This is a genomic window from Thermococcus sp. JdF3, assembly GCF_012027495.1.
GTDB lineage: Archaea > Methanobacteriota_B > Thermococci > Thermococcales > Thermococcaceae > Thermococcus.
In genome coordinates this window covers 1-109155 of record NZ_SNUK01000007.1, presented here as the reverse complement: position 1 = coordinate 109155, position 109155 = coordinate 1, and the positions used below count along the sequence as shown (strand labels likewise).

The 109155-nt window shown below is 57.1% G+C and carries 120 protein-coding genes, 2 tRNA genes and 2 pseudogenes (1 of these 124 only partly in view); 55 read left to right on the top strand and 69 right to left on the bottom strand.

The window, feature by feature from the left end; genetic code table 11:
* Window positions 1-520, top strand: the 3' portion of a protein-coding gene (gene fbp, locus E3E42_RS11355; protein ID WP_167904763.1) for a fructose-1,6-bisphosphate aldolase/phosphatase. It extends 608 nt beyond the left edge of the window; 520 of the gene's 1128 nt are visible here — the last part of the coding sequence; its start codon lies off the left edge, out of view; it ends in the stop codon at window positions 518-520.
* 161 nt (window positions 521-681) lie between these two features.
* Window positions 682-2640 carry a glyceraldehyde-3-phosphate:ferredoxin oxidoreductase gene (gene gor, locus E3E42_RS11350; RefSeq protein ID WP_167904762.1) on the top strand — a complete coding sequence of 653 codons (1959 nt, stop codon included), beginning with the start codon at window positions 682-684 and terminating at the stop codon, window positions 2638-2640.
* A 208-nt stretch (window positions 2641-2848) separates the two neighbouring features.
* Here the strand turns inward: gor and E3E42_RS11345 are convergent, their stop codons facing one another.
* Both E3E42_RS11345 and E3E42_RS11340 read right to left on the bottom strand, forming a co-directional pair.
* Window positions 2849-4546, bottom strand: coding sequence for a hypothetical protein (locus tag E3E42_RS11345; protein ID WP_167904760.1), 1698 nt, complete (start codon window positions 4544-4546; stop codon window positions 2849-2851).
* 451 nt (window positions 4547-4997) lie between these two features.
* Window positions 4998-5171, bottom strand: coding sequence for a hypothetical protein (locus tag E3E42_RS11340; protein ID WP_167904759.1), 174 nt, complete (start codon window positions 5169-5171; stop codon window positions 4998-5000).
* Window positions 5172-5402: 231 nt separating this feature from the next.
* On the opposite strand from E3E42_RS11340, the gene E3E42_RS11335 reads away from it, so the two are divergent.
* The 8 genes from E3E42_RS11335 to E3E42_RS11300 all read left to right on the top strand — a co-directional run bounded on the left by E3E42_RS11335 (window position 5403) and on the right by E3E42_RS11300 (window position 14219).
* Window positions 5403-6665 (top strand): NAD(P)/FAD-dependent oxidoreductase, encoded by a 1263-nt coding sequence (locus E3E42_RS11335; protein ID WP_167904819.1) that lies wholly within the window; start codon window positions 5403-5405, stop codon window positions 6663-6665.
* Window positions 6666-6812: 147 nt separating this feature from the next.
* A complete protein-coding gene (gene arcC / locus E3E42_RS11330) occupies window positions 6813-7760 on the top strand; it encodes a carbamate kinase (protein WP_167904818.1) in 948 nt (315 codons plus the stop codon).
* Between the two features lie 47 nt (window positions 7761-7807).
* Window positions 7808-8653: an ATP-dependent Clp protease proteolytic subunit gene (locus E3E42_RS11325; RefSeq protein WP_167904758.1), complete on the top strand. Its 846-nt coding sequence runs from the start codon at window positions 7808-7810 to the stop codon at window positions 8651-8653.
* Between the two features lie 138 nt (window positions 8654-8791).
* Window positions 8792-9694 carry a coiled-coil protein gene (locus tag E3E42_RS11320; protein WP_167904757.1) on the top strand — a complete coding sequence of 301 codons (903 nt, stop codon included), beginning with the start codon at window positions 8792-8794 and terminating at the stop codon, window positions 9692-9694.
* A 9-nt stretch (window positions 9695-9703) separates the two neighbouring features.
* Window positions 9704-11410 carry an archaeosine synthase subunit alpha gene (gene arcS / locus E3E42_RS11315; RefSeq protein WP_167904756.1) on the top strand — a complete coding sequence of 569 codons (1707 nt, stop codon included), beginning with the start codon at window positions 9704-9706 and terminating at the stop codon, window positions 11408-11410.
* 2 nt (window positions 11411-11412) lie between these two features.
* Entirely contained in the window at window positions 11413-12450 is a 1038-nt protein-coding gene (locus tag E3E42_RS11310; protein WP_167904755.1) for a hypothetical protein, read from the top strand.
* A gap of 36 nt (window positions 12451-12486) precedes the next feature.
* Entirely contained in the window at window positions 12487-12783 is a 297-nt protein-coding gene (locus E3E42_RS11305) for a DUF2103 domain-containing protein (protein ID WP_167904754.1), read from the top strand.
* Between the two features lie 35 nt (window positions 12784-12818).
* Window positions 12819-14219, top strand: coding sequence for a DUF2079 domain-containing protein (locus E3E42_RS11300; RefSeq protein ID WP_167904753.1), 1401 nt, complete (start codon window positions 12819-12821; stop codon window positions 14217-14219).
* Between the two features lie 26 nt (window positions 14220-14245).
* Here the strand turns inward: E3E42_RS11300 and E3E42_RS11295 are convergent, their stop codons facing one another.
* The 8 genes from E3E42_RS11295 to E3E42_RS11265 form a co-directional block, all read right to left on the bottom strand.
* Window positions 14246-14908 (bottom strand): ABC transporter ATP-binding protein, encoded by a 663-nt coding sequence (locus E3E42_RS11295; RefSeq protein WP_167904752.1) that lies wholly within the window; start codon window positions 14906-14908, stop codon window positions 14246-14248.
* Entirely contained in the window at window positions 14905-15342 is a 438-nt protein-coding gene (locus E3E42_RS11290; RefSeq protein WP_167904751.1) for a hypothetical protein, read from the bottom strand. Before E3E42_RS11290 ends, E3E42_RS11295 begins: the two co-directional genes overlap by 4 nt.
* On the bottom strand, window positions 15339-16109 hold the full coding sequence (locus E3E42_RS11285) for an ABC transporter permease (protein ID WP_167904749.1): 771 nt from the start codon (window positions 16107-16109) through the stop codon (window positions 15339-15341). Before E3E42_RS11285 ends, E3E42_RS11290 begins: the two co-directional genes overlap by 4 nt.
* Window positions 16110-16113: 4 nt before the next feature.
* Complete coding sequence (locus E3E42_RS11280; protein WP_167904748.1) at window positions 16114-17700, bottom strand: PEGA domain-containing protein; 1587 nt, start codon at window positions 17698-17700, stop codon at window positions 16114-16116.
* Complete coding sequence (locus tag E3E42_RS11275; protein ID WP_167904747.1) at window positions 17697-18731, bottom strand: hypothetical protein; 1035 nt, start codon at window positions 18729-18731, stop codon at window positions 17697-17699. The genes E3E42_RS11280 and E3E42_RS11275 overlap by 4 nt, the downstream gene beginning before the upstream one ends.
* Entirely contained in the window at window positions 18728-19738 is a 1011-nt protein-coding gene (locus E3E42_RS11270; RefSeq protein ID WP_167904746.1) for a hypothetical protein, read from the bottom strand. Before E3E42_RS11270 ends, E3E42_RS11275 begins: the two co-directional genes overlap by 4 nt.
* A complete protein-coding gene (locus E3E42_RS12115; RefSeq protein WP_255453650.1) occupies window positions 19738-19866 on the bottom strand; it encodes a hypothetical protein in 129 nt (42 codons plus the stop codon). Before E3E42_RS12115 ends, E3E42_RS11270 begins: the two co-directional genes overlap by 1 nt.
* 220 nt (window positions 19867-20086) lie before the next feature.
* Window positions 20087-20722, bottom strand: a complete 636-nt coding sequence (locus E3E42_RS11265) for a hypothetical protein (protein ID WP_167904817.1) — start codon at window positions 20720-20722, stop codon at window positions 20087-20089.
* A gap of 99 nt (window positions 20723-20821) precedes the next feature.
* Here E3E42_RS11265 and E3E42_RS11260 point away from each other — a divergent pair, with 99 nt between their 5' ends.
* On the top strand, window positions 20822-21421 hold the full coding sequence (locus E3E42_RS11260) for a class I SAM-dependent methyltransferase (RefSeq protein ID WP_167904744.1): 600 nt from the start codon (window positions 20822-20824) through the stop codon (window positions 21419-21421).
* Between the two features lie 22 nt (window positions 21422-21443).
* On the opposite strand, the gene E3E42_RS11255 is transcribed toward E3E42_RS11260, so the two are convergent.
* The 3 genes from E3E42_RS11255 to gcvT all read right to left on the bottom strand — a co-directional run bounded on the left by E3E42_RS11255 (window position 21444) and on the right by gcvT (window position 23718).
* Window positions 21444-21521, bottom strand: a tRNA-Gly gene (locus tag E3E42_RS11255).
* Window positions 21522-21561: 40 nt separating this feature from the next.
* The gene (locus tag E3E42_RS11250; RefSeq protein ID WP_167904743.1) at window positions 21562-22392 is read right to left on the bottom strand and encodes a DMT family transporter; all 831 of its coding nucleotides are present in this window, start codon (window positions 22390-22392) and stop codon (window positions 21562-21564) included.
* Between the two features lie 129 nt (window positions 22393-22521).
* Window positions 22522-23718 (bottom strand): glycine cleavage system aminomethyltransferase GcvT, encoded by a 1197-nt coding sequence (gcvT, locus tag E3E42_RS11245; RefSeq protein WP_167904815.1) that lies wholly within the window; start codon window positions 23716-23718, stop codon window positions 22522-22524.
* A 102-nt stretch (window positions 23719-23820) separates the two neighbouring features.
* On the opposite strand from gcvT, the gene E3E42_RS11240 reads away from it, so the two are divergent.
* On the top strand, window positions 23821-24657 hold the full coding sequence (locus tag E3E42_RS11240) for a universal stress protein (RefSeq protein WP_167904741.1): 837 nt from the start codon (window positions 23821-23823) through the stop codon (window positions 24655-24657).
* Between the two features lie 98 nt (window positions 24658-24755).
* On the opposite strand, the gene E3E42_RS11235 is transcribed toward E3E42_RS11240, so the two are convergent.
* Both E3E42_RS11235 and cutA read right to left on the bottom strand, forming a co-directional pair.
* Window positions 24756-25343: a DUF99 family protein gene (locus tag E3E42_RS11235; RefSeq protein ID WP_167904739.1), complete on the bottom strand. Its 588-nt coding sequence runs from the start codon at window positions 25341-25343 to the stop codon at window positions 24756-24758.
* The gene (cutA, locus tag E3E42_RS11230; protein WP_167904737.1) at window positions 25340-25651 is read right to left on the bottom strand and encodes a divalent-cation tolerance protein CutA; all 312 of its coding nucleotides are present in this window, start codon (window positions 25649-25651) and stop codon (window positions 25340-25342) included. The genes E3E42_RS11235 and cutA overlap by 4 nt, the downstream gene beginning before the upstream one ends.
* Before the next feature lie 70 nt (window positions 25652-25721).
* Between cutA and E3E42_RS11225 the strand changes: the two genes are divergently transcribed.
* Window positions 25722-25997, top strand: a complete 276-nt coding sequence (locus tag E3E42_RS11225) for an acylphosphatase (RefSeq protein WP_139681473.1) — start codon at window positions 25722-25724, stop codon at window positions 25995-25997.
* Here E3E42_RS11225 and E3E42_RS11220 read toward each other — a convergent pair.
* Window positions 25987-26580 (bottom strand): regulator of amino acid metabolism, contains ACT domain protein, encoded by a 594-nt coding sequence (locus E3E42_RS11220; protein WP_167904735.1) that lies wholly within the window; start codon window positions 26578-26580, stop codon window positions 25987-25989. The two genes, E3E42_RS11225 and E3E42_RS11220, sit on opposite strands and share 11 nt — an antisense overlap.
* 108 nt (window positions 26581-26688) lie before the next feature.
* Here E3E42_RS11220 and E3E42_RS11215 point away from each other — a divergent pair, with 108 nt between their 5' ends.
* The 4 genes from E3E42_RS11215 to E3E42_RS11200 all read left to right on the top strand — a co-directional run bounded on the left by E3E42_RS11215 (window position 26689) and on the right by E3E42_RS11200 (window position 29475).
* Window positions 26689-27579, top strand: coding sequence for an ADP-dependent ribose-1-phosphate kinase (locus E3E42_RS11215; RefSeq protein WP_167904733.1), 891 nt, complete (start codon window positions 26689-26691; stop codon window positions 27577-27579).
* A 158-nt stretch (window positions 27580-27737) separates the two neighbouring features.
* On the top strand, window positions 27738-28025 hold the full coding sequence (locus tag E3E42_RS11210) for a hypothetical protein (protein WP_167904732.1): 288 nt from the start codon (window positions 27738-27740) through the stop codon (window positions 28023-28025).
* Between the two features lie 142 nt (window positions 28026-28167).
* Complete coding sequence (gene tfe / locus E3E42_RS11205) at window positions 28168-28704, top strand: transcription factor E (protein WP_167904730.1); 537 nt, start codon at window positions 28168-28170, stop codon at window positions 28702-28704.
* Between the two features lie 36 nt (window positions 28705-28740).
* Window positions 28741-29475, top strand: a complete 735-nt coding sequence (locus E3E42_RS11200) for a DUF2110 family protein (protein ID WP_167904728.1) — start codon at window positions 28741-28743, stop codon at window positions 29473-29475.
* On the opposite strand, the gene E3E42_RS11195 is transcribed toward E3E42_RS11200, so the two are convergent.
* From E3E42_RS11195 to E3E42_RS11130, 14 genes and pseudogenes are all read right to left on the bottom strand, one after another.
* Window positions 29459-30826 carry a hypothetical protein gene (locus E3E42_RS11195; protein WP_167904726.1) on the bottom strand — a complete coding sequence of 456 codons (1368 nt, stop codon included), beginning with the start codon at window positions 30824-30826 and terminating at the stop codon, window positions 29459-29461. The two genes, E3E42_RS11200 and E3E42_RS11195, sit on opposite strands and share 17 nt — an antisense overlap.
* A gap of 84 nt (window positions 30827-30910) precedes the next feature.
* Window positions 30911-31816 (bottom strand): Mrp/NBP35 family ATP-binding protein, encoded by a 906-nt coding sequence (locus tag E3E42_RS11190; protein ID WP_167904724.1) that lies wholly within the window; start codon window positions 31814-31816, stop codon window positions 30911-30913.
* A gap of 84 nt (window positions 31817-31900) precedes the next feature.
* Entirely contained in the window at window positions 31901-32665 is a 765-nt protein-coding gene (locus tag E3E42_RS11185) for an ABC transporter ATP-binding protein (RefSeq protein ID WP_167904722.1), read from the bottom strand.
* Window positions 32662-33696, bottom strand: coding sequence for an iron ABC transporter permease (locus E3E42_RS11180; protein ID WP_167904720.1), 1035 nt, complete (start codon window positions 33694-33696; stop codon window positions 32662-32664). Before E3E42_RS11180 ends, E3E42_RS11185 begins: the two co-directional genes overlap by 4 nt.
* A 5-nt stretch (window positions 33697-33701) precedes the next feature.
* Entirely contained in the window at window positions 33702-34829 is a 1128-nt protein-coding gene (locus tag E3E42_RS11175) for an iron ABC transporter substrate-binding protein (RefSeq protein WP_167904813.1), read from the bottom strand.
* 13 nt (window positions 34830-34842) lie between these two features.
* Window positions 34843-35547 carry an FmdE family protein gene (locus tag E3E42_RS11170; protein WP_167904718.1) on the bottom strand — a complete coding sequence of 235 codons (705 nt, stop codon included), beginning with the start codon at window positions 35545-35547 and terminating at the stop codon, window positions 34843-34845.
* Between the two features lie 124 nt (window positions 35548-35671).
* A pseudogene (gene mobA, locus E3E42_RS11165) lies at window positions 35672-36251 on the bottom strand (molybdenum cofactor guanylyltransferase MobA).
* A 113-nt stretch (window positions 36252-36364) separates the two neighbouring features.
* A complete protein-coding gene (porB, locus tag E3E42_RS11160) occupies window positions 36365-37360 on the bottom strand; it encodes a pyruvate synthase subunit PorB (protein ID WP_167904811.1) in 996 nt (331 codons plus the stop codon).
* 10 nt (window positions 37361-37370) lie between these two features.
* Window positions 37371-38555, bottom strand: coding sequence for a pyruvate synthase subunit PorA (porA, locus tag E3E42_RS11155; RefSeq protein ID WP_167904716.1), 1185 nt, complete (start codon window positions 38553-38555; stop codon window positions 37371-37373).
* A gap of 11 nt (window positions 38556-38566) precedes the next feature.
* A complete protein-coding gene (gene porD / locus E3E42_RS11150) occupies window positions 38567-38884 on the bottom strand; it encodes a pyruvate synthase subunit PorD (protein WP_058939969.1) in 318 nt (105 codons plus the stop codon).
* 61 nt (window positions 38885-38945) lie between these two features.
* The gene (locus tag E3E42_RS11145) at window positions 38946-39881 is read right to left on the bottom strand and encodes a 3-methyl-2-oxobutanoate dehydrogenase subunit beta (protein WP_167904714.1); all 936 of its coding nucleotides are present in this window, start codon (window positions 39879-39881) and stop codon (window positions 38946-38948) included.
* Between the two features lie 5 nt (window positions 39882-39886).
* Window positions 39887-41074, bottom strand: coding sequence for a pyruvate ferredoxin oxidoreductase (gene porA, locus E3E42_RS11140; RefSeq protein ID WP_167904713.1), 1188 nt, complete (start codon window positions 41072-41074; stop codon window positions 39887-39889).
* Between the two features lie 10 nt (window positions 41075-41084).
* Window positions 41085-41402, bottom strand: a complete 318-nt coding sequence (locus E3E42_RS11135) for a 3-methyl-2-oxobutanoate dehydrogenase subunit delta (protein WP_058939905.1) — start codon at window positions 41400-41402, stop codon at window positions 41085-41087.
* A gap of 43 nt (window positions 41403-41445) precedes the next feature.
* Window positions 41446-42003: a pyruvate/ketoisovalerate ferredoxin oxidoreductase subunit gamma gene (locus E3E42_RS11130; protein ID WP_058939904.1), complete on the bottom strand. Its 558-nt coding sequence runs from the start codon at window positions 42001-42003 to the stop codon at window positions 41446-41448.
* A 223-nt stretch (window positions 42004-42226) separates the two neighbouring features.
* On the opposite strand from E3E42_RS11130, the gene E3E42_RS11125 reads away from it, so the two are divergent.
* Entirely contained in the window at window positions 42227-43189 is a 963-nt protein-coding gene (locus E3E42_RS11125; RefSeq protein ID WP_167904712.1) for an inorganic phosphate transporter, read from the top strand.
* Here the strand turns inward: E3E42_RS11125 and hflX are convergent.
* Entirely contained in the window at window positions 43145-44455 is a 1311-nt protein-coding gene (hflX, locus tag E3E42_RS11120) for a GTPase HflX (RefSeq protein WP_167904711.1), read from the bottom strand. The genes E3E42_RS11125 and hflX overlap by 45 nt on opposite strands.
* A gap of 162 nt (window positions 44456-44617) precedes the next feature.
* On the opposite strand from hflX, the gene E3E42_RS11115 reads away from it, so the two are divergent.
* Window positions 44618-46156, top strand: a complete 1539-nt coding sequence (locus E3E42_RS11115; protein ID WP_240913694.1) for a hypothetical protein — start codon at window positions 44618-44620, stop codon at window positions 46154-46156.
* Window positions 46157-46222: 66 nt separating this feature from the next.
* Complete coding sequence (locus E3E42_RS11110) at window positions 46223-46582, top strand: carboxymuconolactone decarboxylase family protein (RefSeq protein WP_167904807.1); 360 nt, start codon at window positions 46223-46225, stop codon at window positions 46580-46582.
* 39 nt (window positions 46583-46621) lie between these two features.
* Here the strand turns inward: E3E42_RS11110 and E3E42_RS11105 are convergent, their stop codons facing one another.
* On the bottom strand, window positions 46622-46957 hold the full coding sequence (locus E3E42_RS11105; RefSeq protein ID WP_167904805.1) for a nascent polypeptide-associated complex protein: 336 nt from the start codon (window positions 46955-46957) through the stop codon (window positions 46622-46624).
* 86 nt (window positions 46958-47043) lie between these two features.
* On the opposite strand from E3E42_RS11105, the gene E3E42_RS11100 reads away from it, so the two are divergent.
* The gene (locus tag E3E42_RS11100; RefSeq protein ID WP_167904710.1) at window positions 47044-47226 is read left to right on the top strand and encodes a hypothetical protein; all 183 of its coding nucleotides are present in this window, start codon (window positions 47044-47046) and stop codon (window positions 47224-47226) included.
* Window positions 47227-47233: 7 nt separating this feature from the next.
* Here the strand turns inward: E3E42_RS11100 and E3E42_RS11095 are convergent, their stop codons facing one another.
* Both E3E42_RS11095 and otg read right to left on the bottom strand, forming a co-directional pair.
* The gene (locus E3E42_RS11095) at window positions 47234-48262 is read right to left on the bottom strand and encodes a tetratricopeptide repeat protein (RefSeq protein ID WP_167904709.1); all 1029 of its coding nucleotides are present in this window, start codon (window positions 48260-48262) and stop codon (window positions 47234-47236) included.
* Complete coding sequence (otg, locus tag E3E42_RS11090; protein ID WP_167904708.1) at window positions 48238-48774, bottom strand: methylated-DNA--protein-cysteine methyltransferase; 537 nt, start codon at window positions 48772-48774, stop codon at window positions 48238-48240. The genes E3E42_RS11095 and otg overlap by 25 nt, the downstream gene beginning before the upstream one ends.
* Before the next feature lie 53 nt (window positions 48775-48827).
* Between otg and E3E42_RS11085 the strand changes: the two genes are divergently transcribed.
* The 4 genes from E3E42_RS11085 to E3E42_RS11070 all read left to right on the top strand — a co-directional run bounded on the left by E3E42_RS11085 (window position 48828) and on the right by E3E42_RS11070 (window position 51890).
* Window positions 48828-49742 (top strand): 2-dehydropantoate 2-reductase, encoded by a 915-nt coding sequence (locus E3E42_RS11085; RefSeq protein WP_167904707.1) that lies wholly within the window; start codon window positions 48828-48830, stop codon window positions 49740-49742.
* A gap of 16 nt (window positions 49743-49758) precedes the next feature.
* The gene (locus E3E42_RS11080) at window positions 49759-50406 is read left to right on the top strand and encodes a TIGR00153 family protein (RefSeq protein WP_167904803.1); all 648 of its coding nucleotides are present in this window, start codon (window positions 49759-49761) and stop codon (window positions 50404-50406) included.
* A gap of 13 nt (window positions 50407-50419) precedes the next feature.
* A complete protein-coding gene (locus tag E3E42_RS11075; RefSeq protein ID WP_167904801.1) occupies window positions 50420-51334 on the top strand; it encodes a hydroxyacid dehydrogenase in 915 nt (304 codons plus the stop codon).
* 160 nt (window positions 51335-51494) lie between these two features.
* Entirely contained in the window at window positions 51495-51890 is a 396-nt protein-coding gene (locus tag E3E42_RS11070; protein WP_167904706.1) for an AAA family ATPase, read from the top strand.
* A 20-nt stretch (window positions 51891-51910) separates the two neighbouring features.
* Here E3E42_RS11070 and E3E42_RS11065 read toward each other — a convergent pair whose 3' ends face one another.
* A complete protein-coding gene (locus E3E42_RS11065; RefSeq protein ID WP_167904704.1) occupies window positions 51911-53221 on the bottom strand; it encodes an RNA-guided endonuclease TnpB family protein in 1311 nt (436 codons plus the stop codon).
* 128 nt (window positions 53222-53349) lie between these two features.
* On the opposite strand from E3E42_RS11065, the pseudogene E3E42_RS12225 reads away from it, so the two are divergent.
* From E3E42_RS12225 to E3E42_RS11045, 4 genes and pseudogenes are all read left to right on the top strand, one after another.
* Window positions 53350-53430: pseudogene (locus tag E3E42_RS12225) on the top strand (hypothetical protein); the annotation flags it as partial.
* A complete protein-coding gene (locus tag E3E42_RS11055) occupies window positions 53416-54255 on the top strand; it encodes an ATP-binding protein (protein ID WP_370519664.1) in 840 nt (279 codons plus the stop codon). The pseudogene E3E42_RS12225 and the gene E3E42_RS11055, both read left to right, overlap by 15 nt.
* Before the next feature lie 15 nt (window positions 54256-54270).
* Window positions 54271-55125, top strand: a complete 855-nt coding sequence (locus tag E3E42_RS11050; RefSeq protein WP_167904700.1) for a fumarate hydratase — start codon at window positions 54271-54273, stop codon at window positions 55123-55125.
* Complete coding sequence (locus E3E42_RS11045; protein ID WP_167904698.1) at window positions 55116-55640, top strand: FumA C-terminus/TtdB family hydratase beta subunit; 525 nt, start codon at window positions 55116-55118, stop codon at window positions 55638-55640. The genes E3E42_RS11050 and E3E42_RS11045 overlap by 10 nt, the downstream gene beginning before the upstream one ends.
* Here E3E42_RS11045 and E3E42_RS11040 read toward each other — a convergent pair.
* Entirely contained in the window at window positions 55612-56898 is a 1287-nt protein-coding gene (locus E3E42_RS11040; RefSeq protein ID WP_167904696.1) for an NADP-dependent malic enzyme, read from the bottom strand. The two genes, E3E42_RS11045 and E3E42_RS11040, sit on opposite strands and share 29 nt — an antisense overlap.
* 138 nt (window positions 56899-57036) lie before the next feature.
* On the opposite strand from E3E42_RS11040, the gene E3E42_RS11035 reads away from it, so the two are divergent.
* Together E3E42_RS11035 and E3E42_RS11030 are read left to right on the top strand one after the other, a co-directional pair.
* Window positions 57037-57114 (top strand) — tRNA-Ala (locus E3E42_RS11035).
* A 275-nt stretch (window positions 57115-57389) separates the two neighbouring features.
* Window positions 57390-58496 carry a M20 family metallopeptidase gene (locus E3E42_RS11030; protein ID WP_167904695.1) on the top strand — a complete coding sequence of 369 codons (1107 nt, stop codon included), beginning with the start codon at window positions 57390-57392 and terminating at the stop codon, window positions 58494-58496.
* Between the two features lie 38 nt (window positions 58497-58534).
* On the opposite strand, the gene E3E42_RS11025 is transcribed toward E3E42_RS11030, so the two are convergent.
* Window positions 58535-60472, bottom strand: a complete 1938-nt coding sequence (locus E3E42_RS11025) for a S16 family serine protease (protein WP_167904799.1) — start codon at window positions 60470-60472, stop codon at window positions 58535-58537.
* A gap of 130 nt (window positions 60473-60602) precedes the next feature.
* Between E3E42_RS11025 and E3E42_RS11020 the strand changes: the two genes are divergently transcribed.
* The 3 genes from E3E42_RS11020 to E3E42_RS11010 are packed head-to-tail and all read left to right on the top strand — an operon-like array spanning window position 60603 to window position 62902.
* Window positions 60603-61151, top strand: a complete 549-nt coding sequence (locus E3E42_RS11020; RefSeq protein WP_167904797.1) for a universal stress protein — start codon at window positions 60603-60605, stop codon at window positions 61149-61151.
* Between the two features lie 11 nt (window positions 61152-61162).
* Complete coding sequence (locus E3E42_RS11015) at window positions 61163-62449, top strand: SLC13 family permease (protein ID WP_167904693.1); 1287 nt, start codon at window positions 61163-61165, stop codon at window positions 62447-62449.
* A gap of 3 nt (window positions 62450-62452) precedes the next feature.
* Window positions 62453-62902, top strand: a complete 450-nt coding sequence (locus E3E42_RS11010) for a universal stress protein (protein ID WP_167904691.1) — start codon at window positions 62453-62455, stop codon at window positions 62900-62902.
* Here E3E42_RS11010 and E3E42_RS11005 read toward each other — a convergent pair.
* Window positions 62899-63153 carry a hypothetical protein gene (locus E3E42_RS11005; RefSeq protein ID WP_167904689.1) on the bottom strand — a complete coding sequence of 85 codons (255 nt, stop codon included), beginning with the start codon at window positions 63151-63153 and terminating at the stop codon, window positions 62899-62901. The genes E3E42_RS11010 and E3E42_RS11005 overlap by 4 nt on opposite strands.
* Window positions 63150-63659, bottom strand: a complete 510-nt coding sequence (locus E3E42_RS11000; RefSeq protein WP_167904687.1) for a metalloregulator ArsR/SmtB family transcription factor — start codon at window positions 63657-63659, stop codon at window positions 63150-63152. Before E3E42_RS11000 ends, E3E42_RS11005 begins: the two co-directional genes overlap by 4 nt.
* Before the next feature lie 94 nt (window positions 63660-63753).
* On the opposite strand from E3E42_RS11000, the gene E3E42_RS10995 reads away from it, so the two are divergent.
* The 5 genes from E3E42_RS10995 to E3E42_RS10975 all read left to right on the top strand — a co-directional run bounded on the left by E3E42_RS10995 (window position 63754) and on the right by E3E42_RS10975 (window position 69992).
* On the top strand, window positions 63754-65115 hold the full coding sequence (locus tag E3E42_RS10995) for a TldD/PmbA family protein (protein ID WP_167904685.1): 1362 nt from the start codon (window positions 63754-63756) through the stop codon (window positions 65113-65115).
* Window positions 65116-65187: 72 nt separating this feature from the next.
* Window positions 65188-65730, top strand: coding sequence for a ferritin family protein (locus E3E42_RS10990; RefSeq protein WP_167904683.1), 543 nt, complete (start codon window positions 65188-65190; stop codon window positions 65728-65730).
* Window positions 65731-65760: 30 nt separating this feature from the next.
* Window positions 65761-67050, top strand: coding sequence for a TldD/PmbA family protein (locus tag E3E42_RS10985; protein WP_167904681.1), 1290 nt, complete (start codon window positions 65761-65763; stop codon window positions 67048-67050).
* A 64-nt stretch (window positions 67051-67114) separates the two neighbouring features.
* A complete protein-coding gene (locus E3E42_RS10980; protein WP_167904679.1) occupies window positions 67115-67777 on the top strand; it encodes a DUF257 family protein in 663 nt (220 codons plus the stop codon).
* 46 nt (window positions 67778-67823) lie between these two features.
* Window positions 67824-69992 carry an alpha-amylase family glycosyl hydrolase gene (locus E3E42_RS10975; protein ID WP_167904677.1) on the top strand — a complete coding sequence of 723 codons (2169 nt, stop codon included), beginning with the start codon at window positions 67824-67826 and terminating at the stop codon, window positions 69990-69992.
* Here E3E42_RS10975 and E3E42_RS10970 read toward each other — a convergent pair.
* Genes E3E42_RS10970 through E3E42_RS10945 form a run of 6 tightly spaced genes read right to left on the bottom strand, consistent with a single transcriptional unit; the run spans window position 69989 to window position 77863 of the window.
* Window positions 69989-70567, bottom strand: a complete 579-nt coding sequence (locus E3E42_RS10970) for a PH domain-containing protein (RefSeq protein WP_206206124.1) — start codon at window positions 70565-70567, stop codon at window positions 69989-69991. The genes E3E42_RS10975 and E3E42_RS10970 overlap by 4 nt on opposite strands.
* Window positions 70568-70572: 5 nt before the next feature.
* Window positions 70573-71439 carry a hypothetical protein gene (locus tag E3E42_RS10965; protein ID WP_167904673.1) on the bottom strand — a complete coding sequence of 289 codons (867 nt, stop codon included), beginning with the start codon at window positions 71437-71439 and terminating at the stop codon, window positions 70573-70575.
* Window positions 71436-72689, bottom strand: coding sequence for a DUF58 domain-containing protein (locus E3E42_RS10960; protein ID WP_167904671.1), 1254 nt, complete (start codon window positions 72687-72689; stop codon window positions 71436-71438). The genes E3E42_RS10965 and E3E42_RS10960 overlap by 4 nt, the downstream gene beginning before the upstream one ends.
* Window positions 72686-73660 (bottom strand): MoxR family ATPase, encoded by a 975-nt coding sequence (locus tag E3E42_RS10955; protein ID WP_167904669.1) that lies wholly within the window; start codon window positions 73658-73660, stop codon window positions 72686-72688. Before E3E42_RS10955 ends, E3E42_RS10960 begins: the two co-directional genes overlap by 4 nt.
* Complete coding sequence (locus tag E3E42_RS10950) at window positions 73657-74658, bottom strand: hypothetical protein (RefSeq protein ID WP_370519661.1); 1002 nt, start codon at window positions 74656-74658, stop codon at window positions 73657-73659. The genes E3E42_RS10955 and E3E42_RS10950 overlap by 4 nt, the downstream gene beginning before the upstream one ends.
* A complete protein-coding gene (locus E3E42_RS10945; protein WP_167904665.1) occupies window positions 74642-77863 on the bottom strand; it encodes a transglutaminase domain-containing protein in 3222 nt (1073 codons plus the stop codon). The genes E3E42_RS10950 and E3E42_RS10945 overlap by 17 nt, the downstream gene beginning before the upstream one ends.
* Window positions 77864-77977: 114 nt before the next feature.
* Here E3E42_RS10945 and E3E42_RS10940 point away from each other — a divergent pair, with 114 nt between their 5' ends.
* The 4 genes from E3E42_RS10940 to E3E42_RS10925 all read left to right on the top strand — a co-directional run bounded on the left by E3E42_RS10940 (window position 77978) and on the right by E3E42_RS10925 (window position 81548).
* Window positions 77978-78763 carry a BtpA/SgcQ family protein gene (locus E3E42_RS10940; RefSeq protein WP_167904663.1) on the top strand — a complete coding sequence of 262 codons (786 nt, stop codon included), beginning with the start codon at window positions 77978-77980 and terminating at the stop codon, window positions 78761-78763.
* Window positions 78764-78935: 172 nt separating this feature from the next.
* Complete coding sequence (locus E3E42_RS10935) at window positions 78936-80462, top strand: hypothetical protein (protein WP_167904661.1); 1527 nt, start codon at window positions 78936-78938, stop codon at window positions 80460-80462.
* On the top strand, window positions 80459-81160 hold the full coding sequence (locus tag E3E42_RS10930; RefSeq protein WP_167904659.1) for a hypothetical protein: 702 nt from the start codon (window positions 80459-80461) through the stop codon (window positions 81158-81160). The genes E3E42_RS10935 and E3E42_RS10930 overlap by 4 nt, the downstream gene beginning before the upstream one ends.
* Window positions 81161-81164: 4 nt before the next feature.
* Complete coding sequence (locus E3E42_RS10925) at window positions 81165-81548, top strand: hypothetical protein (RefSeq protein ID WP_167904657.1); 384 nt, start codon at window positions 81165-81167, stop codon at window positions 81546-81548.
* Between the two features lie 83 nt (window positions 81549-81631).
* Here E3E42_RS10925 and E3E42_RS10920 read toward each other — a convergent pair whose 3' ends face one another.
* Window positions 81632-82054: a hypothetical protein gene (locus E3E42_RS10920; RefSeq protein WP_167904656.1), complete on the bottom strand. Its 423-nt coding sequence runs from the start codon at window positions 82052-82054 to the stop codon at window positions 81632-81634.
* 52 nt (window positions 82055-82106) lie between these two features.
* Here E3E42_RS10920 and glmM point away from each other — a divergent pair, with 52 nt between their 5' ends.
* A complete protein-coding gene (gene glmM / locus E3E42_RS10915) occupies window positions 82107-83456 on the top strand; it encodes a phosphoglucosamine mutase (RefSeq protein WP_167904654.1) in 1350 nt (449 codons plus the stop codon).
* On the opposite strand, the gene E3E42_RS10910 is transcribed toward glmM, so the two are convergent.
* The 6 genes from E3E42_RS10910 to E3E42_RS10885 are packed head-to-tail and all read right to left on the bottom strand — an operon-like array spanning window position 83457 to window position 86686.
* Window positions 83457-84023 carry a metal-dependent hydrolase gene (locus tag E3E42_RS10910; protein ID WP_167904652.1) on the bottom strand — a complete coding sequence of 189 codons (567 nt, stop codon included), beginning with the start codon at window positions 84021-84023 and terminating at the stop codon, window positions 83457-83459.
* Window positions 84020-84616 carry a hypothetical protein gene (locus E3E42_RS10905; protein ID WP_167904651.1) on the bottom strand — a complete coding sequence of 199 codons (597 nt, stop codon included), beginning with the start codon at window positions 84614-84616 and terminating at the stop codon, window positions 84020-84022. The genes E3E42_RS10910 and E3E42_RS10905 overlap by 4 nt, the downstream gene beginning before the upstream one ends.
* The gene (locus E3E42_RS10900; protein WP_167904649.1) at window positions 84613-85053 is read right to left on the bottom strand and encodes a PIN domain-containing protein; all 441 of its coding nucleotides are present in this window, start codon (window positions 85051-85053) and stop codon (window positions 84613-84615) included. Before E3E42_RS10900 ends, E3E42_RS10905 begins: the two co-directional genes overlap by 4 nt.
* On the bottom strand, window positions 85053-85277 hold the full coding sequence (locus E3E42_RS10895) for a hypothetical protein (protein WP_167904648.1): 225 nt from the start codon (window positions 85275-85277) through the stop codon (window positions 85053-85055). Before E3E42_RS10895 ends, E3E42_RS10900 begins: the two co-directional genes overlap by 1 nt.
* Window positions 85278-85310: 33 nt before the next feature.
* Entirely contained in the window at window positions 85311-85889 is a 579-nt protein-coding gene (locus E3E42_RS10890) for an AAA family ATPase (protein ID WP_167904795.1), read from the bottom strand.
* Window positions 85886-86686: a hypothetical protein gene (locus E3E42_RS10885; protein ID WP_167904647.1), complete on the bottom strand. Its 801-nt coding sequence runs from the start codon at window positions 86684-86686 to the stop codon at window positions 85886-85888. Before E3E42_RS10885 ends, E3E42_RS10890 begins: the two co-directional genes overlap by 4 nt.
* A 108-nt stretch (window positions 86687-86794) precedes the next feature.
* Here E3E42_RS10885 and E3E42_RS10880 point away from each other — a divergent pair, with 108 nt between their 5' ends.
* Window positions 86795-87388: a hypothetical protein gene (locus E3E42_RS10880; protein ID WP_240913697.1), complete on the top strand. Its 594-nt coding sequence runs from the start codon at window positions 86795-86797 to the stop codon at window positions 87386-87388.
* On the opposite strand, the gene E3E42_RS10875 is transcribed toward E3E42_RS10880, so the two are convergent.
* Window positions 87359-88399: a D-glucuronyl C5-epimerase family protein gene (locus tag E3E42_RS10875; RefSeq protein ID WP_167904646.1), complete on the bottom strand. Its 1041-nt coding sequence runs from the start codon at window positions 88397-88399 to the stop codon at window positions 87359-87361. The two genes, E3E42_RS10880 and E3E42_RS10875, sit on opposite strands and share 30 nt — an antisense overlap.
* Before the next feature lie 55 nt (window positions 88400-88454).
* On the opposite strand from E3E42_RS10875, the gene E3E42_RS10870 reads away from it, so the two are divergent.
* On the top strand, window positions 88455-88604 hold the full coding sequence (locus E3E42_RS10870; RefSeq protein ID WP_167904644.1) for a hypothetical protein: 150 nt from the start codon (window positions 88455-88457) through the stop codon (window positions 88602-88604).
* Window positions 88605-88642: 38 nt separating this feature from the next.
* Here the strand turns inward: E3E42_RS10870 and pyrI are convergent, their stop codons facing one another.
* From pyrI to pyrB, 3 genes are read right to left on the bottom strand one after another with little or no spacing between them, the layout of a single operon-like run.
* Window positions 88643-89098, bottom strand: coding sequence for an aspartate carbamoyltransferase regulatory subunit (gene pyrI, locus E3E42_RS10865; protein ID WP_167904642.1), 456 nt, complete (start codon window positions 89096-89098; stop codon window positions 88643-88645).
* Complete coding sequence (locus E3E42_RS12110) at window positions 89099-89233, bottom strand: hypothetical protein (RefSeq protein WP_255453649.1); 135 nt, start codon at window positions 89231-89233, stop codon at window positions 89099-89101.
* Complete coding sequence (gene pyrB, locus E3E42_RS10860) at window positions 89234-90160, bottom strand: aspartate carbamoyltransferase (protein WP_167904640.1); 927 nt, start codon at window positions 90158-90160, stop codon at window positions 89234-89236. It lies immediately after the preceding gene.
* A gap of 119 nt (window positions 90161-90279) precedes the next feature.
* Here pyrB and E3E42_RS10855 point away from each other — a divergent pair, with 119 nt between their 5' ends.
* Genes E3E42_RS10855 through E3E42_RS10845 form a run of 3 tightly spaced genes read left to right on the top strand, consistent with a single transcriptional unit; the run spans window position 90280 to window position 91857 of the window.
* On the top strand, window positions 90280-91170 hold the full coding sequence (locus E3E42_RS10855) for a thiamine-phosphate synthase family protein (protein WP_167904638.1): 891 nt from the start codon (window positions 90280-90282) through the stop codon (window positions 91168-91170).
* The gene (locus E3E42_RS10850; RefSeq protein WP_167904636.1) at window positions 91167-91493 is read left to right on the top strand and encodes a VanZ family protein; all 327 of its coding nucleotides are present in this window, start codon (window positions 91167-91169) and stop codon (window positions 91491-91493) included. Before E3E42_RS10855 ends, E3E42_RS10850 begins: the two co-directional genes overlap by 4 nt.
* Window positions 91444-91857, top strand: coding sequence for a secondary thiamine-phosphate synthase enzyme YjbQ (locus tag E3E42_RS10845; protein ID WP_167904634.1), 414 nt, complete (start codon window positions 91444-91446; stop codon window positions 91855-91857). Before E3E42_RS10850 ends, E3E42_RS10845 begins: the two co-directional genes overlap by 50 nt.
* A 75-nt stretch (window positions 91858-91932) precedes the next feature.
* On the opposite strand, the gene E3E42_RS10840 is transcribed toward E3E42_RS10845, so the two are convergent.
* From E3E42_RS10840 to E3E42_RS10825, 4 genes are all read right to left on the bottom strand, one after another.
* Complete coding sequence (locus tag E3E42_RS10840) at window positions 91933-92859, bottom strand: hypothetical protein (protein WP_167904632.1); 927 nt, start codon at window positions 92857-92859, stop codon at window positions 91933-91935.
* Between the two features lie 578 nt (window positions 92860-93437).
* Window positions 93438-93851 carry a hypothetical protein gene (locus E3E42_RS10835; protein WP_167904630.1) on the bottom strand — a complete coding sequence of 138 codons (414 nt, stop codon included), beginning with the start codon at window positions 93849-93851 and terminating at the stop codon, window positions 93438-93440.
* Between the two features lie 200 nt (window positions 93852-94051).
* The gene (locus tag E3E42_RS10830; protein ID WP_167904628.1) at window positions 94052-94318 is read right to left on the bottom strand and encodes a PLDc N-terminal domain-containing protein; all 267 of its coding nucleotides are present in this window, start codon (window positions 94316-94318) and stop codon (window positions 94052-94054) included.
* A 149-nt stretch (window positions 94319-94467) separates the two neighbouring features.
* The gene (locus E3E42_RS10825; protein ID WP_167904626.1) at window positions 94468-95811 is read right to left on the bottom strand and encodes a cyclic 2,3-diphosphoglycerate synthase; all 1344 of its coding nucleotides are present in this window, start codon (window positions 95809-95811) and stop codon (window positions 94468-94470) included.
* Window positions 95812-96056: 245 nt separating this feature from the next.
* Between E3E42_RS10825 and E3E42_RS10820 the strand changes: the two genes are divergently transcribed.
* Window positions 96057-96512, top strand: coding sequence for an alanyl-tRNA editing protein (locus E3E42_RS10820; protein WP_167904791.1), 456 nt, complete (start codon window positions 96057-96059; stop codon window positions 96510-96512).
* Here E3E42_RS10820 and E3E42_RS10815 read toward each other — a convergent pair.
* Both E3E42_RS10815 and E3E42_RS10810 read right to left on the bottom strand, forming a co-directional pair.
* The gene (locus E3E42_RS10815) at window positions 96466-97743 is read right to left on the bottom strand and encodes an ATP-binding protein (protein ID WP_167904624.1); all 1278 of its coding nucleotides are present in this window, start codon (window positions 97741-97743) and stop codon (window positions 96466-96468) included. The two genes, E3E42_RS10820 and E3E42_RS10815, sit on opposite strands and share 47 nt — an antisense overlap.
* Window positions 97744-97814: 71 nt before the next feature.
* Window positions 97815-98603, bottom strand: a complete 789-nt coding sequence (locus E3E42_RS10810) for an extradiol dioxygenase (RefSeq protein WP_167904622.1) — start codon at window positions 98601-98603, stop codon at window positions 97815-97817.
* Between the two features lie 125 nt (window positions 98604-98728).
* On the opposite strand from E3E42_RS10810, the gene E3E42_RS10805 reads away from it, so the two are divergent.
* Window positions 98729-99010 carry a hypothetical protein gene (locus E3E42_RS10805; RefSeq protein WP_167904620.1) on the top strand — a complete coding sequence of 94 codons (282 nt, stop codon included), beginning with the start codon at window positions 98729-98731 and terminating at the stop codon, window positions 99008-99010.
* Here the strand turns inward: E3E42_RS10805 and thrC are convergent.
* The 6 genes from thrC to E3E42_RS10775 all read right to left on the bottom strand — a co-directional run bounded on the left by thrC (window position 98994) and on the right by E3E42_RS10775 (window position 105392).
* A complete protein-coding gene (gene thrC, locus E3E42_RS10800) occupies window positions 98994-100133 on the bottom strand; it encodes a threonine synthase (protein ID WP_167904618.1) in 1140 nt (379 codons plus the stop codon). The genes E3E42_RS10805 and thrC overlap by 17 nt on opposite strands.
* Window position 100134: 1 nt before the next feature.
* Complete coding sequence (locus E3E42_RS10795) at window positions 100135-101226, bottom strand: DUF4157 domain-containing protein (protein ID WP_167904616.1); 1092 nt, start codon at window positions 101224-101226, stop codon at window positions 100135-100137.
* Between the two features lie 54 nt (window positions 101227-101280).
* Entirely contained in the window at window positions 101281-101883 is a 603-nt protein-coding gene (gene psmB / locus E3E42_RS10790) for an archaeal proteasome endopeptidase complex subunit beta (protein WP_167904615.1), read from the bottom strand.
* Window positions 101884-102072: 189 nt separating this feature from the next.
* Window positions 102073-103503: a hypothetical protein gene (locus tag E3E42_RS10785; protein WP_167904613.1), complete on the bottom strand. Its 1431-nt coding sequence runs from the start codon at window positions 103501-103503 to the stop codon at window positions 102073-102075.
* Between the two features lie 153 nt (window positions 103504-103656).
* Entirely contained in the window at window positions 103657-104376 is a 720-nt protein-coding gene (locus E3E42_RS10780) for an ABC transporter ATP-binding protein (RefSeq protein WP_167904789.1), read from the bottom strand.
* A gap of 2 nt (window positions 104377-104378) precedes the next feature.
* Window positions 104379-105392: an iron ABC transporter permease gene (locus tag E3E42_RS10775; RefSeq protein ID WP_167904611.1), complete on the bottom strand. Its 1014-nt coding sequence runs from the start codon at window positions 105390-105392 to the stop codon at window positions 104379-104381.
* Between the two features lie 128 nt (window positions 105393-105520).
* Here E3E42_RS10775 and rimI point away from each other — a divergent pair, with 128 nt between their 5' ends.
* Genes rimI through E3E42_RS10760 form a run of 3 tightly spaced genes read left to right on the top strand, consistent with a single transcriptional unit; the run spans window position 105521 to window position 106969 of the window.
* Window positions 105521-106024: a ribosomal protein S18-alanine N-acetyltransferase gene (gene rimI, locus E3E42_RS10770; protein WP_167904609.1), complete on the top strand. Its 504-nt coding sequence runs from the start codon at window positions 105521-105523 to the stop codon at window positions 106022-106024.
* Window positions 106021-106536 carry a tRNA-intron lyase gene (gene endA, locus E3E42_RS10765; protein WP_167904607.1) on the top strand — a complete coding sequence of 172 codons (516 nt, stop codon included), beginning with the start codon at window positions 106021-106023 and terminating at the stop codon, window positions 106534-106536. The genes rimI and endA overlap by 4 nt, the downstream gene beginning before the upstream one ends.
* Before the next feature lie 46 nt (window positions 106537-106582).
* Complete coding sequence (locus E3E42_RS10760) at window positions 106583-106969, top strand: hypothetical protein (RefSeq protein WP_167904605.1); 387 nt, start codon at window positions 106583-106585, stop codon at window positions 106967-106969.
* Between the two features lie 55 nt (window positions 106970-107024).
* Here E3E42_RS10760 and E3E42_RS10755 read toward each other — a convergent pair whose 3' ends face one another.
* Window positions 107025-108212: a glycine C-acetyltransferase gene (locus tag E3E42_RS10755; protein ID WP_167904787.1), complete on the bottom strand. Its 1188-nt coding sequence runs from the start codon at window positions 108210-108212 to the stop codon at window positions 107025-107027.
* Between the two features lie 152 nt (window positions 108213-108364).
* Between E3E42_RS10755 and E3E42_RS10750 the strand changes: the two genes are divergently transcribed.
* The coding region (locus tag E3E42_RS10750; protein ID WP_304940797.1) for an LAGLIDADG family homing endonuclease at window positions 108365-109155 on the top strand (791 nt) is incomplete at its 3' end.

Below are 109155 nucleotides of genomic sequence, written 5' to 3'. Positions count from 1 at the left end.
CGTCATCAAGCGCGTCTTCCCGAAGGAGGGCCACAAGATAGCCAAGGACGAGCCGGTCGCTGTTGTGAGCACCGAGAAGCTCTTTGAGATAGCCGGCGAGTACATAGGGAAGGACGACCCGGTCGCCATCGTCCGCGCCCAGAGCGGACTGCCGGCCCTTGGCGAGGTTCTTGAGCCCTTCGCCTTCCCGCACCTCGTCAGCGGATGGATGAGGGGTTCCCACAACGGCCCGGTCATGCCGGTCGCGATGCACCAGGCCAACCCGACGAGGTTCGACGGCCCGCCGCGCGTCGTCGCCCTCGGCTGGCAGATAAGCCCGGAAGGAAAGCTCGTCGGCCCGGTTGACCTCTTCGACGACCCGGCCTTCGACGGTGCCAGGCAGAAGGCCGTCGAGATCGCCGAGTACATGCGCAGGCACGGCCCGTTCGAGCCCCACAGGCTCCCGATGGAGGACATGGAGTACACCACCCTCCCGGGCGTCCTCAAGAGGCTCGAGGAGCGCTTTGAGGACATCGAGTGATACCTTCCCTTTCCCCTTTGGTTTCTGCAACGTTCCCCGGCCGTCCCGATTGCTAAGGTTTTTATAACCTCCCGCCCAACTTTTTTGATAGGCCCATCGGAAGCCTTAAATATTCTTCACCCCAAAACTAACACTCGGAGTGATACACAGGGGTGGGAGTCATGAAGTTCACAGTTCTCAGGCTCAACCTGGACGAGAAGAAAGTGGAGAGTGAGGAGCTGGAGAGGGAAGGGGTATATGGCGTAATAGACTACGGTATAGAGGTTCACGAGACCCTCGAAACCTACGACATTGAGCCATACGACCCGAAGAACGTCGTTGTCATGGGAATGGGGCCCTTCTCGGGCTCAACCCTGCCTGGGGCCCACAGGCTCATGTTCTTCTTCCGTTCCCCCCTCTACGGAACCCTGTTTCCCTCCGCCATGGGTGGAGCGGCCTACGCCTTCAAGAACGTCGGCGTTGATTTCGTGACCTTCGAGGGCAAGGCCGAGAAGCCGGTGGTAGTCCTACTTTACAACGACGGTGAGAACGTAAATGTGGAGCTCCATGAGGTTGAGCTGGAGAAGGTCGTTGAAATCTGGAGGGGCTATAGGGATGAGGAGGGAGTTTATGCCCTCACCCAGTACCTCATCGATACCTTTGGCGATAAGTTTGACTTCGAGTACCGCATAGCCGTTGTAGGCCCCGCTGCTCTAAACACCAACTACGGCGCGATATTCTCCCAGGCGCTCAGGAAGGGGGAGAGGCTCGTAGGCAGCGAAGACTGGGCCGCCCGCGGAGGTTCCGGAAGCGTTCTCCTCCGTGCCCACAACGTCGTCGGAATAATCTTCGGCGGAAAGCCGAGGAAGAGGCCCTTCCCGGGTGAAGACATCGGCAACTTCAGAACGGCCAAGGGCATAGTTGAAGGCGTCCACAAGAAGCCCTACAACGAAATCATAAGTGAGAAGACCACCAAGTACCGCTTCAACCCCAAGCTCAACACCGGCGGAACCTTCGGCGGCAACTACCCGGCCGAGGGCGACTTCGTTCCGATACTCAACTGGCAGATGCCGTACATTCCAAAGGAGGAGCGCATAAGGATCCATGAGAACATCATGAAGCACTACTGGGAGCCCTTCAACGAAGAGGCCATAACGCCCAAGAACTGGACGACCTGCGGCGAGCCGTGTCCCGTCGTCTGTAAGAAGTACCGCCGCGGCCACCACGTCGAATATGAGCCCTACGAGGCCAACGGTCCGCTCAGCGGAAGCATCTCTCTGAGGGCAAGTGACATAAGCGTCCACGCGGCAGACGCGATGGGTTTCGACGCGATAGAGTTCGGCGGAACCGCCGCCTGGGTCCTTGAGCTCGTCCACCGCGGTCTGCTCAAGCCGGAGGAGGTTGGTATAAGCGGAAAGCCGGAGTTCACGAAGGAGGCGCTCCTCGGGCGCCCGGTCGAGGCGAGCGAGGTCAACGCCAAGCTTGTTGCGGAGCTGGCACACCGCGTTGCCTTTGCCGAGAACGAAATAGCCAAGATAATCGGCCTCGGCAAGAGGAAGGCGAGCGTAATCTTCGACGAGCGCTTCAAGGACAGGCTGAAGTACGGCGAGAGCTTCAAGGACTACGCCGTCTTCACTCCGCTCGGCGAGAACGGAGAGATGACGCCGACGATGTACTGGGCGATAGGCAACTACATACCGCTCCCGATTCAGGGCCGCTACTGGACCTTCTACCAGTTCGGCGTCTTCCTCGAGCCCGAGGAGCTGGCCCAGAAGATAATCGCCTCGGCCCTCTGGGAGTTCTGGTACGACAACGTCGGCTGGTGCCGCTTCCACAGGGGCTGGATGAAGCCCGTCCTTAAGGCCCTCTTCATGGACGCCTACGGCGCCAACGTGGACATGGAGGAGCACGCGAGGAAGCAGCTCAAGAGGCTCATCGAGTACGCGAGGAAAGCGGGCTACAGGCCGGTCTTCTGGGACTCGATGCGCGTTATAGACCTCGTGGCAGCGGGGAGCGAGGAGTTCGGAAACGAGAGGTGGGCCGAGAAGTTCAGGCTCGACAAAGTTGGCACGGCAAAGGAGTACCTGAGCAGGGTTCTGGAAGCATACAGCGAGGAGCTCGGAGTTGAGTGGAGGCTCTGAGGCTGTGCATGTGCTTTAATTTTTGTTCTCTAAGGAAATGGCGGGCCCTTCATTTTTACTTCTCCCGTGACTGCATAGTTAGAGCGGCTTTGCTTCTTGATCGGACCAAAAAGAGGGAGGGGTGAAGGGGTTGTAAGACGATTGTCAGCCTTTTACCCCATGTGAACGGTTTAAATCCAAAATGTTGGAAAAACAAAAACATGGGCGGCTAACGATAACCGAGAAGTCTCAGGATATCAAGCGCCAAAAACGTTGGTATAGGCCCTCCGTGCTCGGGATGCTCGCAGGGGGCGTAAGAGAAAAAGCCATAGGGGCACTTTCTTAGCTCAAGCGCCTGTACTATCTCTTCTCTCCCGTCAACCTTTGCCCCCATCGAGTTTAGGGCCAGCAAAGCGTACCGGGTTATCGGCAGGGACCACCACAGGGCGCCGTGTCTGTTGGATTTGATGAACTTAACCGTCTTTTCATTCCTATATCCATACCCAAGCTCGTTGAGGATTAGAACGGAATAAAGCGTTGTTTCGAGCCTAACGATTTTTATCTTTGATATTTTGCTGCCAAAGCCCCCATCATCGTCCTTCAAGTTCAAAACGAAAGAGGTCACTGTTTCCTTCCATTGTTCATCGATTTCAATGCCCAGTTCCCTGCTCGTTACGAGGAGATAGTATACCTCCTTTAGCAGGTAGTGATCCCGATAGACATCTGAGAGGTTCAGGTTGGCGATGAAGCTTTTCAGACGGGGTTCTACTCTCGTTTTAAGATCACTGTTGGATACACCAAGCTCCTTTAGTGCCTCATATTCCGCCCATATCCGGCTGGGTTTGCTTTCCCTCGAGATTTCAGTGAGTAGGTAGTTCCTGACTCCCGTCTCATTGGGCACCGTTGCGTTCAAAAGCTTAAGGGTCATCACGGAGAAGGCAGTACCCAGGGGATTCGGCACTATATAGTTTGGAATGTTTATGAAACCTCCCAGGGGTCCTTCAAGGGATCGCAGGTAGATTACAGTGTCTTCCCCAACGTCTCCCCCCGCATAGTTTATCGTCTCCACCGCCAAATGGGTGGTGTCAATGTATCCCTTTTTAGCACCTCCAGTGTCAGAGTATGCGCCGTTAGGGCACTTGTATTTCTGGATACTCGTTAGTATTTTTCTCCTCAGCGTTTCGTTTTTGATGTTTTCCTCCCGTATAAATCGTGCCAGGGTGTTGAGGTCGAAGAAGCCAAGGTTCTCTATTCTATGGGACGCCTCATTAAACACAGTTCTCGCAGTCTCGTTCATCACGGTGTAGTTTGGTATTTCGTCGAGGGAATATCCCGACTCCAGAAGAAGTCCCTTGAGCTGAAGGAAGTCCCACAAAAAATCCAGTGAGTGCTCCGGTCTCAGCTTGAGCCAGAGGGACATGGAGACGTTCTTTGCCAGGGTAGAATTAAGTAGAATGAGGCTTTTTGCATGTAGGAAGGTCTCGTTTGATTTCTTCATGTCCTCAAGGATGAAATTTTCGAAGGCCTCCCTGTTTCTGGGGCTCATATTGAACTCTTTAAAAAGTGCTAACAGGTAATAGGCGTCAAGAACCGAAGGATAATTCCGACCGCTGTAAAAATCCCCCTCTTCTTCCCTCAGGAACTCCATGGTTTTTTCGGGATGTGTTGGACTCAGGTTCAGGTGGGTCAGCGTCATGATACCGTGATATGTATGATACAGGCTTGGAAGTATTGTAAATGAGACGTCGCCGTTCCAGCCACCTGTAACCGGATCCTGGGAGAGGTAAAGGCGCTTTATCGTCCAGTTTGTCCATGAGGGGGTGGCTATATTGAGTGCGGTGGCGTTTTCAGTGTGCGTTTTCGTTATTGAGATAATGGCAGTGATGCTCAATAAAATCAAAAGGGTAGCTAGGATTTTTTCCCTCATCCTTCCACCTCAAAACGCGGACGAATCTATTGCCACGTACGTGCTCGCGGAGAGGCTTTTGAACTTGCCCATTTTAACCTCAAATGTTGCCATAGGCATGGAGCTTACGCTGTAAATCCGCACCTTGAAATAGTCATGGACCTTTAGTCTCCCATTGTATGAATGCGATATTGAGTCGTAGTTGTTAACGTTGTCCTCTCCAAATGAACCATCAATTGAAATCCAGGAACTTCCACCGGATACTTGAAGAGATAATCCGGGTGGAATTGAGATAGTGCCTCCTATGCTCCAACCGTTGGTGTATGTTTCTCCCCCGAAAGACAGTTTGTTGCTTAATTTGATGCTCTTACAGTCGTACTGATATGTAATGTAGGGGGATATTCCATGACTGCCGTGCTGTATGCATAGTGGTACACATCAACGTCTACAGTTTCTACCGGATCGTGGGGGTCTATCTCAAATTTAACAGAAAGTGCAGCTCCATGCCATTAACTGTAATTTTCTCATAGCCAATAATCTTTCCTGAAGCTTCAGGTGTTGGATACTTTTCTGCGTGAACTGTGGCCCCTGATGCTCCCAGCACCAGCAGTCCTGCTAAGACTGCCATCAAGCCCTTCCAATTCACAGGGTTCACCTCCGTAATGTTTTTGCGATACCTTTTATGCCATCATTCCTTATAAGCTTTTCCGTTTATCATAAGTAAAAATCCTTTCTTTTTTTCTCGAGTGTAAATTTTTTTGGAGTGAGGTCTTACTCGTAGAATGAACGAAAAGAACGCAAAGTAATGGAGTTGCATAGTCATGCAATAGCTAAACCCTTATATTCTCCGCTTTCCTCAGCTTTTCAGGTGAGAAAAATGAGGGCAGTTGTAATAGGCTCCGGAATCGGCGGCCTTCTGACGGCCTCGTTCCTTGCCAAAAATGGTTACGATGTCACCGTTATCGAAAAGTCGCCCTACATCGGCGGCCGCTTCACGAATCTGGAGTACAAGGGCTTCGGCCTCTCAACGGGGGCCTTCCACATGCTCCCCCACGGCGAGGACGGGCCTCTGGCTCACCTCCTCGGGCTTCTCGGTGCTAACGTCCAAATCGTGAACTCGGATCCGAAGGGCATGATTCTCTACAACGGGAGAACCTTCCACTACCGTGAGGGCTGGAAGTACTTAAGCCTCCGCGAGAAAGCTAAGGCGATGAAGCTCCTGGCAGATATAAAGAGGAACAAACTGCCAACCGGGGAAGAGGCCGAGATGGGCGGCCGCGAGTGGATAAGGGAGAAGATAGGCAACAACGAGTTCGTTGACCTCTTCATCAAGAGCTTCCTCGGCTGGGCCGACAGCGTCTTAGACGTTCCGGCCGGGGAGCTGGCGAGGGAGATTAAGGCGGCGCTGAGGTGGGGCGGGCCGGGCCTGGTCAAGGGCGGCTGCAGGTCGATTCCCGAGGCGCTGAGTTCGATAATCCTCGGCAACGGCGGAAGGATAATCACACGGAAGAGGGCCATTGAAATCGACGCCGAGGCGAAGAGGGTCATCACGGCCGACAACGAGGAGTTCCCCTACGATGTGCTCATCTCCAACGTCGGAATAAAGGAGACCGTCGAGCTGATCGGGGGGGAGAACTTCGACCGTGAGTATCTCAGGCGCGTTGATTCGCTAAAGCCGAGCGAGGGCATAAAGTACAACGTGGCACTGAAGGATGAGCCGGGGATAGGCAACACCGTCGTCTTCACCCTCGACACGGAGAGGATAAACGGCTACAACGAGCCCTCCTCACTGAGCCCGGAGCTCGCTAAGGAAGGCTACACCTTGATAATGCTCCACCACGCGCTCCAGAGCAGGAACGTCAAGGCCGAGCAGAGGAAGGGAATAGACGACATCTACCGCATCTTCCCGAACCTCGATAAGGAGGGCGAGATTCTGCTCGTCCAGACCTACCTCGACGGGAATCCCGTGAACAGGGTGGCGAGCGGCCAGACCGTTGAGGACTTCCCGATAAGCGATGTTTACATCGTCGGCGATGCCTACAAGCCGCCCGGAGGAATAGAGGTGGAGGGCATAGCCCTCGGAGTCATGAGGACGCTTGAGAGGCTCGGACTGGGAAGCTTCTCCGACTGGTACCTCTGAGGGAGAGCCGCCCTCTTGGGCCGGCTATTCTTTACCTTTGCCAACTTATTTTTCCGCCCCCCGAACCTTTTTCCAGTGAACAGCCCTGGCTCCTAACGAACGTTTTTATCCTCCCCCGCGTATTTATCCATCCCGGAGGTGATGCTCATGAAGAGGGTTGTAATAGCCTTGGGCGGTAACGCTATTCTCCAGCGCGGTCAAAGGGGAACCTACGAGGAGCAGATGGCCAACGTCATGAAGACTGCCAGGCAGATAGTGGATATAATCCTTGATGGGGACTACGAGGTTGTAATCACCCACGGTAACGGTCCCCAGGTTGGGGCGCTCCTTCTCCACATGGACGCCGGTCAGGCCGTCCACGGCATTCCGGCCCAGCCGATGGACGTTGCCGGCGCGATGACCCAGGGGCAGATAGGGTACATGATACAGCAGGCGATAAGGAACGAGCTGAAGAGGCGCGGAATAGACAGGCCGGTGGCGACGATAGTCACCCAGACCATCGTGGACAAGAACGACCCCGCCTTCCAGCACCCGAGCAAGCCGGTTGGGCCCTTCTACGACGAAGAAACAGCTAAGAAGCTCGCGAAGGAGAAGGGCTGGGTCGTCGTGGAGGACTCCGGCAGGGGCTGGAGGCGCGTTGTGCCGAGCCCGGACCCGATAGGGCACGTCGAGGCGGAGATCATCCAGGACCTCGTTGAGAAGGGCTTCATAGTGATCACCAGCGGCGGCGGTGGAGTCCCCGTCATCGAGGAGAACGGTCAGCTCAAGGGCGTCGAGGCGGTTATAGACAAGGATCTGGCCGGGGAGAGACTCGCTGAGGAGGTAAACGCGGACATATTCATGATCCTCACGGACGTGAACGGCGCGGCAGTGAACTTCGGAAAACCCGACGAGAGATGGCTCGGGGAGGTCACCGTCGGGGAGCTCAGGAAGTACTACGAGGAGGGCCACTTCAAGAAGGGAAGCATGGGTCCGAAGGTCTTAGCCGCGATAAGGTTCGTCGAGTGGGGCGGCGAGAGGGCGGTTATAGCGGCGCTCGATAGGGCCGTTGAGGCCCTCGAAGGAAAGACCGGAACGCAGGTCATAAAGGGCTGAACCAAATTCTATAAATATCTCCTCTCCCTTCTTTCTTCGGTGATAACATGGGAGAGGCCGCTACCGGATTCTTCGGTTCGCTGCTGTGGTGGCTGTTCTTCATGTACATCCTGCTGTGGCCCCAGATGCAGTACAGGAGCCTGCAGCTGGCCAGGGCGAGACTGCTCAAGAGGCTCTCGGAAAAGCGAAAATCAACGGTAATAACCATGATCCACAGGCAGGAGAGCATAGGGCTCTTCGGAATACCATTCTACAAGTTCATAAGCGTCGAGGACAGCGAGGAGGTTCTCAGGGCCATCCGCTCGGCCCCCAAGGACAGGCCGATAGACCTGATAATCCACACCCCGGGGGGCCTCGTACTTGCCGCGACGCAGATAGCGAAAGCGCTCCACGACCATCCGGCTGAAACACGCGTCATAGTTCCCCACTACGCCATGAGCGGCGGGACGCTGATAGCCCTTGCCGCGGACAGGATAATAATGGACCCGCACGCGGTTCTCGGGCCTGTTGACCCGCAGCTTGGCCAGTATCCGGGACCGAGCATCGTCAGGGCCGTCGAGAGGAAGGGTGTCGACAAGGTGGACGACCAGACCCTCATTCTGGCGGACGTTGCTGAGAAGGCCATCAAGCAGGTTCGCGACTTCGTCTACAACCTGCTGAAGGACCGCTACGGCGAGGAGAAGGCCCGGGAGCTTGCTCGGGTGCTCACTGAGGGCAGGTGGACGCACGACTACCCGATCACATACGAGCAGGCCAGGGAGCTGGGCCTTCACGTCAGCACGGACGTTCCGGAGGAGGTTTACGCCCTGATGGAGCTCTACAAGCAGCCAACGAAGCAGAGGGGCACGGTCGAGTTCATGCCGTACACGCAGGGGGGCGAGGTCGGCAGGTGAGGTCTTTTCCCTTTTGTGTTTCCATTTTTCTCCGGTTGAGGGAATTTTGGCCAAAAAGTTTTTATTTGCTCATTCCTTTTTGAGTCCAGAAATGTTTGAGCAGGTCAGCTGTTCTAAAAAGGGAGAGGGGTAAGAGCGATGCAGACGAAAGTGGACCCAGAGGAGATTAAGAGGATCAAGAGGGAGATAGGGGCCCTTGAAAAGGAGAGAAACGAGATAAGGGCCAAACTGGATGAACTTGAAAAGGAGCTTCAAATCTGGATCCAGAAGAGGGACGAGAAGAACAACGAGGTCAAGGGGCTCCGCCAGAAGGGCAGGGAGTACAAAGCCAAGCGCGATGAAATCAACGCACAGATACAGGAGCTGAAGAAGAACCGTGAGGAGATAAACGCGAAGCTCGACCTCCTCTACCAGGAGATACTCGAGTACCGCACCAAGAGGGACGAGTACAACCAGCTCCGCAGACTTAAGATGCCGCCGGCGAAGATCCAGGAGAGGATAGAGAAGCTCGAATGGGAGCTCCAGACCAACCCGAACATCACACCCGACAGGGAGAAGCAGATCGTGGATCAGATACAGGTTCTTGCCACCGAACTTGAGATACTCCAGCAGGCCGAGCGCTTCCACAGGAAGCTTGTCGAGTCCAGGAAGAAGGTCGATCAGCTCAAGAAGGCCAGGAGGAACATAAGCCTCGAGATACAGAAGCTCGCCAACCAGAGCCAGCAGTTCCACGAGCAGATGATAGCGGCGTTCAACCAGGCCGACGAGGTCAAGAAGGAGGCCGACGAGTACCACGCCAAAGTCGTTGAGCTTCGCGACAAGATCAGGGAGGTCAGGAAGGAGCTCCGCAGCATCGAGAGGAAGATAAGGGAGTATGACGAGAAGCACAAGGAGCTCATCGCCTACAGGCTCGTTGCCAGGATGCACGCCAAGAAGGACGCCAGCTTCGAGAAGGCCGTCGAGGCCCTTGAGAAGTTCAAGAGGGGCGAGAAGCTCACCCTTGACGAACTGCTCCTCCTCCAGAGGTACAACCTTGTCTGAGGCCTGGCTATGGAAGTCATCAGGCACGAGGGGCCCGGAAGGCTGGGTCTCGTCAGGATAGGGGAGCGCTCATTCACGACCCCGGCATTGGCCGGGGTAGACTTCACGCTCTCCCCGTTCAACTCCTTCTTCCATCCCCGGGGGCCGGGGGAGTACGACTTCGACCTCGCCCCCGCGATACCCATCGGCTTCTACACGCCGGACGGGGTTATAGAGAAGGCCCTCGGAAGGCTCTGGAGCGTGAACTACGAGGGCTTCAACGCCTTCTACCTGCCCGCCCTTAGGAGGACGGAGTACCTTCCCGAGTTCTTCAAGATCATCGAGCGCTACAACTTCGATGCCGTCTATCTGGGCAACTCAAAGATTCTGGTGAGGGAGTACCGCTACTTTGTAAAGATAATCAGGGAGCTGCGCGAGAGGTTCCCCAACGTCATGATAATCGTCGACCTCGAGCCCTTCTTCTACCCTCTGGCAGTTTACCTCGGCGTCGATGCCTTCGATACCCGCTCTCTCAAGCTCTACGACTTCGAGGGGAAGGGCTTCACCGGGTACAGCCCGTTCCTCTGGAAAGACGAGCCAAACTCCCTCGACTTCGCGAAGGAAACGATACTCCTCGTCAGGAAAGCCCTGGAAGAAGGAAAGCTCCGCTACCTCGTGGAGAACTTCTTCAGCACCCAGTACCACGCGGGGATACTGAGGATAGCCGACTTGGAGCACGGGGATTACCTTGAGAAGTACACGCCGATTCAAAAGGAAACCGTCTACTTCATCAGCGACGCCTCGATAAGGAGGCCCGAAGTGAGAAGGTGGCACGAGCGCGTTGCCGGGCGCTTCGTCCCGCCGGGGAACACCGAGCTTGTGCTCCTCCTCCCGTGCTCGGCCAAAAAGCCCTACTCCTTCTCCCGCTCCCACACCCTCTACAGGAGGGCCGTCAAGGAGGCCCTCGGCTCTGGCGTTGCCAGAGTCCACGAGCTTATCCTCACCTCGCCCTTTGGCGTTGTCCCGAGGGAGTGGGAGTGGTTAGCTAAGTACGACATAGTCGTCACCGGCCACTGGAGCGAGGAGGAGATTAAACCGGCGGCAGAGCTCCTCGCGAAGACACTGGAGAAGTACCCGAAGGACGTTCCAATAATAGCTCACCTCGACGAGGCCTACGTCGAGATTGCAAAGCTCGCCGGCGAGCTGAGCGGGAGGGAGATAACCTTCACCCGCGTTGAGAACGGCACGACGAGCAGGGAGAGCCTTAAATCCCTCACCGAAATCCTGAGGGAGTTCGAGTTTGAGGGGACGAAGGAGGACAGGACCTACCGCTACTTCGAGGGCATAAGGAAGGTCTTCGACTTCTACTTCGGCCCCGGAGCCGGTGAGGCGGTTCTCCCGGATAATGGAAAGGTTAGGGGTTCAAAGATGCTCCGCCTCTTCGTTGACGGCCAGCAGACCGGAACCTTCAAAGACGGCGTAATAAGCGTCACTCCCTTCGGGATGCAGAGGATATACGACGCCGTTGGGAGCTACTGGGTGAATGTGGACTTCGAGCTCCGCGGCGACGTCTTTGCGGTGGGCGTTGATGATGCTGACCCCGTGATAAGACCGGACGACATAGTGGGCATAGTGAGGGATGGAAAGGTAACAGGCGTAGGAAAGGCGGTTCTAAGCGGGGATGAGATGGTTAGAGCCAGGAAGGGTGTTGCGGTCAAGGTCAGGAAGAGGGCGTGAGTATGGGAAGGGTTCCCGGCCTTCTACTGGTTCTTACGGTCCTCCTTTCGTTCCTTCCCGGTGCCTGTGCCGACTACCTTGGGGCCGAGAGCCTTGACTTTCACGTTTTGGCTGTGTACGGTGATTCCGCCCTCCTCTCGCTCGTCTACGTCCCCTACTCAACCTCGATGAGTGACATGCTTGTGCCCACGGGCTACTTTTACTACAGCTTCTACGTGAACTCAAGTGGGGTGTACTTCATCGGTGGATCCTGGGACACGCCGGTCGTTTACTGGTACCGGGGATTATACTATGTTTTTGTCCCGGACGAAGGGCGGGTAGATGTCTATAGAATGGGTGAGGACTGCTTCGAGAGGGTTACATCGGTGAAGACGGGCCTGGAAGGTTCGCCCAACTTCGCCGTGGCCGTGCCATACCTGGTGGTTCAGGTCTCGGAGAACGAGCTCCTTGCCATCAACGTCGCCAGAAACGCCACCGCCGGAATCCTCGATCTGAGGGAGACCGAGAGCGGTACCTACTTCAGGGGGGTAACGGTAGTCAAAGGGCAGTGGGGTGTTGAACTGGAGGGGGACGAACCGGAGAAGCCGCCGAAACCGTTGAATGTCGAGGTGGACAACGGAAGGCTTAAAATCCCGGGGAAGGGTGTGGAGCTATCCCTCCAGGCTGTTAGCGAGCATCTGTGGAATGCCAGGGAAGCGGGTCATCTCAGGGCGTACGAACTTGAGAACGCGCTCCTCCTTGTTCCACCGGACGTTACGCACTACTTCGCGCCAGATGCCAACTCCACGGGTGAACTGCTGGTCTTTGGAAACGAGAGCGTCCCTGTTCGGGGAATTTCGGAAGTTTCTCTCCTATACTACGATGGAAGCCTAAAGGTATTCCCACTCGGGGAGGCGTGGGGGAGCAGGTTTGCTGTGGGGGCCGATAACGTGACGTTCAGCCGGTGCGAGGTGCCGAGGACCTACGCCCTCGAGTTCTGGGCGGCGGTCGTTCTGCTCGCACTTATAGGCTTCACCTGGTTCTTTATGGTCCGGCGGTGAGAAAACTCTAAAAAGCCGCACTCCCCTTCTTTGACCATGCCGAGGCACTTCAAGCGGGGCGTCAAAAGGGAGCACCACTTTCTCAAGGGACTTGAGAAACCCCTTGAGAGGATAGCCGCGATACCCGGGGTCAAAAAGGTTATCCCCGGCAGGATCTACGCGAGCGATTCCAGGGGCTTCGAGATCAAGGTGACGAGAGAAACGCCGGCCGGGCTGAAGCTCGTCGCCAAGAGCAATGGAAGCGTTCAGGAGGTTTTTCTTGTCGTGGACAGGGCGGAGAGGGATAGAGTCCGGAGTGAGATAGAGCGCCTTTCCGACGGGTGGACGAAATAGTTTTAAACCTCGGCCTGTAACTATCGTTGATAGTCATGGGGAGAACTAAAACCGGGTTATGTCCTTACGATGTTACTGCGGTCTTCATTGCACTTGCCTATTCGGCTCTTTTGATGCATTTCAGCCTCGTTAAGTTCGAGTGCTTTCGCTACACCAGCCTTGACCTTGGGATCTTCACCCAGTCACTGGCCGGCTTCCTCCACGGCAGGCCCCTGTTCAACACCGTTGAATGGCAGCTCTACGGTGCGCCCAATCATCTCGCCGTTCACTTCCAGCCGTTTCTCTATCTCCTGGTCCCGATATTCGCGGTATTCCCGTCCCCAAAAACACTGCTCGTCCTCCAGACTGCTGCCCTGGGTTTCTCCGTGTTTCTGGCATACGTCCTCGCTAGGAAGCTCCTGCCCCCTCTGGAAGCGCTGGCGGCGACGGTTCTCTACGCCTTCAACTCCTCCCTCGTTGGCATAAACCTCTTCGAGTTCCACCCCGTCTCCTTCGCCGTCCCCCTCTTTATCCTTTCGGCGATTTTTCTGGTCGATCGCAGGGAACGGGCATTCTTCCTCGTTTCCGGGCTCATACTGACCATCAAGGAGGACGCCTTTCTCGGTGTTCTCTCCCTCTCCCTATGGTGGGCCTTCGGAGATGAAATCTCCCTCAAAAGCGCAAGGAAAAACCGTCCTCTGCTTCTTCTGGCGGCCCTCTCCCTGCTGTACGGGGCGGTGGTCATAAAGCTGGTGATCCCGGCCCTTGGGGGCGGCTACCTGTACGGGAGCCTCTACACCGAACCCCGGCTGGATAGGCAGAAGCTCCTCTACTTCCTCCTCTTCAACCTGAGCCTGGGCCTCCTGCCGCTCTTCAGACCCAGGAACGCCCTTCTTCTTACCCTCCCCTGGCTTGAAAACCTCCTGGCATCGAGGCCCAGCCAAACGACTTTCGGCTTCCACTACCCCTACATGACTCTTCCCCTCTCATTCATCGGTGCGGTCTTCGCGCTCAGGGAGCTCGACCTCAGGAGGATCCTTCCCGTTCTCCTGAGTGTTGGCCTTCTGGCTTCCCTGGCGACGATGCCGGTCGAGCTGAATCAGCCGGAGAAACCGCTCCCCCTCGTCTACCCCTCGGTTCTCGAACCCATACCCGGCCGAAAGGCGGTGGAACCGGTCATCGAGTTCCTCCTGGGGAGCAACCTTTCCGTCTACACCCAGCCGGCCTTTTACCCCGCCCTGGCCGTCAAGCCCGACGTTTACGTTTACCCCGCCGGGGTGGAGCCGGACGCGGTTCTCGTGAACGTGAAAACCTACCGCGGCAGGCTCTACCTTGAGAGGCTTCAAAAGATGGTGGACGGGAAGTACCGTCCCGTCTACTCCCGGGACGGCGTGATGCTGTACATCAGGGAGGGGCTGAACGTCTCGGTTTTTGGGCTGGTGCCCACAGGGTCCTAAAATAGGGGGCCTGGAAAAAGCAAATGTCATATCTCCTCGATCTCGGGCACCACCTCTTCAGGGGTTCCCGTCAGCACCACCCTCCCCGCGGCTATCACAACGATTCTGTCCGCGAACTCAACGAGGGGGCGCCAGATGTGGGAAACCACGACCATGTTGGTCCCCTTTTGGGCCAGCTCTCCTATAACCCCTGCGACTTCCTTTATCCCCTCCAGATCCAGGTTCGCCAGGGGCTCATCTAGGAGCACCAGCTCGGGCTTTCCGAGGAACGCCTGGGCCAGGCTGATCCTCTTGAGCATGCCCGCCGAGTACTCCCCCATCTTTCTGTTCAGGTACTTCTCGGCCGAGAATAGCTCCGCGGCTTTGATTACTTCCTCTCCGTCCAGCCCCTTGACCTCGGCGATGTAGGTGAGCCATTCCCTGGCCGTCCTGTGCTTTGGAAGAGCCGGCGGGTCGAAGGAGACGCCTATCCTTTTCCTTAGCCCGTCGTTGCTCCAGGGCTTCTCGCCCAGGACCCTGATTTCCCCTTTGCTCGGCCTGTACAGGCCGGCGCAGAGGTTCAGGAAGGTGCTCTTTCCGCCACCGTTGGGGCCGAGTGTCAGCGTCAGTCCCCCCTCGATTTCGAGGTTTATCGAATCCAGGGCCACCAGCCTGCCGAACCGCTTGGTGAGGTTCTTCGCGGTTATCATCTTCTCCTCCCCTCCATGAGCAGGACGGCCGCGAGTAGGAGGGCGCTCACACCTCCCAGGCCGTACCTGATGTTGAGAACGGTTACCGAGGGGTGCCTGTTGATCACCCTGACCGCCAGGGTGACCGGCGTCATCGACCCCACCGAGAAATAGTAGGGCCCCGAGTGCTCCAGCATCGCCCTGCCGCGGAAACTGCCCGTCACGTTCCTTTCGAGGATCGCCCTTCCGCTTTCGGGGTCGAAGACCCTGACGGTATAGCCGGTTCCCTCGTCGGCGCTGGCACTGAGCACTGCCATTCCCGCTGACGGCACCACCATTCCCTGCCCCACGAGGACGACCTCGGAAATCGGCTGGGTCAGGGCGTTCTTTTCTATCGGGAACACGAGGATTGTCATTATGACTATCGACAGCAGTACCGCCTTCAGGAGCCTCATGAGACGTCCCTCCACTCGCTGAGTATGAGGGCCACGCCGAGCATCACCGCCGGTAGAAGAAGCCCCACGTAGAAGGAACCGTCGAGGAACGCCGCCACCCTGTCGGAGGGGTAGAACTGGGTCGTGTAGGCTTTGAAGAACGCATCGTCGATCACCGCCGGGGGGAGGCTCCTCAGCTTGAGCACGAGGGGGGCGTAGAGGAGCGTTATGCTTCCGAGGAGGGCGGCGAAGGTGTTCGGGGAGAGCATAGCCACCAGGGCCGATAAAGATACCACGTAGAGCACCATCATGGCCCAGTAGAGGAGGTAGCCCGCTAAGAAGCCCTCCCCGAAGAGCGCCCTTCTCATCAGCTCCGGGACGTCCCCGTGAATGTATAAGAACGCCAGGAGGGCCGGCAGGATTGAGGCAAGGAAGAGCAGCACCATCGCGGAGAGCGCCTTTGAAAGGACCACCGAATGGTTTCTGACGGGCAGGCTGTAGATGCTCTTGGCAACCCTAGTGTCCCTGTCGTACCTGAGCATCAGGGAGACCAGCAGGGCCCCGGTGAGCGCGAATATCGTGTACTCCTCGGTTCCCAGCCTTGGGAGTATCAGTCCCAGGGTCTTGGCGGACTCGGAAGCAATTATCTCGTCCGGCCCGGCTATCATAAACACGGTATCGTTGCTCGTCAGGCCGGAAAAGAAGGTGATGCCGAGCATGACGAAGCCGAAGATGAAGACGAGCAGGTTGTAGGGATCCTCAAGCTCCCACCTTATCTGGGCCCTCATTGCCTCACCTCCTCAGCCTCAGGGCCAGGTAGACCGCACCCACGACCCCGGCAAGGATACCCGCCTTGACCCACAGGGAACTGTTATCCCTTCCCGGCGGGCCAGGGACGTCATCGGTGGGCGGCGCTGAGGGAACAGGAGTGTTCTCCGGAACACTGTTTTCGCGGGTCTGCGACTTTTCCCCGGCCCTGGTGTCGTCCGCTCCGCCAGAGGGCGGCGAGGTGACGATTTCCCTATCCTCCACCGCGGGCTTCTTTTCCAGGCTCACCTCGATCCTCTTCGACTCGCTCGGGGCCAGGATTACCTCCAGGCTCTTCGTGAGATAGCCGGGAGCCTTCACTGTGATGTTGTAGCGCCCAGGGCTGAGGGTGAGGTTTTTGGATTTGACCTCCTCGCCGTTAAGGAGCACCGTCGCGTTTTCCGGATAGGTTACCACAGTTAGGGCCGCGCTGGCCGGGGAGAGCCTCAGGAAAACACTCGCGCTCTCTGCCAGAACCACGGATTCTTTAGCTGAGAGGTTGCCCTTCGAGGCTACGACGGTGTAGTTCCCGGGGGGAAGAAAGAGCGTCGCGGGCGTTGTGGCGAAGACCCTCAGTACCCCGTCGGTGACCACGAGGGAAGCGTTGCCCGGCTCGGAATCGACCTTAAGGGGAACCGCTCTCACAGCCCTCCTCTCCACCGTCAGCGAGGACTTCACCTTTTCCATGTCCACGCTGATGTGGCGGGTTTCGTTGGGGGCCACCCTGACGAGGCACTGGACCAGGTAGGGGTTCTCCGCTATTCCCACCGTGTGGGTGTCGAGCTTATGGATCACCGGTATCCGTACCGTCCCGTAGTAGCTGACGGCGGTGGCGTTGTAAACGTCTCGGGGAATGGCTGGAACGTAGAGGCCCATGGGGGTGTAGAAGATGTAGCGGTTGTAGCCGCCGTTGATGTAGAACGTCAAACCCTGGGGCACGGAGTCTATCTCCAGCCGCGCCCAGGGGACGAGGTAGGTGGCGTTTCTGACGCGTTCCGAGTGAGTTGCCCCGGCGTGGGCCTCCACATAATCAATGCACGGTTCCCCGTCCGAATCCCCGAGGTGAACGAACGTCCCGTTTGGAATCAGGTAAACCTCTTCCTCCCCCCTCTCCACGAGGGCCATTGGGACCGGCCTGGAGATGTTCACGTAGAAGCTTCCGAAACCGCAGCCGGTGAACTGCCGGAGGGGATTAAAAGGCGGGTTGAGCTTCTCCCGGCTGTAGTTGGCGCTCTCGTTGAAGATTGCCCCTATCGACACGATCCCCTCCCCTGAAACCGCCTCCGCAATCTCGTCGGGATTCACGCGGAGGATTGTGGCTTCCCCAGCCTTCACCGAAACCCGGGCAACCACCGTGACGTTTCCGGTTATCCTGACTGTGTAGTTCCCCGGCTTGAGCACCAGGCCAACGGGGGTGGCGTACGAGCCCACCCCAACTATCTCGGCCACGTTTCCAGGTGCCTCGACGAACAGGTAGCCGGGCCTCTCCATCGTGCTTTCTCCGGCCGAATATGCCGGAGGAACGAGCAGACCGGCCATCAAAAACGCCAGAAAAATGAGCTTCCACCTCACCGCTTCCACCTCCTTTCCGTCCACAGAGCTGTCATGGCGAGAACGACGAGCGAGATGACGAAGAAGTACCTGACTGGGGTCGAAGGCGAGCGCCCGCTCCCGTAGTCCGGGAGCTTGACGTTCGTGTCGTAGAGGTTGAACCCCTGAGCATACCACTCCTTATCGTCCCCGCCCTCATCGATGAGCCTCTCCAGCTTCCGCGAGTTCACCCGATCCAGGGGTGATGAATCGATGACGCCAAGGCTGACGAGTTCCGGGGCGGCGTCGCAGAACAGCGTCGTTATCAAAATTCCCGTATCGATGTCGTATACCAGCTGGGTTATAGTTCCCACCCCTTCCCCTGTGCTCAGGTCGTAAACCAGGTAGCGGCTTCTCGCCTCAACGTAGAGATAAGGGGGCAGGAAATCCCTGTAATGCGTGTGGAGGACTTTGTCGTCCATCCAGGTGAATGAAACGTTCGTCACGACAACCTCGTCCCCCAGCAGGCGGTATTTCCTCATGAATTCCGGTGAAAGAACGTGTTTTCCTTTCCCCGGCGGGTGGGCGGGGTCTATGAAGAAGGTGGGTGGCCCGATGGGGGTACCATCTTCCTCGTAGTAGGTCATGTCACTCAGGTTAAGAAGGAGAACTTTCGAAAGAACCAGGCGCGGTAAGCTCTCTTCCGGTCCCACGCTCACGTCGTTCATTTCCAGGGTAACTCTGACGGAAGCAGTTTCGTTGGTAACGTTGAAAAATTCAAAAGTCAGGTACGAGTCGCCCCGCACCAGCAGGGGCACTATGGAGTTGTTATCCATTTTAACCTGGCCTGAAGCCCCCTCGTATGCCTCTTTTATTTTGACGTACGCATTCTTGGAGAGGAGCAACGGCCATACGGGGAACACGTTCACTTCGCGCTTATCCGGGTTTTCCGGCATTTTTACAGCGTATTTGACGTAGGTTCCTTCCTGGAACCAGTATGGGAGTGAGTAAATGGGGTGTGTGGTTGCTGAGAGTGTCAGGAGTGCCAGGACAATAATGGAAGTTTTCCTCATTCCCTTCTCCACCTCCAGTTAAGGAAGGCTGTGAGAACCAGGAGTGCAAGTGAAGCCGCGAAGAAGTACTTCATTCCCGTGTTGGGAGCTTTCGACGACGATGTTTCAGGGAATTTGATGTTAGTATCGTAAAGGTTAAAGCCGGGATTCCAGAGCTCATGGGGGGTTTCGCCCCTGTCCTTAAGCCTCTCATTCCTTTCGGAGGCTGAATAATCATGACTGTCGCCGTTTATTACTCCGAGGACCAGCAACTCTGGGGTCACATCAAAAAATCCTGTTATCAAAACTCCTGTATCAAAGTCATAGATGTAGTTGTTCCAGATTGTGGCCGAGTAATAACCATCACTGAGTTTCCAGTAGAAAGGAACCTGTGAGCTGGATATGTGGATATATGGGGGTTCGAAAGTGCGATAATATGTGTTTAACTTTGTATGCTCCCACGAAGAATAGGATACATTGTCCACAAGAATGTCCCCGGTTGCAGCGCCTAATTTCCCGACGCGACTCATATTTACCAGTAGACTTCCTTTGGGGGGCAGGTTCTCTGGGAAGACAAGAAAAGTTGGTCTCCCGAGTACTGAGCCGTTGTCATCTATGTATTCCATGCGTCTAAGATCCAGAGTGAGGCTTGTGGACATAACAATTTTATCTAAATAATACCTGTTGTAAATCCAGACATCGTTAAGTTCGAGGGTGGTGTTTACCAGCGCAGTCTCATTTTGTACATTCAATATCCTGAACGTCAAAAACACGTTCCCCCGAACCATCAAGGATACAAGCTCATCTGCACCAGTACAGTTTAGACGTCTTAAAATTAGATCCCTGGGCTGTTCTGGCATTTGAGACAGGTAAACCTCGAAGATGTTAACATCGTATTCTTGGGGATTGTCGGGAGCTAACAGGGCATATTTTAGGTAAACACCCTCTAAAGATGTAGGGGTGGATGACACTGGGGAGAGAGATAATACAGCAAGCTCGAGGATAATAAAAAGAGAAATATTTCTCATCAATTCACCCCCAGTAGTTGGGTAGGTATGCTATTGCAGTGGGTGGAGGCGTTGCTGCCTGCGGCGTTCACTAGACCTACAAGCAACCCTCCAATTAGAAGGACTCCGAGCAGTATCCTACGCTTCATGGTGGTACCTCCACAGGAGGCATTAGTAATGACGTGCCGGGCCTTATAAGTCTTACGTTTTAAGGTTGTGTTTAACACACCTGGTCAAGTGGATCTAAAAACAGCCAATATCTGTCGTACAGCGGTCAATCTGTGGCCGGGTAACGTGCCCGGTTCCTGAGAAGTTCCCCGTGGTCGGACTATCAACGAACCCAAAAAGGTTTAAAGCGGAGATTTGACTCTAAATCTCTCCCTTCCCCTCGAAGAATGCCTCAAGCTCCTCGTCGCTTATCCCGTCGTCCGTTTCCGTGTAGCCCAGCTCCCTCTTCTGGAGTTCTATGAGTCCGGGGGTGAGAAGGAGTTTTCCGTTCAGCTTCGGCACCGCGTAGTGGAGCGTTATCTCGCTGAACTCGTCCAGCTTTATCGTGGGGTTAAGCTCGTACTCAATCTCCCCCAGCCTCTTCCCTTCCGCGATAAGCTTCGCCACTATCGCCGAGCCGTCTATGGAAAACTGCACGCTCCCGATGTGCCTGGCCTTCGCTCCTTCGATCTTCTCGGTTATGAACTTCTTGGTTTTCCCCGTGAACTCGAAGTCGCCAAGAATTCCCCCGACGACGATTATGCTGTCTTCCTCAATGTCCTCAGGTTTCAGCTCCTCCTCAGCGAAGGGGTCGAGGATTATGAGCTTCGACCTGTCGAAGGGGAACTCTGTGACGCTCTGGCTCAAAACGCTTCCCAGCTTCGCGAGTTCTTCCCTTTCATGAGGTTCTACGTTGGTGAATATCAGCCTCTCCCCCCACCACTCGCTCGCGTGCCTGTACTCGAGCAGGACCCAGTCGCGCAGTTCCTCCAGGTGTTCTATGAGCAGGTACGGCATGAGCATCACCACGCCCGCTTTGCCCTTTGGTCTTAAAAGCCTGCCGACTCCCCAATCCTGCCCAGCAAGGGTTTTAACGGGGAAGGACGAGTTGCACCCATGGGCTTTCGGGAGAAGTACGCGAAGCTCGGCGAGAGGTACGAGAGGATAGACGGCCCGCTGGAGAGGTTCTTTGACCCGCTGAGGAGGAAGGCGGCCGGCTACGTCGCCGGCAGGGTGCTCGAGGTCGGCGTCGGCACGGGCTTCATGCTCCCCCATTACCCACGGGACATCGAGCTGCACGCGATAGATGCCGTCCCCGAGATGGTGGAGGTGGCGAAGGAGAGGGCCGAGGAAATTGGTTTGAACGCCAGATTCTACGTGATGGACGCCGAGAAGCTGGAGTTTCCGGACAGCAGCTTCGACACCGTCGTTTCCGCCTTCGTCTTCTGCACCGTCCCGGACCCGGAGAGGGCCATGGCAGAAATACACCGCGTCCTTAAGCCCGGCGGGAGGGTAATCCTGCTTGAGCACACGAGGAGCGACTGCAGGCTTCTGAACTGGCTGTTTCTCAAACCCCTCGACGTTCTCCTTGGTCTTTTGCTGGAGGACAACACGCTGAGGGAAACGCACCTTCTGGCCAGAAACTACTTCGAAATCGAGCACGAGGAGAGCCACTACCGGGGAATAGTCCGGCTCATAGTGGGCAGGAAGGGGTGAGGGAATGAGCGCGAGAAAAATGTGGTGCGGTGGCCGGGATTTGAACCCGGGTTACCGGCTTGGGAGGCCGGTGTCCTGGACCAGGCTAGACTACCACCGCCCTGGCCCGCTATAATTAAGCCGTTCTCCATTTAAAAGCTTTATCGTTCCCGCCCGAGGACTATGCCCCCAACTATCATCGCCAGTCCCGCCACGGTTGCCGGCGCTATGCTCTCCCCCACGACGATGGAAATGAGGAACAGGCTCAGGAAGGGCACGAGGTAGGCCAGGTTGGAGGCAAAGGCCATGTCTCCCTCCACCGCCCGGTACCAGAGGAGGAACGTAACTCCCATCTCGAACAGGCCGACGTAAACCGCCCCCGCGAGGCCTTCCACGGGTGGTACCGTGAGGTTGCCGGTCGCGACCGCAACGATTGAAACGTATGCGAAGCCGAAGAGGAAGTTCCAGAACATCTTCTCAACGAGCTGTCTCTCATCGCGGAGGTTGAGGAGCCAGTAGGCTGCCCAGACCACCGCGCTTCCCAGGCCGAGGGCAACGCCCAGCGGGTCGGTGAAGTTTAGCCCCCCCAGGTCACCCTTCGTCGCCACGACGAGGGCACCGAGGAATCCGAGGAAGAGACCGGCCATGGTTCTGGCACCCGGTTTCTTTCCGAGGAGCGGGATTGAGAGGAGCACGAGCATCAGGGGCCAGGTGTAGTTTAAAGCCTGCGCTTCTTGGGCCGGCAACCTGTCGTAGGCAGAGAAGAGCACGGTGTAGTAAAGCAGGGGGTTTATCAGGCCGAGGTATGCCGAGCGGAGGTTATCCCTCCTTGGGCTGAAGTCCCTCGCATAGAGAAGCCCGAAGAGTGCGAGCGAGGTCAGCGAGGCGTAGAGGAGAAGCTGGAGCGGGCTCATGTAGCGGAGCGAGAGCTTGAAGGCGGAGGCGACCGTTGACCAGAGGAGAACCGCACCGACTGCGTGTTTCCTTGACATGACCTCAGCTCATCTCTGGGAAATATAAATCCAGCGATTTTGGCCTTCCGAACAAAATTTGGTTCTGCCCCCGTTACCGGGTAACGGTACCGTTACCTAAAAGGTTTTTGGAGAAAAGAAAGGGAGGAATCACTCCTCCCTGAAGGCCCCGTACTTCTTGGGGTCGTAGAAGGGCGGAGCTACCGTTATCGCCTTCCTCGGCTTGCCCCTTATCTCTATCTCCAGCTCAACGCCCGGCTTCGCGTACTCCTCCTTCACGAAGGCTATTCCTATGCCGATTCCGAGGAGCGGTGAGCTGGTTCCGCTGGTGACCTCGCCGATGAGTTCGCCGTTCGCGAGAACTTTGTAGCCCTCCCTCGGGATTCCCTTGTCGACCATCTTGAAGTGCACCATCTTCCTGCCGAGGCCCCTCTCCCTCTGCTTGAGGAGTGCATCTTTTCCTATGAACTCCTTGTCCCAGAAGATGGCGAAGTCGAGGTTGGCCTGGAGGGGAGTAACCTCGTCTATATCGGTGCTGAGGAGCTGGAGCTCCTTGGTCTCGTTGCCGTAGAGGGTGTAGCCGGCCTCAAGCCTGAGCGTATCGCGAGCTCCAAGTCCGGCGGGCTTTATGCCGTACTTCTCTCCGGCCTCAAGGATGGTCTTCCAGACGTGAAGGGCTTTCTCCGGCTTTCCGCGCTTGCTCTCGTCCGGGTGGTAGGGGTTGGCGTCCTCGAAGTAAATCTCCCAGCCGTTCTCGCCGGTGTAGCCGCTCCTCGAGAGGAGCATCTTAATTCCGTCGAGCTCGACCTCCTTCGCCTGGAACCACCAGAGCTCGTTGATGTCAATGCCGAAGAGGTCTTTTGCGAGGTCCCTCGCCTTCGGACCCTGGATTGAGAACATGACCATGTCGTAGGTTTTGTTTTCTATCTCGAGGTCGAGGTCTCCGAACTTCTCGATTCCGCGCTTTATCGCGTTGAACCAGGCCTCGAGCTTCTCGAAGGCGTCGCTGTCGCAGACCATCATGTATGTGTCGTTTCCCATGTTGAAGACCAGGGTTTCATCCTTAACCGCTCCCCTCTCGTTGAGGACGAGGGTGTAGGTTCCGCTTATTGCCGGAGGCTTGCTTATGTCATTGGTGGTAACGTACTGGAGGAACTCCAGGGCATCTTTACCGCGGAAGATGAACTCCCCCATGTGAGAGACGTCGAAGATTGCGACGCTGTTTCTAACGGCGAGGTGTTCGTCCTTTATGCTGGAGTACCAGATGGGCATCTCCCAGCCCGCGAACTCCTCGACCTTCTTGGCGTTCTCCTTATGCCAGTCGAATATGTGGACCCTCTTGACCATAGCTATCACCGTTCAAACTTCAATCGGGGCGTTATAACCCTTTCCAATACATGGGCAACGATAATAAGCATCAACGTCCAAATTAATACTGAGGTGTTCGAGATGTTTGAGAAGGTACTGTACCCGACCGACTTTTCGGACGTGTCCATACACGCCCTGCGCACCTGCATCCCCAAGCTCGTTTCCATGGGGGTTAGGGAGCTCTACCTCATCCACGTCATCGACATAACCATAGCCGAGTTTGAAGCCTTTGAACTCGAGGACGTGTATCGCGAGAGGCTGGAGGGGCTGGCTGAGGAGCTCAGGGGGGACGGTGTAAAGGTCGAGGCGATTGTGAGAATAGGAATCCCCTCGATGGAAATAGCCGAGGCCGCCGAGGAGAAGGGAGTGGATCTGGTGGTCATCCCCAGCATGGGCGAGAACATATGGAGGACGATGTTCGTCGGAAGCACGGCCTCGAACCTTGCGAGGGCCACGAAGCGGCCGGTCCTGCTCCTCAAGTACGCCAACAGGGACGGTAAATTTGAGCTGTCCGGGGACTGTTCCGAGGTCTTCAGGCGCCCACTGGTGACTTTGGACTTCTCAAACTGCTCTATAAAGGTTCTCAAGACCGTCCGGAAGTTTGAGGAGCTGGTGGAGAGCGGGCTCCTTCTGCACTCGGTTGACTATGGCAGCATGGACGAGCTGGAGCACAACATAGAGCTGGCGAAGAAGAACCTTGAGAAGTCCATGCGGGGGCTGAGGGCGCGGTTCGAGACCGAGGTGATGGTTGGCTCGGCGAGCCAGGCGATAATAGGGACGTCGCTCGCCAAGAACTCTACCCTCATAGTCATCGGCAAGAAGGGAAGGAGCTTCATCAAAGACCTGCTCCTTGGCAGCACTGCGGAGCGTGTCATAAGGGACTCAAAAGTTCCTGTGCTGCTGGTTCCGTGTGATTGACCTCAGTCTGGAACGGCTTCCACATCAGGATTCGGTAGCTACCCTGTTGCCATCATCGGTCTTTTTCCCATTCTCTCACAGGCTTATAAACCTACCCTTCATTCCCTCCTGCTCTCACCGGTCATCACTGCGGAGGCCATCATATGGGCCAGCCGGAGGGGTTCGGGGGTTAGGCCGGTCCGGGTGGTGGCCCGGATTATCTCGACCGCGGTCTTCTCGTCCACACCTGCGGCCTGGAAATAGAGCTTTTCGGGTATCGCCTCAACCAGTGGGGGTGCCTTTTTAAGAATCCCGAGCCTCTCCTCCGCATCGGGGAAGTGTTTCCTGAGCGCGGCCTCCATCGCCCCGATGTCCGGTCTCTTCCGAACGACTACTATAACCGGCAGTCCGGTTTCCCTGTGGAGCTCCTCCAGGTCAACGACGTTGAAGCCGGCGTAGGTTATGCCCTTGAGCATTATCACCCGCAGGTCTTTGAACCTGGATGAGATGATGGCGTCTATCATGGCCTCCGTGGCGTCCTTTCCGTCGACGGTTATCCAGCGCGAGAGAACTCCAACAACCTCCTGGGAGCCCTTCATGACGACGCCTATCAGAATCGTTTTCTCCCGCTGGAGTTTGGAAGAGAAGGAGAACGTCCCATCGTCAAACCCAACGACGCGTATCTGGGGCTTGACCTTCCTTATCATGACAGCACCTTCTCGAGCCACTCCGCGTATTCATCGTTTACCTTGTCCACCTCTATCCTGGCTATCACGGGAACCTCGTAAGGGTGCATCTCTTTGATGGAGTCCCTCAGCTCCCTCCACTTCTCGACCTCTGTCTTGAGTATGGCTCCGACTTCGGTGTCCTCCTCGATCTTCCCCTGCCACCAGTAGAACGCCCTGTGCTCCCTGAGGTTGGCGCAGGCGATGAGCTTCTTCTCAAGGAGGGCTTTCACCACCTTCTCAGCGCTCTCCCAGTCAGGGAAAGTTGTGTAAACGAGTATCATCTCCATCCTCCCACCCGCCTTAAGCTCAACGGATAAGCTTAAATCGGTTGCGGGGGTAGTAGGGACGGGATGTGGTATGGAGCGGGTGAGGGCGCACCTTAGAATCCACGGGCGCGTTCAGGGGGTTGGTTTTCGCTGGAGCATGCAGAGGGAGGCGAGGAAGCTCGGCGTCAGCGGGTGGGTGAGGAACCTGCCCGACGGTACTGTTGAGGCCGTTGTGGAGGGGGACGAGGAGAGGGTCGAGGCCCTGATAGGATGGGCACACCAGGGACCGGCACTCGCCAGGGTAACCCGCGTGGAGGTAAAGTGGGAAGAGCCGGAGGGGCTTGAGGGGTTCAGGGTCACCGGGTAGCGGCTATGCGCTCCATCAGGACTCTCTTGGGGCAGTACTTGACCTCGCAGTAGTTGCAGACGTACTTCTCCTTATCCTTCTCGGGCGTGTGGAGTATGAGCTTCCTGAAGCCCTCCATCTCTTTGATCCTCACGAAGACCTCGACGGGGAGCGTTCCGTCAATGACTATGTATAGTTTCGTTGGCTCCTCGCGCAGGTTCCTGCTGAAGACCTCCATGACGGGAACCCCGTTCTGATGGAGGAGCCCGAGCACCTGTGAGAAGCCCTGGAGGTACTTCTCCTTGTCCAGCTCTATCTCGAGGACTTCCCATCCCATCAGGGGGGCGACGTCGATTAGGCTGGGTAATGGGTTGAGCTTCTCGAAGATCAGCTTGAGCGGGTAGGTCTTCTCTATGTATTCGATGGTATGGTAGACTATCTTTCTGTTGACCCCGATTATCCTGGCGAGCTCGCTTATTGGAACCTCGACGTTTCGGAGGTATATCTTACCGTTCTTTACGCTGAGGCCGTTCTCGAAAAGGAACTCGGCCACCTTTCTCCTGGCGGGGTAGTTCTTGAAGTAGGCCTCGAGTATGAGCATCATTTTTGTTCACCTCTTACCCACATATGAGTAGGAATGGATATTTAAATCTTTCCCCGCGGCGCAAGGTTATTAACGGATGCCCCGTAGCTTTACCGCAGGGGTGAGAGGATGGCGGACTTCGATGTGGTGGGAATTGGGAACCTTAACTACGACATCATAATGCTCATCGAGCGTTTTCCGGAATTTCACGAGAAGGTCAACGCGGAGGAGGCTTTCTTCGGCCTCGGTGGCGCCGCCGCGAACACCATAAGCTGGCTCGCCCACTTCGGCCTTAAAACAGGTTACGTCGGGGCCGTGGGAAGGGACGAGATTGGAAACGCGCACATGGAGTACTTCAGGAGCATTGGGGTGGACACCTGCGGAATCAGGGTCGTCGATGTTCCCTCTGGCGTGGCCATAGCGATGATACGGGGAGAGGACAAGAGGATAGTGAAGTACCCCGGTGCGAACCTCCTCAAAGACCTCGATTTCAACTACCTCTCCCGGGCGCGGCACGTTCACCTCTCCTCAAACCCTCCGGAGACGATAGTGGACGTTGTCAATTTTGCCAGCTCTCGCGGCATCACGGTCTCCCTCGACATAGGCGAGGCGGAGCTTCCTCCCGAGGTTGAGAGAAAGGTGGATTACCTGATGATGAACGAGGATGAGTACCGGAGAAAGTTCGGTTCCCTTGACCTTTCTCTTTCCAGCGCCAAAAACCTCGTTGTTACCCTGAACGGGGGAGGGGCACTGGTCAGGGACGCCTCTGGAAACGTTCATGAGATCAGGGGGCTCAGCGCGGAGGTAGTTGATTCCACCGGTGCGGGGGATTCGTTTGACGCGGGCGTTATCTACGGAGTTCTCAACGGGTGGGGGCTTGATGACGCGGCCCGGCTGGGAATGCTTCTGGCGTACCTCACCGTTCAGAAGGTTGGGGCAAGGAGCGCGGTGATGCCCCTTGAGGACGTTATAGCTGCTGCCGGGGAGGTGGGTCTCAACCTGCCCTTCGGCAGAAACTGAGCGGGCTCTTTTTCCCTCCCCGTGGGCAGGGGCCCCTTTCATAACGTTTAAATACCTGTCGATGTACTCCTTTTAAGCTTCCTGTTAAGAAACCCTTAAAAATCCGTGCCCTAAAAGTCTTAGAGGGGCCAAAAGTCCTTAGAGTGGAGGTGGCGCGCTTGGAAATCATAATCGACAACTTCAAGCCCAAGATCACCCGTCCGTTCAAGAGGAAGAACGAGTACTGGGTCAAGCTCATTCTCTCGGAGGGAGAGGAGTACATAATGAAGTTCAAGACCCCCCTGGAGGCGGAGGATGCCATATACGGTATGCTTGATGACCTTCAGGTTTACGGCGGGAAGGTCAAGCTTCAGCTCCGCGAGGGAAACGTCATAGAGCACATAGAGGTTATGGAGCTCTACAAGCCCTCGGCAAAGGAGCTCCTCAACGAGTACTTCACCGAGTGACCCCTCATCTGATGTTCTTTTCTGTTCATTGGGGTTGGAAATATGACAAAAACCTATATATAGTGCAGTCCACATAGTTTAATATTGGACAGCTTTGTGGGCGTGAAGTCAGGGGATCGAATATTCTCTGGAGGTCGTTACTGTGGCAAGGCGGAAGAACAAGGAGCTCCTCGAACTTGCAATGGACATGGGCGGCGAGGAGGCCGTTGAGGTAATTAAGGCTCTTGAGAAGAAAAAGGAAGCCACGGACGAGGAACTTGCGGAGATAACGGAGATACGCGTTAATACGGTGAGAAAGGTTCTCTACATGCTCTACGACCAGGGACTGGCGGAGTTCAAGCGCATCCGCGACAAGGAGACCGGCTGGTATTACTACTACTGGCGCCTTGAGACCAAGCGCCTCCCCGAGATAATCCGCTCCAAAAAGATGGCGGAACTCAAGAGGCTCAGGGAGATGCTGGACGAGGAGACCAGCGAGATATACTACCACTGCGGCACACCGGGTCATCCAAAGCTTACCTTCGACGAGGCCATGGAGTACGAGTTCCAGTGCCCGATATGCGGCGCGATGCTCATGCAGTACGACAACACCGAGGTCGTGGAGGAGCTTAAGAGACGCATCGAGGAGCTTGAGGTAGAACTCGGCCTCAGGAAGAAGCCCAGAAAGAGGTCCAATTGAATGGTTTTCCCTTAATGAACTTCGGGGATGGTGAGGATGGAAGAAGTGGTTATTCTGGAGAAGGTTTATGGGGACAGGAGTGGATTTCTTAAGCTCGATAAGAAGCTGAAGGCCCTTCTGGGCGATCTGGAAGTTGAGTGGAAGCTTTCCGCCGTCAAGAAGAACTGGGTGAAGGTCTCCCTTACCGGGGAGGACGAGGAGATAAGCGCGAACCTGGTGCGCGATGAGTTCGGCGAGGTTCCGTACAGGCTGAGCGCGGTTAAAGAGGGAGAGACCTACCGCGGCCGCTTCATAGACCTTGGGAAGGTTGGCTACGGCGCCTACGTTGACGTTGGAATCTTCAGCCCGAGGCCGAAAGATGCCCTCCTGCCCCTCTACTATCTGAAGGAGACCTTCGGTGAGATTCCGGTCAGGGAGATGATAGGCAGGTTCGGCTGGGTTGACAACCTCCCCGTCGAGGTGACCGTTAGGGATGTAGAGTTCGGTGCCAGGGAGGTTGAGCTGGCCTTCAGCGACTCCCAGCTGAGGCGCATGAAATCCTGGCTCAACGACGGTCACGACAAGCTCTTCATAACCGGGACGGTTAGTGAGAACGTTGAGAAAGCCCTCATCCAGACCGGCCACGGCAGGGACGTCAGGCGCGTCGAGGAGCTGGGCCTCATGGAGACGCTCCTCATACTCAAGAAGGGCACCCAGGCGCCGGGCATAATCAAGGAGATAGGGCCCCACCTGAAGGGAACCCTCATCGGCGCTATCAAGTTCGGGGAGTGAGCCCGTGGATTAGGCGGACCGCGAGGGCCGCCAGCAGGACGAAGCAGTAGGGGAACATGGCCGGCACGAAGAGCGCCACAGGGATGTAGATCAGGGTCATCAGGAGCAGAAATGCCGTTTGTCCCTTCATTCTTATGCTCTTTTCTCTTCCCGCGATCGCGTAAACTGCGGTTGCAAGTGTGAGGGAGCCGTTCAGCAGGAAGTCCCTGACGTGTGCGGGCGTGTTGGGGTCCATGTTTGATGGTATGCCTGGCGGCAGTCCGAAGGCCCCGTAGAGCAGGAAGACTCCAATGCCCGTTATGAGAAGGTACGCGTAGTTTCTGAGGTGTCTCTTGGGGAAGGCTATCACAAATATCAGCGGCATCAGGACGAGGTAGGGGTTTATCGCCACCGCCAGGAGGGTGAACAGGGAAAGCACCACCGTCTGGAGGAGCGCCTTCCACTTCTCGGGCGAGAACGTCACGTTGCTTACTATCGCGAGGGCTATCATGAATCCTGCAAGGCCCAGGGCATCCCCGCTTACCTCACAGAAGCTCTCCCTGAACATCGGGGCGACGAAGGTCAGCCCGAAGACCAGAAAGCCCAGCTCGCGGGACCTCCTCGGGGCCAGGTAGAACGCGAAAGACATTATCAGGAGTATAAGGAGCCAGTGGGCGAAGATTATGTTCTCCTCGATGGGGGGCACCATTCTGAAGACTGCTCCCATGATGGCGCTCAGGGGGGAGTCCGGGGCGCCGCCGGCCGCGAATTTCAGGGCGGACGAGAGGTATGCCAGGAATTCGTCAGTGAGTCCGGGTCTTTCCGCCGTGATGTACCAGACCAGAAAGAGGGAGGCGGCCAGCGCGTAGAACCTTCCAGCGTGGCTATCGTCGCCGCTGAGGAGGACCAGGAATACGATGATTATGGTGAACACCAGGGTCAGAAACGTGGCCACCGAGCCTCTGGGGGGGTTCCACAGCCCCTCAAATGCCCTCTCAGTGAGGTGGATGCTGTCCTCCGAGCCCGTTATGAGAACGGTGCCGTTGAGAACGACGATGGCGGGGAGAAGGGAGGCGTTTGCGGGAAGGCCCGTCCGGTTCCAGACGGACGCCATGAGCCGGTTGTTGTAAACGTTGCCGACGAGAACAAGGGTGTCGTTTCCATGACGCTTAACGGTGTAGAGCTTCTCGTCCACATAGTATGCCCAGCCCATTGCCCATGTCTCGTTGCCCGGGACGACGGTGTAGGTGGAATTTGAGCCCAGAAACGAATGGAACGCCGCAGGATTGGGATAATATGCCAGCTCGCCGGCAGAAACGAATGGAACCGCCAGCAGGAGGATGAGCGCGATTAGAACGGGAACCCTCTTCATGCTCTCCCTCCCGATGAGATACCCGGAGGTGGTTAAAAAGTTAATGCAGGGAAACCATATAAAGAATGGAAGGATTCGCGGGGGTTACTCCTCCTTGGATTCATCCGGGGCTTCCTTCCCGCCCCTCATCGCTTCGAGCTTCTCGACGAGCTTGTCAACTATCTCCATGAAGGCCTTGGCGGCAACCGTGTCCTCGTAGAGGACTATGGGCATGCCGGCGTCGCTTGCTTCCCTGGCTTTGAGGTCTATGGGTATGCCGCCGAGGAAGTCAACGCCCTCCTTCTCGGCGAGCTTCTTTCCACCGCCCTTGCCGAAGATGTCTATCTCCCCGCCGCAGTGCGGGCAGATGAGGTAGCTCATGTTCTCGACGACCGCTATGTAGGGTACCTCCATCTTCTTCATCATGTTAACCGCCTTGCCCGTGTCGAGCAAAGCGACCTCCTGCGGGGTGGTGACGATAACCGCGGCGTCGAGCTTGAGGGTCTGGGTGACGGTCAGTATCTCGTCGCCGGTTCCCGGGGGGAAGTCGATTATCATGAAGTCGAGGGAACCCCATTTGACGTCGCCGAGGAGCTGTTTGATGGCCTTGGTCACGAGGCTGCCGCGCCAGATTATCGGCTGGTCCTCGGGGACGAGGAAGCCCATGCTCATGACCTTTATCGGGGTCGTCTGGCCAAGGAAGTCGTTCATCGGCGGTATCATTTCGAACCTGCCGTCCTCGAGCTTCTCGGCCAGAACCTCCGCCCTGTCAACGCCGAGCATCTTGGCGACGTTCGGCCCGTGTATGTCCGCGTCTAGTATTCCAACGAAGTGGCCCTTCTTTGCCAGGGCCGCGGCTATGTTAACCGCCACGGTGCTCTTGCCGACGCCGCCCTTGCCGCTCAGGACGGCTATCTTGTACGTCCACTTCTCCTGCTTCTCGTTTATTCTCTGGGTGAGTGGGTCAGCGCCCAGTCCTCCTATGTTGAGTGTGGGAGCTTTGATCGTCATCTCATTCACCTCTGGCTTAGGTTGAGCTGGGGAACTTAAAAGTTTTGTCCAAAAATTTGACAGTATTACCCAGGTTTGGGTACTCTAAAGGGGGACGACGGCGGGTATGCCCCGTATCTCCCCAATCTCAACGTCCACCCCGTAAACCTCTCTGAAGAGCCCCCCGTCGAGAATCTCAAGACCCCCATCTGCCACGACCCTACCCCCCTTCATGAAGATGAACCTCCTCGCGAAGCGCAGGGCCAGGTTGACGTCGTGCATCACCACTATCGCGGTTCCTCCCTCCCTGGAGAACCCCCTGGCGAGCCTCATGACTTCCAGCTGGCTTCTTATGTCCAGGTTGTTCGTTGGCTCGTCCATGATGAGTATTCTGGGCTCCTGGGCGAGGGCCCGTGCTATCCCCACCTTCTGAAGCTCACCGCCGCTCAGTCTGTTCGTGGTTTTGGCGGCCAGGTTCTCTATCCCGAGCGTCCTCAGGGCTGTCCTGACAGCCTCGATGTCCCTCTTTGATGGCCTCAGCCCCATGTGGGGCCTCCTCCCAAGCAGCACCGTGTCGAAGACGGTCATAAACCCGGGCTCTGTTCTCTGCGGGACGTAGGCGATGAGGCGCGCGAGCTCGTCCCTTGAGTACTCGCGGAGGGGCCGTCCAAAAACTTCCACTCCCCCGCAGTTCAGTATCCCCGCCAGGCACTTCACGAGGGTGCTCTTGCCGGCACCGTTGGGCCCGAGCACCGCCACGAACTCGCCCTCCCCGACGTCCAGGTTAACCCCCCTGAGCACCTCGGAACCGTTGTATGAGAACCGCAGGTTTCTGGCACTCAGGACGTGCTTTTCGGATGACGGCTTCATCTCCTTCCCTCCATCTTCACCAGCAGGTAGATGAACGTCGGCGCGCCGAGGAAGGACGTCACTATGCCCACCGGAAGTATCATCGGCGACAGGATGAGCCTCGCGATGGTGTCGGCGGTTACAAGGAGGAGCGCCCCCGCCAGCGCCGATAGGGGAATCAGGAAGCGGTAATCTCCGCCCGCCACCAGCCTCACCGCGTGGGGGGCTATCAGGCCAACGAAGCCGATGACCCCGACGAAGGCAACGCTGACTGCGGTTATCAGGGCGGCGAGGAACGTTGAGATCAGCCTCACCCGCTCAACATCAACGCCAACGCTCTTCGCCACCTCGTCGCCCATGGCGGCGGCGTTCAGGTCCCAGCGCTTGACGATGAAGTACCCGAGGACCGGGATGAAGATGGCGGCCATTATGGCATCTTCCCGCCATGTGGCCCTGCCGAGGTCCCCAAAGCTCCAGTAAACCATGGCGGCGAGCTGTAGCTCGTCGGCGAAGTACTGGGCGAGGGTGGTCAGGGCCACGAACAGGGAGCTCATGGCGACGCCCGCCAGGATTATCGCCTCCGGGCTCAGTCCCTTCAGCTTCGCGAGGAGCAGTATTACCGCCGTGGCGCTTATCGCCCCCATGAAGGCGAAGAGGACGACCACGTAGGGGTTGTCAAGGGATATCCTGCCGGAGCTCTCGGCATAGCCGGCTCCGAGAAGTATCGCGAGGGAGGCCCCGAACATCGCGCCATGGGAAACCCCCATCGTGAAGGGCGTGGCCAGTGGGTTCCTGAGGAAGCCCTGCATGACGGCGCCGGCCATGGCCAGGGTGGCCCCCACGAGGAGACCCGCGGTTATGCGGGGAAGCCTGACTTTCCAGACGACGAGGCCCGCGCTCCCGCTCCCTCCCCCGAGGAGCGCCTCCAGAACCTCGCGGGGTGTGAGTTCATACGAACCGTGGGAGAGGGAGTACAGGCTAACCAGGGCCGTGAGGAAAAAGAGGAAAAGGCCGATTTGAAGCTTTTTGGTCGTGTACCTCTCGTAGTCCATGGTGATCACGGTGACGTTGGTAGTGAGTTCTTCACAGTTCCGTTGGAGAGGTCTATGCTCCCGAAGCCTCCGAACTGGTCCGCCATGACGGTGTAAACGGGCTTTCCGAGGAGGAACCTGTATATCTCGTCCGCCTTCTCAGCCGGGTCTATGTCTTTAAAGCGCTCGGGATAGAGGACTTTTCCTATGAAGTAGGCATCCGCCAGGGCCGTGCCTATGTTGGTAGTGTAGAAGTTGTACGGCAGTATGCCGTAAACGTTGCCCTCTTTCACGGCGCTGAGGGAGTTGTAGAAGTCGGGGTTCTTTCTGTAGTCGTCGAGGACGAGTTTTAGACCACCCTCGTCTATGAAGATGTACTCCGGCTGCCATTCAAGGAGCTTTTCCACGTCGATGGATTTGTGGCCGCGTCCCAGCTCATCGGCGACGTTCTTTGCATGAACTGCCGCAAACGGCGGGTATCCTGCCTCCGTGCTCTCTATCCCGTGGGCACCCTTGTAGCCGATGCCCCCCACGTATGCGCTCATCGGCTCGACGCCTTCTGTGCGCTTCAAGAGGTCCTCCTGCGCGGATTTGAGGAAGGCTATGACCTCCTCGGCGCGCTCCTCCCTGTTGAGAATCCTCCCGGCCAGCTCGAGCGATTTGAACAGCTCCTCATTATCGAAGGTCGCCAGCTCCCCGTAGCTGAGCACGACGACGGGTATTCCCGTCTTCTCCTGTATCTCGTCTGCGGTCTTGATATCGACGTATGTGATGAATATCACGTCCGGTTCGAGCTTTATCAGGGCCTCGAAATCCGGCAGCTTTCCAGGGCCACCAGGACCTATGCTGGGAAGCTCTTTAAGCTCGGGATGGGCTATGATGTACGGCCTTCCGAAACTGTAGCGCTTTTCGAAGTCCTCCACCCCAACGACCATGTCGCTTGCGTTGAGGTAAACAACCAGTCTGAGCGCACCCGGCCCCGCTGCAACGACCCTTTCAACGTGGGCCGGAACCTCTATTGTTCTTCCCAGGGCATCGGTGACGGTTACGGTTCCAGTCGTGGTTTCTGATCCGCTTTTCTCCGCGGCGTTTCCGATGCACCCGCTCAGGGAGACGGTCAGGAGTATGAGGAAAACCGCGAGCAGCCGTTTCATAACTTTTCCCATGTCAGCACCCCCGTGGAGCGGTTTGGTTGACCTCCACTATGCCCCTACCGACGACCCCCAGGTACGCCTCGCCGGCGCAGCGGAGGCAGAAGGGTTCGCCGTTTATATAAACCGCCTTCGACTCCATGAACAGCTCGCCACACTTTGGGCAGCGGGCGCTCTCAACTATCGGCGCCTGTTCTATGGGAGGAACCTTTACGCTCTCGATTTTGAATTCTTCTTTGGGAAGGTGGAGCATGGTTCTCGCCGCCCTCTCCCACAGTTCCCACAGGCGCTTTCTCTCCTCTTCGGTTCCCCTCCGCTCTCTGACGACCTTGTTGAACAGCTCGATGGCTTCGGGGGGATAGTGCCTCCTCAGCTTTTCCCCGTCGGCGTAAACCCTGACCCCCTCCCAGGTGGAGCGCCTGACGAGCGTCAGGGCGGTTTTTCCGAGGTCGAGGTACACCAGCGAATTGTTGCCGAGGGTGCAGCCTGTGGTGACTTGGACGCCATCGGTGAAGCAGCTGTTGATCTCGACTATCGCGAGTATGGACTCATCGACGCTGCCGGAGTAGTCGAGTCTCCCAACCCCGAGTTCCTCCATCGCTATCAGCGATGCCCTTATCCCTAGGGCGAGGTAGGGACAAACGTGGCCGTGGAACTCTCTCGCGTATTCCAGTATTCCATCGACGTTTCTCTCTGCCACTACCCTGTTGAGCTCAAGCATTGTATCACCAATTTCAGATAGAGTAGCACGATTTTTAACACTTTTTTGATATGGGTGTTATAAACAAAAGGTTGGATACCCGAGTCTCTGGCCCGGGACAGCTCCTGGAAGGGCACCGGGAGATCTAAACGTTTCTTCCCTTTAGCTTTTCAACGTCCCTGCGGGTGTTCACGTTGAAGAAGCTCTCCCGCCATTCCTCTGGCAGTTCCTCGATATCCACGTAACAGGCGTCGCTTTCCCGCACGGCCCTGTTTATAGCGTAGTTTCCCTCTTCAATCTTTTCCCTAAGAAGCGGGAGGAAATCCTGAGAATATGCCGCATGGAGCGGTTCGAGGTAGCCGTTTGCCCATCTCGGCACGCAGGCTGGCTTTTTTGCCTCCAGGAACCTATCGATGATGAAATCAATGAACTCGGGGACAATGAGCGGCATGTCCCCGGCCACCACGAAGGCATCACCGAGGCTCAGCGCGGTGTAGATGCCGCCTATTGGGCCGATCATGAGTGTATCGACGAGGACGTCGTAGCCGAGCGCTTCAATCATGTCCGCATTCTCCCTGGATGAGATTACCACTATCCCGTCGACCCCTTGCCAGTTCAACCCTCTCGATGGTGTGGAGAATGAGGGGCTTCCCGTCGATTCTGACGAGGAGCTTGTCGCCCCCGAAGCGTCTGCTCCTGCCTCCCGCTAGGACCGCCCCGATCACGCTTCACACCTCAGAACGGGTCGCTTCAAGGGTATCTCACCTAAAAGAACCGCCGGCTGACGTCACTTCTCTTTTATCAACTGCATCAAAATGAGAAACAAAAGGGGAGGAACTCACTCCTCCGGCTTCGGGAGGGTGACCTCGACGCCGATGGTCTTCCACATAGCCTTGATCTGCTCGCGCATGACGTCGATGGCCTCGGGCTGCTTGAAGAGGTGCTTGAACCTGCCCTGGAGCTTGAGGTACTCCTCGATGGGCTTCTTGAACTCGATGGCGACTACGCGACCGCCCTCGCGCTTGACCTTGGCGCCTCCTCCCGGAGCCTGTATCTTGATGTTCCAGAGGTCGCCGTTCTCGATCTCAAAGAGCGGCCAGACACCGGTCTCGATGGCGAGCCTGGCGATCTCAACGCCCTTCTCGAGCGGGCTCTTCCATCCGGTCGGGCAGGTACACTGGACCTGGACGAAGGCCGGGCCGTCCACCTTGGCGGCCTTCTTCATCTTCTTGACGAAGTCGAACGGGTTGCCTATGCTGGCGGTTGCGACGTACGGAACCTGGTGGGCGGCGGCGATGAGGGCGACCCACTTCTTGGGCTTGTCCTCACCGATGGAGTACTTGCCCGGCGGGCTGGTGGTGGTCCAGGCACCGTAGGGGGTTGAGGAGCTCCTCTGGATTCCGGTGTTCATGTAGGCCTCGTTGTCGTACATGAGGTAAACGACGTTGTGCCAGCGCTCGAGCATACCGCTGAGGGCCTGCATACCGATGTCGGCGGTACCGCCGTCACCGCCTATGGCGAGTATCTTGCCCTTCCTTCCGAGCTTCTTCCAGGCGGCCTCGACACCGCTGGCGGCCGCGGCCGCGTTCTCAAATGCGACGTGGATCCACGGGGCCTTCCAGGCGGTGTACGGGAAGACGGCTGAAACGACCTCCATACATCCGGTGGCCTGGGCTATGGCGAAGGCGTTCGGATCGCCGTACTTTTCCTCCATGGCCTCGCTGAAGGCCTTGGTGGCGAGCCTCAGAGCGGTGGCACAGCCACAGCCGGCACAGGCGGCGTGACCGGGTGCCCAGTACTCGCGAGTGGTAATCGGGGGTTTTCTAACGGCCATCTTCATCACCTCACAGAATCTCCTTCCTCAGGCCGATCCAGTTGACCTCATCAACGGCCTCTCCGTTGAGGGCCTTCTGGGCAATCGCGAGTGCCTCGTCAAGGTCCTTGAAGGTGACGTCCCTTCCTCCGAGGCCGAGGATGAAGTCAACGATCTTCGGCTTCTCGCTCTCGTTGATGAGCGCCCTGCTGAAGTCCTGGAAGAGGGCTCCGCCCACACTGAAGGTGACGTTCTTCTCGAGGAGCGCGAGAACCTTCGCCTTCTTGGCGAGCGCGCGAACCTCCTCAACCGGGAACGGTCTGTAAACGGTCATCTTGGCGGCACCGACCTTGATGCCCTGCTCGCGGAGGTGGTCAACGTACTCCTTGACGGTTCCGGCGAGTGAACCCATGGTGACGAAGATTATCTCGGCGTCCTCGGTCCTGTACTCTTCGATCTTCTGGTACTTCCTGCCGAACTTCTTCTCGAACTCCGCGAATGCCTCGTCTATGACCTTCTTGGCGTTCTCGTTGGCCTCCCAAACGGTGTACCTGGCCTCCATGTAGTGGGCCGGGAAGGCGAGGGTACCCTGGGTGACCGGCCTGGCCGGGTCGAGGTAGGCGTACTTCGGCTCGTACTCGCCGAGGAACTCGTCAACGAGCTCCTGGTCGGGTATCTCGACCGGCTCGACGGTGTGGGTCAGGATGAAGGCGTCGAAGCCGACCATCGCCGGGAGAAGGACCTTCTCGTTCTCGGCGACCTTGTAGGCGATGAGTATGAGGTCAAGGGCCTCCTGGTTGTTCTCGGCGTAGAACTGGAGCCAGCCGGTGTCGCGCTCGCTGATGGTGTCCTGCCAGTCGTTCCAGATGTTGATCGGAGCGCTCAGCGCGCGGTTTCCAACGGCGATGACTATCGGAAGCCTCATGCCGGCGGCGATGAAGAGTATCTCGTGCATGAGGGCGAGACCCTGGGAAGCGGTCGCGGTGAAGGTTCTAACACCTGCCGCCGAGGCACCGACACAGGCTGAAATCGCCGAGTGCTCGCTCTCGACCTTGATGAACTCGGCGTCGAGCTCTCCATCGGCAACGAACTCACTGATCTTCTCCGGAACGAGCGTTGACGGGGTAATCGGGAACGCCGCTATGACCTTCGGCTTGGCGAGCTTGGCCGCCCAGGCGGCAGCCTCGTTGGCCTTCATAACCTTCCTAATCGGCATCTTTCACCACCTCACTTGGTCTCCCTAACCATTATGATAGCGTCGGTCGGGCACTCGTTCGCGCAAACTCCACAGCCCTTACAGTAGTCGTAGTCGAAGACGGGATAGTTCTCCTCGTCGAGGTAGATGGCCGGCTCCGGGCAGTAGACGTAGCAGAGGTAGCAGCGGACGCACTTGTCCCGGTTGAACTCGGGCATAAAGACGCGCCAGGAACCGGTCTTGTTTATGACGCTGCTCCCCGGGATGGTGGCTATCGCTCCGGGGGTCATCTTTTCGCTATACTCCTTCTGAACCCTCTCAATGTCGGCCTTAAACGGACTCTCGGCCATGCTTATCACCTCGGGTGACTTATCAGATGGAAACTTAAACCTTGGGGTAAAGATGGAAAGCTCAGCCGAAGACCTCGGCGAGCTTCTTGAGCCTCTCCCACTCGTGGTTGACCCACTGCTGGAGGATCTCGATGTCCTCCGTGGTCATGTACTTGAACCTGCCCTGGAACTTGAGGAACTCCTCTATCGGCTTCGGCTCCTTCTTCGGTGAGGGCATGTTGATCTTGTACCTGCCGTTCTCGTACTCGAAGAGCGGGAAGTATGCGGTCTGGACCGCGAGCCTTGCGAGCTCAATGCTCTTGTCGGTCGGTGAGCGCCAGCCGGTCGGGCACGGGGCGAAGAGCTGGATGAAGCTCGGTCCCGGAGTGTCCCTGGCCTTCTTGAGCTTTCTCACGAAGTCCTCCGGATAGGCGACGCTTGCGGTGGCGGCGTAGGGTATCTCGTGGGCTATGACTATGTCGATGACCTTCTTCTTGTGCCTCTTCTCGAGGAAGTGCTTCTTTCCGCCGGGGGTGTTGGTGGTCCAGGCACCGTACGGGGTCGAACCGGACCTCTGGATTCCGGTGTTCATGTAGGCCTCGTTGTCGTACATGATGTAGAGCGCGTCGTGGCCCCTCTCGAGGAATCCGCTGAGGGCCTGCAGGCCTATGTCCGCGGTACCACCGTCGCCGGCCCAGCCGACGACCATGACACCGTCCTCGCCCTTGACCTTGTAGCCCTTGACCTTGAGGGCTGCCTCGATGCCGCTCATGACGGCACCGGTGGTCTCAAAGGCCGTGTGGAAGAGCGGGGCGTCGAGGGTTGAGTACGGCCACGCACCGGCTATGATGGTCGAACAGCACGCGGGGATCGTGAAGATGGTCTTCTTGCCGTAGGTCTTGAGCACGTAGCGAAGTCCAAGGGCAGCGCCACATCCCTGGCAGGCGGTGTGGCCTGCGTAAAAGTGCTCATCAGCTGGAATGCTCAACCTCTTCTTAACGTTCTCGGGAATCTCCATCTTTCTCACCTCTTAAGGTGGTACCAGTCCACCTCTACATCAAGCTCTCCCTTATCGATGATTGCCTTCATGTTCTCGGCTATCCTCCTGACGTCGGCGACCGTGAAGTCCCTGCCTCCGAGGCCGACGATGTAGTTCTTCATGATCGGGTGGGCGTCGGTGTTGTAGAGGACTCCCTTGGCCTCGTTGAAGAGTATGCCCTCCTGGCCGAAGGAGAAGTTCCTGTCGAGGACGGCTATACCATCAACGCTCTTTGCCAGCTCGTAGAGCTCCTCCTTCGGGAACGGCCTGAACCAGCGGACCTTGGCGGCACCTACCCTGTAGCCCTCCTCGCGGAGAACATCGACCGCCTGCTTGACGGTTCCCATGAGTGAACCCATACCCATGAAGACGAAGTCTGCGTCGTCAGTCCTGTAGAGCTCTATCATCTGGCTGTAGTCCCTTCCAAAACGCTCGCCAAACTCCCTGCCGACCTCGTGGATGACCTTCTTGGCTTCCTCCATGGCCTTCTGTATCTTGTAACGGAACTCGTAGTAGTCGGCCGGGGTTCCGAGGGCGCCCACGGATATCGGGTTGTCAAAGTCCGTGATGGTGTAGAGCGGCTTCCTCGGCGGAAGGAACTCGTCAACGAGCTCCTGCGGTATCATCTCGACGACGTCGTAGGTGTGGCTCAGTATGAAGGCGCTCTCGATCACCATCGCGGGGAGGTTAACGGTCTCGGCTATCTTAAAGGCCATGAGGACGCCGTCGTAGACCTCCTGGTTGTTCTCGGCGTAGAACTGCATCCAGCCGGTGTCGCGCTGAGCAAGGCTGTCGGTCTGGTCGTCCCAGACGCTCCACGGGGGTGCCATGGCGCGGTTGACGTCGACCATGACCACAGGAAGCCTAGCACCGCTCGCCCAGTGGAGCATCTCGTGCATGAGGGCGAGACCCTGGGCCGAGGTGGCGGTGAAGGTCCTGGCTCCAGCCGCGCTCGCTCCAATGCACGCTGCCATGGCCGAGTGCTCGCTCTCCACGGCCACGTACTCGAGGTTCTCAACCTCTCCGTTGGCTATGAACTCGGCTATCTTCTCGATGATGCTCGTCTGAGGAGTGATCGGGTAAGCCGCCACGACCTCGACGCGGGCGTGCTTGGCGGCGTAGGCGGCCGCGTAGTTGCCGCTCACAACCTTCCTAATGGGTTTGTACTCCATAACCAACACCTCACTTCTCCTCTTTCTCCATGGTTATTGCCTTGGTCGGGCACTCGTTCGCACAGATGCCGCAGCCCTTACAGTAGTCGTAATCAACTCCCACGTAGCCGTCCTCGCGGATGAATATGGCCGGCTCCGGGCAGAACTTCCAGCATATGTAGCACTTAACGCACTTCTCGTCGTCAATGACCGGGATGAAGGTCCTCCAGTCTCCCGTGAAGTTGCTGAGGGTTGTTCCCAGGCTCACAGGGGCCTCGGGATACTCGTCCACGCTCTTGAGGACGATTTTGGTGGCCCCTTCTTTCTTTTCACCGAACAGCGTGTTCAACCTCATCACCACCTTGCTTGAATTAAGGGGTAAGGAAAGAAGATCAGAGCTCGTAGATGACGGTCTTGTTGAAGGCTTCCTCTGCGGCCTTGGCGTTCTTCTCTCCGAGGGCGCCGGAGAAGACGTCCTGGATGGCCTTCTGGACGTGCTCGAGGCTGACGACACCCGTGGCCTTGGAGACCGCACCGAGGATCGAGGTGTTGGTGATCGGCAGTCCGAGGACGTCAAGGGCTATGGTGGTGGCGTCAACGAGGGCGAGCTTGGCCGGCTTCTTCTTGAGCTTCTCAAGGACCTCCTCCTTGCTCTTCTCGGTGTTGACGATGACTATTCCGCCGTCCTTGAGACCGGCGGTAACGTCGACGGTGTCGAGAAGGCTCGGGTCGAGGACGACCACTATGTCCGGCTCGTAGATCTGGGTCTTGATCCTTATCGGCTTCTCGTCGATCCTGGTGAAAGCCGTAACCGGCGCTCCACGCCTCTCAACACCGAAGAACGGGAACGCCTGGACGTACTTGCCCTCAAGGAAAGCAGCTGAGGCTAGTATGTTGGCGGCGGTAACGGCACCCTGTCCACCTCTACCGTGAAAACGAATCTCGATCATCTTCTCTGCCTCCTTAAATTTGTCAAAGTTTATTCATCCAATGCATTTATTTAAGTTTCGGTATTGGCTTAAGCTCCCTTCGGCAGCTGTCTTTGGGTAGGCGTGAACGTTGTCAGTCGTCAATGGTAAAAAGCGGTCATCGTTTCCCGAAAAAAGTTCGCCCGCTAAATTTTTAAGTCCGCAAACCCCACGCAGGTATATAGTCTATATAGTGGTGGTTAAAATGGATGGCCTGGCGGTGGCGGCTGTTGCGGTGGCTTTCTACATTGCCTGGAACATAGGCGCTAACGATTCCGCCAACTCCATGGGCACCGCGGTCGGGGCTGGAATACTGAGCTTCCGCCAGGCCACTCTCACGATAGCAATATTCGTCCTCATGGGGGCCTACCTCAGGGGATACAAGGTTATGAAGACCGTCGGGAAGGGCATAGTGCCGGAGGGCTACCTCACGATGGAGATGGCCGTCATAGCCCTCCTCGCGGCGGGAGTCTGGGTCACGATAGCGACGGTCAAGGGGCTCCCGGTCTCCACGACCCAGGCCATAGTGGGGGGCGTCATCGGAGTCGGCCTGGCCACCCACGCCCCTGTGAACTGGTACACCCTCACCAAAATCGCCGCCGCATGGGTCGTCTCCCCCGTGCTCTCGGGTCTGCTTGCGATAGTTCTGTACAGGTTCTATTCTCTGGTGGTGTCGAGGATCAGGAGCGTCTCGACCCTTGAATCCCTCTACAAGGCCCTGGCGATACTCGGCGGCTCCTACATGGCCTTCAACTTCGGAACCAACGAGGTGGCCAACGCCTCCGGACCCCTCGTCGGCGCGGGCTTCATGGAGCCGAAGGTGGCCGGGATATTCGGGGCGATAGCGCTCTCCCTCGGTGCCCTCACCTTCAGCTACGCGGTGATGCACACCGTTGGGAAGAAGATAACGGCCCTTGGCCCAATCTCAGCCTTCGCCGCCCAGTTTGGCTCCGCCATCGCCGTCAGCCTCGCCAACTTCTTCGGCCTTCCGGTAAGCTCGAGCCAGTCCATAGTCGGAGGCGTGGTGGGAGTGGGCCTCCTCGCCGGCAGGGGCGTTGAGAAATCGGTTATCAGGGATATAGTCTTCGGGTGGGTCGCGACCCCCCTCACGGCAGTGATACTCTCACTGGCCATCTTTAAGGCCTTCGCCCTTGTGGGGCTGGTTTAATCTCCGTATCCCCACGCCGAGCCTCGTCAGCTCCTTTATCATCCCCGTCTGTATGTAGGCCTCTATTCTGGTCTCCTCGCCGTATTCCACGTTTAGAACCTCGCCGATGGCGTTTATCAGGGCCATGACCTGCGGCACCTTCTCTGGCTCCGTCACGGTTATCTCAAAGGCCCCGTACTTTGGCAGGGTCAGCACGGCATCCTCGAGCGCATCGTAAAGCTCCTCAAGCTCCCCCAGCTTCGCGGAGATCGATACCACGCGGCGGAGGTTTATGCCCCTCTCCTCCGCTATCTCCCTCACCCTCTCGGCCTTGTCGCGGACGTCTTCCCTGTTGGTCAGGTCCATCTTGTTGAGTGCAACCACCATCGGTCTGTCCAGGGTTTTCAGCTCCCTCAGGACGCCCAGGGACGCCATGAATTTTCTTCTTATCTCCCCCCAGGGCTCGCTCGCATCCAGGACGAGCAGGATTATGTCCGCCTTTACTATCTCCTCGAGCGTCGAGTGGAAGGCCTCGACTATGAACGGTGGCAGGCCGTCGATGAAGCCCACAGTATCGGTGACGAGAACCCTCTTCCCGCCGAGCTTGAAGCGCCTCGTCGTCGTGTCCAGGGTGGTGAACATCTGGTTCCTCGCCTCTATATCCTCCCCGGCGAGGGCGTTGAGAAGGGTCGATTTCCCCGCGTTGGTGTAGCCGGCAAGGGCCACCAGTATGAAGCCAACCTCCTCGCGGCGCTTCCGTTTCACCTCTCTATCGGCTTTGACCCTCTCCAGCTCCCTTCTTATCCGGCCCATTCGGTAGCGGATGTGCTTGAGGTACTGCTGGGTCTGGTACTCGCCCATTCCCTTGAAACCCGCCCTGTCGCCAAGCTTTATCCTTCTGATGGCCTCCTTCACGAGCGGAACCTCGTACTGGAGGCTCGCCAGCTCCACCTGGAGCTTGGCCTCCTTTGAGTGGGCGCGTTTCTCGAAGATTTCGAGAACGAGCTGCCACCTGTCCATGATTTCAACCCTGAGCTCCTTCCAGAGGTTGTACGCCTGGCTCGGGCTGAGCTTGTTGGCGAACACGACCCTGTCCGGTTCCAGCTCCCGAACCAGCTCCCTGAGCTCCTCCAGCTTCCCCTTTCCGATGTTGTACTTCGGATGCTCCTCCCTGTTCTGCTCGAGTATCGCCACTACCTCATAGCCAGCGCTTCTCAGCAGCTCCTCGAACTCCTCGCGGCTGACCCTGTCCCGCCTGGATTTTCTTATTACGCCTATAGCCTTCATTCTGTTCCCACTTTTCTTTGGGGGTTAATAGTTTTGCGCCTCCCTGCTGTGTTTGATGTTTGATTGTGGCACCATTTACCGCACGACAGGTTCGATTTGAGTAGCGGGCGTTGAGGGAACCCTTAAATCGGAGTGTAATCTAAGTATTCCAGGGTGACGCTGATGGTGTATTGGCTGACCTTGATGGCTTTGGGCGGCGGGGAGCTTGTGGTTAACAAGGCGGGCATGCGTAAAGACCTCCTGGCCTGGCATCTGCGGGAGGTTCGTGAACTTGCATCCGAGTACGACAGCGCTTTTCAGGTTCTTCTGGAGCTGCTGTCGGACGATAACCCCCATGTGAGGGCCAACGCCCTCCAGGTTCTTCTTGACATGGTCGGGGAAGATGGACTCTCCCAGAGTCGGCTCTCCGCCGCACTGGATGGAATAATCTCCCTGACCAGAGACGGTAATGAGAGGGTTGCCCTCAAGGCGCTGGAGGTTCTGAACGCCCTTCTTGAGCGGGGTCAGCTTACCGAGGAGGAGTACGGTAGAATCACAGATGCGCTTATGGATGTCATCAAATCAGGCATTCCGATACTCAGTGAATACGCCTCAGAGGGCCTGGGTAAGGTGGGTGCAAAGTTTGCAAAGCTGGCCTATCGTTTGATAGGCTGGCTGTTCTCCCTCATAGGCTCAAGCAAAAAGCGTGAAGTCCAGGGTGCCGCGATAACTGCCCTGACCGAGATGGCCAGCAAGACTGAAGACACCAAGGTTTTAAACGAGGTATTCGATAAGATGGCGGACCTTCTTTCTCATCCAGACCCATACGTTGTCGAGAGGGCGGTTATGTCCATGGACAGACTTCTGTCTCGCTCCGACAAGCTCAGCATGAGAAATAAGTTGAAGGCCATCAACGGCATTAAACGGCTCAGGGGAGACGTTAAACTCGGTATCCGTGCGGCCCAGGTCCTCGAAAAGCTTGAGAAGTCGGCGGGTGTTGATAATGCCATAAAGGACACCGAGGACCTTACAAAGAGCATGACTGCCAGTCAGTACAGCGCGAAAGACATCGACCGGCTTCTCGATGCTGGAAAACCCGAGATCGTGGCTGAACTCGCCAAGATGGATCCGGAGGTTATGGGCCGGGTTCTCGGGATGCTGGAGGACGAGGACTACACCAGAAGAATGGACGCCCTGTGGATAGTCTCCAGACTTACCCAGTACCTGACCCCCTCCGATGCCTACAGCATACTGCCCGTCCTGGGGGAGTTTCTGAAGAGCAAAAACCCGTGGGCCAGGGAAACCGCTGCGGAGGTTCTGGCGGATATCTACACGCTTTACCCGGGAACCCAGAAGTTTTTCGCGTCCCTCCTTAACGTGCTCCTTAAATCTGCCCATCCACGAGATATAGAGGGTGCGCTGGAACTCCTCTCCAGAATCACCGATAAGGTTCAGGATGATGCCTTCCTGAGGTCAACAATGGGTGTCATGTTTCAGCTCCTTGAGCGGGACGATGCCAGGGGGGTTGTGCTTAGATTCCTCGCCAGGGAGGCCCAGCGGCTCATGGATCTGGATGAGGAGTTGCTTTTCGAGCTTAAAGACCGGCTTAAAACAGTGTACGGTATGGATGGCGGGAAGTACGATGAGATAATCGCTTCCCTCATAGACGTCATTGATGACATCCTCCGCCTCCGTCAGAGAGGTGTTGTGGTCCACACCTAGTTCTGAACCTTTCGTTTTGGAAATGCCTTTAAGATAGTCCTTTTTTAGCTTTATATGGTGAGCCCTATGGATTACGACGATGTTAACGTCAAACTTGGGGAGATAGAGGAGCTCCTCGACAGGCTGGGTAAACAGCACCCGAAGGAGATATCGGCCTTCTCGAGGTTTCTCAGGGAGACCCTCGACAACAAGGCCCTGACCACTAGGGAAAAGGAGCTCATAGCCCTCGCCCTCGGCATAGCCCAGGGCTGCGAGTGGTGCATCTATCTCCACACCCAGAAGGCCCTCGCCGCCGGTGCCAAGCCAGAGGAGCTTATCGAGGCGGGCCTCGTTGCGGTTCTCATGGCCGGTGGTCCTGCCCTGATGCACCTCATACCGCTCATGAAGGCCATAGAGACCTTCCAGAAGGAGAAGGGAGAGGAGTGAACCTCGACGTTTTCGTTTTGTTCTCTTCTTTGGTCTGACTCATTCCTCAGTCAGCTTCAGTATGGCCTCCGCCAGGTCGCCGTTTGCCTCTTCGAGGGCCTTTTTTGCTGTCTCGTAATCGACGCCGGCCTGCTCCATGACGAGCTGGACGTCCTCCTCCGAGACCCTTACGATGGCCCTGACCTCCTCACTTCCCGGGACGATCTGATAGCTCTTCTCGCCTTGCGCGGTTATTATCGTAATGACTGGCTCCTTGAGGACTATCTCCTTGTTCTCCATCCTGATTATGACTTCCTCAACCCCCTCGAGCTCCTCCATCTTGATGCCCATCTGGCGCATGAGCTTCTTCATCTGCCGCGGGTTCATCCCCATCATCGCTACCACCTGGGGAGAGTTATCCCCGGATTTTAAAAAGGTTGGCAAGGTTTTTGGGTGCCCCGCGAAATCCTTCCCGGGAGAGCATGCCGTACATCCCCCGGACCGTTCCCGCGGACTTTCAGATTGTATTTGGCTTCTTGGCAATAGCCCTGCCCATCCTCGCAGCCTGGTTCTTCTTCGACTGGATGGAGAGGTACGCGGAGAGAATGGAGAGGGAAATAGCGAAAGAACTCGAGGAATTGGAGGAAACGGGAGAGGTGTACTAGTCAGGGATTACTCCTTCTTCTCCCCCGGAAAATTCGAGGTTTCCTCGTTGGCTTTCATGATCTTCTGCCTGTACTCCTCGTACTTCTTTCTGGCCTCTTCCGCCTTCTCCTTCTCGCCCAGGTAGTCGTACGCCTCGGCGACGTGCTTCCACCACATCGGGTCTTCCTCGGCCTCCTTCAGGCAGTACTCTAGGAACTTCTCGTAGGCTTCCCTGGCGAGCTCCTCCTTCCCGAGCCTCCTGGCGATGTTACCGACGTCCTCGTAAAAGACGCCCTCCTCCCCGGCCTCCTTCTGGTAGTACTCCAGGGCCCTCTCCCATGCTTCCCTGGCCTTCTCCTCGTTGCCCAGCTCCTCGTAGAGCTTTGCCACGTCTTCCCAGAACCAGGGCTCCTCCTCGGCGTAGCGCTCGAGGGCTTTGGCGGCCCGTTCCATGTTTCCGGCCTTCTTCCAGTACTCGTGGGCCTCCTTCAGGTAGTAGGTGTCCTTTTCCTTGTCGTAGAGGGCCTCGTATATCTCCGCGGCCTTCTCGTACTTCCCGGCCTTTTCGTAGGCCCAGGCGGCGCTCTCCATCCAGCCGAGCTTCTCGTACATCTCGGCCGCCTTCAGGTAGTTCCCGGCCTTCTCGTACTTCCTTGCTGCAGCTTTGTACTTGCCCGCCCGCTCCAGCTTTTCGGCCGAACGGAAGCGGTCCGCGAGACCGAGGTCGGGTTCGCTGATGTACCAGATTCCAAAGGCGACGATCGCTATGAAGAAGACGATTATTCCGGCGACGACGTTGAGGCTCCGCCAAGTGGCGCTCAGGTAGAGGCCGTAGCCGCTCACAGCGGTGAATATCGCGAGTATCGCCCCGTACTTCCAGCTTTCGGCGTAAAGCGTGAGCCCTGTGAAGAAGAGCAGCATCAGAGTGACGCCGAGGAAGCCGAGGGTGAGTATCACCTGGAGCAGCAGCTTCCAGCCGCCGTACCAGACTATTCCAGCGGCTATCGCTACAACCGCTATCAGGAAACCGATCAGGTACGCTTTGAGCTTGTCCATTCTTCCACCCCCTCGATTTTGAGCAGGAAGACCTTTTCGTCCAGTCGTGGCGTGTAGTAGCCGATGCCGTCGTGGGCAACGACGCGATGACAGGGAACAACGATGGGGTAGGGGTTCCTCCTCATCGCCCCGCCTATGGCCCGCGGTGAAGTACCAATGGCCCTGGCAAGGCCACCATACGTTATAACACTCCCTCTTTTAACGTTTTTCGTGAGCCACTCGTAAACCCTCCTTTCAAAGGCCGTTACGCCCTCAAAGGAGAGCTCCGGTAGAATTTCGGCGTTGCCCACCCTGCCGATGATGACGTCCCTGACGAGGGTGGGGTAGTCCGACCTTCCGCGTCCGGTACTGATGTCCACACCCCTTCTCCTCAGAAAGCCCGTGAGGCGGTCGAGGTTCCTCTCGAACTGCTCCCCATCCAGAGCGAAGGTTATCCCCTGAATCCCGTCCTCAAAAAGCACAGCTATCCAGACGTCTCTGTCAGCTATCCGGAACTTCTCAACGCTCAACATAATCCCATCGGTAACGCTTTAAGGGTAGGGCTTTAAACGGTTGCGGTGGTGGGATGAAGATTTACGTGCTCGGGGCCGGAAGCATAGGCTCTCTTTTTGGCGCGCTCCTCTCGCGGGCGGGGAACGAGGTCACCCTGATTGGAAGGGAGAACCAGGTCAGGGCGATAAACGAGAACGGTCTGCACGTCTCGGGGGTTGAGGAGTTCACGGTTCATCCCCTGGCCAGCCTCACCGCCCCAGATGAGCCGCCGGACCTGCTGATTCTGGCCACGAAGTCGTACTCTACGAAGGTAGCCCTGGAGTGCGCCAGGGGATGCATAGGGCCGGATACGTGGATACTCAGCGTGCAGAACGGCCTCGGCAACGAGGAGCTGGCCCTTAAGGTGACAGGAAAGGTCATCGGCGGGGTGACCACGAACGGTGCCATGCTCGTTGAGTGGGGCCACGTGCGCTGGACCGGGCGCGGACTCACGGTTATTGGGAGGTACCCGACGGGGGCTGATCCCTTCGTGGAAAGAGTGGCCGAAGTTTTCAGAGCTGCGGGCCTTGAAACGTCCGTTACGGAGCACGTTATCGGCTGGAAGTGGGCGAAGGCCATAGTCAACTCCGTCATCAACGGTCTTGGAACTGTTCTGGGAGTGAAGAACGGTGCGCTGAAGGATGACCCCTATCTCGAAGCGGTGTCCGTGGACCTGGCGCGCGAGGGGTGCCTCGTGGCCCAGAAGCTGGGTGTGGAGTTCGAAATACACCCCCTGGAGCTCCTCTGGGATACGATAGAGCGGACGCGGGAGAACTACAACTCAACGCTCCAGGATATACGGCGCGGTAAGAGGACAGAGGTGGACTACATCCATGGAAAGATAGTGGAGTACGCACACTCCGTAGGTCTGGAGGCCCCCAGAAACGAGCTTTTGTGGGCCCTGATCAAAGCCAGGGAAAATCTAAATAAACCGGGCGGTGAAGTTTAGACTGGAGGGGTCGAAGATGCCCATATTCGGGGGTAAGGAGAGCAGCGTTTTTGAAGCCATAGACGAGCACCTTGAGGTCGTCAGCGAGTCCCTCGTTGCCTTCAGGGAGCTGGTTGATGCTTACCTCAACGGTGACTTTGACAGGGCCAGGGCCTTTGAGAGGGAGGTTGACCAGCTGGAGAGCAAGGCCGACACTCTCAGGAGGGGCATAGAGACCATGCTCTACGAGGGCGCCTTTCTGCCCGCCAACAGGGGGGACTACGTAAGGCTGAGCGAGCTCATCGACCAGGTCGCCGATGCCGCCGAGAGCGCGGCCCACACCCTCATACTGGCCAAGCCGAAGGTTCCGAAGGAGCTGAGGGCCGAGATCATGAGGCTCGTGGAGTCCGCCGTTGAGACCTACGGGGTTCTCGTTCAGGCGGTGAACGCTATGAACTCGGACGTTGACAGGGCGATAGAGCTGGCCAAGGCCGTGGAGGATGCCGAGGAGATAGCCGACGAGGTTGAGTACGACGTCAAGGGCAAGGTTTTTGAGAGCGAGACCGTTACGACCTACGCAAAGCTCGTCTGGAACCAGATACTGACGAAGATAGGAGACATAGCCGACCGCGCCGAGGACGCGTCGGATCAGGTCATGCTCATGGCGATAAAGAGAAGAGGATGAGGTGATGGAAATGGTGAAGGTTTTGGTTGCGGCACCGCTGCACGAGAAGGCGATTGAGGTTTTAAAGAATGCCGGTTTTGACGTTGTTTTTGAGGAGTATCCCGATGAGGCCCGCCTTCTGGAGCTCGTCGGGGACGTTGAGGCTATAATAGTCAGGAGCAAGCCGAAGGTGACGAGAAAGGTCATCGAGGCCGCCCCGAAGCTCAGGGTCATAGGAAGGGCGGGCGTCGGTCTGGACAACATCGATCTTGAGGCCGCCAAGGAGCGCGGAATAAAGGTCGTGAACAGTCCCGGCGCCTCGAGCAGGAGCGTCGCCGAACTCGCCGTTGCGCTTATGTTCAACGTGGCCAGGAAGGTTGCCTTTGCCGACAGGAAGATGCGCGAGGGAACCTGGGCCAAGAAGCAGGCCATGGGAATCGAGCTTGAGGGCAAGACCCTTGGGGTTGTTGGCTTTGGAAGGATAGGCTACGAGGTCGCCAAGATAGCCCGCGCCCTCGGCATGAACGTCCTGCTCTACGACCCCTATCCGAACGAAGAGAGGGCCAGGGAAGTCGGTGGAACCTTCGCCTCCCTTGAGGACCTCCTCAGGGAGAGCGACGTTGTCACCCTCCACGTTCCCCTCATCGAAGCTACCCACCACCTAATAAACGAGGAGAGGCTTAGGCTGATGAAGTCCACCGCAATACTTATCAACGCGGCTAGGGGCGCCGTCGTTGACACCGATGCACTTGTCAAAGCCCTCCAGGAGGGCTGGATCGCCGGTGCCGGCCTCGACGTCTTCGAGGAGGAGCCGCTCCCGGCCGACCACCCGCTCACCAAGCTTGACAACGTTGTCCTGACCCCCCACATCGGCGCCTCGACCGTCGAGGCCCAGATGAGGGCAGGTGTTCAGGTCGCGGAGCAGATAGTCGAGGTTCTGAAGGGCTGATGCCCTTCTTCCCTTTAGTTCATCTTCAACTTCTCGCAAACCTTTACCAGCATACTGGTAAAGTTCGCTGGAAAAGTTTACCAGTATGGTGGTACGATTTTGATGAGAAGTTTGCCAGTATAGTGGTAAACTTTATAGGGAGTTTGAACTAGTTTGTCCTATGAACGTTGAGGAACTTAAGAGGGTGCTGGCTGATCAGTGGGATACCCTGAGCAGGAAGCTTGAGCGGGAGAACATCGTCGGGAGAGAGCTGAAGGGGAGGATTCTTGCTAACTTCAGCCCAACGGCTCACATAATAACCGGGCCGAGGCGCTCCGGAAAATCTGTTCTCTCGGCGACCCTTCCCGGCAGACCACTGTACGTGAACTTTGAGGATCCTGCGATGGCGGGTTTCGCGATTGGGGACTATAGGAGGCTTATGCAGGCAGGTTACGAGCTTTTTGGTGAGTTTGATTACGTGGTTCTTGACGAGGTTCAGGAAGTCGAGGGCTGGGAGAGGATGGTTTCGGTTCTTAGGGACGACTATCCAACGGTGCTGACCTCCTCCCTGCCGTGAGGGGCGAGGGTTCCAGTGAATTAACCCCTCGCCATTGGAGGGGAGGTTTGAGGGGCTTCACTAAAGCCCAACTCAAAGCGGGCTTTCAGCCCCTCTGGCCGGGCCTCCGGCCAGTTACCCCTCCTTTGGGCGAACAAACCGCCCAGATTCGGGGTTATCGTTTTGGCAACCTTTTTCAAAATGTTGAAGGCTCCAACGAGGTCGGCGTTGAAGGTAAGCCCCGTTGCGGGACACTTAAATAATCCCCTGACGAACCTCGCCCCCTCGTGGGGCTTCCCGCAAACGGGACAGGTCTTTGAGGTGAAGGCCTCATTGACCACAACAACCTGAATACCATACTCCTCAGCCACTTCCTTCAAGCGTTTAATGACCGTGTTAAACCGCCACACGTGAGAGAGGATAAAATTCTGCTTCTTACCCTTATCAGAGTTTTGGGCTATGCCCTTGGGATAACCAACGATAATTGTGGAAACACCCAAATCATAAAGCCTCTTAACCGTCTGTCTCATGACAGTGTTGATGTAATGCTTCGCCTGGAGTTTCGCCTTCCCGTGCATTCTCCTGAATTTTCTACTCGTCTTCTGGCCACTTTTATTGAGTTTTGACTGGTAATCAGCTATTTTCTTTTGCCAGTAAAAAGCTATTGACTTCAAGGGTCTTCCGTTCACGAGGAAACTTTCTCCGCTTTCCACGTAAACGGCCATTAAATTGTTCACTCCCAAGTCAATCCCCGCTGAGAGGTTCCCCTTTGGTTTTCTTGGAAGATTAACCCACTCCTCACTCTCAAGCTTTTCCTTCACAGTGAAGCTGATGTGGGCATACCACTTCCGCCTTACCTCGTCGTAAGTTATCTCTAAGCGTCCCTGCCTGCCCTTCAAGTGTATTCTACCCTTGAACTGGATTTCCAAGCGTTTGAACTTGCCAAGGCCTTTGAGGATTAACCTGTTCCCTTCAATCCTGTACTGGTCGTTCCTGAGGATTATGAAGGGTTTCCTCTTCTCGCATTCCTTCAGGTAGTTCGGTGGCTTTGGCTTAAGCCATTCGGGGAGTTCACCATTCCGCTTCTTTCTTGCAAGGGTGAAGAAGCTTCTCCAAGCTTCCGCATTCTTTCTGCAAATTTGCTGGACTGTTGCAGAGCCGATTTCCTTCTTAAACTCCTCATAAACGGTTTTTTCCGTCGTGTTAAAGTCCACGATTTGCCCTTGGAAGAACTGTTGCCGCCTGAGGTAGTTTACCCTGTTCCAGACTTTGGCCCCAAGGTCTGTTAACTGATGGAGTTTCTCCTCTTGCTCTTTGGAGGGTTGGAGTTTGACCGTCACCGAACGCTTCATTTCAAAGTATGGTATGAATTTTAAGCTTTAAAAAAGTGTTGCTTTCCTGCTGAAGGACCGGTTGGGTTGATTATTGCATCCCCGCCGTGAACGGCGAGGCTTGAGAAGAGAAAAATGTAACGGGAAGCAATGCCCGGCTTCTTTCACGGGAGTTCGCAACGTATCTGACTGGAAGATACCTGGGCTATACACTCCTGCCGTTTTCGTTCAGGGAGTTTTTAACGTACCGGGAAATTGAGCCGGATGTTAAGATAACGAAGGACGAGGCTCTGATAAAGAGGGCCCTAACGGAGTACATCGAGCGCGGTGGCTTCCCGGAGGCTCTGCACTTCGGCAGGGAGTACCTCATAAATCTCTACAACGATATCATCACGAGGGACGTCATAGTCCGCTACGGCCTCAGAAACGTCCGTGAGCTGAAGGAGGTCGCCTTCTACCTCTTCTCGAACTTCGCCGGACGATTTACATACAGCAAGACAAAGAACGCCCTCGGAATCGGTAACATCGAGACGGTGAAGAACTACGTCGAGTACCTTGAATCTGCCTACCTGATTTTTGAGCTTCCCAAGTTCTCCTTCAAGCCCAAAGAAGTTGTGAGGAGCGATAAGAAGGTCTACGCAGTTGACACGGGAATGCTCAACGCGGTCCTGCCAAAGGTTTCGGAAAACATCGGTAGGCTCATGGAGAACGCAGTTTTCATTGAACTCCTACGGTTCAAATATTACAAGAGACACAGTGTTGAACTCTACCATTATCGGGACACTAAGGGCGAGGTGGACTTTGTTGTGAGGGATAAAGGGGAGACCGAACTCATACAGGTTACGTATGCCTCAAGTGAGGATGAAGTAGCTTCAAGGGAGGTGGAGAACCTTTTCAGGGTTATGAAACTGTTTGGTGTGAACAGGGGGACGCTGGTGACGTGGGACTACTCCGATGAAATAGTAGAGAACGGGCTGAAGGTCGAGGCGGTTCCCTTGTGGAGATGGCTTTTAAATTCCCACGTCAAACTTTTTAATCAAGACCCGAATATTTAGACAGGTGAATGCCAATTGCTTGTCGATGCCATCGTTGAGGCGATAAGGTTGGCCGTCACGAGGATCCCGGACGACGTTATTTCTGCTCTCAGAAAGGCCTACGAGTTTGAGGAGAGCGAGGTGGCGCGTTTCAACCTCGAAAACATCCTGAAGGCCGTAGAAATTGGGAGGGATGGCTCGATCCCCGTCTGCCAGGACACGGGGACGCTCACATTCTTCGTGAGGGCAGGGGTTGAGAGTCCTTACCTTCGCGGGCTGGAGGGGGCGATAGTCGAAGCGACGAGGAGGGCGACGCGGGAGGTTCCGCTCAGGCCCAACGCCGTCGATGTTCTGAACGGGAAGAACTCCGGGGACAACACCGGCCGGTTTGTTCCGGTGGTTCACTGGGAGCTTGTTGAAGGGAGCGAAATCGAGATAGCCGTCCTCCCCAAGGGGGGCGGCAGCGAGAACTGCTCCGCCCTCGCGATGCTAACCCCCGGCGAGGGATGGGAGGGGGTGAAGCGCTTCGTCCTTGAACGGGTCAGGGAATGCGGTGGCAAGCCGTGTCCGCCGGTGATACTGGGGATAGGTGTGGGCGGGGGCGCGGACCTCTCGCTGAGTCTGGCCAAGAGGGCTCTGCTCAGGAGGGTTGGGGAGAGGAATCCCGACGGTAGAATAGCAGAAATCGAGGCTGAGCTCCTGGAGGATGTCAACTCCCTCGGAATGGGCCCTATGGGCATGGGGGGCAGAACCACCGCGCTGGACGTCAAAATCGAGGTCGCCCACAGGCACCCCGCGAGCTTTCCGGTCGGTTTGATAGTCCAGTGCTGGGCCAACAGGAGGGCTTTCCTCAGGATAGAGCCGGATGGGAGGGTTGACGTGTGGCAGTGAGGCTGAGAACTCCTCTGGGTGAAGAGGACGTCCTGACTCTCAGGGCCGGCGACGTGGTTCACCTCTCCGGGACGGTTTACACCGCCAGGGATTCGGCACACAGGAAAATCCTTGAGCTGGCTGAGAAAGGAGAGCTTCCCCTCGACTTTGAGGGCGCGGTGATATATCACTGCGGGCCCGTGGTGAGAAACGGTGATGGGGGTTATGAGGTCGTCTCTGCCGGCCCCACTACCAGCGCGAGGATGAACCGCTACCTGGAGGGGATTCTCTCCCTCGGCGTCCGCGGGATAATCGGAAAGGGAGGGATGAACCCGGCGCCCTTTAAAGGCCGGGCCGTCTACTTCGCCTTCACAGGTGGAGCTGGCTCCCTCGCGGCGAAGAGCATAAAGAAAGTCAGGGGGGTGCTCTGGCTCGACGAGCTTGGCACGCCGGAGGCGGTGTGGGTTCTCGAAGTCGAGGATTTCCCGCTGCTGGTGGCGATAGACGCTAACGGTAGCTCCCTCTACGGTCGTTGAGGGGCGCTATCTCCCGCTCGTAGAACTCCCTCCAGCGCCTCAGTCTCTCCTCCACCTCTTCCCCGCGCACGCGTATCCCTGCAACGTTTTCGCGCATCGCTTCCTCGGCAACCGCCCTCGCGACCCTCGGGTGGACATCGGGGTGGAACGGGGAGGGGATTATCTCGTTCTCGTTGGGTTCGATTGTTTCCGCCATGGCCGTTGCGGCGGCGATGACCATCCCGTCCGTTATGGTTCTGGCCCTCACGTCGAGGGCTCCCCTGAAAATCGCCGGAAATCCGAGCAGGTTGTTCACCTGGTTCGGGTAGTCGCTTCTGCCGGTGGCCACTATCCTTGCGCCAGCCTTTTTGGCATCCTCTGGGAGTATCTCCGGCGTTGGATTGGCGAGCGGGAATACTATCGCGTCGTCGGCCATCCTCTCAATCCACTCTGGCTTTATGACGCCCGGCCCGGGCCTCGTGAAGGAGATTAGAACGTCCGCACCCTTCAGCGCCTCCTCCGGACCTCCCTCAACACCCTCGGCGTTGGTCTTTTCAAGAAGCCCACCGCGGTAGGGGAAAAGCTCCTCAATCGGAAGGTCCGGTGTCAGAATCCTTGGCTCCCTTTTCACAAGCTCGACAACGCGGACGTTTCCGGGGGGCACTCCGGCCTTCGTGATCAGTCTGAGGGTGGCGAACCCCGCTGCCCCCGCCCCGAAGAGCGCGACCGTGATCTCGTCGGGCTTCTTTCCGACCACCTTCAGCGAATTTATCAGTGCCGCTAAAACGACGCTCGCGGTCCCCTGCTGGTCGTCGTGGAAGACGGGAATTTCGAGCTCTTTTCTCAGCCTCTCAAGGACGTAGAAGCATTTCGGGGAGGAGATGTCCTCAAGGTTGATCCCGCCGAAAGAGGGCGAGACGGCCTTAACGACTTCTATGAAGCGCTCGGGGTCTTTTTCTGCTAAAACAAGCGGAAAGGCATCAACTCCCCCGAAGGCCTTGAAGAGCAAAGCTTTCCCCTCCATGACCGGGAGTGCCCCGAGGGGCCCTGTATCTCCGAGGCCCAGGACACGCGTTCCATCGCTCACGACGGCTATCGTGTTTCCGCGGTTGGTGTATTCAAAGACGTCCTTGGGGTTTTCTCGTATCCTTCGCGAAACCTCCGCTACGCCCGGTGTGTAAGCGAGGCTGAGGCTCTCCCCCGTGAGGGGAACCTTGGGTATTACCTCTACCTTTCCGTTCCCTATGAAGTTGTCCCTGTGAAACGTTAGGGGGTCCATCCCACCACCGGTGTTTGTTGGCATGTGTAAGTTAAAAGGGCTTTGGTGGTTTTGGGTCTTTGACATAAATATGGAAACGAAAGAAGCCGGGGGAACCAAAAGCTTTTAAACCCCGGGCCGGTTCCTAATACCGGGTGTGGGCCGGTAGCTCAGCCTGGTATGAGCGCCGCCCTCGCAAGGCGGAGGCCGCGGGTTCAAATCCCGCCCGGTCCACCAGAAAACAAACTTCCTGTTCTTTGTACATTCACCGTTTCTGGTTTCACCTGCTGCATCTACGTTTCATGAGAGAGCATATTGAACGGAGACACATCCGTTCGTGAGTGCTGTGGGCTTAGTACTCGTCTTGATAGATGTATAATCCTTTCCCGTGGAATTCAGGGATTCCTTTGGCATTTATTGAAAAAAACTGGGACCTTAGTCAAATTTTGTTCAGAGCTATTGGGGAAAATTACTTAAGTGCTTTGTCGTTTTTATCATTCGGTGAGGGTTATATGGAATTTGATCTCCTGAAGGAACTGGTGTCCATAAGCTCCCCGTTTGGGAAAGAGGAGGAGATATCCAAATTCATAGCTTCGTTTCTCGAGGAGCATGGCCTTGAGGTTGAACTCCTTCCGGTGGAGGGCTTTGGGAGCAATGTTATAGCCCATCTCCCCGGCAGGGGCCATACGGTCGTTCTTAACGGTCACATGGATACCGTCAACCTGTCCCCCGGCTGGACAAAGAACCCCTACGGAGAGCTGGAGGGCGACCGCTTCTACGGCCTGGGCAGTGCGGACATGAAGGCGGGTCTCGCGGCGCTCCTGTCCGCGTTCGTCGAGATGGCGGAGCTTCCCCGAAAGGAGCGGCCCACCGTAATCTTCACCGCGGTCGTTGATGAGGAGGGCTACTCCAGGGGTGCATGGGAGCTTATACGAAGCGGAAAGCTGGACAGGGCGGATGTTGTTCTCGTCGCCGAGCCGACGAACGAGAGGCTCATGCTCGGTGCGAGGGGACGCTTCGTTGTTCAGGTGGAGGTCTTCGGGAAGAAGGCCCACGCGGCGAGGCCGTACGAGGGACTCAACGCCATAGAGGAGCTGGGAAGGTTCGTCGGCTCCCTCTGGAAGATACGCTTCAGGAACCACCGGAAGCTCGGCGCTGGCTCATACTGCACCCTCCGCATTGAGGGCTCCGCCGATGGCCTGAGCGTCCCGGACTACGCCAGGGCGATAATAGACAGACACGTGGTTATCGGTGAGGACTGGGATAGGGTTAGCTCCGAGCTTCTCAACCTTGCGGAGAGGGTGAAGCTGAAGGGGGACATCAGGGTCTCGAAGTTTGAGAGGCCGACGCCGGATATGCTCCCCTACGCCGTCAGGGAGAACGACCGCTTTGTGAACATCTTCAAGTCCGTTCATCGAACGGTACTCGGCGGGGAGCCGGAGATAATCTACGGCAGGAGCGTGGGGGACTTCAATTACTTTGGGACCTATCTCAACAAGCCGACGCTGGTTTACGGGCCGGTCGGCGGCAACTGGCACGGAAGCGACGAATGGGTGAGCGTTGAATCCCTGAAGAGGGTGAAACGGGTCTACGTTGAATTCCTGAAGGCGCTGGTTTAAAGACATAAAAAAGTGGGGCAGAGGCGTCCTGGGCGAACTCAGAGCTTTCTTCCAACAAGGGCACCTACCATGAACGCTCCCAACGCCGCTACCGCCAGGGCCGCGGTGGGGAGTCCCTCGGACGTCCCCCCCGATTGGGCACTGGAGGAGCCCTCCGCCGGAGTGGACGTGTCTGTGGGTATGATTATCTGGGGCACGCCGGTTGAGTTGTCCTGGGGCAGCGGTGTCTGCTGGGACGGTGCACTTAGGAAGAGGCCGGCGGTTTCCCTGGCGTACTGGTAGAATATCATCGCGGTCTGCATATCGTCGATACTTCCGTTTTCCTCGGCGCTCTTCTCGTAGCTCTCTGCGAACTCGTAGTAGGCCATCGCAAGGATGGGCGTGACGCCCTGGCTCTGGGCCACCCCGATGGCGGTTTTGGCATCGGTCTTCATCGCCTTCATCTTATCCATAAGCACGCTCTGGTTGTCTATACCCAGCGTGTCGAGGAAGACCTGGGCCCTCACGCGCGCCTCCATCGCCGTGAACAGCGCCGCAGAGTACTTGCCGTCCTCGTAGTACTGCTCCGCCTGCTGGATGCTCTGACTCAGGTCACCCCCGACGGTGCCGTACATCGACTCTATGTATGTCACGATGAGGTTGGACTCGTCGATGTAGTCCCTCGCCGTGGCCTTGACGACCTCTCTGCTTATTTCGTCCCTCCCTGCGAACCTCTCTCCGAGGTGTGCCCATAGCTCCGCGGTTCTGGCCCTCTCGTAGGCGTATGCCGCATCCCCCACGGCGTCCCAGTAGTCGCCGCTGTAGTAGTACTTCCACGCCTCATCAAGCAACCCTTTGGCCTCTTCAACCCTCTCCTCTGCGGCCGCCACTGCCTGGAGCATCGTGATGCCTTTTATGGTTATTCCGGAAACTATGCTCTCCGACGCGTTTATCTGGTTACCTGTGGTCTTAAGGAGCCTCTGAACATCGTCCTGCGACTTCACGTCCAGGTACCAGTCAACGTGCCGTATCATTATCCTTGCCTGGAAGTCCTTGCTGAGTGCGGTGTAGTACATGCCATCGTCGATCGCTTCCTTTGACTGGTTGAGAACCGCGCTGGCCTGGTTCAGGGCCTCCATAAGCGTGGTGTACGTCGCGTAGCCCACGTTGCTGTCCTTGAGCTTCCGGAGGGTCTCCCTGTAGTATGCTGTGGTGTTGTCGTAATCGCTCAGGGCGTCGTCTCTGAGGAACGACGTATCGACGCTGACGTATGACGGAGCCTCGGGCCTCGGTATCCTGTGCCCGGTGAAGTAATAGACGGCGTCGTATACGTCCTTTATCTCAACAACAGTCAGGCCCCAGCGCTCTTTCGCGTAATCTACCACGTCCACCTTCTTCGTCTGGGTGTTTATCTCCACTATGCCCCCTATCTCCTTCTTCTGGGTCTCCTGGACGTACTGAACCCGCTGTCCCTCTGGGATGAGGAACACGGTGGCCCCGACGTCGTGGGCGGCGGATGCCTTCTCCAGTATTCCTCCGACCGGGCCGATGGTGCCGTCCGGGTTTATCATTCCCGTCATCATGACCTTTGGATTGACCTTCCATCCCTCAAGGGCAGCTATTATTCCGACGGTCATGGTTCCACCGGCAGATGGTCCACCGATGATCGGAGAATCGGCTTTTATCTGAATGAACACGTCGTACTTGTTCATATCCACACCGAGAACCTTGCCCGCTATCTGGGCGGCAAGCCTCGCGCTGGCCTGCATGTCTACCTCCGCGAGGGGCCAGGTCTCCACGTAGACGTGTCCCGTTCCAGGCGCGACTGTTATCACGAAGTCCGTGGCCACTCCAATGAGTTCTCCGTTGGAAGTCTTTGAGACTGCAGGTGCTTTTAAAACAACCGTGTGTCCCTCTCCTGGACACTGGGCCGCTGCAAATCCTGCGAACGGCAGAATCAGCAGGGCTATGACAAGCATTGAAATGGCTCTTTTCATCTCTCTCACCCGTTTTTTAGGTCGTTCTGACTTAATAAAGCTCTTTTGGTTCAATTTTCTTATAAACCGGCGCCGTAGTTTGAGGACAAATTTTTAAACTGTGCCTTCTACTGGTTGAGTGGTGGGTCTAATGGGCCTGTTCAGCTCGCTGATAAACCGCAAGTTCAAGAACATCGCGGGAGACAGGTACGAGGAGATTTCAAGGCGCTACCGTGAGTTTCTCCTCCTGCCGGAGGAATTCGTTCTCCCGGAGGTTAACTCTATACTGATGCCCATCGACAGGTTCTCCGGCGAGATTCCGGAGGAACTGTACGAAACGCTGAGCGCTTACCTGGGGGCCTCGGTGACTCTGGTTTACATCTCCGAGAAGCGGACTCTCTCCCTCATCGAGCAGACCCTGGGTAAGATGGAGGCCGAGAAGCTCAAGAACGCAAAGATAGAGTTCGCCGAGGGGATGCTGGCAAGGATAGCCCCGAGGCTTGAAGAGCTGGGACTTCGCGTCGAGCGGAGGTACTTCATAGGGAGCAAGGCGGACGACGTGATAGGACTTGTGGGGGAGGGCTTTGACCTTCTCGTGGTATCAAGGAGCTACGGCTCCGAGGTCACGAAAACATCTCCCGTAAGCCCCATAGTCCTTAAGATCGTTCAGCACCTTGATAAACCCGTCCTGGTTTACTGAGGGTGGTGGCGATGGAGCAGGCAGTGATGACCGGAATCGCAGTGGTTGTGTTCCTCGTAACCTACGCAATGATAATCAGCGAGAGAGTTCACAGAACGGTGGCGGCCCTGTTCGGCGCAGCGCTGGTTCTTTTGCTCGGAATAGTCCCCTGGGAGGCAGTCTCAGAGCACCTCGACCTTGGAACGCTCCTGCTTCTCATAGGGATGATGATAATCGTGAACACCGCCAAGGAAAGCGGGCTGTTCGAGTTCATAGCCATAAAAACCGCCAAGTTTGCCCGGGGGAACCCGATGAAGGTGCTCCTCCTGTTCTCCGTCGTCACGGCGGTCATAAGCTCCGTTCTTGATAATGTCACAACAGTCTTACTTCTGACCCCGATGCTCCTCTATATAACGCGCCTCATGGATATCAATCCAGTTCCATTTCTCCTGGCGGAGGTTTTCGCCTCGAACATCGGCGGAACCGCCACCCTCATAGGAGATCCCCCCAACATAATGATAGGCTCTGCCGCGGGGTTAAGCTTCAACGAGTTCCTCCTCAACATGGGGCCGATAGCACTGGTGGATCTCTTCGTCTCCCTCGGGATGATATACCTGTTCTACCGTGGGGCGATGAGGATAAGCGACTCCAAAAGGGAAAAAATCCTCTCGACCCTTGAAGAGCTGAGCGGGGAGGATGCGATAAGGGACTACTCCCTGTTCCGGAAGTCGGTCATCGTCATAGTCGGGGTTATTCTGCTCTTCTTCGTTCACGACAGGCTTGATATTCCCCCGGCAGTGGTCGCCCTGGTGGGGGCATCGGTGCTCCTCCTCTGGAGCGGAATGGACCCGGAGTCGATACTGGAAAAGATTGAGTGGACGGCGATATTCTTCTTCATGGGGCTCTTCATACTGGTGGGGGCGCTCGTTGAGACCGGCGTCATCGACGGCATCGCCCGCTGGATAACCGGCTACATAAGCAATACCTGGGAGGCGCTCGTCATAATAACCTGGTTCTCTGCAATAGCGTCCGCCGTAGTGGACAACATTCCCCTGACTGCGGCGATGATTCCCCTCATAAAGGCGATGGGGAGTACCATGGACGTCTATCCCCTCTGGTGGGCGCTCTCGCTCGGTGCCTGTCTTGGAGGGAACGGAACGGCCATAGGTGCGAGCGCCAACGTCGTTGTGCTTGGTATAGCCGCCAGGGAGGGTGTCAGAATAACCTTCATGGACTTCCTCAAGGTTGGACTGGTCATAATGCTCGTCACCGTCACCGTCGGCCTGGGATTGCTCTGGATAAGGTACATCGGGGTGTGAGTTATGAGGATACTCGTGTTGATAGACGGCTCGAAGTGGAGTCAGAAGGCGGCGCTTCATGCGATAGCGGTGGCCAAGAGGAGGCACGGCAAGGTGATACTATTCTCCGTTCTCGACAGGAGGGAGGCAAAGGCGATGGCCTTCAACCTCGGCCTCTACAGCGAGAACCTTTCCCAGGTGGAGAAGTTCGAGGCGGAGATATGGAACGACATGAAGAGGAGCATAAAGCACCTTATGACCACGCTCCTCGAACTGTGCCATGAGGAGGGGGTTAACTGCTCCTTCAGGATAGTGGAAGGCTCGGCGAAGGAGAAGATACTCGAGGAGGCCAACTCCGGCCAGTACTCCCTCGTGGTCATGGGCGCCTACGGGAGGAGCGGAAAAACGAGGATAGGGAGCCTCCTGGAGGAGGTCGTCGGCTCCATAAACCCGCCCGTTATGGTGGTCCGCTAGCGTCTCCAGAGGGAGAGCACGAGCAGGGCCAGCACGAGCACCTCGAGGGCCCCGACTATCAGCCCCACGTCCCGCGCTATCCACTCCGCGAGGCTCGCCATCTCTATCGTTTTTTTGATTGCCATCAGGAGGAAGGCTATTACCAGATACATTGCCGGACGCAGATGGCTCTTTTTGTACGCAATGAACGAGATCCCGGCCAGCGTCAGCGCAAGGATCAGCGCCATGATAGCGAGTAGGGTTTCCATCATTCTCCATCACCCACGCTCGTCAGCAGGTCTATCAGGTTGTCGGCCAGCTTCTCCCACAGGCTCGGCCGGTACTCCTTTATCAGCCTTGCTATCAGCTCGGGATCGTAGGAGAGGGTGTATATGATGCTCCTGCTTTCCTTCTCCGCTGTCACGACACCGAGCTTTATCAGTTCGTTCATGTGGTAGCTCACCGTCGGCTGGCTGAGTCCAAGGCTCCTCGCCATGTCCTTCTGGTTCTTCGGCCCCTCCATGAGGAGCAGTAGTATCCTTCTCCTGGTCTCAGTGGATATTGCTATGAGCAGCCTCTGCGCCTTCTCCTCAAAGCCCTTCGGGAACAGGTAGCGCCTCTTTCCCACCTTCCTGGAGAATATCCTGCCCTCCTTCTCGAGTTTTCGGAGATGGTACTGGAGGTCGCCTATTCCTATCCCGAGCTCCCTTGCCAGCTCCCGGAAGGTTATCCCCGGCTTGTCCGTGATAGTTTCGAGTATCTCGTTACGCCTCTCCATGGCCAACCCTTAAACCCTGTGGTTCATCCATCTATACCCGTCCTCTATGACAACCCATATAAAGGAACTCCCTTTTATGTCCATCGGTGTGCGTATGGAGGAACTGGTGAGAAAGGCCGGGGAACTGGCGGGACGTTACGGTATACCATATTATGAGATTAGGATAACCCGTGTCACTGCAGCCCATCTCGGCATGCAGAACGGCCAGCTTGAGGAGCTTTCCCTAAACACCGAGATGGGCATAGGGGTGAGGGCCTTCAACGGCGCCTGGGGTTTCTCCAGCGCGAACGACATGAGACGGGCGGAGGACGCTATAAAAACGGCAATGAAAATTGCGAGGCTCTCAAGAGGGAAATCGGAGATTTACCTCGGTGACCCCGTGACGGACAGGGCGGTGATCGGTGTTAAAAAGCCCTTCACGGAGGTCGACATCGAGGACAAGCTCGCCCTGGTGAAGGAGATCGATTCCCTTCTGAGAGGGGATGCCATCTCAAGCAGGCGCGTCCACTACGGGGACGGCCTCAAGGAGACCTTCTACTTCAACTCCCTGGGAAGCGAGATAGAGACGGTGACCCCTCGCCTTCGAATCGCCCTCTCGGTTACCGCCAGGGAGAACGGCGAGATGCAGGGCTACTGGAAGAGCTTCGGCGGGACGGCTGGCTGGGAGCTGATGGAGGGAATAGACTTCTCCCTGTGGGCGGACCGCATCAAGGAAAAGGCGGTCTCCCTCCTCCACGCCCGCTCGCCGCCCTCGGGCGAGTTCGATGTGATAATGGACCCTGAGCTTACCGGAGTCTTCATCCACGAGGCCCTCGGTCACGCCGCCGAGGCGGACGCCGTCAAGAACGGCGACAGCATACTCGCGGGCAGGCTGGGGGAGAGAATAGCCGTTGAGGAGCTCACGGTCGTTGACGACCCGACGCTGCCCGGCAGGTTTGGCTCCTACGCCTACGACGACGAGGGCATCAGGGCGAGGCGCGTCGAGATAATCCGGGACGGGGTATTGGTGAACTACCTTAACGACCGTGAGACGAGCGCGCTCCTCGGTCTCGAGCCGAACGGCCACGGGAGGGCGCAGGGCTACAACTACCAGCCCCTCGTGAGGATGAGCAACACCTACGTTGAGCCCGGCGACTGGAGCTTTGAGGAGATGGTCGAGGAGGTTAAGAACGGCCTCTACATGGTCGGCGACAAGGGCGGCGAGGTTGATACCGCCGGCGGCACCTTCACCTTCGGCGCGAGGGAGGGTTATGTAATTGAAAACGGCGAGGTGAAGGAGATGGTTCGCGATGTGGCCCTGTCCGGGAGCATACTCGACGTCCTGAAAAACATCCGCGCCATCGGGAACGACCTGAAGGTCGATTTTCCGGGCTACTGCGGCAAGGGGCAGTGGGTTCCGGTTGACGACGGCGGCCCGCACGTCCTTACGAGGGCTCTGGTGGGCGGGCTTCGCTGAAGAATGGGTTTCTGTTTTGGATTCGCGAGACTTGAAAGCAAAGCGTATATACATCAACCTTCAATTTTATGTATGGTGACGAAAATGGCGATAGATGTTGGTATTATACAAGATGTGGAGATTCTGCTGAAGAACCTGAACGGGTACGAGCTCCTCAGCTACGCCATATGCAACGAGAAGTGCGGGGCCGAGAGCTACGAGTGGCTGGCCAGGCGCGTTGAAGGAATGCTTGCCGACGAGTTCCTGCAGCTGGCGGGGGAGAAGAGGAAGCACGCGGTCCAGATGATGGGACTGTTCGAACGGCTTTATCCCGGTATGAGACCGCTGGAGTTCAACGCCCCTCCCCTGGACACCCTGCCGGTGTGTGATGAGATGATGGGGGTGGGGGACGTTGAAAACGCCCTGGCACTGGCCCTGATCTCCGAGGCGATAGGCAGGGATATATACAGAAAACTCCAGCGGATGGCGGGCGATGAGGAGGTTGCGGCGCTCTTCGGGGAACTGGCCGCAATAAAGGAAAACGCCTACGAGCGGCTTCTCCGGCTGTACGGCGAGCTTACGTCCTCCCCGCAGTGGGGGGAAATACCACTGCGGAGGTGGCAGAATACCTTTTAAATTCCTTTTCGAACTCTCCCCGGTGAACCGATGATAGATGAACTTATTGGAATCCTCGAGCGCGAGAACGTGGAGTGGGAGCTTTACTGGGAGAGGGGCAGGGGAGGCTCCTTCAGGATAGAGCGCGAGAGACTGGAGCGCTCCCAGAGAAAGTTCCATTCGGGGATAGGCCTCCGCATCGGCTACAGGGGCAAACTCGGTTTCTCCTACATCACGGGACTCGCCCACGACCGTGAAACGCTTGAAAATTTTGTGAAAAGAACGATAAAGCTCGCGAGGATAAGCGAGGTGCCCTTTGCGGGATTCCCCTCAGGGGGAAAGCCGCGCCCCGTCGGTGGACTCTACGACAGGCTCATCGACGAGATTCCCTTTGAAGACGCCCACGCCCTAGCGGGCGACTTTGCGTCCAGGATGGCGGAGCTTAAGGGCGAGGGAATTACCCTCTCCGGCTCGCTGGCTTTCGGCGTCAACACCTACGGCGTTGCGAACTCGAACGGTGTTTTCCTCGAGGAGCGCTCCACTGGAATGAGCGTTTCCGCCTACGCGGTCAGGGGCGGCGGGAGAACGGGAACCGGCTCATACTATCAGTCGTACCGCTCGCTTCAGCCATTTGAGGAGCTTGAGCGGGCTATAACCCTTGCCATCGAGGAGGCGGAGCTGAGCGGCGCCGCCGGAAAGCTTGGGGGATACTCCGGCGCGCTGGTTCTTGAGCCCGAGGCATTTGGGGCGATTCTGGGGATTCTGCTTGAGAACCTCTACGGCGACAGCGTTTACTTCGGCAGGAGCAGATTCTCGCGGCCCGGTGAGCCTGCGACCGCCGGAGGGCTTACCCTCATCGACGACCCCTCCCTCGAGGGATTCCCTGGGAGCTACTCCTTCGACGGTGAGGGGACTCCTTCCAGAAGGACGGTTCTCGTTGAGGATGGCGTGCTGAAGTCCTTCCTCCTCGACCACACGTACGCTTCGTTTCTGGGCATGGAGAGCACGGGCAACGCGGTTCGGGACTTCAGAACCATGCCCCACATAGGGACGAGCAACCTGCTGGTCAGGCCTGGAGGGGAGAGCCTCCGCGACTTCGAGGGGGTTGTGGTTAAGAAGGTTTTCGGCGAGCACACCGCCAACCCCGTCAGCGGCGACTTCTCCCTGACGGTTGAGCTGGGATACGTCGTGAGGAACGGGGAGCTTCAGCCCTTCAGGGACAACATGCTTGTAGGAAACGCCTTCGAGGTTCTGCGGTCAATCCTCGCCGTTGGGCGGGAGACGGTTCGCAGGGGATCCTTCGTCTCTCCGAGAGTCCTGACGGTGGCCAGAATAGTGTGAAACGGCGGCCGCCGCGGTAACCTTTTATACTTTGCCATTGTAAAATGTATCCGGTGATGTCACAATGGCCGCTCACGCTGTGGACTCGATTCTTTTCGGACTTAGGCCAGGTGAGACAGTCCTCATCGAGTACAGTGCGGTTTCCTCCCCCGAGCTCCTCCTTTACCTGGTCTGCCGCAGGTGCATGGCCCGGGGGACACCGCTCCTGATCGACGATATCTCCGATGCCTTCGCGGAGAGCGTCATCCGCCTGGACCTCATGGGGCTGGAGCTTGAGGGCCTCAGGAATGTCCCGGTTATAAAGATTGGAGGTAGCAGGGACATCGGAAGCGTCTTCGGGAGGGTGGAGGTGGATAAGTACTTCCTCGATTTTAGGTATTACACCGAGATCTACAAGAAGATAGTCCCCGAGGAGGTTGTTTTCAATCCTGTCCTTGGAATCCACAAGCTCTTTATCGCCCTTGATCGGCACGAGGTCATACGGCTGATCCGCAACATCTCGACCTTCGTCGGGAAGAAGAGCCGCGTGGCGCTGTACTTCCTCAACCGGGACATCGTGGAGAGGTACTCCCCGGAGCTGCTCTCGTTCTTTGAGGAGACTGCCAGCACGGTGCTCCGGTGGGATTTCGAGGGCGGCAAATACAGGCTCCGGGTCGTCAAGGCCGCGAACAGCTCTATCGTGGGCTCCACGGTCTCCCTGAGCTTCAAAGACATATCGAGACAGTAGTGTGAAGGCTTTTAAACCCCCCATCCTTATCACCTTTGGTGATATAATGAGGGCAGCCCTGGCTATGATTTTGATGCTGCTTCTGATACTGCCTCCCGCTGGGGCCCATGCGGTACCCGAGCGAGGCGTCATATACCAAGTGATGGTTGACCGCTTCTACGATGGGAACCAGAGCAACAACGAGCCCTTTTATGACCCGACCCACACCAACTACCGCCTCTACTGGGGCGGTGACCTGGAAGGCCTCACCGGGAGGCTGGACTACATAGCGAGCCTCGGCGTCTCCATGATATGGGTCTCCCCCGTGAACGACAACATCAACAAAATGGCTCATGGAAGTGCTCCGTACCACGGCTACTGGACGAGGGACTACAAGCGCATAGAGGAGCACTTTGGAACCTGGGAGGATTTCAGGAGGCTCGTGAAGGAGGCCGAAAAGAGGGATATATGCGTAATCGTCGACTACGTGCCCAACCACGCAGGCCCGGCAATGGACGGCGAATTTGGGGCCCTCTACGACAACGGCACCTTTGTAACTGACTACTACCGGGACACCAAGAACGCTACGGTAAACCCATACACCGGGATCAGAGAGAACGTCTACCACCACAACGGCAACATCTTCACATGGGAGGGGATTCCCCTCAAGTACGCCAACCTCTTTGGCTTAGCCGACTTCAACCAGCTCAATCCCTGGGTCGATTCATACCTCACCGAGGGCGCGCTCCTCTTCGTTAACTCCGGAGTCTGCGGCTTCAGGATTGATGCCGTCAAGCACATGGAACTCGGCTGGCTTGAGAGCTTCTACCTGCGTCTCTACTCCAAAGCCCCGCTCTTCATCTATGGGGAGTACTACTCACTCTCTCCCGAGAAAACCGACGACCTCTATGAGCTCTATCGCTATTCCAACGTCTCGCCGGTCCTCAACATACCCGTAAGGGAGGATATCGTGAGGACTCTCGGCTTCGTGGGAAGTCTTGAAACCCTCTCCAGAACGCTTGAGGACTATTATTCTCTCTTCGTCTACCCGAACAAGCAACTCAACTTCCTCGACAGCCACGACCTGGTTCGCTTCCTTAACGAGGCAAAGCGGGACGACGCGGTGGAGCGCTTCCACATGGCTCTGGCACTGACGATGACCCTGCCCGGGATTCCGGTGATATACTACGGTGACGAGAGCTACTTGGTGAGCGGGGACGGAAAGGGCGACCCGTACAACCGGCCGATGATGGTCTTCAACAACACCACCGAGGCGGCGAGGATAATCAGAACGCTGGCAGAGCTGAGAAAGACCAACGATGCCCTGGCCTTTGGAGACTTCAGAACGGTTTATGCCAACTACTCCGTATGGGCATTCGAGAGGACCTTTGGGAACCACAGGCTTTTCGTGGTCATGAACAAAGGCTCTCAGAGGAACCTCACGCTTCCCCTGGACTGGGAGGATGGAACCTACCGCGACGCCCTGACCGGCGCCGGGATGAGGGTCTCCGGTGGAAAAGCATTCCTGGAACTCCTGCACAACAGCTTCTATGTCTTCCACGTCGAGGGAGAGCAGAACGAACCTCTCATCGGCTCGGTAACTCCCTACACCGCAGAGCCCGGTCAGAGAATCCTCATTGGAGGTGCGGGCTTCGGCTCCTCCGGAAGGGTTCTCATCGGCGGCGTTGAGGCGAGGGTTCTCTCGTGGAATTCAACCGAGATACTCGTGGAGGTTCCGGAGGTGAAGGCTCAAAGGGCCTGGCTCGACGTCGTGGTCGAAACCGGGGAAAAGGCCAGTGAACCGGCAAAGCTGCGCTACTATTCGGGGAACGATGTTCCAGCGCTTATAGCCATCAACGCCACCAACCTCACGGGCGGCCTCTGGATTAAGGGCAGCCTCCCGGAGCTGGCGGAGCCGAGGCCCCTGCTCAGGTCCTCGACAGGCTACTACTTCACCGTCGCCCCGCTCCCCAACGGAACGGCCTTCTCTGTGGAGCTCTACAGGGGCTCTTCCTGGGGGGAGCTTGAACCGCTCAACGTGACCCTCTACGGCTTCGTGAACTCCACGGTTGTGGTTCTAAGGGATGAGCCTCCCATCGTTGAAACCGAAACGGCTCCAGCGATGCCAACAATGACGATAGTCCACGGGCCAATTGAAGAGAACCCTCTCCCCTACCTCCTCGCCGCCCTTCTCCTGCTCGGGGTGGCTCTGATAATCTGGAAGAAAAGGGGTTAAATCTGCTCGAGAAGCTTCTTTCTCTTTTCTTCGTACTCTTCGGCACTTATAACGCCCATGTCGTAGAGCTCCTTGAGCTTCTTCAGCTTCTCCAGGGGGTCATCTTTCTCAGCGGTCGCGGGATGGTGCTGGACTGTGGCTCCAGCCGAGACGACCCTGCTCACGAACTCCTTGGGTTTCTTCAGAACCCACGTCTCGTGGGTCAGGCCCTTCTTGACCTCTATCGTCACCGGTTCGACGGCTATCGCGTTCAGGGCGTCCTTTATGGCGTTTATTGTATTCCTCGCCTGCTCCTTGTTCATCCAGCCGAGCTTGAGCCTTATGTTCTCCTCGCCCTTTATGAGGAACTCGGAGGACATGACTCCCAGCTCAACGGTGACTTCCTCGAGCTTCTGATACGGTATGGCCTTTATCTCGTACCTCCCGAGTATCTTCTCGTCGAGGTAGATTATCCTCCTGTTGGTTACTATGAGCCACTTCGGCTTCTCCACGCTTATCTTCTTGCGGACGGTGAACAGAACATCCTCATTCGGCTCCAGGTGTCTCAAAACGGACTTTGGAAGGTTGTTGCCCATTACTCTCACCCTCCTATTCTTCGGCGCCGGTGTATATTAACCTTCTCTTTTTCCACCCGGTAGAGCAGGAAGAGGGTCCCCTGATCGACGCTTTCAATCAGGGGGCTTAGGGCTTCTTCTTTTTCCTCCGTTCTGAGAAGGACCCTCCTCGGTCTCTCCCCCGTTTCGGCCTCCAGTCTCACGGTCTCCCACTCGAAGCCCATGGAGCGGCTCACCGGCAGGGTCAGCGTCCTTTTTGGGGTCTGGATAACCACGCTCCCGTTGAACGGGGGGGTTTCCACTGCAACGACCACCCTCCTGTGGTTCCCGCTCTCGATGGAGGAGTATGCGACGACCAGCCCCACCGTGAGGAGAATCAGCGGCAGCAGAGAGCCAGCCGCCGAGATTCCCAGGCGGCCGCCCAGCCAGAAGACGGCCGGGGAGAGAACGAATGCTGCCAGCAGGAAGAGAAGGCTGTAGAGCAGCGTTCTCTTTCCGACTTCCTGCCCGCCCAGCTCATTAAGAACGCTTTCCCACTCCTCGGCGGTCTCCACGTAGTCCGCGGTGATTCCCAGGGCAACGAGGGCGAATATCGGGATCGCCGATGAGAAGTACGGGCTGGTCAGTATTGCCTCCCCCAGGCTCCTGTAGGCTTCGGGAAATGCCACGGGCAGGAACTGCGACGCCCCGATCGTGTACGGGACCGCGTAGAGGGTCATCGAGAGGGAGACGGCCCTGCTGGCGGAGCCGCTGGATAGAAAGACCCCCAGCAGGATCGCCGCGAGTGCGGCTGGAAGTGCGTAGCCGCTCACTCCAGCGACGCTGGAATACGCCAGCGCGGTCAGAGCCGCCGCGGGAAGAACAACCGCGAATTTTGCGGCAGTGAGGCTCATCTTATCTCCCCCAGAAGCCTGGTTACTATCCTGCCCGTTTCCTCCTCGCCGGGCAGCCAGCGGATGACGCGGGCTCCGGTTTTCTCCAGGTCTTCCATTATCGCCCTCTTCTCCATCTCCATCAGCGTCCCGGTCCCCGGGTCGAGGGTCGGATAGACCGAGATGTCTATCACCATAGGCCTCGTCCTGCCCCGCCCCATGGCCCTCACGGTGAGCATTCCCCTCCTCGTCTCGGTCCACGTTCCCTCCAGGATGTTGGAGACGTAGACCACCAGGGGAGTGTACTGGATGAGTATCCTCCTCAGCCTCTCCACCGCGTCGTCGAGCCTTTCCTCCTCAGTTTGGACCCTCTCAAAGCTCATCATGGTTCTAACGATTTCATGGAGCTGTCTGGGTCCCGTGGCGGGTGGGATGAACTTTCCCGCTCCCAGCAGATAGAGCCCCACGTGGTAATCCTTTCTCAGGAAGCGGTGGGCCATGGAGGCCACGAGGTTCATGGCGTGTTCGTAGGGGCTCTCGCTCTCCTTTCCTATCTTCATCGCCTCCCGGGCGTCCACAATGAAGAGCACGGTCTTCTTTCCTTCCCTCTCGAACTCGTTGACGAGCACCTCCCCCATCCTCGCGGTCGCCTTCCAGTTTATGAGCTTCATCGGATCCCCCGTCTGGTAGTTCCTTATCTCCTTGAAGTCCGTTGAGATGGGCCCCCTTATGGAGTAGCTCGTCTCCGGGACGCTTATTCTGGCCTTTCTCCGGGTTTCAATCACCGATACCTCTCTCAGCACCCTGGGAACGGCCCTTATCCTCAGCTCCTCCCCGTAGAGCCCCCACAGATAGCGGGTCCCGAGGGGACTCCTTGTGGTCACCTCGCTCCTGGGCAGGGTGTAAACGCCCCTGAGGACGGGCTTTATCCTGTATGTGTATTCAACCTGCAGTGGCTTGAGCCCCTTGAAGAATACCCCGACGCTGCTGCCCCCGGTCAGCGCCACGCTCCCGGGCAGGGGGTCCCTGACGACCACTATGCCCATGCCGCGTTCGACCGTGACGCGCACCCTGACCTCGACCTCCTCGCCGAGCCGCACCTCCCTCCTGGATATCCTCCTCACCACGGTTATGCCCTTCGGCGGTTCGATCAGCGTCCCGAGGGCCAGGATGGAGAGGGGCACCGTGGCCAGGCCTATCATCCCGGGGGAGAGAAAAAGCGTCCCCATGAGGAGTGCCCATAGGAGGTAGCCCGTCAGGTTCTTCCTCATCTTCCTTCCGCCCCTTTGGGAACGGGGGTCTTTTCCAGGGCTTCCATTATAACGTCCTCTCCCCTGATGCCCTCGAAGGAGTACTCCGCCCTGATGACGACCCTGTGGGCCAGGGCGTCGATGGCGAAGGCCTTGACGTCGTCGGGGAGAACGTAGTCCCTGCCCTCCAGAAGGGCGTTTGCCTTTGCCACCTTCATCAATGCGATTCCGCCCCTGGGACTCGGGCCGGCCTCCACCCTGGAATCCGCCCGGGCGTTCCTCACGAGCTCCGAGATGTACCTCACGATGTCCCTGCTGGTGAAAATTCTCTCCTCCACGAGGTCCTGGATTCTTACGAACGTCTCTCTGTCGATCATCGGTTCCATGTCCGCCGTTGGGTCGTCCTTTCTCCAGCTCAAACGCGCTTCGAGGATTGCCATCTCATCTTCCAGGCTCTTTGGATAGCCCACGCGCAGCCTGAGGAGGAACCTGTCGAGCTGGGCCTCGGGGAGGGGGTAGGTTCCCTCGAACTCTATCGGGTTCTGTGTTGCGATGACGAAGAACGGCCGCTCCAGGGGGAAGGTCTCACCCTCTATCGTGACCTGGCGCTCCTCCATTGCCTCGAGTAGAGCGGACTGGGTCTTGGGGGGAGCGCGGTTTATCTCGTCCGCCAGAAGGACGTGGGTGAAGATCGGCCCCTTTATGAGCTCGAACGTCCCGAGGTTCTGGCGCCACACCTTCGTTCCCAGTATGTCCGCGGGGAGCAGGTCCGGGGTGAACTGAACGCGGGTGTATTTCAGGCCCAGAACCCTCCCAAAGGCTTTGGCCAGGAGTGTCTTCCCCAGGCCGGGGTAGTCCTCAAAGAGGACGTTCCCGTTGACGAGAGCCGCCGCCAGGGTCTTCCTTATGACTTCCTCGTTTCCGATGTAGACGGTTGAAATTCTCTCCACAATCTCTTCAAGCTTCTTGGAGGCTTCCTCAATCTCGGTCATGGCTTCCACCCCATCAGGTCCCTCAATCCTTCAAAAACTTCCTCCACAATCCTCTTCCTCCTCTCAAGCTCGGCCCTCTCATAGCGCCGCCTTATCCAGAGCGGCATGAGGGGGGAGATCGGTTTTCCCTCGTAGTCCGCCACCTTCGAGATGAGCGCTTCAAACTCCTCCCTGTCCCCGAAGAGCCTCGCACCGTAATAGGTTACGAACGCCACCAGCGGTCCCCTCCTGCCGCGCACGACGAAATCCTCAACGGCCCTTCTGGCTTCCATCATCTCTGGGCCCAGCCTCTCCAGCGTTTTTGCCTCGTGCCTCCGCCACTGCTCGAGGAGGTAGCGCTCCGGGTCATGCCCCGCCACGTGGGAGTACACCATCGATCCGGCCAGAACGACGCCCAGGACGAGCACCAGCCACTCCCCGTAGAAGACCAGCTCTGGGTGGCTCTCGCTGAGTCCCCCTCTGACGGAAACGTAAAGGCCCAAAACACCGCCGAGGGCACCTATTCCAAGCAGGTTCCTCTCGATGACCTCCATCCAGGGGTACCTTTCGACGAGTTCTGAGGCGGCGTAGCCGAGCAGGAATGCGGCCCCGGCGTAGCTGAAGGCGCTTCCGTAGACCATCAGCGGGGGCGTTCTGGACAGGCCATAGAGGGCCAGAAAGACCCCAACCCCCCTAACGACCCTGGCCCGCTCCTCCAGATTCGGCGCGGTGAGTGCAACCCCAGCGCCGAATGAAATCAGGGCCAGCGGGAGGCGCCACCCCGGGATCGGGATGAGAAGGGCCGCGGCCGAGAGGCCGAGCGGCACGAGAAACTCAGCGAGGAGCTCCCTCCCCAGCCCCTTCGCCACCTCACGCGCGGTCATAAACAGCGCTAAAATTGCCGATGGCTCCTTGATGGCGCTGAGGGGCTCCGCCCAGGGCGAAAGGGCGTAGATGAGGGCAACCGTCCCGAAGTAAATGCCTATCCTTCCCCAGTTGAGCTTAAACAATGCAGCCACCTCCAACCAGCTCGAGGAGCGAGCGGTAAAATCTGATGAACTCCCCCCGCGACACCTCGACCGTGCGGTACTTGGCCCTCTCGAAGACCTCCGTCAGGGTATCCAGGGGCTCCCAGGGGTACATCATGTCCGTCAGGGCCGCGGCTATCTCCCTGGGGGTCATCCCTTCGACGTCCAGGCCGGTCCCTCTGGCCCATGGCAGGAAGCACCTCTCGTAGTAATCGACCACGGCGTCGTCGTAGCGGGCCACTATCCTCACGGTCGCACGCTCGATGAGCTCCCCGCAGCGGGCCTCTATGGTGTGTTCCCCAACTTCCAGGGCCAGGGTGAAGTCCCTGCCCTTTCCTGCTGGCTTTCCATCAACGTAAAGCTCCGCCTTTCCCTCGCACTCGATGCTCAGCTCCACCGTTTCCCCCTCCCTGAATACGGGAATACCGTTGTTGAAGATAATCTTCAGAACCTTCTCCACCTCCCTTTTCTCCGGTTTTCTTCTCACGAGACGGTACCTGACTATCAGTGCACCGATAACCAGAGCTATGGCAATGTAGGCCCAGGGGATTTCCCGTTTTCTGGCTATCACGACGTGGAACCTCCCGCTCGCCGGCAGGTAGTATGAGGAGCCGTCGAAGGTTACCGCCACAGTTGCGTTGGTTTCCTTCTCCGGCACGGGGACTTTGAGGGTGGCTATTCCAGAACCGTTGGTCATTACCCGCATTTCGAACCCGTCCACGCTGACGTTGAGGTAAACTCCGCTTACCGGATTGTTGGCGGAATCAATGACCCTGAACCTCAGCGCCGCGGTTTTTTCGCCCTCCGCCCTCGGCGTCAGGAGCTCTATTTCCACCGGTGAAAGAACCGCCACCGTTGTTCTTCCCAGGGTCCTGGTGTCATGGCGGAATTCCACGGACCTTTCCCCGACGGTCCGGAAGGGTTCGATCGTCAGCTCAAAGCTTCCGTTGGTCACGTCTATCGGATAGGTCTTTCCCGGGAACACATAGGCCTGAAGGGCCGCACCTTCAATCCCAACGACCTTTCCGCTGATTCCGATGGGCTCCCCGATTTCTCCGGTTATCCTCTCCGGAACCTCCAGCTCAACGGTCGCCACCGTGACGTTCATGGCGGACGGGGAGTAAACGGGACTTCCGGGGTACCTCACGGTCAGCACGTGCCTCTCAATCGTGGGGAGCTGGAGAACCAGGGAGAACCTGCCGTCCGCGAGGGCGGTGGTCTCTCCGAGGGGCCTTCCATCGAGGTAGTATTCAATGCTGACATTGGCTATCGGTCTCCCAGCCCCGCTGAGGAGGCTGCCGATGACCGTGACGTTGCCGGGTCTGGCCAGGATCAGCCCAGGCATCGAGAATCTGGCCAGCCCCCTGACTTCGACCGTGAATGTGGCCCCGGATGGGAGGTAGGGGTATCCGAGGGGAGTGAGGTAGTATATGAGGACCTGCTTAGTTCCGGGGGAGAGGTACACCGGGATTTTAACGGGGAGCGCGAAGGTCCCGTTGGATGCGTTTGCGTGGCCTATCAGGACATCCCTTTCCCCGTCGTTTATGAACGCCGCCACGCTTCCCCGGCGCGGTCGTTCACCCGTGACACTGCCCTCCACGGTTCCATTTATAACGAACGAGTCCCCCGCGGTCACCGCTCTCGGTACCTCCGCTTTTATTTCGGTTCGCTCCACTACGAAAACCGGGAGGTGGAGTTTGTATTCATCCGCACCCCGCATGACCGTGAGGTTCTCGATGTGCCAGCCGTTTGGGTAGTCATCGGGTGGAATTAGCCTGACGTACACCTTGGTCTCGTTCCGCAGGGTTTCGATGGAGAACCAGGAATCCACCAGGGGGGATTCCGTTTTGAGGCTCACCTCTCCGGTGCCTGGCACGGTGAGCTCCACCGTAAGCGCATCGTTCTTGCGCAGGTACGCCGTGACCGGGTCGGGCAGGGCGCTCACGTTTCCCGGGACAGTCACCGGGACGATCCGTGTCAGCGAGTTCCCTTCCCTGTCCGATGCCCTGACCATGACAGGATAGTAACCTGGCTCTTCAAATGGCCCTACCGTCAGGTTGTATATCCCTGACTCCCTGATGAGCGCTATCCTCCCGAGGGTTGGAACGTCCACGGCAACGCTCGCGTTCCCGCCGCTCGCGACCCGCTCGAACTTTATCGTAACCGTTCCGGAGGAACCGGGCTCCAGGGGCATCAGAACCTCGGGTGCCTCCAGTTCGAAGGGCATGTACACGTTCTGATCTGTGGGGTGCAGGGGGTCAAAGGTCAGCCACCCGGCCCCGTTAAAGTAAACCTCCGCCCAGAAGTGTCTGTTCTTTTCGGTCACGACCTGGGTCCGGGGGATTGCATCGATGTAAACTCCCTCGACGAGCCTCGCGGGAAGGCCGTTCAGTCTGGCCAGAACCACGAAGGCGGAGGCGAAGTCGTAGGAGCTGCCTGCCTTTGATTCAAACAGGAACCACGTCAGCCTGTCCGCCCCCTCGGGGGGAGTCACGTTTTCCACGTGCCTGAAGTTGCCCTCCAGGTATCCGGTTATAAGGAGCGCCTTCCAGTAGTCCGAGCGTGCCCCCGTCGTTATGCTCTCCGCCAGGGCCGCCAGCCGGGTGTCGTTGGGGGCCGACAGGTACCCCGTCATGTTCCCTGCGGTGAGGTTTACCAGGTAGGGCATGTCAAAGGTGTAGCCCACCGCTGAGAGGGAGTACGCGGTCACGTTCAGGGGTGTTCTGAAGAGGTTGTACTCCGGAATCACCTCCGCCCCGGCGCCGTCAACGCGGGTCGTGTAGAGGGAGGTGAAGAGGTTCCCGCTGAGGGGAAGGAACGAGACGACCGTGATGTTGTCCCTTTCGCTGTGATGGGGGACTTTTATCTCAGGAGGGGCTATAACGTTGCTTGGAACCAACGTCGCGTTCCCGGTCAGCCACCTCCCGTCCACGTAGTCGGTGTAGACGTTGAGCCGGAGGTAGTGGGTGTGGGCCGCGCCGGTTACGAGGAGAACGAAGCGGGGAGAAGCCGGAACCTCGGCCGGCGGTCCGGTTTCGTTGGTCTCGTTCCCGGATGGAAGTTTCGGGGCTAGTATCTCCTCGATGCTCTTGGTTCCGGGTGGGACCTCGATGAGGGCTGGTCCAAGCACGACGGAGACAAGGAGGAGGGAGAGCAGTGTCAGAGTGAGAAAGGCGATGTATTTCCGCCTCACCATGATGTTCCTTACTTCAACCGCGGGTTATATAAGGCTTTGCATCAAAGTACTACTATGGGCATTTCTGCCCAAAACCCTTAACTACCAGCGGATCGTCCTTTGATTGGTGGTGTTATGGACTTCGAGAGAAAGCCTCTCATAGGGATGGTTCATCTCAAGCCACTTCCGGGTTCCTACCTATACGAGGGGAATCTCGATGCAGTCATCGAGTCCGCCCTGAGGGATGCAAGAACGCTGGAAAAAGCTGGTTTCGACGCGGTAATGGTGGAAAACTTCGGCGACGTCCCCTTCCCGAAGGTGGTCGATAAAACCACCGTCGCGGCCTTTACTGCCGTGACCAAGGCCATAAGGGACGAGGTGAGCGTTCCCCTCGGAATAAACGTTCTCCGCAACGACGGGATCGCCGCTTACTCCATAGCCTACGCCGTCAAGGCCGACTTCATAAGGGTGAACGTGCTGAGCGGTGTGGCTTACACGGACCAAGGCGTAATCGAGGGCATCGCCCACGAGCTGGCGAGGCTCAGAAAGCTCCTTCCAAGCAAAATAAAGGTCTTCGCCGACGTTCACGTCAAGCACGCGGTCCACTTCTTCGACTTCGAGGACGCCATAAGGGACACCGTCGAGCGCGGCCTTGCCGATGCAATCGTCGTCAGCGGCAGAGCAACCGGAAAACCCGTCGATGTGGAAAAGCTCGCCCTGGCTAAGAGAATCTCGCCGGTACCAGTGGTGGTGGGTTCGGGCACTTCCTACGACAACCTCCCGGGGCTCTGGAAATACGCCGATGCCTTCATAGTGGGCACGTGGATCAAGCGTGATGGAAAGGTCGAGAACGAGGTCTCCCTCGAAAGGGCTGGAAAGCTGGTGGAACTGGCGAATAAACTTCGGAAGGCTTCTCCCTAATTCCCCTCCCTTCGAATTTTCTTCTCCGAAAGTCTTATTACCCAAAAACGCGTAACATTACGAAATACGAAGCCCTGTCCCGCTTTTCTTTTCCGCGAGATGGGTGGTAGTGGAAGTGGAATTATGGTTGGAAAGGAAAGGCCCGCGTTCCGGGCGTTTTGGGGATGGTTGTATGAAGATGCTTAGGCTTTGCACCGTGCTCGCTGTGTTTCTTCTCCTCGCCCCCATGCTGGCACGTGGAGAGGTCACGGAGCCGTACGTGCGCTCGCCCCCGGGTGATTCAGAGCTTACCTCCCTCAATCTAAAGCTGGTGGGGTGGGAGGCCACGACCCTGGGGAGCGATGGGGCATCGACCCTGGCGGAATATGCCTTCGCCTGCAGGGATCCCGGCAGGCAGGGCGTTTACAACACGGAACTCTGGATGGGCTACTTCGACGATGCAGGCGCAGAGAAGGGTTTTTACGAGGAGGTCCTGTCAAAGTGGGCTTCCTTTAAGGATGAGGATGAGGTTAAAAGGGACAGCGATGGGGAGCCATACTCGGTGACCCATTACCGCTACACGGTTGACGAAACCGGGGGTTCGTCCGACTTCGTGTGGGCGGTTTTCAGGAGGGTCGCAACCTACGAGTGTCTCTCCTCCGGGTGCGAGAGCTGGGTTCAGGGCCACCCGAACGAGTCCATTCGCTTTGAGACGATGGTCGAGTATATCGTCGCGAGCGGCCCGTACGTCATCCGGGCAAGGGGCTACTACTACGACGGTTTTCCCTGCGACGTCGAGGGTGCCCTTCCCGCCCTCATCAACCACTACCTCAACACTATCCCCGGGAACAGGGTCTCGATACCTCTGACTGGGGGACCCGGTGCCCCATCCGGGGGCTCGGAGGTTGCCGCTCCAACCACGAGTGGAACTGGGGAGGCTCAAAACAGTGATTCGGGCTTTGAGAGGCCGGGGGTGATCCTCAGTCCGGAGGCGAAGGCGAGGATGAACGAAACGCTGAGAGAACTTGAGGGGCTGAGCGGGGGAAGCGTGGAGGTCGTGCACATCAAGACTCCGGAAGGGGAACTCGTCAGGGTCATCAACAGGAACGGGAAGGCCAGTGGAACTGCCCTGAGCTTCAGGCTGAAGTACTACGGCAACAAATACGTCCTCGACAGGGTCGTTGACGGCTCGATGGACAAGCTGAACGACCTCCTCGGAAGGTACGCACCCGGATTGAACCTCTTCAAGGACTACGTCAAGGCCTTCAAGGACAGCGGGCTCTTCCAGGGCGAGGATGCAGTGAAGAAAACCGCCCTCGACCTTCACGTGGACGAGAGGAGCGCCTCGCTCTACAACGATATGAGCGGCATCGAAGAGAGGGAGCTCAAGCTTTCCCCCGCGAAAAACGCCGTCCCGTCATCCACGCTGACGAAGCCCTTCGAGGACGCCATCCAGGCCATGGGGGTGGCGGTGAAGAAGGCCGTTGCGCAGGACTACGAGTGGGAGTTCAGGAAGACGGCCGAGAGGGCGGTGTTCTACAAGAAGGCCGGCCTGAAGTACAGCGAGATAATCCGGAACACGGTGAGCGACGTGACCGAGGAGACCTCGCAGTCCCCCAGGGTTCAGACCCTCAACGCCCAGTCGAAGGAGGGCTTCAGGGATCAGGAAGCGAGGATAAGGTTCTACATCAACAAGCTCTTCGAGGAGGGGGTAATATGAAGGGCAAGGTTGTCCTCTTCCTCATCCTTCTCCTCGGGGGCTACCTCTACGCGACTGGCCACATTGGGCCCGATGGCTTTGACATCGACTCTTTACGGGAGAGGGCTGAAGGTTCCCCCGGAGGAAGCCCGGCGGACCTTGAGCGCGAGGCCCTCTCGCTCGGCGCGGAAAGGGTAATCGTTTCGTCCTCCCCGAACGAGACCCTCGTCCGCCTCGGCGTTCCGGCCGTAGACGGAAACCTCACCGGCCTTCTCTATGCCGTGGCCGAGAAGGCCTACCGGGCCAACCACTCGGGGGTGGTTCGCGTCGAGGCCTACTACCTCGGCGAGCCCATCGTTGCTCTGACCGTTAGAAACGGCGATTTCGAGAACCCTGAGCTCGAGGACATAAGGAGGCCGGAGTTCCGGATCGAGACCGACCTGGGGCTCTTCGACGTTGTAATCCACGGCGTTTCCGTCACGAACGAGAGCGCCAGCGTCTCGCTCGAGTACCTCGCCGACCGCGACGGCTTCTGGAAGGACTACTTCGCCATGTCGCTGGTGGTTCTTGAAGACGCCCCCTGGGTCGGGAGCGTCTCGATAACCTACCTGACCGAAAACGGGAGCGTCACGATGACGATGGGAGCGGGGGACATAGTTGGAATACACGCCGGGGAGATCGAGGACCCCTCGGCGGTCATAAAAATCGAAAGGGGGTGAGAAAATGGGACTGCTCAAAAAGCTCGTGGTCGGGTTCTTCCTGCTCCTCCTCGTCGGGGTGGCTGCTATCTTCGGGATGCAGTACTACTATGAGACGGCATACGACAAGGTCCCGGTCGAGGTCAAGAGCGAGACCGTCAGCGGGGACGTCTTCTACCTTTCGCACGTCCTTGAGCCGGGCAAGTACAAGATAACCGCGGACAGCGAGGGGACGGTGGTGAAGATAACCATCCTCGACGAGAACGGCAACGTCCTGACGGAGTCGGAGACGAGCGAGTTCATCTACGGCTCGAGCCAGCCCTTCCAGGTGAGGGTGGACTACGAAGCTCCAGAGAACGTGGAAACCTACGAAGTCTCCGTCGGCATATACAGGCTCGTGAAGAAGTAAAGGGGTTTCGCTTTTTCATACCCCTTTGGAAGATTCTCCGCAGGCGGTGGTTGGGAGGCTGGGCCTGGCCAGAGGCGGACCGCTCAGTCTTCTCCACCTTCGTTTCCACCCGGGTTCATGCTTAGCCCGCGGATTATGCGCTCCATTCTCTCCTCCTCGGTCTCCCTGCCGCGGTAGCCGAAGTAGAAGCCGATTATTGTCGAGAGAACGCCGAGGAAGTAGTTCCTGAGCTCGGAGGGTATCGTGATGTACTCGCTTCCCAGAACGAGGACGATGAACGTCGCAACGAGGGTCGCCGCTATGGCCCGTCTCATCTCCCCCCTGTTCAGACACCGGTTACCGCTCCAGCCTATGAAGATGACCGCGAGGAAGACGAGCAGTGGCAGGGAGATTAGGGTAATCCTCACGTCGAAGTAGAGGCCTGCAAAGGTTAGTACCGCGACGGCTATAAGGGAAAACAGCAGCGCCGCCCTTGCGTAGGGGAAGCTCTCCTCCATGGCCATCACCCAAAGGATTATATTCGCCCATCGTATATACGCCTTTAGCCAGGTGGTGCCCATGGGGAAGTACTTTGGAACCAGCGGGATTCGAGAGGTCGTCAACGAAAAGCTGACCCCGGAGCTCGCCCTCAACGTCGGAAGGGCCCTCGGCACGTTTCTCGAAGGGGGAACGGTCGTCGTAGGCATGGACACGAGGACGAGCGGCGAGATGTTAAAGCAAGCCTTAATAAGCGGCCTCCTCTCAACCGGGGTCGATGTCATAGACATAGGCCTCGCGCCCACGCCCCTTACCGGCTTTGCAATCAAACTCTATGAAGCGGATGCCGGCGTCACCATAACCGCCTCCCACAATCCCCCGGAGTACAACGGCATAAAGGTCTGGCAGGCCAACGGAATGGCCTACACCCCCGAGATGGAGAACAGACTTGAGGCCATTCTGGAGTCCGGAAACTTCAGGAAGGCCCCGTGGAACGAGATTGGAGGGCTCAGAAAAGCCGACCCGAGGGAGGAGTACATAAAAGCCGCCCTCGATATGGTTCACCTTGAGAATTCCTACACCGTTGTTATCGATTCCGGAAACGGTGCCGGCTCGATTCTCAGCCCCTACCTCCAGCGCGAGCTGGGGAACAGGGTTATAAGCCTCAACTCCCACCCGAGCGGGTTCTTCGTTAGAGAGCTTGAGCCGAACGCCAAAAGTCTCTCGATGCTGGCCAAGACAGTTAAGGCCATGAAGGCCGATGTTGGGATAGCGCACGATGGCGACGCGGACAGGATTGGCGTCGTCGATGACGGGGGAAACTTCGTGGAGTACGAGGTCATGCTGAGCCTCATAGCCGGCTACATGCTGAGGAAGTTCGGAAAGGGGAAGGTGGTAACGACGGTCGATGCCGGCTTTGCCCTCGATGACTACGTTAGGCCACTCGGCGGTGAGGTCGTGAGGACCCGCGTTGGAGATGTGGCCGTTGCCGACGAGCTGGCCAGACACGGCGGGGTCTTCGGCGGCGAGCCGAGCGGGACGTGGATAATGCCGGAGTGGAACCTAACGCCGGACGGAATCTTCGCCGGGGCGCTGGTCCTTGAGATGATCGACAGGCTCGGCCCGCTGAGCGAACTCGCTAAAGAAGTCCCGCGCTACGTGACGCTTCGCGCCAAGATACCCTGCCCCAACGAAAAGAAGGCCAGGGCGATGGAGCTCATAGCCGAGGAAGCCCTCAGGAGCTTCGACTACGAGAGGCTCATAGACATCGACGGCGTTAGAATAGAGGGTGCCGACTGGTGGATTCTGTTTAGGCCGAGCGGGACGGAGCCGATAATGCGCATAACCCTCGAAGCGCACACCGAGGGAAAAGCAAAGGCGCTGATGAAAAAGGCCGAGGAGATCGTGAAGAGGGCGATAGAAAGGGCCTGATCACTTCAACCTCTTCAGCTTCTTCCCTATTATCGCGAATGTCGCTATCAACGCCATCAGCATGACCCAGCCTAGGTTCCGGCTCGTCTCCTCTGGCAGGAGCAGGTAGGCGAAGAGCACCAGCGTGGTGAAGGTCACCAGTATCAGAACCAGCCCCTCCCCCCGCGTTCCGGTCCTTATCTTCCCCCTCGGGTGGAAGCTCGAAAAGCGGCTCCACTTTATCCCCGAGACCGTCAGGGTGTCCGCGAAGAGGTGGGAGATGTAACCGATGAAGAACGCTATGCCTGGCCAGTAGCTGTCGGTTATCCAGTAGGCAAGGCCGCCAACGAGGGCGGTTATTAAAAAAGCCGCCTCTATCGTGTGGGTCGCGCCCCTGTGCTCGACGAAGCGGGGCATGACCGTTCCACCGGGGAGCTTGGTAGAGATGTAGGACTTGGGGTGGTCTATGTCGGGCATTAAAGCCCCCAGGGCCGCCATTCCGATGTTGATTAAGCTCATCGGGGCGCCGAAGAGCACCGCTATGAGGTAGAAGAGAACCCCGAAGACAACGTGGGTGTACCACATCATTTTGCATCATCTGGACCCAGTTCGGCAAGAACCGATTTAACCCTTTCCATGCTGCCCTCGACGTCGTCCTTGTCGAACTCGACGTAAACCCCCTCCGGGAACCTCGCGATGAGTATCTCGAAGAGTATCCCGGGCATCTTCACGAGCTTGAAACCCTGCTCCCCCACTATCTCCTTCGAACGTCTCACTCTCTCCTCCTTTCCCAGGTAGAAGAACTCCTGCATCGCAGAGTAGGGGTAGCCCTCTGGGTCGCTGGAGCTGGTGTGAAAGACGCCGCAGGTCGGGGAGCCCTTGACGCCGATGAAGACGACCTTTTCTGGCCTCTCCTCGGTCAAGACCCGGCCTATGAAGTCCGCTATCACCTTGGCTCTCTCCCTCATGCCCAGCCTCTCGTAAACTTCCCTGCTCGCAGGTGCCCTCGGCCAGCCGATCAGCTCGTATTCGGGGCAGGGATAGGCTAAAACCTGCCAGTCCTCGTCTAGCTCTCCGATAAACTTCCTCAAGAGTCGCGCCGTTTTGTACTCCTTCTCTTTCGGCCCGCGGTAGACGTAGAAGGGGCTGAGCAGGCAGGGCGCTATGACGAGGAGTTTCATGGCTCCTCACCTCCGAAGAGCAGTTCTACCGCCTCACTGAGGGTCATCACCGGCAGGCCCTGCTCCCCGAGGGCCGAAATCAGCCTCTTGTCACCCGTGAGGAGGGGTGAGCCGGTGGCCAGAACCGTTGCAACGTACAGGACATCGTACGGGTCGGGGCTTATCGCCCCTGCCTCCTCGATCCTTTCCTTCACCCACTCAAAGGGGACGACCGTCGTTTGGGAGCGGATGAGCGAGAGCATCTCGTCGAGGTCGTTCCGGTCGAGTCTCGTTAGCCTCACCAGCCTGTCCATGTGCCCGTAAAGTTTCTCCCAGAAGAACTCGGGGACGAGGAAGTTGAACTGCCTCGCTATGTAGTTCACGGCGAACAGCCTGTGGGCGACGCCCCTGCTGTGAAGGGCTGAGAAGGCCACGTTGAAGTCGAGGACGACCTCCATCAAAGCACCCCGTAGCGCTTGGCAAGTCGTTCTTTCATGACCTTTGAAAGCTCTTCGGCGTCCTTCTCCTCGAGTTCGCTCCTCTCGGCCAGGACGATGAAGCGCTGGGCCCTCTGAATCCTCTCCTCGATCTCCCTTATCACTTCCAGCTCTATCTTCCTCAGGGCCCTTGGAGTTAGCACGTTCTCAAGTTCCTTGGGAACCTTGACCACTATGTCTCCCATACGCTCACCGGCTAAATTTTGGTTCCCACCCTATTAAACCTTCCCCGCTACCTCCTCGATGATCCTCTCTACCTTCTCCCTCAGCTCCTCCAGCGTCCCCTCGTTGGTTATCACGTAATCCGCGAGGCCCTTCAGCTCGCTCGTGTGGTATAAGCGCTCCTCGGCGTCGTCCATGCTTTTAAAGTCCTCAAAGCTCCTTATGCCCTTATCCTTGCTCGCCTTCCTCTTCACCAGCCGCTCGAACCTTATCTCGGGCCTCGCCTCGACGTAAATCACCTTTCCGCCGAGTCTCTTTATCGCCTCTATCTCCTCCCGCGAGCGGACGCCGTCTATGACGACCTTCTTACAGTGCCTCATCTTGTCGGCGGCGAGCCTTATGAGGATGTCCCCGCCGTACTTCTCCTTCAGGTACTTCCCGAACTCTATGAGCCTCTCGCGCGTCGGCTCGGCCTTTTCAGGCAGTTCCGGAATCCACGAGTAGTCGGAAACGTTGTGGGTGAGCAGGTCTATCAGCGGGTCGCTGCAGGAGACTCTGCAGAATCCATTCTCTTCGAAGAACTCCGCAACCGTCGTCTTTCCGGCGGCGATCTTCCCAACTACTCCAATTATCATCTTTTCCACGACCTCCATATCAGGTTTGCACCGTCCGTCGATTCCATAAGCCCCTCGTAAACCAGGTCGGTAACGAATCTTATCAGGGCGGTTTTGTCGTATATCACGGGCATCTCAAAGCCGAAGAGGTACTTGAGTTCAAAGAACCCGATGTGGAGCAGTCTGAAGGGGTTGAGGAGGTAGATCCCTTGCTCGGCCTTCAGCCCGAAGGGAAAATCGGCGAGGACGAGCTTCGCTTTCCTCTCTCCCGCGAGATTGATGAGCTTTTTCCCATCGGGGAAGAGAACCTCCGCCGGCTCACCCTCAATCGGCTCGTACTTCATCTTTGGAAAGGCGTATTTTAGCCCCACTGCCTCGTGGGGAAGGTTCAGCCTTTCAGCAAAGCCGAGCAGGGCTTTCGCGTTGAAGCTCATGAAGACGAGCGTTTTGAAGTTCCCTCTGACATCCGGCCACTTTCGCGGGGGGAACCTCTTCTCCGCCTCAATTATCGGAAGGAGGAATTCAAGCTCCGTCCCTTCGACGAGCCTTTCCGCTTCCTCAAGCTTCCTCCGCTTTATCTCCAGGTCGAGGTTGGAGTAGACGGTAACCTGCTTGACTTTGAGCCTCTCGCGGAGCTTTCCGATGACGAAGCTGTTGCCTATGACGACGCTCTTGTCCGTCCTGTCGTGGGCGATTATGAAGAGCTTGTCGCCCTCGGGGTCGTAGCGGACCTCGTCTATCCTGAAGGGGCTGTCCGGAAAGCCGTTCTCGCGCCTTATTACCCTCACCAGCTCAGATATTCCCTCGACCGTGAACATGGTTCTTCCCTCCTACCTCGCGGGATCGGCTTTTAAGGTTCTCGCCGGAAGATTGTTCCGTTATGGGAACAAAAATTTATAAAATCTGGAACAAACCTTCGCCCGGTGATGGGTGTGAGGATGAGTTCGAGGGAGATAGCTCTAATCGGAATGATGCTCGGCCTCTCGCTGCTCTTCGATGTGATGCCGATTGAGATGCCCACCGTCTGGGGTATGAAGATAGACCTCGTGGCGGTTCCGATAATAATGGTTTACCTCCTCACGGGCTTCACCGGCGGCTTAACTGCAGTTCTGCTCCTCTTTGCGGGCCTGAGCGTCGTCTCCTCCGCCAGCTGGCTGGGGGCGATGATGAAGTCCTTCGCGACCCTGGCGGTCATAGTGGGCTTTGAGGTGGCAAAGAGGGCTACAGGCTTCGAGCTTTCCACCGGTGGGGGGAAACTCGTGGTCTTCGCGGTTCTGGCCTACCTCGCCGGCCTTGCCGTCAGGATACCGCTCATGCTGGCCCTCAACTACTACGTTGCCCTTGAGATATGGCTCGGCCTCCCGAGAGAGCAGGTGGTTCAGGCTGTCGAGAGCTGGACCGGTGTTCCGTTCTGGGTGGCAATCGGCCTTCCGAATGCCATCCAAAGTGCCATCGACGTCTTCCTGGGGCTTGCCGCGACGATACCTGTGTTAAGGCGCCTTCCGCACCTGCTGGATTAGTGCTTCCAGGTTTTCTTTTTTGAGCCCTCTTTCTTCAAGATAGCCGTTCCATCTCTCTGCGTAGTCTATGAACGTTCCATCCCCCGTCCGGGTGTAGAGCCAGACGAGGAGCTTGATGTGGAGCCGGTGGTAGTCTTCTCTGGCCTCTGGTCCTTTAACCGAGTAGAGGCTCCACTCACCACTATCGCAGTCTGGAAGTGCCCGTTTAACGCTTTCTACGCCCGCGTTGAAGAGCTCCAGTGCCCGTTCATCGCCCGTGTATCTGTGGTAGAGCCACAGCCCCTTCATAGTGATGATGTGGCCGTTGAGGACGAGAAAGTCCGGGCGGTAGGGGTACTCGAGAAACCAGATCCCGTAGTCCGTGTTCTCGACGAAACCGCCGTGCTCGGGGGACAGGTAGAACGAGTTAAAGAGCCGATGGGCCGCGCGCAGGTATGTCTCGTTGCCGGTCTCGTTGTATAACCACGCGTAGAGGCCGGCGAGCATTCCCTGTGAAAACGACGAGACCCAGGGTAGCCTGATCTCCCTGGTGTCCGGTGGCTCGAAATAAACGTTGAAGATGCCCGCTTCGCCGGTACTTTGATGAACCACCTCCATAAGGGGGAGCATTTCCTTTAGAAGTGCCTCCGCCCTTCTATCTTGGCCCGTCTTCAGGTAGTGGTACGCCCAATTGGAGGCCGTCACAGGGTAATACTGAAAACCGCGCCCCCTGTAGTACACGAAGGGCAGCGTGCTCGTGAAGTTCTGACATTCCACGTAGGGGATGCTTTCGAGGGGCCGCTCCCTGGAGAATGAGACGACGTGGTAATCGGTACCCGGCGGCTCTCTCTTCGAGAAGTAGCAGAGGTTGGCGCGGAGGGTGAGGTTCAGTATCTCCAGCTCGGCCCGAGTAAGACGTCGTTTCCGTGCGATTGAGGAGAACACCTCGATGGGATAGTGGACGTCCGGGAATTCCAGGGAGGCATTGAACGCCTTCCCTATGACCTCCCGTAGGGAGGGATACTGCTCCATGAGGAGTTCATAGTCCCCCGGTCCGGCGGGCGGGGATTCAATCGGAGGTGTGTGAATGGGCGTGGCTGTGCTACTCACTGGGTTGGACGAGGTTTGGTCTTTTTCTTTTTCATTCGTTCCCAAGCAACCGGAGGCTATGATGAGGAGCGTTACCAAAATTACTGTTGCTGTTTTTCTCATGGAACTCATAGTTAACACTATCTAAAAGAGTTAAAAAGCTTTTCGAAAGATTTTAAAAAATAGTTAGAGGTTCCCGAGTATCTCCTCCTCTTCCATCGTCCTCTCGCAGTAGTGGCAGCGCACCTTAAGGGGCTCCCTTGAGACGACGTAGAATTTGGAGACTGTGTACTCGTGGTTACTGACGCAGTTGGGGTTCGCGCAGCGAAGGATTCCGGTTATCTCGTCCGGAATCTCGACCTTGAACTTCTCCGCCACTTTGTAGTCCCTCACTATGTTCACGGTCGCGCTCGGGGCAATGAGGGCTATCTTGTTCACCTCCTCCTCGCTCAGGAACCTGCCCTCTATCTTGACTATGTCCTTCCTTCCGAGCTTCCCGCTGTGGACGTTCGAGGCGAGAAGGAGAACGCCGCCGTTTGGCCTGTTGAGGCGGAGTATCTCGATGACCTTCAGCCCCTTTCCGGCCGGGATGTGGTCTATGACAGTTCCTTCCTTGATGGCGGTAACCTTGAGCTCGGCCATTCACAGCACCCCCGGAATTTCAGCCCTTGCCTTCGCAAGCGCTGGCGGAAGTTTTGGGGTCTCACCAACGTGCTCAATCCCAAATGCATCCCCCCGCATCATCGAGAGGGGATGCAACCTCAAACCTGCATTCATTCACAGCACCCCCAGGGTCAGTCCGAGAAGGGCCATTCTCACAGGAACTCCGGAGAAGACCTGCCTGAAGTAGAGCGCGTGCTTCGTCCTATCGACCTCTGGGTGTATCTCGTCCACCCTCGGGAGAGGGTGCATTATTCTGAGGCTTTCCTTCACGTTCTTCAGAACCGCGCAGTTAACCTGGTAGCTACCCTTGACCTTGAGGTACTCCTGCTCGTCCGGGAAGCGCTCGCGCTGGATTCTGGTGACGTAGAGAACGTCCAGCTCCGGGATTGTTCCCTCCAGCTCGGTCGTCTCGTGAATTCTAACCCCCTTCTCGCGGAGCTCTTCAACGATGTGCTTCGGCATCCTCAGGAGACCCGGCGAAATCAGGTAGAGCTCGACGTCGTAGAAGGCCAAAGCCTCCGCCAGGCTGTGGACGGTTCTCCCGTACTTGAGGTCGCCGAGCAGACCTATGGTCAGGCCGTCGATCTTCCCGAAGGCACGTTTTATCGTGTAGAGGTCGAGCAAAGTTTGCGTCGGGTGCTGGTTGCTGCCGTCGCCGGCGTTGATCACCGGTATCTCCGCCACCTCCGCGGCGAGCCTCGCGGCTCCCTCCATCGAATGGCGTATAACTATGGCGTCGCTGTACTGCTCGACCGTCTTTATCGTGTCGGCCAGGCTCTCGCCCTTCTTGACGCTCGTGCTGGCGGCGGAGGAGAAGCCTATGACCGAGCCGCCGAGGCGGTGCATGGCGCTCTCAAAGCTCAGTCTGGTTCTCGTTGATGGTTCGAAGAAGAGCGTCGCGAGTATCTTTCCCTTCGCGTAGTCGAGTGCGCCCTTCTCGTTGAGTTCCGTTTCAAGCCTTTCGGCAACGTTCAAAACGAACTCGATGTCCTCTTTGGAGAAGTCCCTAACGCTTATCACGTCGCGTCCTTTCCAGTCCATAAAAGCCCTTCTCGTGTAAATTTCGAAGGGTTTTTAAACGTTTTTTAACATAAACTTGTCGACGGTAACCCTTTAAAGCCGGGTTCAAAATTTCCATAACCTGGTTTTAGGGTGGTAGCATGAGGACGCCCAGCGTGTACGTAGCCGAGGAGCTGATGCCTTTTCTGAGGGCCAAGATAGCGGAGAGACTTTACCGCGAGGGCATGAAGCAGTCCCAGATAGCCGAGTACCTCGGCATAACCCAGGCGATGGTTAGCAAATATCTGGCTGGGAAGTATAAGATGCCCCCCGCGGAGGTGGCCGAGAGGCTCGAAGACATGGCCAATGACGTGTCTTCCTTCATACTCTTCGGGGGGAGCAGGGAGGATGCGATACTCCTCGTGGCGAAGCACATTTTTGATCTGTTTCAAACCGGTTTTCTGTGCAGGTTCTATTCCGAGTACGCCGGTGTGAGCGAGGACTCCTGCAGGTCGCTCTTTGAGGTCCAGCCGCTGAGAAGCGAGATACTTGAGGTTCTGAACATGGCCCTCAACGAACTCCTTAGGGATGAAAAGTTCCCAGCCCTCATCCCGGAGGTCAGGAGCAACTTCGCCTACTCCCTTCCGTCCCCGCGGGGCATCGAAGACGTTGCAGCGATTCCCGGAAGGATAACCGCCGCCAAGGGTAAAGCCTTCGCCTTCCCGCCCGAGTTCGGGGCGAGCGGTTTTACCGCGGGCATACTCGTTAAGCTGGCCGCGATACGGCCCGAAATACGGTGCGTTCTCAACATCAGGTACGGCCGTGACATAGAATCCGCCCTGACTGCCGCGGGGTTCAAGGTCGGGAGGGTTAAAACGGGGGGGCTGAGCGAGGATGAGGCCGTGAGGGTTATAGCCGATGTCTTCAGGCAGGATGCCTATGACGCAGTCGTTGACGTGGGCGGCCTTGGGGTCGAACCGCTGGTCTATATATTCGGCGAGACGCCCTTCGACGTCGTTGAGAAGCTCAAGAGGCTGGTGGGGAACCTTTGAGGAGGTTTCTCTTCCTCTACGTGCTCCTTCTTCTGTTTCTGAACCTAACGCCGAGGGTTCCGTCGTCGCCCGTGGCCAACGGGGATAAACTGGCACATTTGGTGGAATTTGCTGCTCTGGGCTTTCTTGGATGGCGTTTGTGGACTTACTTCCTGCCCCTGCCCTTCCTCCTGGAGTTCCTTCAGCTCTTCATCCCCGGGAGAACGTTCTCCTTCGCAGATATGGCCGCAAACCTAATAGGTTTCACCCTCGGAGTCACCGCGGGGTGGTGGTATGACGGTTCTCACGAGGGAACTGAGGTTTCAAACGAAGGGGGAGATTGACCTCATCGACATAACCCGTGAGGTGGAGAGAATCGTTGAGGAATCCGGGATCGAGAACGGCCAGGTTCTGGTCTTCGTTCCCGGCGCCACCGGCGCGGTAGTCACGATAGAGCATGAGTCCGGCCTTCTGGAGGACTTCAAGAGAGCACTTGAGGAGCTTATACCTAAAGGCAAGGGTTACCTCCACGATAGAATAGACGACAACGCCCACAGCCACCTCCGCGCTACGCTCCTTGGCGCGAGCGAGTGCTTCCCCGTCGTTGACGGCAGGCTCGTGAGGGGCACGTGGCAGCAGATTTTCTTCGTCGAGCTGGACGTGATACCGAGGCACAGGCGGGTCATCGTTCAGGTGGTTGGGGAGTGAGAACTCCCGGCTCTCACACCTTTATAAACCTTGAGAAGTGGGAGTTCTAAGCATCTCAAAAATTGAAAAACAAAATCATTGATTGTATTCAACAATCTTCCAGGGGTACACCGTCACGTGGAACTTTATCGGCGGCGTGTTCATGGTGTATATGGCTCCGCTTCCACCCCTGACCCAGAAGGTTCCCTTCACAACGTGGTCCAGGCTTAAATAGTAGGTACGTCCCATTCCCTTTGATGGATCCGCTGAGAATATCGCCGAGGGTTCCACGGTCAGCTGTGATCCCCAGGCTATGTCGGGGCGGAGATAATGTTGTTTGTAGTACTCATGAATGACATCGAGCCTGCTCTCGTATCCGCTGGTGCGGTCCTTCCATTTCATGTAATAACCGTCGCTGGTTTCATAACTGACGGTGGCACTTACAGATCCTTTTTTTACGTTGTTAATCTGGAATGTGTAACTGTAACCCGTCTTGGGGCCGCCGTTGTTTTTGGGGCACCAGTCCTCTATCTGCTGCCACGGGTTCTGCGGGTGGTTGGCGTCTATTATTGTCTCCAGGCTTTTTACGGCCACGGTAGATGCCATTGCCCTGCCCTGGGTTACTGTGTGAACGAGATACCAGTACTGGCCGGAGGTTGTTGTCACGTAGCTGTAGTCCGCTTTGAATTCAAGGTAGGCGCGTGGGGCTGAATCCAGCGCGCTTCTCTTCCAGTGAACGCTCCCTATGGGATTCCAGTCATAGGAGACCTGAAGGCTTAGGGGCGATAACTTGGACCTGCCGGATAGGATTTCAATGTCCGTTCTTTTTACCCCCTCACTTATCTTCTGGAGTTCGCGTACCTCCCGCTGCGGGTCTATCCCCGGGCCTTCGACAATGTAGTATACCGTGTAGTACCTGCCCCCTGGGGTTGGCTTGGTCACTATTCCGATGAACTTTACGTTGGACTTCTTCAGTTCCTTGAAGTCCAGGACGATACCCAATTTTGTTCTAAGAGAATCCACCAGCCTCCGGGCATTCTCTGGAGCGTTGTCTCCGTAGAAGTAAACGGGGTTACCCCTTAGAAGCCTCTGCGCGGACTCCGAGATGACTATATCCTGATGGGAGTCTGCTTTTTGATTGTTGAAGATATGGGTCGCGAGGCTTAGCGTACTTAGAAGGATAGTCAAACTGAGGAGCAATCCCACGATTGGTGCTCTCATTTTCTGGACCTCCTCCGGTTTATGGGACATATTATACTTTGTGCAATTGTATTTAGACTTTTCTATTGTCGGTTTAATCTAAAGATCAATGTTGTTTCAGTAATGATTACCTTATCATGTGTTTGAATGAACAGCGAGAAGAAAAAGAGCTTGAGAGATACTCCTGTGGTGGGCTTCCCACATGGTTTGTTTTACTTAGAATTTGAGAACCGATAGGATTTCCCTCTATTGTCTTATGTGGAACATAAAGGGGGTAATAACCCGCCCAAGTTCATCGGCTCCGCCTTCGGCGGCACTCCCCGGGCAGTGGAATTAGGACATCATGTCTAAAAGCTTTCCGGTGTTTTGTTCCGCGGCGGGTACAGGCTTCCGGCTCTGGTTTACCCCGTTCTCCTCAGCAGTGTGCTCGCGAATACAAGCAGTTTGTCGTTTACGTAGACGCTACCGGTCATTACGGCTTCGTCCTCGCTCAGGAAGTAGTAGTGAGTGGTGTTGCGCCTGCGTTCGATGGTTCCATCCTTCCCAACTACCTCGTAGAGCTCCGTTATGTATATCTGGTCGTCGGTAACGATGCCCTCAAAGGAGTGGTTTCTGATTTCCTCGGCCGTGTTCGGGTCCTCAACCGCTTCTCCTACCCATAACAGCCGGTTTCCATCGATTCTCATCTGTGCAATCCCAACGTAATTGCTCTTCGTCCCGTCCGGTCTCACAAAGAAGTTTCTCTGGATTATAGTGCCCTCTGAGGTTGTTTCAATCTCGATTATCATCTTCCCTCGCTGTATGATCCCTCCCATCTGATTAACGTAGTTTGAAAACTCTCCCTCCCATACACCGCTGTTCTTCAAAAAAGCGTCTGTTTTACTGGTGGTTTCGCTCATTACTGTCCCTCCCACCTTCTGTGATTCCCCTAGGCTCGGAGTTATATAAGGTTTCCTGCACTGCACCGGCGTCTCTGCCTCCCCCCGCAGGAATTGTGGGGCTTAATGGGGAAATGTCAGTAGACGATGGGTTCATCGCGGCTGGTGATTTCTTCGGGCTTCTCCTCGTACTTGCCCGTCCTCTTGACGAGCAGGTAGTACACCAGCGCCCCCAGTATCGTGAAAAGGAACGCCAGGACTATCCACAAAATCTTCTCCAGGTTCGACATCTTCTTCTGCTTTGTGAGGACGTCGTAGATGACCCACACGAGGGCCAGCAGCTGGAGGGCCATGAGTATCATGCCGAGAACCCATACCGCACTGAACATCACGAGCTCATTCATTGAACCACCCAACGGAATAACGCTTCTTGGTAGAAAAATCTTTCTGGATCACAGAGCGCGGGCCAGGAAATTCGCGCATATCGCCCTGAACATCGGTCTTGGAGGGCTCCCTGCGGTGATTCTATGGAGAATAGAATGGAAAAGAAGGATCACTCCTTCTTGACGTGCTTCTCGACGAACTCCTTGAGGACGTCCTTGAGCTTCGGCTCGCCGATCTCCTCGAGCTCGTACCTGACCCTGACGGCCGGCTTGTTGAGCTTCATGACGCGGCGGAGGTCGATGGGGGTACCCATGATGACGACGTCTGCATCTGCGCGGTTGATGGTCTCCTCAAGCTCCCTGATCTGCTTCTCGCCGTAGCCCATGGCCGGCAGGATGACGTCGAGGTGGCTGTACTTCTTGTAGGTGTCGATGATCGAGCCGACGGCGTAGGGCCTCGGGTCGATTATCTCGGCCGCGCCGTACTTCTTGGCGGCGATGTATCCGGCACCATACTTCATGCCACCGTGGGTGAGGGTTGGGCCGTCCTCGACGACGAGAACGCGCTTGCCCTTGATGAGCTCCGGCTGGTCGACGTAGAGCGGTGAGGCACCGTCGATGATGACGGCGTTCGGGTTGACCTTCTCGATGCTCTCGCGGACCTTCTGAATGTCGTCCCTGTTGGCGGTGTCTATCTTGTTGATGATTATGACGTCAGCGGCGCGGAAGTTGGTCTCACCTGGGTGGTACTTGAGCTCGTGGCCGGGCCTGTGCGGGTCGGTAACGACTATCCAGAGGTCCGGCTCGTAGAACGGGAAGTCGTTGTTTCCGCCGTCCCAGAGGATTATGTCGGCCTCCTTCTCGGCCTCGCGAAGGATCTTCTCGTAGTCAACGCCGGCATAGACAACCATGCCCCTGTCGATGTAGGGCTCGTACTCCTCGCGCTCCTCGATGGTGCACTCGTGCCTGTCGAGGTCCTCGTAGCTGGCGAAGCGCTGGACGATCTGCTTCCTGAGGTCGCCGTAGGGCATTGGGTGCCTGATGGCGACGACCTTGTAGCCCATCTCCTGGAGGATCTGGGCGACCTTCCTGCTGGTCTGGCTCTTTCCACAGCCGGTTCTGACGGCGGTGACGGCTATGACCGGCTTGGTGCTCTTCAGCATGGTGCTCTTCGGGCCGAGGAGCCAGAAGTCGGCACCGGCTGAGTGGGCCCTGCTGGCGAGGTGCATGACGTGCTCGTGCGGAACGTCGGAGTATGCGAAGACGACGACGTCGATGTCGTGCTCCCTGATTATCTTCTCCATGTCATCCTCGCTCCAGATTGGAATTCCGTTCGGGTAGAGCTCGCCGGCGAGCTCGGGCGGGTAGACCCTGCCCTCGATGTCGGGGATCTGGGTGGCGGTGAAGGCAACGACCTCGTAGTCGGGGTTGTCCCTGAAGAACGTGTTGAAGTTGTGGAAGTCCCTTCCGGCGGCGCCCAAAATGAGAACCCTCTTTTTCTTCTTTTCGGCCATGTCGACCACCTCAAAAGCTGTTAATTCGGCACTGGTGTATCGTTTTTGGCATTTATAACGGTTTTTGTTTAATGGTGCAAGCTTCTGGCGTGAATTATTCGGTACAACCATCAGTGAACTGAAAAACATTCAAGCGCCGCTGGATAATCTCCGTCTGAATTTACCTGCGGGGTTAATAACCTGCACTGCCATTCCCTAACGTCCGCAACCGTTAATAATCCCTCCGAGAATATGGAACGATGTCTATGTCGTCGGTTGAGGTTAGAACTCACACGGCCCTGCACGTCGTTAAGGGGGCGGTCGTTAAGGTTCTCGGCGAGGGGGCGAAGTGGACCGCCTCAACTTACGTTGACGGGAACCACGGGAGGCTGACGGTCAAATTTGGGCGAAAGCCAACGCCTGAAGAAATCGCCGAGATAGAGCGCCTCGCCAACGGGAAGGTGAGGGAGAACGTTCCCATCGGGGTCTATGAGCTGCCCAGGGAGGAGGCTGAAAAGCGCTTCGGCGAGGATATGTACGACCTCTTTCCAATCCCGCCGGAGGTTAAAACGCTGAAGGTGGTCGTCATCGAGAACTGGAACGTGAACGCCTGCAGGGAGGAGCACACGAAAACCACTGGCGAGATAGGGGAGATAAAAATCAGGAAGGTTCGCTTCAGGAAGAGCAAGGGGCTGCTTGAGATAAGCTTTGACGTTCTCTGAGGAGGAACCTCCACAGGGGCGTTACCTGCACCGTTTTTCCGCCCTCCCTGATGGTCTCGTCGGAGTCGAGGGTGACGAGGGTCAATCTCTCAGCGCCCAGTCTTTTCCCTGCCTTCACGAGGCCGAGAACTTCCCTCCCGTAGTTCGAGGCGTTCAGCTCGTAGGTGACCTGGACCAGCTCCTGCACTCTCCCCCCGGCCCTCACGACGAAGTCCACTTCGACGTCTCCATCCGAGTAGTAGGACAGCTCGATCTCCGGCCTCCAGTAGCTCTTCTCCCTCAGGAGCTCAATGAAGACGATGTTTTCAATCCTCCTGCCCTCCTCCAGCCCCTTGAAAAAGAGGTTGGCGAAGGCCGTGTCCACGAGGTAGAGCTTGCGCGGGCTTCTCATGATGGTTCTCGTCGAGGGAGCGAACAGCGGGAGCTGAAAGACGAGGAAGGCCTCTTCCATTGCCCGGAGGTAGTTCATGACGGTCTTCACGTTGGCATCAACGCCCAGTCCCCTGAGGGCCCTCTGGAGGGAGCGGTAGGTGAAGTAACCCCCGTAAAGCGATAGTATGTGGTAGAACGCCTCCCGGAACTCCCTGACGTCCCGGAAGGCAAAGCGCTCCACCATGTCCCTGTAGAACATCGTCTCCAGGATCGAGATTATCTTCTCCCTCGACCTCGATCTCCACACCTCGGGGAACCCGCCCCACCGGAGGTAGTCCCCCATGAGGTTCCTCACCCTCCCCCTCTCCCTGAACGTTCCGGGTTTTTTCCCAGCTACCTCCCTGAATGACAGCGGGAGCACGAGCCTTGAGACGTGCCTTCCCCTGAGCCTGCTGGGAATCTCCGAGGACATCAGGGCAGAGGAGGAGCCCGAGACGTAGATGTCGAAGTCCTTGACGTCGTGGAGCCACCTCAGCTTGACGTCCCAGTCCTCCCACTCCTGAACCTCATCCAGGAGGAGCGTGACCCTCCCCTCTGGGAACTCGGCCCTTACCATCTCGGCGAACTCCCTGGCGCCCAGCCCCCTGAGCTCGGGTTCGTCAAAGGGGACGTACAGGACGTTCTCTCTTTCCCTCAGCTCCTCGACCCTCTTGAGTAGCAGGAAGGTCTTGCCCACCCTCCTTGGCCCTATGATGGCCTTAATGTCGCTGCCCGCCGGTAGGGGGACTTCCCTCTCTATCTCCTCGACGAACCGGAGAGAGCCCACGTACTCCTCGGTTATTTCCCTCAGCGAGATCATGTGTATTACAAATACACAATAGTATAAATGGGTTGTGTATTGTAGATGAACAAAATTTGAAAATTTGCAGGCTACTTTCGCACCCACAGCGCCCCCGCCATGCCGAAGTAGGTAGGACATGCGTAGGCGGAGCTTTTCAGTTCGAATTCAGCCTTTCTCATCGCGCCGAGCATTATCAACATCTGCCAGTAGCTGTCCACAAGGGCGTTCCTCACGAGCTCCTCCGGAACGCTGGGGAGCTCATCGAGGCGGTTCTCTTTAATCAGCTCCATTATCAGTCTGTCGTACTCCCCGCTCTCCTTTCTGTAGCCGTAGGGTCCGTTCGGATCGTGGGCGTGTCCGTGGTCTGCGCTGACTATCAGCGCGACCCTTTTTTCCTCTTCTTCAATGACCTCCCCGAGGACCTCGCCGAACTTTATGAGGGTCTCCCTCGACACTCCCCTTGTGGGTGTCACGAGGACCAGAGGTTTCCTCTCAAGGAACTGGAGCGGGATCAGCTCCCCCCAGCTCAGGGGCCACCTTGAATACTGCCCTTTGAGGGAGGCGAAGTTCAGGTCAACGACGGGCATTTGGGCATCTTTCTCCGCGCGGTAGATTTTTTCGGCCAGCTCAACGTCGGTCTCCCATTCGCCGGGGAGCTCCTTCCCCTCGAAGCCGAGCCACGAGACGAGATGCTCCGCCATTACAACCCCGAGGTGGTCGCTCATCCTCGCGTTGTGCGGGCTTATCAGGACGTAGGAATCAGCTTTCCCGAACTCCTCGCCGATTCTCCTCAGAACCCCTGCCAGCTTCCGCGTTTCCTCGTCTGGGGGCTCAAGAACTGGGTTCCCGTGGGGCATCATCGCGGCTCCGATCAGCATGTTATCACCGGTGTTGCTACATCTTTCCCGTTTATACGTTTTGCTCGGTTTTACCGTTCGCCGTTTCTTTCTGAATTTTTGCTTAGAGTAAGGCTTATAAACATTTACACCGTTGTAAATGTTTGGTGAGTGGTGTGGATTTTGGGCTATTGATGGAGCGCTACGGCTATGCGCTCCTGCTTAGGCTCATGATTGCCCTCTCGTTCGGCGTTATAGTCGGGACGCTACTCTTCTGGGGTTACTTTACCAACGGTATCGCCGCGTTCTTTGTGTGGCTTTATGCTGGAGTCATGCTCCTCCTGAAGCGCCTTTATGAATTCCTATTTGCAGAGAACCCTGATCTGCTGTCCGAGAAAAATGAGGGGAACAGGCAGCGGGCAAAGCGCTTCTTTATGAATCGTTTTTGATGCAGTTTTCCAGCCCTTCAAGATGACACTCCCTCACCTTACCCTGCCCTGTCGTCGAGAGAGTCTTCAACCCGGAGCCAGTGAGTATCGAGACGACCTTGGCTCCGCTTGGAAGGTCGAGCTTCTCCAGCGCCGCTATACCCGTAGCACTCGCCGGCTGGACGAAGAGGCCTTCACCGGCGAGCTTCCTCTGCGCTTCGAGTATCTCCTCGTCGGAAACGGCCATACATTTCCAGTCGAAGTCCCGCATGAGCCTCAGAACCGTGTTCCCGCTCGGCGGATATGGGTTGGCTATGGCCTTGGCTACCGTTTTGGGACTCTCAAAGCGCTCGATTTTTGCCCTGCCCTCATCAAAAGCCCTGCATATCGGTGAGCAGCCCTCGGCCTGAACCGCGATAATGGTTGGAAGCCCATCGATGAGCCCGCTCTCGTGGAGCTCGATGAAGCCCTTGGCGATTCCGCGGAAAAGGCCGCCTGAGCTGGTCGGGATTAGAACGTAGTCCGGGCTCAGTTCCTCGGCTATCTCGAACGCTATGCCTTTGTAGCCCTCTATCCTGAAGGGGTTGTCCGAGTTGATGAAATAAACGCCCAGCCTTTCCCCCAGCTTCAGGCTCTCGAAGTAGAGCTTTCCATAGTCGCCGCGAACCCTTATAACTTCCCCGCCGTAGACGGAAACTGCTTTGAGCTTCTCGTCGCCCGCGCTCTCTGAGACGAGTATTTTCGCCTCCAATCCAAAGCGGGAGGCATAGGCCGAGACGCTCGCCGCCATGTTGCCCGTCGATACCGTTCCGACCGCCCTGTAACCGGCCTTGAGGGCGTAGCTCATCGCCAGAAAAGTTCCCCTGTCCTTGAAGCTCCACGTCGGGTTCACCGTCTCGTTCTTGAGGTGGAGCCTGACCCCAAACTCCTCTCCAAGCCCTGAGCGCACGAGCGGAGTATCACCCTCGCCGAGGGAAAGCTCAAGGGCCGGCTCGACAGGCCAGAAGTCCCAGAAGCGTTCCCAGACTGTCCTTCCGATGTAAGGCTCCCCTGTGAAGGGCTCGAACTCCACCGGCTCGCCGCACTCGCACCTCTGAACTGGTTCGTCGTAGGTTTTTCCGCAGATCGGGCAGACGAGCTTCACGTCACTCCCTCCTTTCGGCGATCAGGAGAACGGAGCTTCCATCAATCCTTATCGTGTAGTTCGCGTAGGTGTTGCCCTCCGCGAGCCTGGAGAGGGTCTCCTCGAAAGTCCTGGCCGCTTCAGGCTTTGAGAAGACGACCATCCACTGGAGCAGGTAACCGCTCGCGTTTTGAGTCAATAGCAGTTTGTCGCCCCTCCAGGAGCTCGAAACGTTCCAGGCCGTCTCGTTGTCAAGCTTCGCAACGTCCCTGAGGAGGAGGTAGACGTAGTACTCGCCGAGCCTGTCTTCCTTGAGGACGCGCGAGTTCGGCGGTGCATCGAGGGTAACGTTGAGTGGGGTGACGTTCTTGAGGTAGAGCTCGGGGTGCATGACCTGCTGGGCCGAGACGGGATAGCGGCTGTAGGCCTCGTTAACGAGCTCCCAGCCGCCTTTCTCGTAGAGGTACCTCACGAAGCGGTCGCCGAAGACGTAGGGGAAGATGTGGAGGTCGGTCAATGGCTCCCCGCTCAGGGAGCGTATCTTGTGTATCGGAATCCCGTTCCTCTCGCAGTAGATGTCCGCGACGAGGTCGGCGTCCCCTTCAATGAGGGACTGAATCGCTATGGTGCCGTCGTAGGTGTCTGCCCCGTACTTCGCGTTGAACCACTGCTTCTGGAGCACGTGAACGCTTTCATGAGCTATCGTCCTCCTGGCGGTGTCGGGGTTCGAGGCGAAGTTCTCCTGGATGATGTATATCGTATCCCCCACGGTGGCCGCTATCCAGTTGGCGCTCCGCTCGGTTTCCTTTCGTATGTACTGGTAGCCCGGCGGAAGGAGGAGGGTCATCTTGTAAGTTAGCTCCTCTGTTTTCATCCTCTCCATGTCCGCCTTGCCGGGCCTCCACCTGGCCAGGGCCTCCTCCTTTGTGAGAACCACTATCCTCGGCCTCTCCTTGAAGGTGAGATTCCTTATTTCCTGAACCTGGTCAAGTATTTCGTTTACCTCTCCCAGAACAGCGCTCGAATTGACGGTCAGTCTCTCCGCTGCGTAGAGCGCCGAGACGAGCAGGGCTATCAGCCCGAGAACTGCAATCTTCTCTGGGAGATTCTTCATACCACCAACTCGAAAAGAGGATTAAAAAGGGCTTTGGTGCAACCGTTGAACGGTTCACCCCTTGAACTCAACGAACTCCTCCTTCATGCCGTCCTTCGTGATGACGACGACCTGAACCTTCCTGCTGCCGGTGTAGACGTCGCGCCTTCCGGCAGTCCTGACGGCCCTGATGGCGAGCTCCCTTGCCTCCTCGACGCTCATGTCCTTCTTGAAACCGTCCTCAAGGACGGCTATGGCGAAGGGACTGCCGGAGCCAGTCGCCGTGTAGTCGTCGAAGATTAACCCTCCCATCGGGTCGAGGTTGGCGAGGGTTGGCTCCTCGATGTAGCCCCCTATGATTATCTGGACGAGGTAGGGGAACCACTTGTTCTCGTTGAGTATGTTGCTGAGCAGGTTGGCCATCGCCTTGGTGCTCATGGGCCTGTTCCAGGTGAACTGGTAGTACCTCGCCTCCGCCTCGAGCATCCTCGCGAGGGCCTGCACGTCGCCGACGCTTCCCGCGGTGGTTATCGCTATCCTGTCGGTGATTGGGACTATCTTCCTGATGTTCAGCGTTTCGACCATGTGGTCGAGGGAAGCCTGCGTATCCGCGGCCAGAACGACACCGTCCCTGGCCTTTATTCCCACGGTGGTGGTGCCGGTTTTCTTCGTTTCCATTCTCTCACCCCTGACCCTTCTTCTCACGCCGGGTTTTAAACCTTTGCTAGACGCTGGCGAGAAGAACCCTGTGACCGTCCACCTCCGCTATCTTGGCCTTTCCATGTGGACGTCTTCAGTTATCCAGCGTTCTACCCCCAGGACCGTCTCTGCCGGTGCTCCTGCACCCTAAAAATAGGGAATGGAGATTTAGTCTCCTTCTCTTCCCCATGGGTTCGTGGAGTCCACGCATACCCCCGTTCTTGGGTTGCACGGTGGTGAGGGTACCTTGCCGTCGGTTACGACACCGAACACCAGTGGAACCGTTACCCTCGCTCCATTTCCTTCACGCCTCACTTTCAGAACACTGTACATTGCATAGCAGCTCTTCCTGCTATCCACGCTTAACGTGTACGCCACTTCTGACTTGGCATTGTTGTGCTTGTGGAATCCAATTGTGATGCTCAAAGCGTTGGCGAGTTTTCCCAGCTGGGGATTTGTGTTGGCCAGGTACCTGCCCGCCAAGGAACCAATTGGAATGCTGAAGCTGGAGCTTGATTTAAAGCTATTGCTTTGGGTTTGCCACACGGATATGGCGAGTTTTGATGTGCGGGGAGGTATCAGGGTCCTATTCCACTCACAGTCCTTTGGAATTGCCCATATGTTTGGAGTTGCGGTAATTTTGGGGGGATTGCTTCCGGGGGACTCCGTGGTAAGCTTGCGGCCATCGTTTGACTCCACGATTTTATACTCCCCCGTGCTGTGGATTTTCATTAGGTACGTCTGCGCTATCTGAATGTCGGTGTACTTCCTCGTAACCTTGTCGTACGCCGGAACTTTGGCGTGGGCCACAATGTACTCCACCCTGATGTTGAGATACCTCTCCCAGTCATCGGAGTTGATTGGGAGATTTCCGTCGCTGTAGTATCCAACTTTCAGTTCCCATCCTCTGAAGTGTTCTCCTATTGTCGTGCTGAGTACTGTGAAGGGCCCCGCGTCAATTCCAACCGTCCAGTAGCTGTATGTGCTCTCACTGAGATGCAAAAGCCAGTTGTAGTTAACTCTATCTGCGGCCCAATTTTCGATTTTCAATCCCATTACTGAGACCCATTCGTTGAAGGTTTTTGATTTTGCCCTGCTGTCAAAATGAAGACTCCACTGTGGATCGATGCAGTACCTTCCTCCAAAGTCTATCCAGCCCCTTGGACATGAGCCCTTTGCTTGAACTTGATAGTCTCCCTTCAGGTTCAGCGTCTTTTCGCTTTCGAGCTTGATTCTGCTTGAAGTTATGCTTTTCACTCCCAGCTTTCCGTCCTCCGTGATGTAGAGTATTAGGGGAGTTGGTGGGGCGTAGAGGGCTTTTTCACCCGTTGAAAGTTCCTTTATCCACTCGTGCCTGGGTACTTTGACAAAGGTCGGGAAGAAGCCGCCGGCTTTTCCATTCTTCAGAACTTTAACGCTTCCGTTGGGCAGGGGATAGTAGATGATGTAGTTGCCTGAGCCTTCGATCCTGTACACGTCGTAGCCGAGTACCCTGGTTACGGAGTCTTCGTTGCCTGCCGTGTAGTTTAAGGCCCCTACTGTGGTTCCTCCCAGGAGGATCAGCAATAAGACTACTAACAGGGGTTTCTTTCTCACCATGAGAAGTTCCCCATATTAATTGCTCCATATTAATTTATAAAATTTACTTTCAAAACTTGGAAAACCTGATGGGCCTTTCGTTCGTTTGGGGCCTGAGTAGTATGTAGGAAAATAATGCAACTGACTCCTCCCGGCCATCTCTTATACTGACTTTCAAATCCCCGCTAGAAGAACCCGGTGGCCGTCCACCTCAGCTATCCTCGTCCTCACGCCGTAGACTTCCTCAATAGTCTCCGGCTTCAGCTCCCCTGGCTTCCCCTCCCAGTACTTTTCTCCTTCCTTCAAGAGGACCAGCCTGTCCGCGTAGCGGAGCGCCAGGTTGAGGTCGTGGAGAACGGCCACGATTATCTTCTCCTCCTTGAGGCCCTTCAGCAGCTCCATCACCATGAGGGCGTGGTTTATATCTAAGTGACTCGTCGGCTCGTCGAGGAGTATTGCCCCGCTCCCCTGCGCAAGCGCCCTGGCCACGAGGGCCAGCTGGTACTCGCCGCCGCTCAGGTTCGTAACCGGCTCTTTCCTGCGCTCCCAGAGGCCGACGCGCTTTAAAGCCGCCTCAACGTTGCCCCTGGTTGCGTAGGCACCCATCTCAACGAACTCCTCGATGGTGAAGGCGAACTCGGGGAAGGAGCTCTGCGGGACGTAGGTTATGAGCCTTGCCCTCTCCGGCGGCCTCATTGAGAGCAGGTCCCTTCCGTCGAGCCTCACGCTCCCCCTCGGTCTCAGAATCCCGACCATGGCCTTCAGCAGGGTGCTCTTTCCGGCACCGTTCGGCCCGATTATCGCGAGGAGCTCCCCCATCTCCGCCGTGAACTCGACGCCCTTCAGGACCTCCCTCTCGCCATAGGCGAAGGAAACCCTAACCTCCAGCCTCATCGTCATGAGTACAGCTCACCCCTCTTGTGCTTCATCAGAAGGTACAGGAAGAAGGGCGCCCCCATCAGGGCGGTTATGATGCCCACCGGCAGTTCTGTCGGCTTTGCGACGGTTCTGGCGAGCAGGTCTGCGAAGACGAGGAGAACGCCTCCGAAGAGGGCGCTCGCGGGGGTCAGACTTTTGTGGTTCGGGCCGAGAAGGAGACGCATCACGTGTGGACTGACGAGGCCGATGAAGCCGATTATTCCTGCGGTTGAGACGGCGAAGGCCGTTAGAACTGCTATCGCTCCGATGAAGAGCTTTCTGTAGAGGTGCAGGTCGAGGCCAAGTGCTATGCTTTCCTCGCCCAGGAGGATGAGGTTCAGCTCGCGCCACTTCCATATCAGGAAGCCCGTCCCCAGGGCGGAGACGATGAACATCCCACCAACGTCGCCCCAGCTGGCACCGTTGAACGTTCCCATGAGCCACATCCAGGTGACGTGCGCCCTCTCGCCCTGGCTGATGATGAGGTACCACGTTACCGCGCTCGCCAGAAAACCGTATGCTATTCCCGCCAGGAGGAGGGTGTCAACGGGGACGTGGCCATCGACCCTTGAGACGGAGTAAACTATGAAGACCGAGAGCAGGGCGGAGGCGAGGGCAAGGGAGCCCATGTGCGAGGGGGCGTAGATGGCACCCAGCGCGGCCCCGATTCCGGCGCCGGCACTAACACCGATGATGTAGGGGTCAGCCAGGGGGTTCCTGAAGAGGGCCTGGGAAGCGACGCCCGCTGAGGCGAGGGAGAGCCCGACCAGGTAGGCCAGTAGAACCCTCGGGAGGCGGAGCTCCCATATTATCACGAAGTACCGCGGCTTTTCACCTGGATTGGTCTGGGTGAAGTGAGAGAGCGTCGATTTTATTCCGTAGGCTATACTGGCGGTGACGTCGGACGGGCTTATGCCCACGGAGCCCACGTAGACCCCCAGGAACAGTGCGGCTGTTGAGAGCAGTGCCAGTGCGGGGAGCCATTTCCTCATGGGGTCGGATTATTTGTCCAGGCGTTTAAAGCTTTTGGTTACCTTTTTCTTTTGAAAGTCTCGCCCCTCACGGCGGGGAGGAGGTCAGATTACTCAATCCTTAAAAGCTTTGGTGCGTAGGATATTATATGAGCGTCTCCATCCGTCAGTTTGGGGGGAGGGTCCCACTAGCCATGGTGGCTATAAGGCCGGCCAGGCTCTTCGATATCCCCGATGTCATGAGGATAGAGCGCGAGTCCTTCAGGGAGGACTACCCAAGGGGTGTCTTCCTGGTTTTCCTGGAAAACAACCCGGACACCTTTTTGGTCGCCGAGTACAACGGAAGGGTCATCGGCTACGTCATGGGTTACCTCAGACCGGACCTTGAGGGCCACATCATGAGCATAGCCGTCGATCCGGCGTACCGGGGCAACGGCATAGGCTCCGCCCTTCTCACCGAGGTCATCGAAAGGCTCATAAACAAGGGGGCCCGCTACATAGGCCTGGAGGTTCGCGTCAGCAACGAAAAGGCCATAAAGCTATATGAACGTCTTGGCTTCAGGAAAATAAAGAGGATAATCGGTTACTACGCCGACGGCGAGGATGCGTACTACATGCTCATGCCTGCCGACGAGTGGGGTGGAAGGAATTGAAGGAACCGATAATCTTTCAGCTCAGCGGTGACAGGGTCTTCAGCGAGCGCGAGAAGGCGATAAACCAGTTCTACAACAAGCGCTATTTCGGGGAGGTCGTGAACGGGAAGCTCTTCCTGTCTCTCATAGAGGCCGCCTACCTGATGGAAAAGGGAAAGATAAGGGTCTTCGACGGTGACAGGGAACTCTCCTTCCGCGAGCTGGTTGAGCTCGGCAGGAAGCGCGATGACCAGTTCGACATAAAGCTCCTCGTCTACACCGACCTGCGCGACAGGGGCTACACGGTGAAGTCCGCCCTCAAGTTCGGCTCCCATTTCCGCGTTTACAGGCGGGGAATGGACGAGCACTCCCAGTGGCTGATATGGGTTGTCCCGGAGAACCTTCGCTTCAGTCCAAACGACATTACCGCCCGCGTCCGTGTCGCCCACGGCGTCAGGAAGAACATGGTGATGGCCGTCGTCGATGAGGACAACGACGTCGTGTACTACAAGATCGAGTGGGTGAAGTTTTAAGATACAAATGACAATGTTTTTAAATCATGCAGGATTAAATATTTGGGTGATCCTTATGGTTCAGGTTGTTCTTGAGTTGAAATGTCCCATAGATGAACCAGATGGTATCAGATGGGAGTTAACTCGGGAAGTTATTGATGAGAATGGTGGCTCTTACTCTGTTACTTCAGTTGGATGCAAGTTAGTCTCGATCAAAGTTCCTGTGCAATGTTTGAGATGTGGCAAGACATTCGATGCTACTGCGTGGATAACCGATGAACAAGTAACAGAAAATAGAGAAATGGGTCCTGAAAAACAAATGGTTATCCAATATGAGGGTCAATGTCCGCATTGTGGTCATCCAGTATTTTTTGAAATCTATATGTGGGAGTATCCTCCGGGATGGATTGAAACGATTGATGTTGATAGTAGCCAAGGAGTTAAGTTTATGTGACTTTTTCTTGTTTATATTTCACTTCTTTGTTCGTACTAAAAAGAAAGAGGTAGCATCACTTCAAAAAGCCCGTCTTCTTTCCGAGGTCCTCGAAGGCATCCAGCACGTACTGGAGGTCCTCCTTGCTGTGGGCCGCGGAAGGCTCGAGCCTTATCCTCGCGGTTCCGAGCGGGACGGTCGGATAGACGATGGCCTGGGCGAAGATGTTGTACTCGTCGTAGAGCCTCCTTGAGAACTCCTGGGCGGTCTTCTCGTCGTAGAGCATGACCGGGGTAATCGGGTGCTTGGTTCCGCCGAGGTCGTAGCCGAGGTCCCTCAGCCCGTTCTGGAGGAAGTGGGTGTTGTCCCAGAGCTTCCTGACGAGCTCGTCGCTGTGCTGGAGTATCTCGACGGAAGCTATAGCCGCGGCGACGTCGGGCGGGTTCGGGGCGCTTGAGAAGAGGAACGGCCTTCCGCGCTGGCGGAGGTAGTCGATGGCCTCCTCCGGTCCGGCCACGTAGCCGCCGATGACACCGAAGGCCTTGCTCAGCGTACCCATCTCGAAATCAACGCGGTCGTGGAGCTTGAAGTGGTCAACGATACCCCTTCCGCTGTCACCGAGGACACCCTCGCCGTGGGCGTCGTCTATGTAGAGCATGGCATCGTACTGCTCGGCCAGCTCCGCCATCTCCGGCAGCGGGGCGAGGTCACCGTCCATCGAGAAGACACCGTCGCTGACGATTATCTTCTTCTCCTTGTCCTTGTTCTCCTCGAGGCGCTTCTTGAGGTCCTCCATGTCGAGGTGCTTGTAGATGACCTTCGGGGCGCCGCTGAGGCGCATTCCGTCTATAATGCTCGCGTGATTGAGTTCCTCACTGATGAACACACCGTTGTCCTTCTTGGTGAGCAGAGCACTTAAAGCGCCGAGGTTGGCGTTGTAGCCGCTCTGGAAGAGTATAGCGGCTTCCCTCTTCTTGAACCTGGCGAGCTTCTCCTCGAGCTCCACGTGGAGCTCCATGGTACCGGCTATGGTCCTAACCGCTCCGGCACCGACGCCGTAGTCGAGGATGGCCCTTATCGCGGCCTCCTTTATCTTGGGGTGTGCGGCCAGACCGAGGTAGTTGTTCGAACACATGTTGAGAACGCGCTTTCCGTCAACGACGACCCAGGGGCCCTGGGAACTCTCAAGCTTTCTAATGGTCACGTAAAGGCCCTTCTCCTTGAGCTCTTTGAGCTCCTCCTTAATCCAGTCCAGCTTTGCCATGAGAACCACCGGTCGTTTTTTGGTCATCGAGGTATAAAAGTTTTGCAGTGCCCCCTTTGGTGCAGCCGCTGAACACGGCTCCGCGATGGGAGCGTCACTCACCGGTAACCTTAATATCCCCAGTACCGTTTAGATTTGGGTAGGTGATGAACATGCCGGATGATGTTCAGGAAGTTAGGATCCTTGAAAAGCCGTGGGTTGAGAAATACAGGCCCGCGAGGCTCGATGACATCGTCGGTCAGGCTCATATCGTCAAAAGGCTGAAGCACTACGCCAGAACCGGTTCCATGCCGCACCTTCTCTTCGCGGGCCCGCCCGGCGTTGGGAAGTGCCTCACGGGGGACGCGAAGGTCATCGCCAACGGCGAGCTGACGACGATCGGGGAGCTCGTTGAGAGGATCGGCAACGGCAGGTTCGGGCCAACCCCGGTTAAGGGCCTTAAGGTTCTTGGCATTGACGAGGACGGCAGGCTTAGGGAACTTCCCGTGGAGTACGTTTACAAGGATAAGACGAACGAGCTTGTCAGGATAAGGACGGGGCTCGGGAGGGAGCTCAAGGTAACGCCCTACCACCCCCTCCTCGTTAACAGAAAGAACGGCAGAATCGAGTGGGTGAAAGCGGAGGAGCTGGAACCTGGCGACAGGCTCGCCGTCCCGCGCTTCCTCCCCGCGGTTCTCGAGGAGGATCCGCTCGCCGAGTGGCTCGGATACTTCATAGGCGACGGCCACGCCGACGCGCAGAGCAACGTCATAACCTTCACGAACACGGACGCAAAGCTTAGAAAGCGCTTCATGGAGCTTACGGAGAGGCTCTTTCCAGATGCAAAAATCAGGGAGAGACTCCACAGAAACCGCGCGCCCGACGTCTACGTGAACTCGAAGATGGCCAAGGAGCTCGTCAAAGGCCTCGGCCTCGCTGGCAGAAAGGCCGAGAGGGTTTACAT

Bases quoted from the DNA above. Each gene is read 5' to 3' on its own strand.
- gor (WP_167904762.1), top strand. From the start codon at position 682: ATGAAGTTCACAGTTCTCAGGCTCAACCTGGACGAGAAGAAAGTGGAG.
- E3E42_RS11345 (WP_167904760.1), bottom strand. From the start codon at position 4,546: ATGAGGGAAAAAATCCTAGCTACCCTTTTGATTTTATTGAGCATCACT.
- E3E42_RS11335 (WP_167904819.1), top strand. From the start codon at position 5,403: ATGAGGGCAGTTGTAATAGGCTCCGGAATCGGCGGCCTTCTGACGGCC.
- arcC (WP_167904818.1), top strand. From the start codon at position 6,813: ATGAAGAGGGTTGTAATAGCCTTGGGCGGTAACGCTATTCTCCAGCGC.
- E3E42_RS11325 (WP_167904758.1), top strand. From the start codon at position 7,808: ATGGGAGAGGCCGCTACCGGATTCTTCGGTTCGCTGCTGTGGTGGCTG.
- E3E42_RS11320 (WP_167904757.1), top strand. From the start codon at position 8,792: ATGCAGACGAAAGTGGACCCAGAGGAGATTAAGAGGATCAAGAGGGAG.
- arcS (WP_167904756.1), top strand. From the start codon at position 9,704: ATGGAAGTCATCAGGCACGAGGGGCCCGGAAGGCTGGGTCTCGTCAGG.
- E3E42_RS11310 (WP_167904755.1), top strand. From the start codon at position 11,413: ATGGGAAGGGTTCCCGGCCTTCTACTGGTTCTTACGGTCCTCCTTTCG.
- E3E42_RS11305 (WP_167904754.1), top strand. From the start codon at position 12,487: ATGCCGAGGCACTTCAAGCGGGGCGTCAAAAGGGAGCACCACTTTCTC.
- E3E42_RS11300 (WP_167904753.1), top strand. From the start codon at position 12,819: ATGGGGAGAACTAAAACCGGGTTATGTCCTTACGATGTTACTGCGGTC.
- E3E42_RS11295 (WP_167904752.1), bottom strand. From the start codon at position 14,908: ATGATAACCGCGAAGAACCTCACCAAGCGGTTCGGCAGGCTGGTGGCC.
- E3E42_RS11290 (WP_167904751.1), bottom strand. From the start codon at position 15,342: ATGAGGCTCCTGAAGGCGGTACTGCTGTCGATAGTCATAATGACAATC.
- E3E42_RS11285 (WP_167904749.1), bottom strand. From the start codon at position 16,109: ATGAGGGCCCAGATAAGGTGGGAGCTTGAGGATCCCTACAACCTGCTC.
- E3E42_RS11275 (WP_167904747.1), bottom strand. From the start codon at position 18,731: ATGAGGAAAACTTCCATTATTGTCCTGGCACTCCTGACACTCTCAGCA.
- E3E42_RS11270 (WP_167904746.1), bottom strand. From the start codon at position 19,738: ATGAGAAATATTTCTCTTTTTATTATCCTCGAGCTTGCTGTATTATCT.
- E3E42_RS12115 (WP_255453650.1), bottom strand. From the start codon at position 19,866: ATGAAGCGTAGGATACTGCTCGGAGTCCTTCTAATTGGAGGGTTGCTT.
- E3E42_RS11265 (WP_167904817.1), bottom strand. From the start codon at position 20,722: ATGCCGTACCTGCTCATAGAACACCTGGAGGAACTGCGCGACTGGGTC.
- E3E42_RS11260 (WP_167904744.1), top strand. From the start codon at position 20,822: ATGGGCTTTCGGGAGAAGTACGCGAAGCTCGGCGAGAGGTACGAGAGG.
- E3E42_RS11250 (WP_167904743.1), bottom strand. From the start codon at position 22,392: ATGTCAAGGAAACACGCAGTCGGTGCGGTTCTCCTCTGGTCAACGGTC.
- gcvT (WP_167904815.1), bottom strand. From the start codon at position 23,718: ATGGTCAAGAGGGTCCACATATTCGACTGGCATAAGGAGAACGCCAAG.
- E3E42_RS11240 (WP_167904741.1), top strand. From the start codon at position 23,821: ATGTTTGAGAAGGTACTGTACCCGACCGACTTTTCGGACGTGTCCATA.
- E3E42_RS11235 (WP_167904739.1), bottom strand. From the start codon at position 25,343: ATGATAAGGAAGGTCAAGCCCCAGATACGCGTCGTTGGGTTTGACGAT.
- cutA (WP_167904737.1), bottom strand. From the start codon at position 25,651: ATGGAGATGATACTCGTTTACACAACTTTCCCTGACTGGGAGAGCGCT.
- E3E42_RS11225 (WP_139681473.1), top strand. From the start codon at position 25,722: ATGGAGCGGGTGAGGGCGCACCTTAGAATCCACGGGCGCGTTCAGGGG.
- E3E42_RS11220 (WP_167904735.1), bottom strand. From the start codon at position 26,580: ATGATGCTCATACTCGAGGCCTACTTCAAGAACTACCCCGCCAGGAGA.
- E3E42_RS11215 (WP_167904733.1), top strand. From the start codon at position 26,689: ATGGCGGACTTCGATGTGGTGGGAATTGGGAACCTTAACTACGACATC.
- E3E42_RS11200 (WP_167904728.1), top strand. From the start codon at position 28,741: ATGGAAGAAGTGGTTATTCTGGAGAAGGTTTATGGGGACAGGAGTGGA.
- E3E42_RS11195 (WP_167904726.1), bottom strand. From the start codon at position 30,826: ATGAAGAGGGTTCCCGTTCTAATCGCGCTCATCCTCCTGCTGGCGGTT.
- E3E42_RS11190 (WP_167904724.1), bottom strand. From the start codon at position 31,816: ATGACGATCAAAGCTCCCACACTCAACATAGGAGGACTGGGCGCTGAC.
- E3E42_RS11185 (WP_167904722.1), bottom strand. From the start codon at position 32,665: ATGAAGCCGTCATCCGAAAAGCACGTCCTGAGTGCCAGAAACCTGCGG.
- E3E42_RS11180 (WP_167904720.1), bottom strand. From the start codon at position 33,696: ATGGACTACGAGAGGTACACGACCAAAAAGCTTCAAATCGGCCTTTTC.
- E3E42_RS11175 (WP_167904813.1), bottom strand. From the start codon at position 34,829: ATGAAACGGCTGCTCGCGGTTTTCCTCATACTCCTGACCGTCTCCCTG.
- E3E42_RS11170 (WP_167904718.1), bottom strand. From the start codon at position 35,547: ATGCTTGAGCTCAACAGGGTAGTGGCAGAGAGAAACGTCGATGGAATA.
- porB (WP_167904811.1), bottom strand. From the start codon at position 37,360: ATGGCCGTTAGAAAACCCCCGATTACCACTCGCGAGTACTGGGCACCC.
- porA (WP_167904716.1), bottom strand. From the start codon at position 38,555: ATGCCGATTAGGAAGGTTATGAAGGCCAACGAGGCTGCCGCCTGGGCG.
- porD (WP_058939969.1), bottom strand. From the start codon at position 38,884: ATGGCCGAGAGTCCGTTTAAGGCCGACATTGAGAGGGTTCAGAAGGAG.
- E3E42_RS11145 (WP_167904714.1), bottom strand. From the start codon at position 39,881: ATGGAGATTCCCGAGAACGTTAAGAAGAGGTTGAGCATTCCAGCTGAT.
- porA (WP_167904713.1), bottom strand. From the start codon at position 41,074: ATGGAGTACAAACCCATTAGGAAGGTTGTGAGCGGCAACTACGCGGCC.
- E3E42_RS11130 (WP_058939904.1), bottom strand. From the start codon at position 42,003: ATGATCGAGATTCGTTTTCACGGTAGAGGTGGACAGGGTGCCGTTACC.
- E3E42_RS11125 (WP_167904712.1), top strand. From the start codon at position 42,227: ATGGATGGCCTGGCGGTGGCGGCTGTTGCGGTGGCTTTCTACATTGCC.
- hflX (WP_167904711.1), bottom strand. From the start codon at position 44,455: ATGAAGGCTATAGGCGTAATAAGAAAATCCAGGCGGGACAGGGTCAGC.
- E3E42_RS11115 (WP_240913694.1), top strand. From the start codon at position 44,618: ATGGTGTATTGGCTGACCTTGATGGCTTTGGGCGGCGGGGAGCTTGTG.
- E3E42_RS11110 (WP_167904807.1), top strand. From the start codon at position 46,223: ATGGATTACGACGATGTTAACGTCAAACTTGGGGAGATAGAGGAGCTC.
- E3E42_RS11105 (WP_167904805.1), bottom strand. From the start codon at position 46,957: ATGATGGGGATGAACCCGCGGCAGATGAAGAAGCTCATGCGCCAGATG.
- E3E42_RS11100 (WP_167904710.1), top strand. From the start codon at position 47,044: ATGCCGTACATCCCCCGGACCGTTCCCGCGGACTTTCAGATTGTATTT.
- E3E42_RS11095 (WP_167904709.1), bottom strand. From the start codon at position 48,262: ATGGACAAGCTCAAAGCGTACCTGATCGGTTTCCTGATAGCGGTTGTA.
- otg (WP_167904708.1), bottom strand. From the start codon at position 48,774: ATGTTGAGCGTTGAGAAGTTCCGGATAGCTGACAGAGACGTCTGGATA.
- E3E42_RS11085 (WP_167904707.1), top strand. From the start codon at position 48,828: ATGAAGATTTACGTGCTCGGGGCCGGAAGCATAGGCTCTCTTTTTGGC.
- E3E42_RS11080 (WP_167904803.1), top strand. From the start codon at position 49,759: ATGCCCATATTCGGGGGTAAGGAGAGCAGCGTTTTTGAAGCCATAGAC.
- E3E42_RS11070 (WP_167904706.1), top strand. From the start codon at position 51,495: ATGAACGTTGAGGAACTTAAGAGGGTGCTGGCTGATCAGTGGGATACC.
- E3E42_RS11065 (WP_167904704.1), bottom strand. From the start codon at position 53,221: ATGAAGCGTTCGGTGACGGTCAAACTCCAACCCTCCAAAGAGCAAGAG.
- E3E42_RS11040 (WP_167904696.1), bottom strand. From the start codon at position 56,898: ATGGACCCCCTAACGTTTCACAGGGACAACTTCATAGGGAACGGAAAG.
- E3E42_RS11030 (WP_167904695.1), top strand. From the start codon at position 57,390: ATGGAATTTGATCTCCTGAAGGAACTGGTGTCCATAAGCTCCCCGTTT.
- E3E42_RS11025 (WP_167904799.1), bottom strand. From the start codon at position 60,472: ATGAAAAGAGCCATTTCAATGCTTGTCATAGCCCTGCTGATTCTGCCG.
- E3E42_RS11020 (WP_167904797.1), top strand. From the start codon at position 60,603: ATGGGCCTGTTCAGCTCGCTGATAAACCGCAAGTTCAAGAACATCGCG.
- E3E42_RS11015 (WP_167904693.1), top strand. From the start codon at position 61,163: ATGGAGCAGGCAGTGATGACCGGAATCGCAGTGGTTGTGTTCCTCGTA.
- E3E42_RS11010 (WP_167904691.1), top strand. From the start codon at position 62,453: ATGAGGATACTCGTGTTGATAGACGGCTCGAAGTGGAGTCAGAAGGCG.
- E3E42_RS11005 (WP_167904689.1), bottom strand. From the start codon at position 63,153: ATGATGGAAACCCTACTCGCTATCATGGCGCTGATCCTTGCGCTGACG.
- E3E42_RS11000 (WP_167904687.1), bottom strand. From the start codon at position 63,659: ATGGAGAGGCGTAACGAGATACTCGAAACTATCACGGACAAGCCGGGG.
- E3E42_RS10995 (WP_167904685.1), top strand. From the start codon at position 63,754: ATGGAGGAACTGGTGAGAAAGGCCGGGGAACTGGCGGGACGTTACGGT.
- E3E42_RS10990 (WP_167904683.1), top strand. From the start codon at position 65,188: ATGGTGACGAAAATGGCGATAGATGTTGGTATTATACAAGATGTGGAG.
- E3E42_RS10985 (WP_167904681.1), top strand. From the start codon at position 65,761: ATGATAGATGAACTTATTGGAATCCTCGAGCGCGAGAACGTGGAGTGG.
- E3E42_RS10980 (WP_167904679.1), top strand. From the start codon at position 67,115: ATGGCCGCTCACGCTGTGGACTCGATTCTTTTCGGACTTAGGCCAGGT.
- E3E42_RS10975 (WP_167904677.1), top strand. From the start codon at position 67,824: ATGAGGGCAGCCCTGGCTATGATTTTGATGCTGCTTCTGATACTGCCT.
- E3E42_RS10970 (WP_206206124.1), bottom strand. From the start codon at position 70,567: ATGGGCAACAACCTTCCAAAGTCCGTTTTGAGACACCTGGAGCCGAAT.
- E3E42_RS10965 (WP_167904673.1), bottom strand. From the start codon at position 71,439: ATGAGCCTCACTGCCGCAAAATTCGCGGTTGTTCTTCCCGCGGCGGCT.
- E3E42_RS10960 (WP_167904671.1), bottom strand. From the start codon at position 72,689: ATGAGGAAGAACCTGACGGGCTACCTCCTATGGGCACTCCTCATGGGG.
- E3E42_RS10955 (WP_167904669.1), bottom strand. From the start codon at position 73,660: ATGACCGAGATTGAGGAAGCCTCCAAGAAGCTTGAAGAGATTGTGGAG.
- E3E42_RS10945 (WP_167904665.1), bottom strand. From the start codon at position 77,863: ATGGTGAGGCGGAAATACATCGCCTTTCTCACTCTGACACTGCTCTCC.
- E3E42_RS10940 (WP_167904663.1), top strand. From the start codon at position 77,978: ATGGACTTCGAGAGAAAGCCTCTCATAGGGATGGTTCATCTCAAGCCA.
- E3E42_RS10935 (WP_167904661.1), top strand. From the start codon at position 78,936: ATGAAGATGCTTAGGCTTTGCACCGTGCTCGCTGTGTTTCTTCTCCTC.
- E3E42_RS10930 (WP_167904659.1), top strand. From the start codon at position 80,459: ATGAAGGGCAAGGTTGTCCTCTTCCTCATCCTTCTCCTCGGGGGCTAC.
- E3E42_RS10925 (WP_167904657.1), top strand. From the start codon at position 81,165: ATGGGACTGCTCAAAAAGCTCGTGGTCGGGTTCTTCCTGCTCCTCCTC.
- glmM (WP_167904654.1), top strand. From the start codon at position 82,107: ATGGGGAAGTACTTTGGAACCAGCGGGATTCGAGAGGTCGTCAACGAA.
- E3E42_RS10910 (WP_167904652.1), bottom strand. From the start codon at position 84,023: ATGATGTGGTACACCCACGTTGTCTTCGGGGTTCTCTTCTACCTCATA.
- E3E42_RS10905 (WP_167904651.1), bottom strand. From the start codon at position 84,616: ATGAAACTCCTCGTCATAGCGCCCTGCCTGCTCAGCCCCTTCTACGTC.
- E3E42_RS10900 (WP_167904649.1), bottom strand. From the start codon at position 85,053: ATGGAGGTCGTCCTCGACTTCAACGTGGCCTTCTCAGCCCTTCACAGC.
- E3E42_RS10895 (WP_167904648.1), bottom strand. From the start codon at position 85,277: ATGGGAGACATAGTGGTCAAGGTTCCCAAGGAACTTGAGAACGTGCTA.
- E3E42_RS10890 (WP_167904795.1), bottom strand. From the start codon at position 85,889: ATGATAATTGGAGTAGTTGGGAAGATCGCCGCCGGAAAGACGACGGTT.
- E3E42_RS10885 (WP_167904647.1), bottom strand. From the start codon at position 86,686: ATGTTCACGGTCGAGGGAATATCTGAGCTGGTGAGGGTAATAAGGCGC.
- E3E42_RS10880 (WP_240913697.1), top strand. From the start codon at position 86,795: ATGGGTGTGAGGATGAGTTCGAGGGAGATAGCTCTAATCGGAATGATG.
- E3E42_RS10875 (WP_167904646.1), bottom strand. From the start codon at position 88,399: ATGGAGCAGTATCCCTCCCTACGGGAGGTCATAGGGAAGGCGTTCAAT.
- E3E42_RS10870 (WP_167904644.1), top strand. From the start codon at position 88,455: ATGGGCGTGGCTGTGCTACTCACTGGGTTGGACGAGGTTTGGTCTTTT.
- pyrI (WP_167904642.1), bottom strand. From the start codon at position 89,098: ATGGCCGAGCTCAAGGTTACCGCCATCAAGGAAGGAACTGTCATAGAC.
- E3E42_RS12110 (WP_255453649.1), bottom strand. From the start codon at position 89,233: ATGAATGCAGGTTTGAGGTTGCATCCCCTCTCGATGATGCGGGGGGAT.
- pyrB (WP_167904640.1), bottom strand. From the start codon at position 90,160: ATGGACTGGAAAGGACGCGACGTGATAAGCGTTAGGGACTTCTCCAAA.
- E3E42_RS10855 (WP_167904638.1), top strand. From the start codon at position 90,280: ATGAGGACGCCCAGCGTGTACGTAGCCGAGGAGCTGATGCCTTTTCTG.
- E3E42_RS10845 (WP_167904634.1), top strand. From the start codon at position 91,444: ATGACGGTTCTCACGAGGGAACTGAGGTTTCAAACGAAGGGGGAGATT.
- E3E42_RS10835 (WP_167904630.1), bottom strand. From the start codon at position 93,851: ATGGGAGGGATCATACAGCGAGGGAAGATGATAATCGAGATTGAAACA.
- E3E42_RS10830 (WP_167904628.1), bottom strand. From the start codon at position 94,318: ATGAATGAGCTCGTGATGTTCAGTGCGGTATGGGTTCTCGGCATGATA.
- E3E42_RS10825 (WP_167904626.1), bottom strand. From the start codon at position 95,811: ATGGCCGAAAAGAAGAAAAAGAGGGTTCTCATTTTGGGCGCCGCCGGA.
- E3E42_RS10820 (WP_167904791.1), top strand. From the start codon at position 96,057: ATGTCGTCGGTTGAGGTTAGAACTCACACGGCCCTGCACGTCGTTAAG.
- E3E42_RS10815 (WP_167904624.1), bottom strand. From the start codon at position 97,743: ATGATCTCGCTGAGGGAAATAACCGAGGAGTACGTGGGCTCTCTCCGG.
- E3E42_RS10810 (WP_167904622.1), bottom strand. From the start codon at position 98,603: ATGCTGATCGGAGCCGCGATGATGCCCCACGGGAACCCAGTTCTTGAG.
- E3E42_RS10795 (WP_167904616.1), bottom strand. From the start codon at position 101,226: ATGAAGAATCTCCCAGAGAAGATTGCAGTTCTCGGGCTGATAGCCCTG.
- psmB (WP_167904615.1), bottom strand. From the start codon at position 101,883: ATGGAAACGAAGAAAACCGGCACCACCACCGTGGGAATAAAGGCCAGG.
- E3E42_RS10785 (WP_167904613.1), bottom strand. From the start codon at position 103,503: ATGGTGAGAAAGAAACCCCTGTTAGTAGTCTTATTGCTGATCCTCCTG.
- E3E42_RS10780 (WP_167904789.1), bottom strand. From the start codon at position 104,376: ATGAGGCTGGAGGTTAGGGTTTCCTTCGCCTATGGCGAGAGGGAGGTC.
- E3E42_RS10775 (WP_167904611.1), bottom strand. From the start codon at position 105,392: ATGAGGAAATGGCTCCCCGCACTGGCACTGCTCTCAACAGCCGCACTG.
- rimI (WP_167904609.1), top strand. From the start codon at position 105,521: ATGAGCGTCTCCATCCGTCAGTTTGGGGGGAGGGTCCCACTAGCCATG.
- E3E42_RS10755 (WP_167904787.1), bottom strand. From the start codon at position 108,212: ATGGCAAAGCTGGACTGGATTAAGGAGGAGCTCAAAGAGCTCAAGGAG.